This is a genomic window from Hydrococcus rivularis NIES-593 (assembly GCF_001904635.1).
Classification (GTDB): domain Bacteria; phylum Cyanobacteriota; class Cyanobacteriia; order Cyanobacteriales; family Microcystaceae; genus Hydrococcus; species Hydrococcus rivularis.
Map to the genome: position 1 here is coordinate 1 of NZ_MRCB01000012.1, position 115,343 is coordinate 115,343.

104 protein-coding genes, 1 tRNA gene and 3 pseudogenes (1 of these 108 running past the window's edge) are annotated in these 115,343 nt (G+C 46.3%); 52 read left to right on the top strand and 56 right to left on the bottom strand.

All coding sequences use genetic code 11. The annotated features are described in order from the left end of the window. The first annotated feature begins 146 nt into the window (after positions 1-146). Together NIES593_RS11450 and NIES593_RS11455 are read left to right on the top strand one after the other, a co-directional pair. Positions 147-809 (top strand): HAD family hydrolase, encoded by a 663-nt coding sequence (locus tag NIES593_RS11450; RefSeq protein ID WP_073599704.1) that lies wholly within the window; start codon positions 147-149, stop codon positions 807-809. A 123-nt stretch (positions 810-932) separates the two neighbouring features. Next, positions 933-2,138 carry a glycosyltransferase family 4 protein gene (locus NIES593_RS11455; protein WP_073599705.1) on the top strand — a complete coding sequence of 402 codons (1,206 nt, stop codon included), beginning with the start codon at positions 933-935 and terminating at the stop codon, positions 2,136-2,138. 58 nt (positions 2,139-2,196) lie between these two features. On the opposite strand, the gene map is transcribed toward NIES593_RS11455, so the two are convergent. From map to NIES593_RS11475, 4 genes are all read right to left on the bottom strand, one after another. Next, the gene (map, locus tag NIES593_RS11460) at positions 2,197-2,973 is read right to left on the bottom strand and encodes a type I methionyl aminopeptidase (RefSeq protein ID WP_073599706.1); all 777 of its coding nucleotides are present in this window, start codon (positions 2,971-2,973) and stop codon (positions 2,197-2,199) included. Between the two features lie 117 nt (positions 2,974-3,090). Beyond that, complete coding sequence (locus NIES593_RS11465; protein ID WP_083602433.1) at positions 3,091-3,309, bottom strand: winged helix-turn-helix transcriptional regulator; 219 nt, start codon at positions 3,307-3,309, stop codon at positions 3,091-3,093. After that, positions 3,299-4,036: a DUF72 domain-containing protein gene (locus NIES593_RS11470; protein WP_245817436.1), complete on the bottom strand. Its 738-nt coding sequence runs from the start codon at positions 4,034-4,036 to the stop codon at positions 3,299-3,301. The genes NIES593_RS11465 and NIES593_RS11470 overlap by 11 nt, the downstream gene beginning before the upstream one ends. Positions 4,037-4,045: 9 nt before the next feature. Beyond that, positions 4,046-5,110, bottom strand: a complete 1,065-nt coding sequence (locus tag NIES593_RS11475) for a potassium channel family protein (RefSeq protein ID WP_073599708.1) — start codon at positions 5,108-5,110, stop codon at positions 4,046-4,048. A 162-nt stretch (positions 5,111-5,272) separates the two neighbouring features. Here NIES593_RS11475 and NIES593_RS11480 point away from each other — a divergent pair, with 162 nt between their 5' ends. Then, complete coding sequence (locus tag NIES593_RS11480; RefSeq protein WP_139253686.1) at positions 5,273-6,532, top strand: acetylornithine/succinylornithine family transaminase; 1,260 nt, start codon at positions 5,273-5,275, stop codon at positions 6,530-6,532. A 120-nt stretch (positions 6,533-6,652) separates the two neighbouring features. Beyond that, positions 6,653-7,243 carry a hypothetical protein gene (locus NIES593_RS11485; protein ID WP_073599710.1) on the top strand — a complete coding sequence of 197 codons (591 nt, stop codon included), beginning with the start codon at positions 6,653-6,655 and terminating at the stop codon, positions 7,241-7,243. Positions 7,244-7,245: 2 nt separating this feature from the next. Here the strand turns inward: NIES593_RS11485 and NIES593_RS11490 are convergent, their stop codons facing one another. Both NIES593_RS11490 and NIES593_RS11495 read right to left on the bottom strand, forming a co-directional pair. Beyond that, positions 7,246-8,628, bottom strand: coding sequence for an aspartate aminotransferase family protein (locus tag NIES593_RS11490; protein ID WP_073599711.1), 1,383 nt, complete (start codon positions 8,626-8,628; stop codon positions 7,246-7,248). A 41-nt stretch (positions 8,629-8,669) separates the two neighbouring features. After that, a complete protein-coding gene (locus tag NIES593_RS11495; protein WP_073599802.1) occupies positions 8,670-9,191 on the bottom strand; it encodes a pentapeptide repeat-containing protein in 522 nt (173 codons plus the stop codon). A 99-nt stretch (positions 9,192-9,290) separates the two neighbouring features. Here NIES593_RS11495 and NIES593_RS11500 point away from each other — a divergent pair, with 99 nt between their 5' ends. Next, complete coding sequence (locus NIES593_RS11500; protein WP_073599712.1) at positions 9,291-9,755, top strand: YraN family protein; 465 nt, start codon at positions 9,291-9,293, stop codon at positions 9,753-9,755. A 118-nt stretch (positions 9,756-9,873) separates the two neighbouring features. On the opposite strand, the gene NIES593_RS11505 is transcribed toward NIES593_RS11500, so the two are convergent. Continuing rightward, entirely contained in the window at positions 9,874-10,749 is an 876-nt protein-coding gene (locus tag NIES593_RS11505) for an SDR family oxidoreductase (RefSeq protein ID WP_073599713.1), read from the bottom strand. Positions 10,750-10,823: 74 nt separating this feature from the next. On the opposite strand from NIES593_RS11505, the gene NIES593_RS11510 reads away from it, so the two are divergent. Further along, positions 10,824-12,332, top strand: a complete 1,509-nt coding sequence (locus NIES593_RS11510; RefSeq protein WP_073599714.1) for a UbiD family decarboxylase — start codon at positions 10,824-10,826, stop codon at positions 12,330-12,332. A gap of 94 nt (positions 12,333-12,426) precedes the next feature. On the opposite strand, the gene pntB is transcribed toward NIES593_RS11510, so the two are convergent. After that, the gene (pntB, locus tag NIES593_RS11515) at positions 12,427-13,866 is read right to left on the bottom strand and encodes a Re/Si-specific NAD(P)(+) transhydrogenase subunit beta (protein ID WP_073599715.1); all 1,440 of its coding nucleotides are present in this window, start codon (positions 13,864-13,866) and stop codon (positions 12,427-12,429) included. 79 nt (positions 13,867-13,945) lie between these two features. Then, entirely contained in the window at positions 13,946-15,553 is a 1,608-nt protein-coding gene (gene pntA, locus NIES593_RS11520) for a Re/Si-specific NAD(P)(+) transhydrogenase subunit alpha (protein ID WP_073599716.1), read from the bottom strand. Between the two features lie 471 nt (positions 15,554-16,024). On the opposite strand from pntA, the gene atpD reads away from it, so the two are divergent. The 3 genes from atpD to NIES593_RS11535 all read left to right on the top strand — a co-directional run bounded on the left by atpD (position 16,025) and on the right by NIES593_RS11535 (position 18,902). Continuing rightward, complete coding sequence (atpD, locus tag NIES593_RS11525; RefSeq protein ID WP_073599717.1) at positions 16,025-17,392, top strand: F0F1 ATP synthase subunit beta; 1,368 nt, start codon at positions 16,025-16,027, stop codon at positions 17,390-17,392. A gap of 104 nt (positions 17,393-17,496) precedes the next feature. Beyond that, positions 17,497-18,426 carry a geranylgeranyl diphosphate synthase CrtE gene (gene crtE, locus NIES593_RS11530; protein ID WP_073599718.1) on the top strand — a complete coding sequence of 310 codons (930 nt, stop codon included), beginning with the start codon at positions 17,497-17,499 and terminating at the stop codon, positions 18,424-18,426. A gap of 20 nt (positions 18,427-18,446) precedes the next feature. Further along, positions 18,447-18,902, top strand: a complete 456-nt coding sequence (locus NIES593_RS11535) for a divergent PAP2 family protein (protein WP_015144481.1) — start codon at positions 18,447-18,449, stop codon at positions 18,900-18,902. Between the two features lie 213 nt (positions 18,903-19,115). Here NIES593_RS11535 and NIES593_RS11540 read toward each other — a convergent pair whose 3' ends face one another. Further along, positions 19,116-19,436 carry a slr1957 family protein gene (locus tag NIES593_RS11540; RefSeq protein WP_073599719.1) on the bottom strand — a complete coding sequence of 107 codons (321 nt, stop codon included), beginning with the start codon at positions 19,434-19,436 and terminating at the stop codon, positions 19,116-19,118. A 198-nt stretch (positions 19,437-19,634) separates the two neighbouring features. Then, the gene (locus NIES593_RS11545; protein WP_073599720.1) at positions 19,635-20,195 is read right to left on the bottom strand and encodes a 5-formyltetrahydrofolate cyclo-ligase; all 561 of its coding nucleotides are present in this window, start codon (positions 20,193-20,195) and stop codon (positions 19,635-19,637) included. A gap of 199 nt (positions 20,196-20,394) precedes the next feature. Between NIES593_RS11545 and NIES593_RS11550 the strand changes: the two genes are divergently transcribed. Then, positions 20,395-20,691, top strand: a complete 297-nt coding sequence (locus NIES593_RS11550) for a hypothetical protein (RefSeq protein ID WP_073599721.1) — start codon at positions 20,395-20,397, stop codon at positions 20,689-20,691. A gap of 192 nt (positions 20,692-20,883) precedes the next feature. Next, positions 20,884-21,054: pseudogene (locus NIES593_RS25185) on the top strand (POTRA domain-containing protein); the annotation flags it as partial. A 361-nt stretch (positions 21,055-21,415) separates the two neighbouring features. Here NIES593_RS25185 and hpsP read toward each other — a convergent pair. Then, positions 21,416-22,588, bottom strand: coding sequence for a hormogonium polysaccharide biosynthesis glycosyltransferase HpsP (gene hpsP, locus NIES593_RS11560; protein ID WP_073599722.1), 1,173 nt, complete (start codon positions 22,586-22,588; stop codon positions 21,416-21,418). A gap of 41 nt (positions 22,589-22,629) precedes the next feature. Between hpsP and NIES593_RS11565 the strand changes: the two genes are divergently transcribed. After that, a complete protein-coding gene (locus NIES593_RS11565) occupies positions 22,630-23,562 on the top strand; it encodes a sulfotransferase domain-containing protein (RefSeq protein ID WP_073599723.1) in 933 nt (310 codons plus the stop codon). 357 nt (positions 23,563-23,919) lie between these two features. Further along, positions 23,920-25,395, top strand: coding sequence for a glycogen synthase GlgA (gene glgA, locus NIES593_RS11570; protein WP_073599724.1), 1,476 nt, complete (start codon positions 23,920-23,922; stop codon positions 25,393-25,395). A gap of 130 nt (positions 25,396-25,525) precedes the next feature. Here glgA and NIES593_RS11575 read toward each other — a convergent pair whose 3' ends face one another. Continuing rightward, entirely contained in the window at positions 25,526-26,365 is an 840-nt protein-coding gene (locus NIES593_RS11575; protein WP_073599725.1) for a helix-turn-helix domain-containing protein, read from the bottom strand. A gap of 196 nt (positions 26,366-26,561) precedes the next feature. Here NIES593_RS11575 and carA point away from each other — a divergent pair, with 196 nt between their 5' ends. The 5 genes from carA (at position 26,562) to NIES593_RS11600 (ending at position 30,195) form a co-directional block, all read left to right on the top strand. Beyond that, positions 26,562-27,719: a glutamine-hydrolyzing carbamoyl-phosphate synthase small subunit gene (carA, locus tag NIES593_RS11580; protein ID WP_073599726.1), complete on the top strand. Its 1,158-nt coding sequence runs from the start codon at positions 26,562-26,564 to the stop codon at positions 27,717-27,719. A gap of 201 nt (positions 27,720-27,920) precedes the next feature. After that, positions 27,921-28,268 (top strand): STAS domain-containing protein, encoded by a 348-nt coding sequence (locus tag NIES593_RS11585; RefSeq protein ID WP_083602429.1) that lies wholly within the window; start codon positions 27,921-27,923, stop codon positions 28,266-28,268. Between the two features lie 183 nt (positions 28,269-28,451). Continuing rightward, positions 28,452-28,838: a Mini-ribonuclease 3 gene (locus NIES593_RS11590; protein WP_073599803.1), complete on the top strand. Its 387-nt coding sequence runs from the start codon at positions 28,452-28,454 to the stop codon at positions 28,836-28,838. A 35-nt stretch (positions 28,839-28,873) separates the two neighbouring features. Continuing rightward, positions 28,874-29,812: a 23S rRNA (guanosine(2251)-2'-O)-methyltransferase RlmB gene (rlmB, locus tag NIES593_RS11595; protein WP_073599728.1), complete on the top strand. Its 939-nt coding sequence runs from the start codon at positions 28,874-28,876 to the stop codon at positions 29,810-29,812. 98 nt (positions 29,813-29,910) lie between these two features. Further along, a complete protein-coding gene (locus NIES593_RS11600; RefSeq protein WP_073599729.1) occupies positions 29,911-30,195 on the top strand; it encodes a DUF1816 domain-containing protein in 285 nt (94 codons plus the stop codon). Positions 30,196-30,259: 64 nt separating this feature from the next. Here the strand turns inward: NIES593_RS11600 and NIES593_RS11605 are convergent, their stop codons facing one another. The 8 genes from NIES593_RS11605 to NIES593_RS11635 form a co-directional block, all read right to left on the bottom strand. Then, the gene (locus NIES593_RS11605) at positions 30,260-31,192 is read right to left on the bottom strand and encodes a hypothetical protein (protein WP_073599730.1); all 933 of its coding nucleotides are present in this window, start codon (positions 31,190-31,192) and stop codon (positions 30,260-30,262) included. 3 nt (positions 31,193-31,195) lie between these two features. Then, positions 31,196-32,011 (bottom strand): inositol monophosphatase family protein, encoded by an 816-nt coding sequence (locus NIES593_RS11610; protein ID WP_073599804.1) that lies wholly within the window; start codon positions 32,009-32,011, stop codon positions 31,196-31,198. A 77-nt stretch (positions 32,012-32,088) separates the two neighbouring features. Beyond that, positions 32,089-32,685 carry an SAM-dependent methyltransferase gene (locus NIES593_RS11615; protein ID WP_073599731.1) on the bottom strand — a complete coding sequence of 199 codons (597 nt, stop codon included), beginning with the start codon at positions 32,683-32,685 and terminating at the stop codon, positions 32,089-32,091. Positions 32,686-33,060: 375 nt separating this feature from the next. Continuing rightward, complete coding sequence (locus NIES593_RS25190; protein ID WP_281250729.1) at positions 33,061-33,195, bottom strand: hypothetical protein; 135 nt, start codon at positions 33,193-33,195, stop codon at positions 33,061-33,063. 187 nt (positions 33,196-33,382) lie between these two features. After that, positions 33,383-33,455, bottom strand: a tRNA-Ala gene (locus NIES593_RS11620). A gap of 110 nt (positions 33,456-33,565) precedes the next feature. Continuing rightward, positions 33,566-33,748, bottom strand: a complete 183-nt coding sequence (locus NIES593_RS11625; RefSeq protein WP_015144503.1) for a hypothetical protein — start codon at positions 33,746-33,748, stop codon at positions 33,566-33,568. A 95-nt stretch (positions 33,749-33,843) separates the two neighbouring features. Continuing rightward, entirely contained in the window at positions 33,844-34,614 is a 771-nt protein-coding gene (hisF, locus tag NIES593_RS11630; RefSeq protein WP_073599732.1) for an imidazole glycerol phosphate synthase subunit HisF, read from the bottom strand. A 29-nt stretch (positions 34,615-34,643) separates the two neighbouring features. Then, a complete protein-coding gene (locus tag NIES593_RS11635; RefSeq protein WP_073599733.1) occupies positions 34,644-35,897 on the bottom strand; it encodes a bifunctional folylpolyglutamate synthase/dihydrofolate synthase in 1,254 nt (417 codons plus the stop codon). 204 nt (positions 35,898-36,101) lie between these two features. Between NIES593_RS11635 and NIES593_RS11640 the strand changes: the two genes are divergently transcribed. Beyond that, complete coding sequence (locus NIES593_RS11640) at positions 36,102-37,532, top strand: carotenoid oxygenase family protein (RefSeq protein ID WP_073599734.1); 1,431 nt, start codon at positions 36,102-36,104, stop codon at positions 37,530-37,532. Between the two features lie 58 nt (positions 37,533-37,590). Here the strand turns inward: NIES593_RS11640 and NIES593_RS11645 are convergent, their stop codons facing one another. The 3 genes from NIES593_RS11645 to NIES593_RS11655 form a co-directional block, all read right to left on the bottom strand. Continuing rightward, the gene (locus NIES593_RS11645; protein WP_217651887.1) at positions 37,591-37,959 is read right to left on the bottom strand and encodes a hypothetical protein; all 369 of its coding nucleotides are present in this window, start codon (positions 37,957-37,959) and stop codon (positions 37,591-37,593) included. 133 nt (positions 37,960-38,092) lie between these two features. Continuing rightward, a complete protein-coding gene (locus NIES593_RS11650; RefSeq protein WP_073599735.1) occupies positions 38,093-38,416 on the bottom strand; it encodes a KGG domain-containing protein in 324 nt (107 codons plus the stop codon). A 323-nt stretch (positions 38,417-38,739) separates the two neighbouring features. Beyond that, positions 38,740-40,170 (bottom strand): efflux RND transporter periplasmic adaptor subunit, encoded by a 1,431-nt coding sequence (locus NIES593_RS11655; protein ID WP_073599736.1) that lies wholly within the window; start codon positions 40,168-40,170, stop codon positions 38,740-38,742. A gap of 265 nt (positions 40,171-40,435) precedes the next feature. Here NIES593_RS11655 and acpP point away from each other — a divergent pair, with 265 nt between their 5' ends. The 3 genes from acpP (at position 40,436) to tkt (ending at position 44,192) form a co-directional block, all read left to right on the top strand. Beyond that, positions 40,436-40,684, top strand: coding sequence for an acyl carrier protein (acpP, locus tag NIES593_RS11660; RefSeq protein ID WP_073599806.1), 249 nt, complete (start codon positions 40,436-40,438; stop codon positions 40,682-40,684). 102 nt (positions 40,685-40,786) lie between these two features. Beyond that, a complete protein-coding gene (gene fabF, locus NIES593_RS11665; RefSeq protein WP_073599807.1) occupies positions 40,787-42,031 on the top strand; it encodes a beta-ketoacyl-ACP synthase II in 1,245 nt (414 codons plus the stop codon). Positions 42,032-42,185: 154 nt separating this feature from the next. Then, the gene (gene tkt, locus NIES593_RS11670) at positions 42,186-44,192 is read left to right on the top strand and encodes a transketolase (RefSeq protein WP_073599737.1); all 2,007 of its coding nucleotides are present in this window, start codon (positions 42,186-42,188) and stop codon (positions 44,190-44,192) included. Positions 44,193-44,242: 50 nt separating this feature from the next. Here tkt and NIES593_RS11675 read toward each other — a convergent pair whose 3' ends face one another. Next, positions 44,243-46,267 (bottom strand): potassium channel family protein, encoded by a 2,025-nt coding sequence (locus NIES593_RS11675; RefSeq protein ID WP_073599738.1) that lies wholly within the window; start codon positions 46,265-46,267, stop codon positions 44,243-44,245. A gap of 120 nt (positions 46,268-46,387) precedes the next feature. Next, positions 46,388-47,071, bottom strand: coding sequence for a hypothetical protein (locus NIES593_RS11680; RefSeq protein ID WP_073599739.1), 684 nt, complete (start codon positions 47,069-47,071; stop codon positions 46,388-46,390). Positions 47,072-47,192: 121 nt separating this feature from the next. On the opposite strand from NIES593_RS11680, the gene NIES593_RS11685 reads away from it, so the two are divergent. Both NIES593_RS11685 and NIES593_RS11690 read left to right on the top strand, forming a co-directional pair. Then, positions 47,193-47,549 carry a hypothetical protein gene (locus NIES593_RS11685; protein ID WP_073599740.1) on the top strand — a complete coding sequence of 119 codons (357 nt, stop codon included), beginning with the start codon at positions 47,193-47,195 and terminating at the stop codon, positions 47,547-47,549. Between the two features lie 54 nt (positions 47,550-47,603). Next, positions 47,604-49,808, top strand: coding sequence for a lytic transglycosylase domain-containing protein (locus NIES593_RS11690; RefSeq protein WP_073599741.1), 2,205 nt, complete (start codon positions 47,604-47,606; stop codon positions 49,806-49,808). Here the strand turns inward: NIES593_RS11690 and NIES593_RS11695 are convergent. Beyond that, positions 49,805-50,083, bottom strand: coding sequence for a hypothetical protein (locus NIES593_RS11695; protein ID WP_073599742.1), 279 nt, complete (start codon positions 50,081-50,083; stop codon positions 49,805-49,807). The genes NIES593_RS11690 and NIES593_RS11695 overlap by 4 nt on opposite strands. Positions 50,084-50,601: 518 nt before the next feature. On the opposite strand from NIES593_RS11695, the gene NIES593_RS11700 reads away from it, so the two are divergent. Next, a complete protein-coding gene (locus tag NIES593_RS11700) occupies positions 50,602-52,227 on the top strand; it encodes a peptide chain release factor 3 (RefSeq protein WP_073599743.1) in 1,626 nt (541 codons plus the stop codon). 113 nt (positions 52,228-52,340) lie between these two features. Here the strand turns inward: NIES593_RS11700 and gltB are convergent, their stop codons facing one another. Continuing rightward, a complete protein-coding gene (gene gltB, locus NIES593_RS11705; protein ID WP_073599744.1) occupies positions 52,341-57,011 on the bottom strand; it encodes a glutamate synthase large subunit in 4,671 nt (1,556 codons plus the stop codon). Between the two features lie 220 nt (positions 57,012-57,231). Between gltB and NIES593_RS25195 the strand changes: the two genes are divergently transcribed. Further along, the gene (locus NIES593_RS25195) at positions 57,232-57,363 is read left to right on the top strand and encodes a hypothetical protein (RefSeq protein WP_281250731.1); all 132 of its coding nucleotides are present in this window, start codon (positions 57,232-57,234) and stop codon (positions 57,361-57,363) included. 338 nt (positions 57,364-57,701) lie between these two features. Next, positions 57,702-59,801, top strand: coding sequence for a phosphodiester glycosidase family protein (locus NIES593_RS11710; protein ID WP_073599745.1), 2,100 nt, complete (start codon positions 57,702-57,704; stop codon positions 59,799-59,801). A 2-nt stretch (positions 59,802-59,803) separates the two neighbouring features. Here NIES593_RS11710 and NIES593_RS11715 read toward each other — a convergent pair whose 3' ends face one another. Beyond that, entirely contained in the window at positions 59,804-60,511 is a 708-nt protein-coding gene (locus tag NIES593_RS11715) for a tetratricopeptide repeat protein (RefSeq protein WP_073599746.1), read from the bottom strand. A 136-nt stretch (positions 60,512-60,647) separates the two neighbouring features. Continuing rightward, positions 60,648-61,091: a hypothetical protein gene (locus NIES593_RS11720; protein ID WP_073599747.1), complete on the bottom strand. Its 444-nt coding sequence runs from the start codon at positions 61,089-61,091 to the stop codon at positions 60,648-60,650. Between the two features lie 410 nt (positions 61,092-61,501). On the opposite strand from NIES593_RS11720, the pseudogene NIES593_RS25560 reads away from it, so the two are divergent. The 4 genes and pseudogenes from NIES593_RS25560 to NIES593_RS11730 all read left to right on the top strand — a co-directional run. Then, positions 61,502-62,215, top strand: a pseudogene (locus tag NIES593_RS25560) (ATP cone domain-containing protein); the annotation flags it as partial. Between the two features lie 18 nt (positions 62,216-62,233). Then, on the top strand, positions 62,234-64,846 hold the full coding sequence (locus NIES593_RS11725; protein ID WP_342747353.1) for an LAGLIDADG family homing endonuclease: 2,613 nt from the start codon (positions 62,234-62,236) through the stop codon (positions 64,844-64,846). Then, the gene (locus tag NIES593_RS25565; RefSeq protein WP_139253683.1) at positions 64,800-64,979 is read left to right on the top strand and encodes a DUF29 family protein; all 180 of its coding nucleotides are present in this window, start codon (positions 64,800-64,802) and stop codon (positions 64,977-64,979) included. Before NIES593_RS11725 ends, NIES593_RS25565 begins: the two co-directional genes overlap by 47 nt. Positions 64,980-65,037: 58 nt before the next feature. Then, positions 65,038-66,072 (top strand): ribonucleotide-diphosphate reductase subunit beta, encoded by a 1,035-nt coding sequence (locus tag NIES593_RS11730; RefSeq protein ID WP_139253684.1) that lies wholly within the window; start codon positions 65,038-65,040, stop codon positions 66,070-66,072. A 48-nt stretch (positions 66,073-66,120) separates the two neighbouring features. On the opposite strand, the gene NIES593_RS11735 is transcribed toward NIES593_RS11730, so the two are convergent. The 5 genes and pseudogenes from NIES593_RS11735 to NIES593_RS11755 all read right to left on the bottom strand — a co-directional run. Beyond that, a complete protein-coding gene (locus NIES593_RS11735; RefSeq protein WP_073599750.1) occupies positions 66,121-66,585 on the bottom strand; it encodes an RrF2 family transcriptional regulator in 465 nt (154 codons plus the stop codon). A 224-nt stretch (positions 66,586-66,809) separates the two neighbouring features. After that, positions 66,810-68,462, bottom strand: a complete 1,653-nt coding sequence (locus tag NIES593_RS11740; protein WP_073599751.1) for an acetolactate synthase large subunit — start codon at positions 68,460-68,462, stop codon at positions 66,810-66,812. 177 nt (positions 68,463-68,639) lie between these two features. Next, positions 68,640-70,007, bottom strand: a complete 1,368-nt coding sequence (locus NIES593_RS11745; protein WP_073599752.1) for an NAD-dependent succinate-semialdehyde dehydrogenase — start codon at positions 70,005-70,007, stop codon at positions 68,640-68,642. Positions 70,008-70,327: 320 nt separating this feature from the next. Further along, complete coding sequence (locus NIES593_RS11750; RefSeq protein WP_073599753.1) at positions 70,328-71,122, bottom strand: PD-(D/E)XK nuclease family protein; 795 nt, start codon at positions 71,120-71,122, stop codon at positions 70,328-70,330. 151 nt (positions 71,123-71,273) lie between these two features. Then, positions 71,274-71,465 (bottom strand): annotated as a pseudogene (locus tag NIES593_RS11755) (IS1 family transposase); the annotation flags it as partial. A 203-nt stretch (positions 71,466-71,668) separates the two neighbouring features. Between NIES593_RS11755 and NIES593_RS11760 the strand changes: the two are divergent. The 4 genes from NIES593_RS11760 (at position 71,669) to NIES593_RS24125 (ending at position 73,317) form a co-directional block, all read left to right on the top strand. Continuing rightward, the gene (locus tag NIES593_RS11760; protein ID WP_073599754.1) at positions 71,669-72,343 is read left to right on the top strand and encodes a L,D-transpeptidase; all 675 of its coding nucleotides are present in this window, start codon (positions 71,669-71,671) and stop codon (positions 72,341-72,343) included. A gap of 29 nt (positions 72,344-72,372) precedes the next feature. Further along, a complete protein-coding gene (locus NIES593_RS11765) occupies positions 72,373-72,702 on the top strand; it encodes an SH3 domain-containing protein (RefSeq protein ID WP_073599755.1) in 330 nt (109 codons plus the stop codon). Between the two features lie 191 nt (positions 72,703-72,893). After that, on the top strand, positions 72,894-73,169 hold the full coding sequence (locus tag NIES593_RS11770) for a hypothetical protein (protein ID WP_139253685.1): 276 nt from the start codon (positions 72,894-72,896) through the stop codon (positions 73,167-73,169). Positions 73,170-73,179: 10 nt separating this feature from the next. After that, on the top strand, positions 73,180-73,317 hold the full coding sequence (locus NIES593_RS24125) for a hypothetical protein (protein WP_175561110.1): 138 nt from the start codon (positions 73,180-73,182) through the stop codon (positions 73,315-73,317). A 79-nt stretch (positions 73,318-73,396) separates the two neighbouring features. On the opposite strand, the gene NIES593_RS11775 is transcribed toward NIES593_RS24125, so the two are convergent. From NIES593_RS11775 to NIES593_RS11800, 5 genes are all read right to left on the bottom strand, one after another. Continuing rightward, complete coding sequence (locus tag NIES593_RS11775; protein WP_073599757.1) at positions 73,397-75,124, bottom strand: succinate dehydrogenase/fumarate reductase flavoprotein subunit; 1,728 nt, start codon at positions 75,122-75,124, stop codon at positions 73,397-73,399. Positions 75,125-75,580: 456 nt separating this feature from the next. Continuing rightward, positions 75,581-76,189 (bottom strand): 30S ribosomal protein S4, encoded by a 609-nt coding sequence (gene rpsD / locus NIES593_RS11785; protein WP_073599758.1) that lies wholly within the window; start codon positions 76,187-76,189, stop codon positions 75,581-75,583. A gap of 232 nt (positions 76,190-76,421) precedes the next feature. Beyond that, positions 76,422-78,194, bottom strand: coding sequence for an iron uptake porin (locus NIES593_RS11790; protein WP_073599759.1), 1,773 nt, complete (start codon positions 78,192-78,194; stop codon positions 76,422-76,424). A 407-nt stretch (positions 78,195-78,601) separates the two neighbouring features. After that, on the bottom strand, positions 78,602-79,213 hold the full coding sequence (locus NIES593_RS11795) for a pentapeptide repeat-containing protein (protein ID WP_073599760.1): 612 nt from the start codon (positions 79,211-79,213) through the stop codon (positions 78,602-78,604). Between the two features lie 249 nt (positions 79,214-79,462). Further along, positions 79,463-79,885, bottom strand: coding sequence for a hypothetical protein (locus NIES593_RS11800; protein WP_245817444.1), 423 nt, complete (start codon positions 79,883-79,885; stop codon positions 79,463-79,465). Between NIES593_RS11800 and NIES593_RS11805 the strand changes: the two genes are divergently transcribed. From NIES593_RS11805 to NIES593_RS11825, 6 genes are all read left to right on the top strand, one after another. Further along, on the top strand, positions 79,879-80,475 hold the full coding sequence (locus NIES593_RS11805; protein ID WP_073599762.1) for a molybdenum cofactor guanylyltransferase: 597 nt from the start codon (positions 79,879-79,881) through the stop codon (positions 80,473-80,475). The two genes, NIES593_RS11800 and NIES593_RS11805, sit on opposite strands and share 7 nt — an antisense overlap. After that, a complete protein-coding gene (locus NIES593_RS11810; RefSeq protein ID WP_073599763.1) occupies positions 80,472-81,383 on the top strand; it encodes a tRNA (5-methylaminomethyl-2-thiouridine)(34)-methyltransferase MnmD in 912 nt (303 codons plus the stop codon). The genes NIES593_RS11805 and NIES593_RS11810 overlap by 4 nt, the downstream gene beginning before the upstream one ends. A gap of 91 nt (positions 81,384-81,474) precedes the next feature. After that, a complete protein-coding gene (locus NIES593_RS11815) occupies positions 81,475-82,455 on the top strand; it encodes a response regulator (RefSeq protein WP_083602431.1) in 981 nt (326 codons plus the stop codon). 232 nt (positions 82,456-82,687) lie between these two features. Next, the gene (glmU, locus tag NIES593_RS11820; protein WP_073599765.1) at positions 82,688-84,061 is read left to right on the top strand and encodes a bifunctional UDP-N-acetylglucosamine diphosphorylase/glucosamine-1-phosphate N-acetyltransferase GlmU; all 1,374 of its coding nucleotides are present in this window, start codon (positions 82,688-82,690) and stop codon (positions 84,059-84,061) included. 80 nt (positions 84,062-84,141) lie between these two features. Further along, positions 84,142-84,288 carry a hypothetical protein gene (locus NIES593_RS24130; RefSeq protein WP_175561111.1) on the top strand — a complete coding sequence of 49 codons (147 nt, stop codon included), beginning with the start codon at positions 84,142-84,144 and terminating at the stop codon, positions 84,286-84,288. Positions 84,289-84,516: 228 nt separating this feature from the next. Beyond that, positions 84,517-84,870 (top strand): hemolytic enterotoxin, encoded by a 354-nt coding sequence (locus NIES593_RS11825; RefSeq protein WP_073599766.1) that lies wholly within the window; start codon positions 84,517-84,519, stop codon positions 84,868-84,870. 154 nt (positions 84,871-85,024) lie between these two features. Here NIES593_RS11825 and NIES593_RS11830 read toward each other — a convergent pair whose 3' ends face one another. The 4 genes from NIES593_RS11830 to pilM form a co-directional block, all read right to left on the bottom strand. After that, positions 85,025-87,460 carry a secretin N-terminal domain-containing protein gene (locus tag NIES593_RS11830; protein ID WP_073599767.1) on the bottom strand — a complete coding sequence of 812 codons (2,436 nt, stop codon included), beginning with the start codon at positions 87,458-87,460 and terminating at the stop codon, positions 85,025-85,027. A 101-nt stretch (positions 87,461-87,561) separates the two neighbouring features. Then, positions 87,562-88,332: a hypothetical protein gene (locus NIES593_RS11835; protein ID WP_073599768.1), complete on the bottom strand. Its 771-nt coding sequence runs from the start codon at positions 88,330-88,332 to the stop codon at positions 87,562-87,564. Next, positions 88,329-89,168 carry a PilN domain-containing protein gene (locus NIES593_RS11840; RefSeq protein ID WP_073599769.1) on the bottom strand — a complete coding sequence of 280 codons (840 nt, stop codon included), beginning with the start codon at positions 89,166-89,168 and terminating at the stop codon, positions 88,329-88,331. The genes NIES593_RS11835 and NIES593_RS11840 overlap by 4 nt, the downstream gene beginning before the upstream one ends. Positions 89,169-89,172: 4 nt before the next feature. Then, positions 89,173-90,276 carry a type IV pilus assembly protein PilM gene (gene pilM / locus NIES593_RS11845; RefSeq protein WP_073599770.1) on the bottom strand — a complete coding sequence of 368 codons (1,104 nt, stop codon included), beginning with the start codon at positions 90,274-90,276 and terminating at the stop codon, positions 89,173-89,175. 179 nt (positions 90,277-90,455) lie between these two features. Here pilM and NIES593_RS11850 point away from each other — a divergent pair, with 179 nt between their 5' ends. Both NIES593_RS11850 and dxs read left to right on the top strand, forming a co-directional pair. Then, complete coding sequence (locus NIES593_RS11850) at positions 90,456-91,736, top strand: ABC transporter substrate-binding protein (RefSeq protein ID WP_073599771.1); 1,281 nt, start codon at positions 90,456-90,458, stop codon at positions 91,734-91,736. Between the two features lie 390 nt (positions 91,737-92,126). Next, complete coding sequence (gene dxs, locus NIES593_RS11855) at positions 92,127-94,037, top strand: 1-deoxy-D-xylulose-5-phosphate synthase (protein ID WP_073599772.1); 1,911 nt, start codon at positions 92,127-92,129, stop codon at positions 94,035-94,037. Positions 94,038-94,113: 76 nt separating this feature from the next. Here the strand turns inward: dxs and NIES593_RS11860 are convergent, their stop codons facing one another. Next, a complete protein-coding gene (locus NIES593_RS11860) occupies positions 94,114-96,528 on the bottom strand; it encodes a phosphoketolase family protein (protein WP_073599773.1) in 2,415 nt (804 codons plus the stop codon). A gap of 831 nt (positions 96,529-97,359) precedes the next feature. On the opposite strand from NIES593_RS11860, the gene gap reads away from it, so the two are divergent. Then, positions 97,360-98,394, top strand: a complete 1,035-nt coding sequence (gap, locus tag NIES593_RS11865; RefSeq protein ID WP_073599774.1) for a type I glyceraldehyde-3-phosphate dehydrogenase — start codon at positions 97,360-97,362, stop codon at positions 98,392-98,394. Positions 98,395-98,467: 73 nt separating this feature from the next. Here gap and NIES593_RS11870 read toward each other — a convergent pair whose 3' ends face one another. Then, positions 98,468-99,604 (bottom strand): geranylgeranyl reductase family protein, encoded by a 1,137-nt coding sequence (locus NIES593_RS11870; RefSeq protein WP_073599775.1) that lies wholly within the window; start codon positions 99,602-99,604, stop codon positions 98,468-98,470. A 108-nt stretch (positions 99,605-99,712) separates the two neighbouring features. After that, positions 99,713-100,612, bottom strand: coding sequence for a 16S rRNA (cytosine(1402)-N(4))-methyltransferase RsmH (gene rsmH, locus NIES593_RS11875; RefSeq protein ID WP_073599808.1), 900 nt, complete (start codon positions 100,610-100,612; stop codon positions 99,713-99,715). A gap of 261 nt (positions 100,613-100,873) precedes the next feature. On the opposite strand from rsmH, the gene NIES593_RS11880 reads away from it, so the two are divergent. The 4 genes from NIES593_RS11880 (at position 100,874) to NIES593_RS11895 (ending at position 103,256) form a co-directional block, all read left to right on the top strand. Then, on the top strand, positions 100,874-101,278 hold the full coding sequence (locus NIES593_RS11880) for a DUF4168 domain-containing protein (protein WP_245817446.1): 405 nt from the start codon (positions 100,874-100,876) through the stop codon (positions 101,276-101,278). Positions 101,279-101,322: 44 nt separating this feature from the next. Next, a complete protein-coding gene (gene ureE / locus NIES593_RS11885) occupies positions 101,323-101,778 on the top strand; it encodes an urease accessory protein UreE (RefSeq protein WP_073599777.1) in 456 nt (151 codons plus the stop codon). 189 nt (positions 101,779-101,967) lie between these two features. Beyond that, complete coding sequence (locus NIES593_RS11890) at positions 101,968-102,573, top strand: TMEM175 family protein (RefSeq protein ID WP_245817448.1); 606 nt, start codon at positions 101,968-101,970, stop codon at positions 102,571-102,573. A gap of 5 nt (positions 102,574-102,578) precedes the next feature. Then, positions 102,579-103,256, top strand: a complete 678-nt coding sequence (locus NIES593_RS11895; protein WP_073599779.1) for an urease accessory protein UreF — start codon at positions 102,579-102,581, stop codon at positions 103,254-103,256. A gap of 35 nt (positions 103,257-103,291) precedes the next feature. Here NIES593_RS11895 and NIES593_RS11900 read toward each other — a convergent pair whose 3' ends face one another. The 4 genes from NIES593_RS11900 to mtnA form a co-directional block, all read right to left on the bottom strand. Further along, positions 103,292-103,969, bottom strand: a complete 678-nt coding sequence (locus NIES593_RS11900) for a cyanoexosortase A system-associated protein (protein WP_073599780.1) — start codon at positions 103,967-103,969, stop codon at positions 103,292-103,294. Further along, a complete protein-coding gene (gene crtA, locus NIES593_RS11905) occupies positions 103,969-104,811 on the bottom strand; it encodes a cyanoexosortase A (RefSeq protein WP_083602432.1) in 843 nt (280 codons plus the stop codon). The genes NIES593_RS11900 and crtA overlap by 1 nt, the downstream gene beginning before the upstream one ends. A 181-nt stretch (positions 104,812-104,992) precedes the next feature. Beyond that, positions 104,993-106,249: an NAD(P)/FAD-dependent oxidoreductase gene (locus NIES593_RS11910; RefSeq protein ID WP_073599782.1), complete on the bottom strand. Its 1,257-nt coding sequence runs from the start codon at positions 106,247-106,249 to the stop codon at positions 104,993-104,995. A 176-nt stretch (positions 106,250-106,425) separates the two neighbouring features. Further along, complete coding sequence (mtnA, locus tag NIES593_RS11915; RefSeq protein ID WP_073599809.1) at positions 106,426-107,478, bottom strand: S-methyl-5-thioribose-1-phosphate isomerase; 1,053 nt, start codon at positions 107,476-107,478, stop codon at positions 106,426-106,428. 81 nt (positions 107,479-107,559) lie between these two features. On the opposite strand from mtnA, the gene NIES593_RS25200 reads away from it, so the two are divergent. Then, positions 107,560-107,694 (top strand): hypothetical protein, encoded by a 135-nt coding sequence (locus tag NIES593_RS25200; RefSeq protein ID WP_281250732.1) that lies wholly within the window; start codon positions 107,560-107,562, stop codon positions 107,692-107,694. 21 nt (positions 107,695-107,715) lie between these two features. Here NIES593_RS25200 and NIES593_RS11920 read toward each other — a convergent pair whose 3' ends face one another. Then, positions 107,716-108,876, bottom strand: coding sequence for an aminotransferase class V-fold PLP-dependent enzyme (locus NIES593_RS11920; RefSeq protein WP_073599783.1), 1,161 nt, complete (start codon positions 108,874-108,876; stop codon positions 107,716-107,718). A 26-nt stretch (positions 108,877-108,902) separates the two neighbouring features. On the opposite strand from NIES593_RS11920, the gene NIES593_RS11925 reads away from it, so the two are divergent. Then, the gene (locus NIES593_RS11925) at positions 108,903-109,196 is read left to right on the top strand and encodes a cupin domain-containing protein (RefSeq protein ID WP_245817450.1); all 294 of its coding nucleotides are present in this window, start codon (positions 108,903-108,905) and stop codon (positions 109,194-109,196) included. Here the strand turns inward: NIES593_RS11925 and NIES593_RS11930 are convergent. Then, positions 109,186-109,848, bottom strand: coding sequence for an SOS response-associated peptidase (locus tag NIES593_RS11930; protein ID WP_073599784.1), 663 nt, complete (start codon positions 109,846-109,848; stop codon positions 109,186-109,188). The genes NIES593_RS11925 and NIES593_RS11930 overlap by 11 nt on opposite strands. A 40-nt stretch (positions 109,849-109,888) precedes the next feature. Further along, complete coding sequence (locus NIES593_RS11935) at positions 109,889-110,272, bottom strand: cyclic nucleotide-binding domain-containing protein (protein ID WP_073599785.1); 384 nt, start codon at positions 110,270-110,272, stop codon at positions 109,889-109,891. Positions 110,273-110,600: 328 nt separating this feature from the next. Between NIES593_RS11935 and NIES593_RS11940 the strand changes: the two genes are divergently transcribed. Beyond that, the gene (locus NIES593_RS11940; protein ID WP_073599786.1) at positions 110,601-111,953 is read left to right on the top strand and encodes a helix-hairpin-helix domain-containing protein; all 1,353 of its coding nucleotides are present in this window, start codon (positions 110,601-110,603) and stop codon (positions 111,951-111,953) included. Between the two features lie 242 nt (positions 111,954-112,195). Further along, on the top strand, positions 112,196-112,807 hold the full coding sequence (locus NIES593_RS11945) for an alpha/beta hydrolase (RefSeq protein ID WP_073599787.1): 612 nt from the start codon (positions 112,196-112,198) through the stop codon (positions 112,805-112,807). Here the strand turns inward: NIES593_RS11945 and NIES593_RS11950 are convergent. Together NIES593_RS11950 and NIES593_RS11955 are read right to left on the bottom strand one after the other, a co-directional pair. Further along, positions 112,778-113,977 (bottom strand): ABC exporter membrane fusion protein, encoded by a 1,200-nt coding sequence (locus NIES593_RS11950; RefSeq protein ID WP_217651891.1) that lies wholly within the window; start codon positions 113,975-113,977, stop codon positions 112,778-112,780. The genes NIES593_RS11945 and NIES593_RS11950 overlap by 30 nt on opposite strands. 652 nt (positions 113,978-114,629) lie before the next feature. Then, on the bottom strand, positions 114,630-115,343 hold the end of the coding sequence (locus NIES593_RS11955) for an efflux RND transporter permease subunit (protein ID WP_073599789.1). 2,370 nt of this gene lie beyond the right edge of the window; only the last 714 of its 3,084 coding nucleotides appear in the window; its start codon lies off the right edge, out of view; it ends in the stop codon at positions 114,630-114,632.

Here is a 115,343-nt window from a genome sequence, read left to right on the forward strand (position 1 = left end):
TAAAACTCCGTTCTACCATTTTTGTGACACCTAGTTAATATTTCGGACAGGTCTAATGGTTAAAAAGTCGCAAATAGTATAATAAGGCTTGGCAATGCCAAGCTTTTACCATAGCTTGCGGTCGGGAGTATGTCACAGTATTCGGTATGCACTTTTTGGCGCTAGCCACTGACTATGACGGCACGTTAGCTGCTGATGGGCGAGTAACCGAGGCAACTGTAGCAGCATTAGAACGGCTGCGCGAGTCGGGAAGAAAACTCATACTCGTAACAGGAAGGCAGCTTGACGACTTGTGCCGAGTCTTTCCCAACGTCGATCTCTTTGAGAGTGTAGTAGCTGAAAATGGTGCATTGCTGTACTTTCCAGCAACAAAAGAAGAGCAATTATTGGGCGATCGCCCGCCAGAAGCCTTTATCGAAAAGTTGCGATCGCTCGACGTTCGCCCCCTCTCCGTCGGCAAAGTCATCGTTGCTACTTGGGAACCCAACGAAACAACCGTTCTTGCTGCTATTCGAGATTTAGGGTTAGAGTGGCAGATTATCTTCAACAAAGGCGCTGTCATGAGCTTGCCTTCGGGCATCGATAAAGCTACCGGACTGAACGCTGCCTTAAATCGCATGGGTTTGTCCGCAGATAACGTCATCGCTGTTGGAGATGCCGAAAATGATTTAAGCTTTCTCAAGCTTTGTGGATTTTCTGTTGCCGTTGCTAATGCGCTACCGATGGTCAAGCAAGCAGCGGATTGGGTAACGCAAGGAAGCACAGGAGAAGGAATAATCGAATTAATCGAGCGACTGCTCGCGAGATAGCGAGCTATTTGTAGCAGATATTTAAATGTTAGATGGATGAAATAGGGTCGCCAATTGAGATTTAGAGGCTTACACTCGATAAGTAACCTTCTTTGTGACTATTAATAGTTATTTTTTTAAGTGATGAAGCTAGCGATCGCGTTTCCATCTACCATTCGAGGCGGTGCAGAAGAACATGCTTTAACCCTAGCCTCAGCCGCAGTGAAAGAAGGTTGGCAAGTCTATGCGGCTTTTCCCAACACCCAGGGGACGACTTCTTTAATTGAAGCTTTTCAAGCAGTAGGAGTAGATTATCGCGAGCTAAATATTGCCGACACAAACGTCCGCGAATTAAAAAAAGTAGGCGACTATTTGCCGCAATTGGCTCGAACCCTAGCCTTACTCGTCAAAATCAAACCTGACGTCGTACAACTCAATATTCCCTATCCCGATCGCTGTTTGGGTCCTCTGCTTGCCTGTGGACTTTTAAAAATCCCGACGGCAGCGGTATTTCAATTAGTTCCTCCCCAATTTTCATTGACGCCGACACTTTTAAAAGTACATGCTTGGGCCAGAAAAAGAAATCAGCAGTGGATTGCAATTTCTCAAAACAATCGCCGCTTGCTTTGCGATTATTTTCAGCTTTCCCAAGACCAATTAACGCTAATTTATAACGGCACTAAAATTGCATCGGGTGCGAACGATGATTCCCCCCAGGCAATTGCGAAATTGCGCGATCGCGTCCGGGAGGAACTCGGCTTATCTAAGACTAGCAAGCTTTTACTGACAGTGGGTCGCTTGAGCGCCCAAAAAGGTTATCACGATCTCATCCCAATCGTAGCTCCAATTGTGAGCGAATTTCCCGAAGTCAAATTTATTTGGGTTGGACAGGGAGAGAAAAAAGAATCTCTAATCAAACAAGCCAAACTATGTGGCGTTGCAGAGCATATATTATTTTTAGGGTATCGTTCTGACGTTGCTAGGTTACTAAAAGCTGCCGATTTGTTCGTTTTTCCAACTTATTTTGAAGGACTTCCTTTTGCACCGATTGAAGCCTTGGCAAACGGCTTGCCGATTGTTGCCTCAAATGCAAGCAGCCTTCCAGAAATCGTTGAGGATAAGGTTAGCGGTCTTCTCTTTCCGGTGGGAGATAAAGAAAAATTACTCGAATCCATTCTTTGGGCGCTCAGAAATCCCGAAGCCATGCAAGAAATGGCTTGTAAGGCACGATTGCGTGCTAGGAATTTCTCACAAGAAAAAATGATCAAAGACTATATTGAGGTTTGGCAGGCGTTGAGCGGAAAATCTCTCTCTTTTCATTACCCGTCCAAGTTAAATAATGAGGGTTAAGATCGCAACATTGGTAGGGGCAGGTTTGAAAATCTGCTCCTACAAGTTTCATGGTTATTTAATCTGGAAGCGTGAGAATCTCCACCCCATTTTCAGTAATTGCAATGGTATGCTCGAACTGTGCCGAAAGCTTGCCATCTTTTGTTACAGCCGTCCATCCATCATCAAGAACGACTGCTTCCCAAGTCCCTTCATTAATCATCGGCTCGATGGTAAATACCATACCGGGGCGCAGGCGCTTGCCTTTTCCTCGCGTACCGTAATGAGGAATTTGCGGCGCTGTATGGAAAACGGTACTAACTCCGTGTCCGACAAAATCTCTCACCACAGAAAAGCCGTTGGCTTCAGCATATTCCTGGATAGCAGCACCGATGTCGCCAATTCTGCCATCGGGTTTGACGGCGGCAATGCCTCGCCTTAAACATTCTTCGGTCACTTCAACTAATTTCTTGGCAATTGGAGAGGGAGTTCCCACGAAAAAAGTTCTTGATGTATCGCCGTGATATCCATCTAAAATTGGAGTCACGTCAATATTGATAATGTCGCCTTCTTTGAGAATTTGTTTGGGGCTGGGAATGCCATGACAGATTACTTCATTAACGCTGGTACAAATCGACTTGGGAAAATTAATTTTTACCCCAGGATAGCCTAGAGGAGCGCTTTTAGCTCCGTGCGCCTGCGTCCAGCGTTCTGCTTCATCGTTAAGTTCTTGCGTGCTTATACCGGGTTTGACCATTGTGGCGAGATGATCCAAAAGTTGGGCAGCCAAACGTCCAGCCCGACGCATTTTTTCTATTTCTCGTTTTGATAGCAGAGTAATCGTTTCGCTTCCCATTCGTTTTTCAGTAGCTAATTTAGAAACCGGTGAAATATTTAGCGCGATCTAATGTCAGCAGCTTTTTATCGTTGTCTTTTGAGTCGATCTTAACAAATTGCTTTTATCTATTGAAAATTAGATTAGATTGTCGTAGCGATCGCTTGCCTCTCGAACTGCTGAGATATGTGTCTGTGACCATTCAGCAGGGCATCCTAGCGGCTCGATCGAGGTTTCGCATAGAGGCGCAAGAGAATATTCTAACCCGGAAGGGACAGCTGGATATACCTTTCTCTCTACTATTCCATGCCGTTCTAAATTTCGCCAATTTGTATATATAACGACATTATTCGGAATTTTCTCGAATAATTGCTTGCAATTTCAGGGCATCTCGAGCAGCGTAGCCACATTCATCGTTATCAAAATAACAATAAATTTCTTTTCCAAATCTCGTCAAATTTGAGAAAATATTTGCCAACTCGATTAACTTTTGAATGCTATATTGACCTTGATAGGCACCATCAGAACCATGGAATCGCCAATAAGTAAAGTTGGCAGTAATTTCTTGAGGGGAAAGTTGCTCGGCTAATTCATAAATGCAAAAAGCGACTTTCTGAGTTGATAGCATTTCGTAAACTTGAGGATTAAACCAACTGCGATCGCGAAATTCAAAAGCATAGCGATAATCTTTAGGCAGTGCCAGAAGAAACTCCTTCAAACGCTCGCGATCGCAGCGCCAATGCGGTGGCAACTGAAATAGAATGGGTCCTAATTTGTCCCCTAATATCGTTAAGCGCTCTAGCAAATTATGCAGCGTTTGTTGGGGATCTTTTAGCTTTTTCTGATGCGTAATGTAACGGCTGGCTTTAACTGAAAAAGTAAAATCGGCAGAAACCGTATCTCGCCATTTTTTCAATGTTTCTTCTGATGGTAGTTTATAGAATGAGTTGTTAATTTCTACTGTACGAAAATGTTGAGCATAATATTTGAGCCAGTCCTTCTTAACCAGTTCTTTGGGATAAAAAACATCGCACCAGTGTTGGTAATGCCAACCAGAAGTTCCAATATGGACGAGTTTAGACATTTGCATAGATTATTGCTTTTTGGGCAATCGCAGGGGAGAAGAAGAACGAATGGGCAGCAAAATTTGCGTCAGTTGGCGCAACTGTTCTGCCGTGCCCATGCAGATGAGTAAATCGCCTGCCATGAGAACGGTATCGCCTGTCGGTCCGCCGATAAGCGTCCCGTCAGCGCGACGAACCGCTAAAACTAACGCCCCAGATTGCGATCGCAGTCGTGCTTCGCTCAACGTTTGCCCCACGCAAGGGCACGTCTTGGGATCGATGAGAAATTCTTCCATATAAAAAGCACTATTCGTCCCTGTAAGAATGCCATCGACAAAGTCCATCACTTGCGGCCTGAGGGCGGCGGCTGCCAAGCGTCTGCCTCCGGTAATATAAGGGGAAACGACTGCATCTGCCCCAGCTCTTTGAAGTTTTTGAACGGCTTCTTCGGTGCTGGCACGTGCGATCGCGCGAATTCTGGGGTTGAGAGTTTTGGCAGAGAGAACCGTGTAAAGATTCTCGGCATCGGAAGTCAGGGCAGCAACGATACAGGCTGCCGTATCAATTTTAGCCGCTAAAAGCGACTCATCTAAGGTCGCATCTCCGAGGATGACCCGATAACCCAACTCTTTAGCTTTTTCGATTTGTTCGGGATCGGAATCGACCAGTACAAAGGGAATCCCTTCTGCTTGAAACTCTAGCGCCACCTGACGACCCGTGCGTCCGAATCCACAAACAATATAGTGTTCTACTAACGTTTCTATCAAGCGTTTCTCCTGCCTCCGTCGAATGCCTGCTTGAAAATATCCCTGAATGAGAGCCTCGGTAAACCGATTGACGATATAACCAATGGTAATCAACCCCATCACGATTAAAACCATCGTAAAGAGACGACCGCGTTCTCCCAAAGGATTGATTTCGCCAAATCCCACGGTCGCCAGCGTACTCATGGTCATGTAAGCAGCATCTAACCACGTCCATTGTTCTACAAACCGATACCAGAGAGTACCGATGAGAAAAACGATTCCTAAGGCAACGACACCACCGATAAGTTCTTGTCGCAGTCTCCGGTATTTAGGATCGAGTGCAGCCAATGTCGTTATACCTCAATCAAAATGTTTGTTTGTGGATACTATCTAGTTAGTTAAGATGAAATATTGTTTAAATGCGATCGAAAAGAATTTTTTCTCGCACTCTGATTAAAATTGCCCATAGACCTTAACGTTAGTCAGGAGTCAACCGTGAGTCCAGAAGCCTTGCTTAAAAATCCCTCAGCTATCCCCGAATCGGATTTCAATCGAGAGGAATTCGATACCTATGTCATGAACACCTATGCTCGTTTTCCCATCGCCATAGCACGAGGAGAGGGATGTCGCCTGTGGGATACACAAGGACGCGAGTATCTAGACTTTGTTGCTGGAATCGCTACCTGTACGTTAGGGCACGCTCACCCGACTTTGGTTGAAACAGTAACCAAGCAAATTCAAAAGCTGCACCATGTTTCTAATCTTTTCTACATTCCAGAACAAGGAGAACTCGCCAAGTGGATTGTAGAACATTCCTGTGCCGATCGCGTATTTTTCTGTAACTCAGGAGCTGAGGCGAATGAGGCAGCTATCAAACTGGTACGCAAGTATGCCCATACGGTTTTAGATTTTCTAGAACAGCCCGTCATTTTAACCGCCCAAGCCAGCTTTCACGGGCGTACCCTAGCCACGATTACCGCCACCGGACAGCCGAAATATCAAAAGGATTTCGAGCCGCTAGTTCCCGGTTTTGAATACGTTCCCTACAACGATCTCGAAGCGATCGAAAATGCCATTACCGATCTCGATGAGGGTAACCGTCGGGTAGCGGCTATCATGCTCGAACCGTTGCAGGGAGAAGGCGGCGTTCGTCCCGGCGAGATCGATTATTTCTTGCAGCTACGGAAAATTTGCGATGAAAATAATATCCTTTTAGTGTTTGATGAAGTGCAAGTTGGGGTAGGACGGACGGGAAAACTATGGGGCTATGAAAATCTGGGAGTCGAACCGGATATCTTTACTAGCGCCAAGGGACTTGCAGGCGGTATTCCTATCGGGGCAATGATGTGCAAGAAATTCTGCGATGTCTTTGAACCGGGAAACCACGCTAGCACTTTTGGGGGCAATCCCTTCGCTTGTGCTGCAGCGCTAACCGTGTTGCAGACGATAGAGAAAGAGAATCTTCTGCAAAACGTACAGGCGCGGGGAGAACAACTTCGGGCAAATTTGTGTACAATTGTACACAAATTTCCCAATCTCTTTACAGAGGTTCGCGGCTGGGGATTGATTAGTGGCATGGAATTGAATGCAGATATCCCATTAACGTCAATGGATATCGTCAATGCAGCTATAGAAGAAGGCTTGTTACTAGCACCAGCCGGACCGAAAGTTTTGAGATTTGTTCCGCCATTAATTGTTTCCGAAGCAGAGGTCGATCGCGCGATAGAAATGCTGGAGAAGGCGATCGCCAAAGTCATTGCTCGAACTTAGATCTTGCACCAGCTTTTCATCTCACCAAGAAATAAATTTCTTGGCTTATAGCTAAAGTAACAAAATATATCTCCAATGCCAAAATGGTGTTGATGAGGAGGTTTTCTAAGGCTCTAGTGTATGCTTTCACAAATCGTTCGCCCTCTGGTACAAACTCAAATTCGCTTACTGGCCAACTCTCAGAAAACTCGTGAAACTTTACTGGAAACCGTTTCCCGCTGGCTTGGCTATCTGGGCGTTCGCGCTTGTGTGACTCATCTGGCTCCTCAATCCGATCGAATTCACGTTTGTCTGAGCGTCAGCAAGCCCGAATCCTGTGACGCGAGCGATTGGCAGAAAATTCTTCAGCATCTAGAACAAAGTCCTCAAACCGATGAATTCTCCTCAGATACCTACGATCGCATGAGTCTATCCCAGCAAAATAAATTAGCTCGGTTACTCGCTTACCTAATCCAAGCTGGCACAGAACAGCCGAGTAACTGGGACGAGATCTCCCCGCAGCTAGAGCGTCTAAATTTAGATCGATCGATACTCGCAGGCATTAAATCGGCTCTCAAAGTTCCCCAATCCCCAGACCAGTTACTCAAAGGATTGGAACCCGATCTAGCTGCGATCGCGCTGCCCATCGCAGTTAGCATTGTTTGGCTCGATCGCAGCATTAATCAAAAAGAAAATAGCGCTCTCATGGCATTATTGGAGGCGATGAAATAAACTTAGGCTCTTTTAAGCGCCTGTTTCACTAAAGTACTGCCAAAATCCCAAATCGTACCGGGGTAGCGATGGCAGTCTGCCAAAACATCCTCAAAGGCGTTAACAAAAGCACTCACCTCTTGCTCGGTAATAATCAGCGGCGGAAGGAGTTTTATGACATTCATATTATGTCCTGCCACTTGCGTGAGAATCCGATGGCGTTGAAAGAGAGGAACGGTAATGAGCTGGCTGAAGAGTCCTTTTTGTGCCGTTTCTAGCATCGTCCAGCCCAGTTTGAGTTGGAGCGATCTCGGCGCGCGGAATTCCAAACCGAGCATCAATCCCTTGCCTCGTACCTCATAAAAGCATTCATACTTTTCAGTCAACGGTTGCAATACCTTCGTAAAAGCCTCGCCCATCCGCGCTGCATGTTCAATTAAATTCTCCGCTTCTAAAACGTGAAGCGTTGCCAGTCCCGCTGCCATTGCCAGGGGATTTTTGCCGAAAGTAGAACCGTGAACTAAGGCTCGATCCATGCGGTGAAACACCCGCTCAAAAATCGCGCCCCGACAGAGAACTGCTCCCACAGGAACGTATCCGCCCGATAGCGCCTTGGCGATCGCAATCATGTCCGGTTCGATCCCCCAGTGTTCGAAAGCAAAAAACTTGCCAGTACGCCCCAATCCCGTCTGTACTTCATCCGCTACCATCAAGGTACCATACTGGCGACACAGCCGTTGTGCTTCGGTGAAATAGCTATCGGTTGGCAGATTAACCCCTTTTCCTTGAATTGGCTCGAAGAAGAATGCAGCCACATCTCCAGTCGCCATTGCCCTAGCCAGTGCGTCGATATCTCCAAACGGGATGCTCTCGCACTCGGGTAACAGCGGTTCAAACCCCTGGCGAAATTCTTTAGCGCCGTTGAGCGACAGGGAGCCGTAGGTTAAGCCATGGAAGGCCTGCTCGCAATAAAGAATGCGCGATCGCCCCGTCGCATAGCGAGCAAACTTGATAGCAGCTTCGATCGCTTCCGTGCCGCTGTTGGCAAAAAAACAGCGATCGAGCGACTTGGGAGCCTTGGCCAACAGCGCTTCGGCTAACATTCCCGGCAATAAGGCGCAGTCGAATTGAACTAACGCGGGAAGATCGGCGTCCAAGACATCGGCTAAAGCCTTTTTGACGACAGGATGGTTGCGTCCGAGGGCAAATACCCCAAAACCAGAGAGAAAATCTAGATAGCGATCGCCCTTGCCATCGATGAGATAGGCACCTTCGCCCCGTTCGTAACAGCGATCGTAGCCAATCGTATTGAGAACGCGAACTAACTGAGCATTGAGATATTCGCGGTGAAGGCGATAGTTCTCACCCCGCCGCTTTTCGATTTCCTGAAGTAGGTTGAAGGACATCGATCGCTCAAAAGTCAAGAGTTAGTAAATACTAGAAAGTTTTAAAAGCAATTTAAAGTATCGCGGGTGTTTCGTCCCGTTACTGGATTGGTTCCCCTTGCGATTTCGCATAATTTTTTCTCGGTATCGGGGCGCAACAAAACATCGGTAAAATCCGCCCCGTCGATAATCGCTCCATTAAACAGCGTATTAGTAGCAAAAGCGCCGACTAATATAGCATTGGTGAAGTTGGCGCGAACTAATCTCGCCGATTCCAAATCGGCGCCAGTGAGATCCGCACCCTCGAAATTGGCTGATTCTAAATTAGCGGCGAAAAAGCGTACACCTTGCAATTTTGCGTTGCTGAAGTTGCTCCCCCGCAGATTGGCATGATCGAAAATAGAATCGGTCAAATCTTGACCGGAAAAGTCATTTTCGACTAAATTTCGTTTGCCATAATCGATCGCCCAAGCAGGTGCGGCAATTGGGTTGAAAACCAATGCGATCGCGATTAATAAGACTAATAATGTACGCGCGATCGCAGTAAAAATAGAAGTTTGTTGATTCTGAGTGCGGTTCGCCATCGCGGTTAACATAGAGAAAGTTTCTTGAAAAACAGTAAATTTAAAAGGATTTGTTTTAGGCTAGATATCTGTCATCCTATCAAGAATTGTCTCTCGTTTATGACCCGCGATCGCCAATCGAACCATAAAATCGGCAGACTCGGAGAACGATTAGTGTCGCAATGGTTGGAGTCGCGAGGTTGGATAACGCTACATCATCGCTGGTCTACTCGTTGGGGAGAAGTTGACGTAATTGCCCAAGCTAAATCCTCCAATACGCTAGCCTTTGTCGAGATCAAAACCCGCGGTCGAGGAAACTGGGATGGTGAGGGAATTTTAGCGATTACTCCCCAAAAACAGGCAAAACTTTGCCATGCAGCCGCACTATTTCTAGCCGAACGTCCCGATTTAGCCGAGTCTTCTTGTCGCTTTGACGTGGCTTTGGTTGGCTATCATAAAAGTCAGATTGGCTCGAATCATCTGACAGATACGCGCGATCGCGCTATCGTTCTAGGAAAACCGATTATCTTGGCAGAATATCAGATGATTTTACACGATTATATCGAGTCAGCTTTTTATTGTTAGTCGTTCAACTTAAGCACATCCTCTTTTGCGATCGCGCTCCCGATACAAGCGTTCTGTGTTATTTGTCCCGTGTAACTAATAACCAATAACTAATAAAAATTACGAATTACGAATTATCCTAACCTCCTAAATAACGGCGCAAGAAACTTTCTAGCGACTCCAATTTGATATTGTAAATGGACTCAAGATGGGCAATTTCTTGAGGGGTGCAGAAAAATTCGTTTGCCAACAGCGTCCGCAGCGTACCAAGGGAACGTTGGGTTTGAGGATTGAATAATCCTATTGCAGACCGCAAACCATCGAATAGAAATAGGGGAACATTAATAACAATGGGTTCCTTGTTAAATAGGCGGGAAAAAATGCGGGGAATATCTTCTCGTTTGAGAACGTCGGGGCCGCCGACGGGCAAAATCTGATTTTTGGCTCCTTCAACGCTAACCGATGCGATCGCAATTTTAGCAAGATCGTCTGTACTAATAATCGACGAACGATTTTTGGGATCGCCGATGAGTAAATAAATCCCAGTCTCGCGAAATCGTTCTGCCAAAGGAAGCAGGTTATTCGCAAATCCAGAGGGACGTAAAATCGTATAATTTAACCCGCTAGCGACGAGATATTTTTCGACTTCTCGCTTTGCCTTGAAGACGGGCGCATCTTCATATCCTCTATCTACCCCCAAAACGGATATAAAAACGAAATGCTTGACATTATTAGCTTTTGCTTGGTCGATTAATGCTATATTAGCTCGATAATCTAGTGCCTGCGGATCGCCATTGGAACCATGGGCGCTAATAATATATTCGACTCCCTGACAAGCTTTCTCGATATCTCGATCTTGTCGCAAATCGCCGATAAAAATTTCTGCCCCTCGATGTTCTAATTCTTCGTAACGAGAAAACAGCCGTACAAATGCTCGCACGGGGGTTTCTTGTTCTCTGAGTTGTCTGACGATGCGACGACCTAGCGATCCCGTTGCCCCAGTGACTAAAAACATGAACGAGCACCTCTATCTAATTTCTACTAACTTGGTATAAGTAGACCAATTTGAGCGCTTTAACTATTTCAATTATGGCAAGAGACTTGCGGGGATTCATCAAACTATTGGAAGAAAAGGGACAACTACGACGCATTAGCACCCTGGTCGATCCCGATCTCGAAATTGCCGAGATTTCTAACCGAATGCTACAAGCAGGGGGTCCTGCCCTACTGTTTGAAAATGTCAAAGGTGCGTCCTTTCCCGTTGCGATTAACTTGATGGGAACGGTAGAGAGAATTTGCTGGGCAATGAACATGCAGCATCCCGAAGAGTTAGAGGCACTAGGAAAGAAACTGGCAATGCTGCAACAACCCAAACCTCCGAAAAAGTTGTCTCAAGCAGTCGATTTTGGGAAAGTTCTCTTCGATGTCCTCAAAGCAAAACCGGGAAAAAGTTTTTTCCCACCTTGTCGGCAAGTAATAGTCGAAGGAGATAATTTAGATCTCAACAAAATTCCGCTCATTCGTCCCTATCCCGGCGATGCTGGCAAGATTATTACGTTGGGATTGGTCATCACCAAAGATTGCGAGACGGGAACGCCCAACGTCGGCGTATATCGCTTGCAACTCCAGTCGAAAACTAGCATGACCGTCCATTGGCTATCGGTACGCGGCGGGGCAAGACATCTACGCAAGGCGGCACAGAGAGGGAAAAAGTTAGAAGTTGCGATCGCTCTCGGCGTCGATCCTCTCATCATTATGGCAGCCGCTACCCCCATTCCGGTAGATCTCTCAGAATGGCTATTTGCTGGGTTATATGGCGGTTCGGGGGTGCAATTGGCAAAATGCAAAACCCTCGATTTAGAAGTGCCCTCAAACTCAGAAATCGTCTTAGAAGGAACGATTACGCCTGGGGAGGTATTACCCGACGGGCCCTTTGGCGATCACATGGGATATTACGGCGGCGTGGAAGATTCGCCTCTGATTCGTTTCCACTGCATGACCCATCGCAAAGACCCAATTTATTTAACCACATTTAGCGGTCGTCCTCCCAAGGAAGAGGCAATGATGGCTATTGCTTTGAATCGAATCTATACGCCGATTTTGCGTCAACAAGTTTCAGAAATTACTGACTTTTTCTTACCAATGGAGGCACTTAGTTACAAAGCAGCCATTATCTCCATCGACAAAGCCTATCCAGGACAAGCAAAACGGGCGGCATTGGCGTTTTGGAGTGCTCTGCCTCAATTTACTTATACCAAGTTTGTCATTGTTGTAGATAAAGACATTAATATCCGCGATCCGCGTCAAGTTGTTTGGGCAATTAGTTCTAAAGTTGACCCGTCAAGAGATGTATTTATTCTGCCAGAAACGCCATTTGATAGTTTAGATTTTGCCAGTCAAAAGATCGGTTTGGGCGGCAGAATGGGCATCGATGCGACAACTAAAATTCCTCCCGAAACCGAACACGAATGGGGCGCAGTTTTGGAGTCCGATCCCGATGTGGCAGCAATGGTCGATCGCCGTTGGGCAGAATATGGATTAGCGGATTTAAATTTGCAACAAGTCGATCCCAATTTGTTCGGGTATGAGATGAGATGATTGAATTTCGCTCAATTTTCAATTGACGGGGAAGGGGGAAGGGAAAAATTCCTCTTCCCGTTCCCTCGATCGCTTTAAAACACTATCATCGAACTCACGTTGCCACTAACGCTTTTTCTGTGGCAACGCCTGCGCCCTCGCGCAAGCGAACTAGGAGGGCATCTACATTCTTCTTCGCATCGCCAAAGAGCATTTGCGTATTCTCTCTGTAGAATAAAGGATTCTCGACTCCTGCATAACCGCTTGCCATACTGCGCTTCATGACAACTACATGAGCAGCTTTCCAAACTTCTAGCACGGGCATCCCAGCGATGGGACTGTTCGGATCTTCTAGGGCGCTGGGGTTTACGGTATCGTTAGCCCCAATCACCAGCACCACATCCGTTTTCGGGAAGTCCGCGTTGATCTCGTCCATTTCTAGAACGATATCGTAAGGTACTTTTGCCTCCGCTAGCAGTACGTTCATATGTCCGGGAAGTCGTCCGGCTACAGGATGGATGCCAAAGCGGACGTTAACGCCGCGATCGCGTAAAATCTTAGTAATCTCCGATACGGCGTGCTGTGCTTGGGCAACTGCCATACCATAACCGGGGGTAATAATAACGCTCTTGGCATTGCGTAACAGTTCGGCAGTTTCTTCAACCGTCGTTGAATTGACTTTACCGGCAGGTTTTTGTTCTGCTGTCGCAGCGGTTTTGCCTACCCCTTCGCCAAAACCGCCCAGAATCACGCTAATAAAGGAGCGATTCATAGCACGACACATAATATAACTCAAAATCGCGCCGCTACTGCCGACTAGCGCCCCCGTGATGATAAGCAGGTCGTTAGATAGCATAAATCCTGCTGCCGCTGCTGCCCAACCGGAATAACTGTTGAGCATGGAAATCACGACTGGCATATCCGCACCACCAATAGCTGCTACCAGATGTATTCCTAGGACGCAAGCAATTCCCGTCATGATTAATAAGGGTTGCAGTCCGTTGGGAAACTCTGCGCCCATAAATTGAAATCCCAGCCATACGGAAGCGACTAACATGCCCAGATTGAGTAAGTGGCGTGCTGGCAGCATCAAGGGTTTGCTGCTAATAATAGCTCGCAGTTTCCCGAAAGCCACTATCGATCCCGTAAAGGTGATTGCCCCGATGAAGACTCCGACATAGATTTCAATTTGGTGAATGGTTTCTTCTGTCCCGACTAAGGAAGGATCGGGGCTGAGATAATTAGCTATCCCCACCAGCACGGCTGCCAAACCGACAAAACTGTGCAGCATTGCCACCAATTCTGGCATTGAGGTCATGGCAACGCGAGAAGCCACGATCGCACCGATAATAGCACCCGGCAGGATTACAGAAACTAAAAGCCCATATCCCGTTACCTGGGGACTCAACGCGGTCGCGACAAAGGCGATTAGCATGCCAATGATGCCGTAAATATTGCCTTTACGCGCCGTTTCCTGATGCGATAATCCCCCCAGGCTCAGAATAAATAAAGCACTTGCCGCAATATATGCGACTGATAGCAAGCTATTTGACATAATTTCCTTTTTTGTTAGTTGTTAGTTGTTGGTTATTAGCGATCGGTGATTTTCTTCCTGCTAACCACTAACCAATTCTTTATTTGCTAAACATCCTCAGCATCCGTTGGGTAACCAGGAAGCCGCCAGAAACGTTAATGGTTCCTACCAAAACTGCGATCGCGCCCAAGATCGTGGTTGGCGAATTCAGAGAACCGGAAATCTGAAGCATGCCGCCAATAATGATGATGCCGCTAATCGCGTTCGTCACGCTCATCAAAGGCGTATGCAGCGCTGGCGTTACACTCCAAATCACCTGCCAACCGACAAAGCAAGCGAGGACGAATACCGTGAAGTGCGACAGGAACGAGGGCGGCGCAACAGCTCCAACTCCAAATAGCGCTAAACCTGCCAGTACAATCCAGAGTAAGCCGCTAATTCCCTTTTTTTGAGTTTCTTTTGCGGCTACTGTTGAAGCTGCCGCTTGCGATTGAGAGGTTGCTTGGGTTTGGGGAGAGGGAGTACTGGGTTTCGGTGGGGGCCAAGTGACTTTTCCTTCGTGGAGTACTAAAGCACCTCGAACGACTTCGTCTTCAAAATCGACCTTATAGTCTTCTGCCCCGCCCATATCTTTGAGCAGATGCCAAAGATTGGTGCCATAAAGCTGACTCGACTGAGTTGCCATGCGACTGGGCAAATCTGTTAACCCAATAATGGTTACTCCTTTGTAACGATAAACCTCTCCTGGCTTTGTTACTTCGCAGTTTCCCCCCTGTTCCGCCGCCATATCGACAATGACGGAACCATCCTTCATGCTCGATACCATTTCCTCGGTAATCAGACGCGGGGCAGGTTTGCCTGGAATCAGTGCCGTAGTAATGATAATGTCTACGTCTTTCGCTTGCTGGGCAAATAGCGCCATCTCGGCTTCGATGAATTCCTTGCTCATCACCTTGGCGTAACCGCCTTCGCCCGTTCCTTCTTCTTTAAAGTCCAGTTCCAAAAACTCTGCGCCCATGCTCTCGACTTGCTCTTTCACTTCGGGGCGAGTATCGAAAGCGCGAACGATCGCTCCCAATCCTTTGGCGGCTCCAATCGCAGCCAGTCCGGCTACACCAGCACCAATCACTAAAACTTTGGCTGGCGGCATTTTTCCGGCTGCCGTAATCTGTCCGGTAAAGAAGCGCCCAAAGTGATTGGCTGCCTCAACTACCGCCCGATAGCCAGCGATATTGGCCATCGAACTGAGCGCATCCATTTTCTGAGCGCGGCTGATGCGCGGCACTGCATCCATCGCTAATACAGTAGCTCGGCGAGCGGCTAGCTTTTGCAGTAGTTCTTGATTTTGGGCGGGCCAGATAAAACTAATCAGGGTTCCCCCTTCAGGAAACATTTCGACTTCTTGAGGTTCGGGGGCGCGCACTTTTAAAATAATATCTGATTCTGCCCAGAGCGTTCGAGTATCGGGAACAATCCGACAGCCTGCTTCTGTGTAAGCTTCATCGGAGAAATTTGCAGCTACTCCCGCCCCTGCTTCAATGAAAATTTCAAAACCCAGCTTTTGGAGCTTCTTAGCTGTATCGGGTGTAACAGCAACTCGGCACTCGTTAGGATAAATTTCTTTAGGTACGCCGATTTTTTTAGGCTTTTTGGATCGCAAGACAGATTTTTCGTCTGTCTCAAGCTCTTTTGGGACAGCTACAGTCATATTAAGTTTCTCCTTTGTTACCGACTTAAACGATAATCCTTCAAATCGTTAAATTGTTCGAGAGCCATTTGCGTTTTTATTTGCAAGTTTTGAATAAGAATAATGACTCTTTTACAAAATAGAGCGTTTCTTTACGAATTAACAAATGCTCATATGTTACAGCACTCCTAAAAATTTTGGTAAAATCTTTAGAATGCCTTTAGATGTTGATTTTTTTTACGGAGTAGTAATTCCGATTACCCTACCATTTCTAACATAACATTACAGATTATTCTTTTGTATTGAATAACGTTAATTTACATAGACTGATTATTTGTTGTCCAACCTTGTCTAACCTAATCTTAAAATTTCTTGTTTCCATTATTTATCTTCAGACTATTGGCAACAATTTTTAAGTTAGTGTAATACAGAGATAATTTTCCCAGGCAAATATCTTTTTTGAAAATCATCCCATAAGACTCAGTAGATACGATGAACCAAGGTACTGTAGTTTCAGTAAGAGGGAGCGTTATCGATGCTTATTTTCCCAAGCACTTGCCAGAGCTTTATCATCAGTTGGCGGCGGGAGAAAATGGCAGAGTGCAAATTGAAGTCGTCGCTCATCTCAACGCCGAGATGGTCAGGGCGATCGCCCTTACGCCAACGGCAGGATTAGCTCGCGGTTCGCCAGTAATCGATCGCGGACATTCCCTAAAAGTCCCTGTAGGAGAGCGGTTGCTCGGCAGAATGTTGAACGTATTTGGAGAGGCGATCGACGGCGGCGAACCCTTACAGGGAGGGGAGTGGCGATCGCTGCACGCCAAACCCGTATCTCTCATGCAAAGAGCGACAACTTCAGAGATCCTCCGAACGGGGATCAAGGCGATCGACGTTCTCGCCCCCTTGGAGAGGGGCGGCAAAGCCGGACTCTTGGGCGGCGCTGGCGTTGGCAAAACCGTGTTGATTACCGAAACGATCCATAACATGGCGCAGCAGCATCGGGGAGTCAGCCTCTTTTGCGGCATTGGCGAGCGATGTCGGGAAGCCCAGGAACTGTATCAGGAAATGCAGACAACGGGGGTCTTGCCCAATACGGTTTTGGTCTTCGGGCAGATGAATGAACCGCCAGGAGCGCGATTTCGGGTAGGTCACGCCGCCCTGACGATCGCGGAGTACTTCCGGGACGATGCCAGGCAAGATGTTTTGCTGCTAATCGATAATATCTTCCGGTTTATCCAAGCTGGGGCAGAGGTTTCTGGATTGATGGGACAGTTGCCTTCTCGCGTGGGCTATCAACCTACTCTGGCTACGGAGTTGGCGGAACTCGAAGAGCGCATTTGCAATACGGCAATGGGAGCAATTACCTCGATCCAGGCAGTCTACGTCCCCGCCGACGATTTCACCGATCCCGCTGCCGTCCATACCTTTTCCCACCTCTCGGCGGCGATCGTGCTGTCTCGCAAACGGGCTAGCGAGGGCTTCTATCCTGCCGTAGATTTGCTTCAGTCCAGTTCAAAAATGTTGATGCCCCAAATCGTAGGCGAGCGGCACTACCGCATTGCTCAAGCAGTGCGACAAACTTTAGCCAACTACGAGGAACTCAAGGATATCATTGCTATGCTGGGGCTGGAGGAACTTTCCCAGAGCGATCGCCAGATCGTCTATCGAGCGCGGCGGCTGGAGAGGTTTTTAACCCAACCGTTCTTTTCTACCGAGCAATTCACCGGACTGCCAGGTAAATTTGTGGAACTCGAAGCGGCATTGGCAGGGTGCGATCGCATTCTCAACGACGAGTTTTCTGACTATCGAGAGAAATCCCTGTACATGATTGGCACGATTGACGAGGCGAAAAAGCCTTAATACTATTTTAAATTTAGTTCAAGAAATTAGCTCGACTAAATGTATCTGAAAGCGTCACATCGGGTAATAATTAAAAAAGTTGGTAGGTTCAAGGCAATTAAAACATGGTCACGACAGATGAAATAGTAGCAGAGGAGAAACAATCGTCAAATTTCGATCTGGCTTTCTACCTAGAGGAAAAAAAACAGTTGGTAGAAGCTGCTTTAGAGCGATCGCTCTCCATCGGCAAGCCAGAAAAAATTTACGAGGCGATGCGTTATTCGCTATTGGCAGGGGGAAAGCGCTTGCGCCCGATTCTTTGCCTTGCAACCTGCGAACTGACTGGCGGAACAACAGAAATGGCGATGCCGACCGCCTGCGCCCTAGAAATGATTCATACCATGTCATTGATTCACGACGACCTCCCAGCCATGGACAATGACGATTACAGGCGGGGCAAGTTAACCAACCACAAAGTTTTTGGCGAAGATATTGCGATTTTAGCAGGCGACGGTTTGTTGGCTTACGCTTTTGAATACGTAGCCGCTCAGACTCAAAACGTTCCCCCTCAGAGAATCCTAGATGTCATTGCCCGTCTGGGTCGTACCGTAGGCGCAGCCGGATTGGTGGGCGGTCAAGTGCTAGATTTAGAATCGGAAGGCCAACCCGACATTTCCGTCGATACCCTGACGTTTATTCACACCCACAAAACCGGAGCTTTGTTGGAAACGTCGGTAGTTTCGGGAGCTATACTAGCGGGTGCATCGGATGACGAGATCCAACGGTTGTCTAAGTACGCGCAAGATATCGGTTTAGCCTTTCAGATCGTAGACGATATTTTAGATGTTACGGCTACGCAAGAAGAATTGGGGAAAACGGCAGGAAAAGACTTACAGGCGCAAAAAGCTACCTATCCGAGTCTATGGGGACTAGAGGAATCGAGAAAACAAGCCCAGCAGCTAGTGGATGCGGCTATTGCTGAGTTAGCTTCTTATGGGGAGGAAGCAGAACCCTTAAGAGCGATCGCCAGCTATATCGTGACCCGCAAACACTAAACCGCCTAAAACCATTTATCATGTACGATTTTGAAACAATTTTGAGCAATCGGGTATTAATAGTTTCGCTTCTGGCTTGTTTTATCGCTCAGGGACTGAAATTTTTTATTGAATTAATCAGAAATGGGAAGGTTAACCTACGATATTTGGTGACGACGGGGGGAATGCCGAGTGCTCATTCTGCCCTAGTCGGGTCGCTAGCAACTGGCGTGGGATTGACAGCGGGGTGGTCGTCGCCCGAATTCGCGATCGCTTGTCTGTTTGCGGTAATTGTTATGTACGATGCGGCAGGCGTTCGTCAGGCGGCGGGCAAACAGGCGCGAATTCTCAATCAAATTCTCGATGAATTTTTTCACGACAGACACCAATTAAATGAGGAACGGCTCAAAGAATTATTGGGACATACCCCCTTTCAAGTCTTTGTCGGATTGGCGTTGGGAATCGGGATTTCTCTGATTGCCTTTCCCGCTTGGTGATCGATTGGTTTCGGATCGACATAACATGCAAGGGCGAAGCGATTAGCTAGTGCTTGCATCTCTATAAGCTAGATTCTTCGTTGGGCGGAGCCTGTCCTCGAACGAAGTGAAGGAGGACTCCACTCACAATGGCAAAGAATCCTTTTCAGACATCCTCTAAGCCATTAAAGCGGTTTATTATGCTGTAACATAACGCACCGCTTTTATTTTCATTTAAATCTCTTCAACTTCCAGTTGAGCGACAGTAATAGCTGCAAAGGCAAAAGCAAAGACAATCGGCATAGGACACCGCAGAATATAGCTAAGCGCAGCAGCAACGAGCGCTAACACCGTAGCAGAAATTATCCACACTTTTTCTTCAGGACACAATCCCTTTTCCGCTTTAATTGCTCTTAGAGTTTTAGTAGGAATTGGTTCTGGAATTACTGCACCCGGAGGAAACGCCCAATAAAAGTCGCGACGTTCCATAAACAAGTCCGTCCAGCCATTATTGTCGCACCATTCCTGAATCCAACCATCGCAGTAGTGTTTCATAATTCCTTAAGACAATCTTTGAAAATTTACGAATTTTTGTAACAGAAATAAATAACAGCTAGAAGTTGGACTTTTATAATAGCAAGGCTAGCCCAGAGAGAGGTTTAATTCAATAAAACTTAATACTAAAAATTGAGAATTTTTAACCAAATGATGATTGATAAGTTTAAGCAAAAATACTCGAATACTTTGTAAAAGTTAGTAAAGAAAAGTGCTTGTTTCGGTACAGACAGCTTGCAATCTTTTATCCCAAGGTTCGACAGGAAGTTGGGGTAAATGTGCAAAATCAAAGATAACTCCCACTGTAGGAATCTTCGACCACTGAGGAGAAGCGAGCAAGCGGTCGTAAAACCCTCCTCCGTAACCTAAACGATAGCCCTGGTAGTCACAAGCGACAGCAGGAACGAGAATGAGATCGACTTGTGAAGGGTGTAGGGACGGCGCATCGGGGAAGGGTTCATCAATGCCGTAAATTCCGGATTGTAAGGGATCGCCGGGACGCCAGCGATGCCAAACTAAAGACTTTTCAACGCAGCGCGAAAATCCCCAGCGACGGTTAGCAGTAAATAAGGGACTGAGATCCGGTTCTTGACGAAAACTGAAATAGGCAAGAACGGTTTTTGCTTCGATAAATAGCGATAGTGTTTGTAACTTCTCGCAGAGGCGATCGCTTTTTTCTCGCCAGATATCTTGAGGCAGCGATCGCCGTTTTTTTAACAGTTCTTGACGTAATTGAATTTTATGTTGCTGCTGTTTCATTGATAAACCAACGATGCGAGATGAGGTAAGCTATAAATTATAAAATTTTTCACAAAAAATTGACCCAATAGGATCGCTATTAGTCAATTCCAGAGAGAATTTTTACTTTTTGACTCTATGGCTCCGAACGCTATTTATAGGCTAGCATCAGTCATTTCGGCTACTACTATCCTAACTTTTTTGGGTATTAGGAGAAGCAATGGCACAAACGTTTAGTCCTGCTCTTCTAAGCACAGGACAAAACACAAAGTTATTTACTGTGCTGATAGTTATTGCTAGCAAAAGCCAAAAAATTAAGCGAAACAATCCCAACTTTGTCGAAGAAGATCTTGCTTTTTACGCTTACGGGGCAGGCTCTAACCTGGGTACGCCAATCGATCGTTTCCAAAATTCTCTCGTGCCAGGAACATATTTTTATGCCAACGAAGCGGAACAAACTCTTCTCGGTAACCGTAGCCATGTCGAAGCAGGTCTTGCTTTTGAAGTTGGGATTTAGTTTTTGCGATCGCACCGCACCTATCTTTCATCATCTCCCTATACTGTGACATCCTCCTGCGCTAAATCAAAGACTATGGCGCAGGCTTCCCAATCTCGCGACCGGGCATTCCTAGTTATTTCCATAAAAACAGCTTTTATAAGCTGTTTTTCGATAAAGTAAGATTAATTTGGAACCACTGAAGAATTACTTTGTCTGCGCTCTAAAATTACCGAATTCTATGTTGACAATGGTTACATTAACTCTGGGGCTTTTTTGCCCAGCAATCAAGACCTCAACAGCGGGATCGTCCAAATTCAAGTCGTTGAAGGTAAACTCGAAAAGATTGAAATCAATGGTTTAGATCGCTTGCAAGAAGGATAGGTGCGATCGCGCATCGAACGATGCACAGATCGACCCTTAAATCAACAACGCTTAGAAGAAGTTCTATAACTCCTATAGCTATAGCCAACGAGATTAGGGAGTAAACGAAAAGGGGGACCATAGCGTCTACCCGATTTCAATGGCTAAAGCTTATATAACAAAGGCGATTCATTACAAGACAATGGTTTTTATTTTTCCTTGCACTACCAGCCTTTTTAACCTAAGTAACCTGAGTTTGGGTTAAGCAAATTGAGGTAAAAGCCAGTTAAGACGAAGGCTAGGCTTTTTAGGTTGGTAGCAATAAGCAGACATTCTTTAAATATCCTTATTCGTCCGGCTAAATCCCAAAATAGCGATCGCGCTAGTCGATAATAGACTGATAGACTGAAATGGTTTGTTTGGCGATCGCACTCCAGCTATAGCGTTCTATAACTAATTTACGAGCGTTGGAACCTCGTAGTTTTCTTTCTTCAACCGTTTCTAAAGCTGACCTCAGCGTTTCGGTTAAAGATTCAACCTCAGTCGAACAGATCCATCCCGCACCAGCATCCTGCACGTCTTGCCAAATATAAACGCGATCCGAAATCACCACTGGCACTCCCGCCGCCATCGCCTCAGCCACTGCCAGACCAAAATTTTCATAGTAAGAAGGCAAAACGAAAATATCCGCATCTTGCAAGAGTGCTAACTTAAAATCTCCCGATACAAAACCCGTAACTGTGCTACAGCTTGACAGTTCGGAAGCTTGTACGCTTTCTCGGATCTGTTTCTCGTAATCTGGATCCTGAGGATTCGACCCCGCCAGTACAAAATAAAACGGCAATCCTTCTTTTAAGAGCGCTTCCAAAGCCGGAACGAGCAAATCTAAGCCTTTTTTGGGATCGATGCGGGACATGAACAACAGCAGGGGGAGATCGTCAGGAATGCCAAATTGCTGGCGTGCTTGTCCCAAAGAAGGCAAATTTTCGGGCAGGCTTACTCCTAAAGGAATGACTAAATCTTTTGTTTGAATGCCAAAGCGTTCGGAGATTTTACATTCTTCTTGAGTAGTAAAATGAATTCCAGCTGCCCCCGCGAGATTGGGTCTTTCCAAGAGCAATCCATAAAGTTGCTTCAATTGCTTTTTTTTGCGTAAATCTGACGGGTCGAGCGTTCCCAGCGGGCGTAGAATATAGGGCAGATTTTGCCATCGCGCGATCGTTGCTGCTGCCGTACAGACGGGAGAAAATAGGGCATGAATGTGCGCTAAATCGTAATCGCAAGCGTGCTTAGCCAACCAGCGCAATAAACCGAGGGAAAACTTATAGCGACGGAAAGGAGAACAGGGAAAATAAATGATTTGATAGCCGTCTTGAGGGATGGGTTTGCCAATCGGGACATCGAGGGGAGGTTGGCCCGCGTCTCCATTCGCGTTCGTCGTGAGAATGGTAACGTCGATTCCTTCAGCCGCCAGTGCCGTCGAGAGTCCTTGCACCATTTGACTAGGACCGCCATAGACAAGAGAAATAGACGGGATAATTTGGAGAATTTTCATATAATTGCGGTTGGGCGATCGGGTATAAAAAGTTTAGGGATATGGATAACAATAAGATAAAGGTTCTCTATATTTCAGGATGGGGACGCAGTGGCAGCACTATATTAGCCAGAATTTTGGGGCAAATTGACGGTTTTTTCCATGGCGGCGAATTGCGAACGATTTGGGTAGATGGACTAAAACCAAATGGCTTGTGCGGGTGCGGCGTTTTAGTGCGAGAATGTCCGATTTGGAAGGCAATTTGCGATCGCGCTTTTGGAGGGATCGATAAAATCGACCCTCCAGAAATCACTCGCTTGCAGCGCAGCAGCGAACCTCGCACCCAAGAAGTCTTATTAGCTAAATTTCTTCCCAATGCTCGCTCAAAATTAAAGTCTCGTTTAGAAAACTATCACGCTATTTTAGATAAGCTTTATCGCGCCATTTATGAGGTAACTGGAAGTCGAGTTATCGTTGACGATTCCAACCATCCCGGTTATGCCTACGCACTGTCAATGATGCCAGGAATCGATCTCTATATCATTCATTTAATTCGAGATCCTCGCGCCACTGCCTATTCTTGGTCGCAGCGCCAGAAAAAAGGATTGGGAACTTACACAATTCGCGATAACTCTCTCGGTTGGAATATCCGCAATCTCGTGACTGAATCGCTTTCTAGAACAGTTTCGGGAAAATATTTGAGACTTTTTTATGAAGATTTTGCCGCTAAACCTAAGCTAGCAATTCAACAAATCCTAAATCTGCTAGAAGAGCAACCTTCGCAACTGCCATTCGCATCAGAAAATGAGGTTCGACTGGGTATCAGTCACAGCGTATTCGGCAATCCCAATCGAACCGACAGCGGAACTATCACGATAAAGCTAGATGATGAGTGGAAGAGAAAATTAGATAAATCGGATCGAACAACCGTGACAACTCTAACCTTTCCTTTGCTGCTCAAGTACGGATATTTCAGGGTTATGGGGGATAGGTAATTAGCCGAGATTTTCCACAATTAAGTAGGCGAGCAGAATTAATTTCCAGATTATTGTAATGCGAGCAAGATGCTCGCTCTTCGGGTTATGTCCTACGGACTGAGAGCCTCCGGCTCCGCTACACTTTCCGCACTACGCCTATTTAATTTTGCCTCCCTACTTGTCAATCGCGATCGCAAGTTTGTCTAATTTTTTTGTTGCCAGTACGGGCATAGCAATGAACTCAATGCGTTACAAGCATTTTTGAATTTGACCACGTCTTTTACTGCTTGCAATAACATCTACCATTGGGCATAGAAAAATATATACTTTTGTAAAGATCTAAAGATTAATTTTTAATTAAGTGAGGAAAAAGAAGTGTATATCGTACATATAGCCTCTGAGTGCGCCCCGGTCATCAAAGCCGGAGGTTTAGGAGATGTTGTTTACGGACTCAGCAGGGAATTAGAAATTCGGGGTCACTGTGTCGAGATTATTCTCCCCATGTACGATTGCATGAGGTACGACCAGATTTGGGGACTCCACGAAGCCTACCGGGATCTGTGGGTGCCTTGGTATGGGAGCACTATTCACTGTACCGTGTTCTGTGGCTGGGTACACGGACGGCTTTGTTTCTTTATTCAACCTCACTCTGGGGATAATTTCTTCAACCGAGGTCACTACTATGGTGCTTTGGACGATCATATGCGCTTTGCCTTCTTTAGCAAAGCTGCCCTAGAGTTTCTGTTAGTCAGCAACAAGCGTCCTGATATCATCCATTGCCATGACTGGCAAACGGGTTTAGTCCCAGTCATGCTCTTCGAGATTTATAAATGGCATGGGATGTGGAACCAGCGAGTTTGCTATACCATCCACAATTTTAAGCACCAAGGTATTGCGGGCGTAGACGTTCTTTGGGCAACGGGGCTGAACAACGAACCCTATTATTTTAGTTACGATCGCTTGCGGGATAACTTTAACGATACCGCAATTAACTTCATGAAAGGCGGCATCGTCTACTCCAATTTTGTCAACACCGTTTCGCCTCACCACGCCTGGGAAGCCCGCTACAGCGAGGTTGGCTGCGGTCTGGGTCACACCTTAGAAATCCACCATCATAAATTTGGCGGCATTCTCAACGGCATCGATTACAATATCTGGAATCCGGAACTAGACAACTATATTCCCTATCACTACAGCGTAGATAACTTCGAGGAAAAAGCCAAGAACAAAAAAGCCCTCCGAGAAAGGCTGTTGTTACGCGATGCCGATAAGCCGTTAGTTTGTTACATCGGTCGGCTCGACGATCAAAAAGGCGTTCATCTGGTGCATCATTCAATTTACTACTCGCTCAACAGAGGAGCGCAATTTGTCCTGTTGGGTTCGCCTACAGAATCGGCGATCGGCTCTTGGTTCTGGCACGAAAAATGTCACCTTAACGACAACCCAGACTGTCATTTAGAACTCGGTTTTAACGAAGAACTCGCCCACTTAATCTATGCGGGAGCAGATATCATCGTCGTCCCTAGCAACTACGAACCCTGCGGACTAACGCAGATGATTGGCTTGAAGTATGGTACCATACCGATTGTCCGGGGAGTTGGCGGTTTGCTGAATACGGTATTTGATTATGACTATGATGAATTGCACTTGCCAGAAGAACGTAACGGTTATGTATTCTTCCAACCCGACAATCACGCTTTGGAGTCGGCTTTGGGACGGGCGCTTGAGCTATGGTATACCTCTCCCAAAGAATTCCGCCAACTTGCCATGCAGGGAATGGCGTACGACTACTCCTGGAATCATCCCGGCGAAAAATATCTAGGGGTTTACGAGCATATCCGACATAAGTGATGACCTGCTATTGTTGATAAGGACGTATGGCAATGCGTCCTTATCTGCCCAACTCTCAAAAATGCTTACAAGCCTAGCTGTTTTTAGCTCGCAATCCTCCAATTAAGGCAATTTCAAGTCAGATATCATCTTAGGAAGGGGACAAAGAATAGATTTGTCCGTCCATCAAAAGACGAGTAATTCCTTTTGCTTGCAGATAGGAGCTAGTTTTATGAAGCATGCGACCGTCGGGAACTTTAATAACCCGTTGAGAGCGATTAGAAAAACGTCTTGCCACTCGATGATTATCAAAAACGGGAAGCGTTTTTTGCTGAAATTCTTCAGCCGGAATTTTACCGAGGTCGGCAAAATCTTTTAAGGGTCGAGTGATTAACTCAGCTGCGCGATCGATCACCAAATAACAAGTTTTTGGGAACGCAGCTGCTGATAAAGGTAACACTTGAATCTTAACTTTAGGCGAAATAGATGGGGTATAAGCTGCCTCTACTTCTTCCTCTTCCCAATCTTCGTAGTCTTCCTCTTCTAACTCGTCTTCATCTTCATCGAGACTAACTAAATCTTCTCCAATAATTTCCCCTAAGGCAACCACCTCGCCAACAGGGGCGACGGTTTCATTGTCGAAGAATTCTTCGGCTTTTGGAGTCGAAATCGTCCACTCTTGTAAAGCAGCCGCTTTATCTTCAGGGGGGAAGCTTTCCGCAACCTCTGAGCGCAGAGGGACGGGTTTGACCGGTTCGACTGCTTTTTCTTCGCTAGCGAGGGGGATTGGCTTTCCGGGCGTTCTTGCCAAACGTTTTTGCTGGATCAGATCTTCGTATTCTGCCTCAGATAAATGACTTTTGAGGAAGCGACTGATCGTCGAGCTACTCACCCCATAGCGATCGGCTAAGGTAGAGGTAGTCTCCTCCGTTTGCCGATAAAGCTTAAGAATTTCTTGTTTATCCTCGTCAGTCAATTTTCTGGGACTCATACGGTTTATTCGCCCTTTTAGGGATTGGGACTCTGCCTCTTTGAGCTAGTTGCGATCTGCTATGATTATTGCGATCGCAAAACGTTCGTCAATCGGGCAAACTTTATCGATAGATTAAATTGGCTATCTATTCTAGTCTATCGCTCGCCGCCCAAAAATATAATGATAGCTTATTAGCAAATCAATCTGAACGTCTATGCCAATTGCAGAGGCTAAGCCAGCCCTATTAGTTCTTGCCGACGGAACTTCCTATCGAGGATGGTCGTTCGGCGCTACGGGAACGGCAGTCGGAGAAGTGGTATTTAACACCGGAATGACCGGCTATCAGGAAGTGTTAACCGATCCCAGTTACTGCGGTCAACTCGTTACCTTTACTTACCCAGAATTGGGCAATGTGGGCGTCAACCCGGAAGATGAAGAATCCAATCGCCCCCATGTCAAAGCCGTCATCGCCCGCAACATCACCTATCGCCCTAGTAACTGGCGGGCAACTAAATCCTTACCAGACTATCTCGTCGAACATGATATCCCTGGGATCTACGGCGTGGATACCCGTGCTATCACGCGCAAGATTCGCTCGGTCGGCGCGATGAATGGCGGCGTTTCCTCTGAAATTCTCGACCCTCAAACGTTATTGCGCCAAGTGCAAGCGGCGCCGAGTATGGCGGGATTGAATTTGGTTAAAGAAGTTACCACCCGAGAAGTCTACGAATGGACTAACCCAACCGATCCTCATTGGGAGTTTCGTCCCCTTGATGGCGATGGAGACAGAGAAACCCTGACGGTCGTCGCGATCGATTTCGGCATCAAACGAAATATTCTGCGCCGTTTGGCTAGTTATGGCTGTCGCGTCATCGTCGTTCCCGCCGATACAACTGTAGAAACAATCCTCAAATACGATCCCGATGGCATTTTCCTCTCCAACGGTCCCGGAGATCCGGCAGCGAATACCGAGGGAATTGAAACGACCAGAGCGCTTCTAGAATTAGGTATGCCTACCTTTGGCATTTGTATGGGACACCAAATTTTGGGGTTATCTCTGGGGGCAAAAACCTTTAAGCTGAAGTTTGGACATCGGGGATTGAATCAACCGGCGGGTTTGTGCCAACAAGTGGAGATTACCAGCCAAAATCATGGGTTTGCGGTTAATGCCGATACCTTAAATCCAGAGGTAGAAATTACTCACTTGAATTTAAACGATCGCACGGTAGCGGGATTGCGCCATAAATCTTTACCTTTCTTTTCGGTGCAGTATCATCCAGAAGCCAGTCCCGGCCCCCACGACGCTGACTATTTATTCGAGCAGTTTGTAAAATTAATGAAAGAGAAACGCGCTAGGAGTGGCGATCGGTAGAGACGCGAGCGGCAGGCAGTAATCTCTCTATCGAGAGAGGTCGTGCAGGATTAATGACTGATTAGCGATTTTTACCGCGCCGTCCCCGCTAAATTCAAAATTGAGAGTTGATAACTGAGAATTCAGACTGCGCTATACTATAGCATTGACCTGTTAACCCTATGATGACTAAGGAGGGAAGCTATTCCTGAGCAACTAAACTTGACCGTCAGTTTGAGAGGAACTCGTGAAGTCAAGGACAACTACCAAATCTTTCGTTTGACTGGTTTGTTAGATGCTTTTTCCGAACCGACTTTTCGGAAAGTCCTCAGCACTTATATCGATGAAGGTCCCAAGAACGTTATCTTAGTCCTCTCGCAAATCGACTTCATCGACAGTTCTGGTTTGGGCGCTCTCGTTCAGCTCGTCAAGCAAGCCAAAACGGGAGGAGGCAGCCTGCAAATCGTTACCAATCCCCGCGTTACCCAGACGGTGAAACTCGTTCGTCTCGAAAATTTTCTCTCTCTTCAACCTTCGGTAGACGCAGCGATCGCTAATGTCACAAAATAGCTACCCTAGAAAAAGAAGGAGTCGCGATCGACTATTACCTAATGCTCTGGCCAGCAGAAAGTTGAAGGGTCACGAAAAAAATCGAGGTCAACGATAGGGGTGGACGTACAGCAGTCAAAGTGGAATCCAGTTAATCTCGTGTTCGTCCCTTCCCTCTCCCAAGGGACAGATGTTGGCTGTGAAATTGCCTGTACCGATACCGAACGCGCGGATCTAATCAGTCAATTGTCGCCAGCATCGCTAGCTTACATTGGGGATGCAGTCTACGAATTGTACGTGCGAACTCGCTATCTGCTGCCTCCAAAACGGTTATCCGATTACCACGATCGCGTGGTTGCTCAAGTTCGAGCAGAAAGCCAAGCAGCTTGTTTGCGCGTGCTAGAATCTTATCTCACCGACGAGGAACGGGAAATATTAAGGCGCGGGCGCAATGCTGCGACGGGAAAACCTCGCCGTTTATCGCCCGAACTCTATCAACAAGCAACGAGTTTAGAGACTTTGATTGGATATCTTTATCTTCAGAATCCTCGACGTTTAAATGAATTATTAGAACACCTTAATTTAGAGTAGATTTCTCAAAAAAAATTATTATTTCTTAACAAAGAATGGCTCAAAAGAAACGCCAAGCGCGGGAGACTGACACAAAAAAACGTCGAATCATTCCCGCTAAAGGTCGCACGGACAATTTTCCAGTCAGTCGCAAGCGCCTGCCGACCCCTCAAGCTGTCGAAGAAGAGGCTAGCGATCTCGTCTACGGTCGCCATCCCGTCATAGCGGCTTTAGAGAGCGATCGCCAGCTCAATCGGATTTGGATTGTTCCCAAATTACGCTATGATTCTCGCTTTCTCTCGCTTCTTCAAGATGCCAAAGCCAAGGGAACCGTTATTGATGAAGTTGACTCTTCCCGCCTCGATCGAATTACCCATGGAGCCAATCATCAGGGCATAGCGGCTCAAATCGCTCCTCATGCCTATATCGAACTAGCCGATTTAATCGAACGAGCCAAAGCCACTACTCCAGAACCCGTCATCGTGATTGCCGACGGAATCACCGATCCCCACAACTTGGGAGCAATTATTCGCACGGCGGAAGCCTTTGGAGCGCAGGGACTCGTCATTCCCCAACGACGAGCGGCCGGGATCACGTCTACAGTCATGAAAGTAGCGGCTGGTGCGCTGGAACACTTTCCCGTCGCCAGAGTGGTTAATCTGACTCGTGCCCTGGAAGAGTTAAAACAGGCAGGGTTTTGGATTTATGGCACTGCGGCGGGATCGGGTAAACCACTACACAGTATTAAATGGCACGGGGCTATAGGATTAGTTATCGGATCGGAAGGAGAAGGATTGAGTTTGCTGACGCAACGCTCCTGCGACGAGCTAGTCACGATTCCTTTAGCGGGGAAAACGCCTAGCTTGAATGCTTCTGTATCAGCCGCGATCGCTCTTTACGAGATTTATCGCCAGCGCTGGTCAGATAAACTTTATTTATCAAAGCCCGAATCTGTCTTCTCAGATACTTCCCAAAAGGAAGGTAAGGAAGTATAACAAATAAAGACGCTCGATAACGAAACATCAAGATTTGTTAAAAAATAAGATATAGAGTTTACATAGAAAATTTGAACAAAGCCAAGCTGGGGAAGGTAATGAAAGAATTTTTGCTTTGGATACTCAATCTTTTGGGATTAGCCTACTGGATAGAAATCGTCACCGATTACCCTAAATGTACCTACTATTTCGGTCCCTTTATGAGTTACGAAGAGGCTCGCATGGCTCAAGGGGGATACATCGAAGACTTGCAACAAGAAAAAGCGCAGGGAATTGCAGTCATTATCAAGCGAACCAAGCCAGTTACTCTGACAATTTTTGATGAAAAAGAAGACATCAAGCCATCCAAGAGAGTGATGAGCTTTGGTAGCTCGGTTTCTTAAATCTATTGGAGTTAATGGCCAGCCCCCTCGCTTAACTCCGAATGATGTTGAAACAGGCGGTCCGTTAAAACGAGATCGGTAGGGGGCGAATCGTACCGCCATAGTTTTCGTCATCCACGCCAACGAAAATTTCTCCTTTACTATTGTTGAGTTCGCGAATCGCAAGACCTTCTACCTTGAAGCCATCGACATTCGCTAAACGCTTTGGCGTGTCGCACAAAACTATCTGGGGCTTGCCGTTTTCGTTTTCCGCGATCGCGCCGATTTGCCAGATAATACTACTAAAAGGTCCTTTATTACCGGGATCGGAAGTTGAGGCGACATAAAGTCGGCTCTCGCGATCGATTTCCATCGCACTAATTAGGCGAACTTCAGAATCGCCAGGAATAGGATTAGTAAAAGTCACTTCCTCAATCGAACCAATCTTTAATGGCTGTAGCGATAGCGATGCCCATCGGATCTCGGTTGCGGGTTTTCCTTCTGCCCTTTCCGCATAAAGAAAGATTAACTGTTCTCCAACTTTTGCCACCGCAGTTCCTTCAACATTGCTAACGGGTGTAGGGAACCGAGTAAAAGCAATAATTTTTAATTGTGGTTGCTGGTATTGTGCTAAAAAAATTCGAGCAAATTGTTGACCTAGCGAACCGCTTTCTGCTAACAGAAAGTATTGAGTATTGGGGATGCGAGAAATGCTTTCTAAATCTTGAGCGATCTCCGATGAATCATTCCAGTTAAGATTAAGAAAACGCCAGAAAATTCCCCTCGATGACTGAGGAAGTTCTATCAGGGTTGCTCTGGGTTGAATGTCGCTCTGGAAATTTTTAGCATCGTGAACGGCGATGAATTTATCTCCTTCCAGCCAAGCTAGCCCGCTAATATCTGGGAATTTTCCCGTTAAAAATTGCGATTCTTGAGTGTTGGCAACGGAGTGAGTTCCCAGAAGTATAATTGCGAGCGAACAGAGAATGAGCGCGATCGCATTAATGCGTCTCTTCATTAGCTAAACTTTTTTGCCCAGAAATTCAACTAATGGTTTGAAAACGGATACCAACTCAGCCCGACTGACTGCCAAACAGGGAAAAGAGCGATCGCCATAATTGTGGCCCACTTTGAGAGGAAATATCGGTTGTGCAGCTAAGGAAACAAACACGCCGCCTGCTGCCTGTACGATGACCCACGCGGCGGCAATATCCCAAATTTTAGGCGTTGCTTCGACTCCGCCAAGGGCAGCCCCAGATGCCACGAGAAGTAAATTATAACTTGCTACTCCAATGGTGCGAATTTTGCAAGGAAACGGGCGCTTAAGAACGTCGGTACTGCGAGCACAGATGCTAAAAAGATGATTTTTACTGGGATTGTCGGGGCTGGTGTGAATCGGTTCGCCATTCATATACGCCCCAGTCGGACCAGTCAGTCCCGACTCTCCATACCAATAGCCATAGAAAGACTGATTTAGCTGCGGCAGGTGGACAAAACCAAAAACAGGCGTTCCTCGATAAAGCAATCCCAGAGAAATGCCCCAAATCGGAATTCCTCGCGTAAAGTTGGTCGTGCCGTCGATGGGATCGACGATCCAACACCAATCGTTAGCCGGAAAAATATGTTCGGTTTCTTCGGTGAGAACGCCATGGTCGGGGAATACAGTTGCGATCGCGTCTCGAATCTCTTTATCCGCCCATTTATCTGCCTGCGTCACCAACGTTCCGTCTTCCTTACGAGTTGGCTGCAATTTGCCGAAATCGGCAATTAACTGACTGCCGATATTTTTCGCCGTGGTTTGGGCAAACTCTAAAACCTGCGTCCAAAAATCTTGCATTAGCATTCGGGAAATAAAATTTAGGTTTTTGAGAATAGAGTCTCATTCTATACACAGTCATGCAATTCTGCGACTGCTTATTGCTTTGGAACAATCCATAAATAAATGGTAGTACCACCTACCTGCACGGTACGCTGGGGTTTCCAGTTGCCCATGTCGAAGGAGTGGGACACGATCCGAGTGCCCGGTCTGAGTTCCTGCAACAGTTTAGGACGAAGTTTTAAGTTGACTTCCGGTAGCAGGTAAAGCGTGACTACCGTTGCTTGGCGCAGGTCGGTTTTAAATAGGTCTTGCTGGATAAATCGCACTCGATCTGTCACTCCTGCCTTTTGAGCGTTGGCGTTAGACTCTTGAATGCGTTCTGGATCGATGTCTACACCGACGCCGCGCGCACCATATTTTTGCGCGGCAGTAATCGGAATTCGTCCATCTCCGCTGCCAAGATCATAAACCACGTCATTTTTATTGACTTGGGCAAGTTCTAGCATTGCCTCTACGACTGGTTGCGAGGTCGGGACGTAAGGTACGTCTCTTGGGCGTTCTTGGGGGGTTGTTGTTGGGGCGGGGGGTTGTGCCTGTGCTTTTAAGTCGCGCTTTTGCGCGTATCCAGTAATTGCTAAGCTGACAATACTAAGCCCTATAACCAGTAAAGTTGGGATTTTTTGGAAATACACGATTTTGTTCTCCTTGTCTCGATAGTCCAAAGGTATAAACGCTACAGGCAAATCCCAGCAAGGGAATAAAACCTGTTGGAATTATCCTAATCCCTATTCGACATCAAAATAAAACCGCGATCGCGTAGCTTGAATCAACTAACCAATAAGACGAGCCGCTATCATTTTCTGCGATCGGAAATTATCCACCAGGAAATTAATTTTCGGCTCATATAGAAAGTCCATTTGTATCGATTAGGCTATAAAATTTGGAGTCGGTTTAAACGGACTTAATATGTGAGACGGAGAATTTATTCTCCGGCGGACTTGCTAATACCAATTTGAAAAATCTTGGCTACAGATGGGTTTTTAAAACCTTTATGAGATGGGTCTTTCTCAATCCAAAATCCACAATCCTTTCATCCAAAATGGTATGATACCAATTTTCAGGTTTTCGCGATCGACATTCTTCTCCCCTCTCCCTATTTGGGAGAGGGGTTGGGGGTGAGGGCAATCGACTATCTCTGTCATTAATGAATGAAAAATAGTATAAGAAATTGGGGAGGTGCGATCGCGATTCAGCACGTAACCCGCTAGGAAATTAATTTCCTGGCTAACATATTTTTAATGGACTAGCCTATGCAATTTAGAGTCGGTTGCAACAGGAAAATAATCCTTCCAGTGACATTTTCTGAGAACGAGCTGGCAAAACCGAGCATGGAGCTAAGCGGATTTGAACCGCTGACCCCTGCAATGCCATTGCAGTGCTCTACCAACTGAGCTATAACCCCATAAAGCGCATCTTCTATCTTGCCTTATTTTTTTTATTTTGTCAAGGGTTAATTAATTAACTTTTAGTAATAAAATTAATTAAAAAAAATAAAGTATCGGTCAGCCGAAGTTAGATCAAATAGCTCAAGCAATGACCCATCAGGAAATAAACGACTAACATCGCCGCAGCAGCGAGGGCAACCAGAGTTCCGGCCAGCATGAGGGAAAATTCTTGCTGCTCGAACGCCTCTTGCATAAGATGAAGCGACCAAGCTACCAAAGCCACATCAAATATGAGAATAGGAATCAACATATTTTAAAAAATGTTAACTTTAATCTATTCTAATACATATTTTTAAGGTGGAAAATCTTGGCTACTCTAACCTTAAGATTATCTCAATACTTTTCTTACAGTGTCCGCGTCGGGACTTGGCGTTCTTGCAGGTAGGTTTTTACTTGGGAGATAGTTAATTGTCCGTAATGCAGCAGGGAAGCCAATAACGCTGCTTCTGCCCTCCCTTGTGTAAGGGCTTCATAGATGTGTTGGCAGTTGCCAGCCCCTCCAGAAGCAATGACGGGAATTTCTACTCGTTCGGCAATGGTGCGAGTTAACGCTAAGTCATACCCTGCCTGGGTTCCGTCGGCATCCATGCTAGTAACGAGCAACTCTCCCGCGCCTCGTTTTTGGGCTTCTTTTGCCCAGGCGATCGCGTCGATCCCCGTATTTTCCCGGCCGCCGCGCACGTAAACATCCCAGCCCGGATTGCTAGGATCGTTGCGCCGTCTAGCATCGATCGCAATTACAATACACTGTTTGCCAAAGCGATCGCTAGCTTCGTCGATCAAATCTGGGTTGCGTACTGCTGCCGAATTAATACTAACTTTATCTGCCCCCGCTCTTAACAAATTTTTAATCATTTCTAAGGATTGGATGCCTCCGCCAACGGTTAGAGGAATAAAAACTTGTTCCGCCGTCCGGTAAACGACATCGATAATGATGTCGCGATCTTCGTGGGTTGCTGTAATATCGAGGAAGACCAGTTCGTCTGCACCTGCATCGTTGTAGATTTTAGCAAGTTCTACTGGGTCGCCAGCATCTTTGAGATCGACAAAATTCACGCCTTTGACGACGCGACCCGCTTTTACATCCAAACAAGGCAAAATTCTCTTGGCAAGCATCAGTTAAATCAGTTGTCGGTAAACAGTTATCAGTTATCAGTGTAAGTGTTTCTCTGATGTTGCAAAAAATGTCCCACTAGATATAAAGAACCGCATAAAATAACCAAGCGATTGGGATGAGTGTGAATAGCAGTCTCTAAAGCGAGAAAAAGATCGGGAAAGGTTTGAAGGCTTTCTAATCCCGGACAAATTTTTGCTGCTAGCGTTGCCAGATCTTTTGGATCGGCGGTACTATGGTCGGGAATGGGGACGAGATATAAATGTTCGCCCGATCGCAGTAAGGCTTTAAAAATCTCGTCGTGTTCTTTATTAGAAAGAATGCCCATCACCCAAACAATGGGTTTCTCTAGGGTATCGACATATTGACGCAAAGCTTTGGCGGCGGCGGGGTTGTGTGCCCCATCGATGAGGAGGGGATAATGATTCCAGGTCGTCCATTGCATGCGTCCCAACCAGCGAGTTTTTGCCATTCCAGTTTGAATTGCCGCTAAGGGAATCTGCCAACCTTGTTGCTGGAGAATTTGCAAAGACGCGATCGCAATGGCAGAATTCATTAATTGAATGTCTCCCAATAAAGGCAAAGGATATTCAATTTCTCCATATTTGGCCCAACCTTCTTTGAGTTTTTCCGCTGGTTCTACCCAAACGGCAGGACAATTTAATTGTTGGATTCGTGCAGAAATAACCGCTTTTGCTTCGCCTGGAAGGTTACCAATGACGGCGGGACGATTGGGTTTAAGGATGCCTGCCTTTTCGCCTGCGATATCTGCAAGGGTTGGACCGAGAACTTGCCAGTGTTCGCGACTGATAGAAGTGATGACGCTAACTAGAGGGCGATCGCAAACATTTGTTGCATCCAATCGTCCGCCCAATCCCACTTCTATAATGGCAATATCTACCCGCGATCGGGCAAAATATAACCAAGCCGCAGCCGTAATGACTTCAAATTGAGTCGGACTTTCTTCATTTGCTGCGATCGCAACCCGAACTTGTTGAATAATTTCTTCTAGGTCGCGGGAAGAAATAGGCTGGTCGTTAATGCAAATGCGTTCCGTCCAATCGACTAAATGGGGAGAAATATAGCGTCCGACTTTGTAGCCCGCTTCTGCAAGTACTGTAGAAAGATAGGCGCAAACAGAACCTTTGCCATTGGTTCCCGCTACGTGAATTAGAGGAACGCTGCGATGGGGATTGCCTAAAGCTGCTAGGAGGCGTTCTATGCGTTCTAATCCGAGATGAACGCCAAAGCGTTGAAAGGGCTTGAGGAGAGAGTCAATGGTCACGTAGGAGTTGATTGTGTAGACTTAATTACTACAATAAATGGTTTGTGTATCGCGGGCGATCGCATCTCCTAGATTAAAAAACTTATACATTTGATTTTTCCACTGCTGGTAATTTCATTCATCAAGCATCCCTCTATAAATCTCCTAGATCGATCGCCAATTCCCAATCCAAAATAGTATAACGTTACCCAAGTTACCTAAGAGATGCTAAGTAGCGATCGCAAAGCTTGGTCAAAAGCTATTGAAAAACCCGCCCAAGAATTTCCTCTGACTCCTCTACCCGTCCTCTATGGCAAAATTCCCGAAGGGCTGCGGGGAAGTTTCTATCGCAACGGGCCCGGACGCTTAGAACGAGGTGGAATGCGAGTGGGACATTGGTTTGATGGAGATGGGGCAATCTTAGCCGTCCATTTTAACGATGCAGGGGCAAGGGGAACTTATCGCTATGTCCAAACGGATGGCTATCAAAAAGAAGCAGCTGCCAATAAATTTCTGTTTCCCAATTATGGCATGAAGGCTCCAGGAGCATTTTGGAATCAATGGGGAAAAAAGGTCAAAAATTCGGCTAATACTTCGGTTTTGGCTTTGCCAGACAAACTATTAGCCCTTTGGGAAGGGGGCAATCCCCACGCACTGGATTTAGAGACGCTAGAAACTAAGGGACTCGATAATTTATCGGGATTGACAAGAAGCGAACCGTTTTCCGCCCATCCTAAAATCGATCCTCGGACAGGAGAAATTTTTAATTTTGGTATCGTTGCCGAGTTAAGTATCACGCTGAATCTTTACCGATTCGATCGCACTGGCAAAGTTGCGAACAAGAATGCGATCGAATGGAAAGACTTGCCTTTAATCCACGATTTTGTCTTAACGGGGCAGTATTTAGTCTTTTTTGTTCCGCCAGTTCGAGTCAATATCTTGAACGTTGTATCGGGGATGAAGAGTTTCAGCGATGCGATGCAGTGGAAACCGGAATTGGGTACGCAAGTTCTCGTATTCGATCGCGATACGCTTTCTCTTGTCAGTCGTGGCGAAGCCGATCCCTGGTTTCAGTGGCATTTCGGAAATGGATATACAGATACTGATGGGTCGCTTGTCATTATAGTTGCCCGCTATCGAGATTTTCAGACCAATCAGAATTTAAAAGAAGTCGCCACGGGGAAGATAGAAACTCCAGCCAAGGCAACGCTGTGGCAAATTCGCCTCAATCCCCAGACGGGGAAAGTTATCTCCACCGAAGAAGTTCTGGACAAGGAATGCGAATTTCCTACCGTTGCGCCCCATCAAGTCGGACAGCCATGGCGCTATAGTTATTTATCAACCCATCGAGACGGCGCGAATAATTCTCAAGAACTCTTCAGCGCGATCGCTCGTTTTGACCATAAAACGAGCAATTTGTCAATAGCAGACCCAGGAGAAAATTGCTATCCCAGCGAACCAATTTTTGTCCCCAATGGTCCAAATTCAGAAGAAGGCTGGGTGTTGACAGTAGTTTACGATGGCAATAGCGATACTAGCGAAGTGAGAATTTACGGGTGCGATCGCTTAGAAGACGAACCCATCTGTTGTTTGGGATTGCCAAGCGTCGTTCCTCACGGCTTCCACGGAACTTGGAAACCTGCTCGACTAAGATAATTCACATTCGCAATTAACGATTAATCAATTGCGAATGTGAATGGCGAACGCGTTATTTTTACCACCAAATTCGATTGCCGTTTTCGTCCATGCGAGCTTGACGAATGACATCAGAAATTTCTTCTGCATCCTTGACATGGTGAAGTGCTTTCTTTTCACCATTGGGATATTCCACAATAAAATAAGTTGGGACTTTAATATGGTCGCCCGTGATATCTGGAACGTCAACGGCGATTTGTTTGGCTTTTTGTTCAATTGTTTGAGGTTCATCGGCAATGCGATCGCCAGGATTGGCTGCTAAACTTCTTGCTTTAGGACTGAGTTTTTGTTCGGCTGGAACAGTATCTTTGGCTTCTACTGGAATTTCTTCAGAATTAATAGACAGATCTCGATTTTTTAATTGTTCTGTAACTTTTTCTCGTTGCATAGTTCGCTCTTTTCTAAACAACATTTTTCCCGATTGCTATCCTTTTACTTGCTTCCGGTAGCATTGTGCTAGCGCTGGTCGAACGTAGATGTGGAAATATTCCACTTCCCGCCTCATTTCGACAGCAATAAATCTATTCGTTTTTTTGGCTTTGCCGTTCTGTTGTTGCAGGTTGTTTGTGGCTACTGCCATTAGCGTTTTTGTCTTCTTCTTTGCTTTTATTTTCGTCTCGATTGCTTTTACGCGAACTCTTGCCACCTTCGCGACCGATCTCTGCCATGTGTTCGCGGTCTTTACTCACAGCTTCACCCCCCTTACGACCAGCTTCTCTGGCTTCTTCTGGGGTAAACTCGTGGGCAGTTCCCTTGGCATGGGCTGCTTTTCCGCCTTTGCTGGCAATTTCGCGCTGCTTTTGTGCATCCATGGATGCAAATCCACGTTTGCTCGTGTCGGTCATAAAATATCTCCTTTTGCTCGCAGTTTTTATATTGAGTAATTGCTCGAATATTTATATCTAATTTAAAAAAAAATAAGACCGATCGGCTTCTTACTAAAAGGAGAGTTTTCGCTCAAGCTAAAGACATAGTTTTTGAGTTATCAGTCATCCATTACCAGTTATCAACAATGAGAAAAAAATTGGTTGAGCGATCGCGCCTCAATTTAACCGATCGGAAGGAGTAGGCTGGCGATCGCTCATAGCAATTCTAAACATCAAATTTTCTGCTCTTTTGATAAAAACTTGCCCAAACCTAAAATGAAGGATAATAAAATTTCAAGTTCTTATTTTTCTATCTCTTTCTGGTCTTTGTTTTCTGGCAGATCGACAAATACTCGCTCTCCGGGGGTCAATCCATTTAGGATTTGGGTTTTGTCATTGAGGACGAGTCCGATGGTTACGGGTTTAAACATAGGTTTTTGGTTTTCGTCGGGAACCATCACTCCAGTTTGACCTTCTTGGGTGACGATCGCGACCGTGGGAACCACCAAAGCGTTGCTAAGTTGTCTGCCCACAAAATCGACATCGACGTTCATCTTAGAACGCAGCGTCTCTTGACCGGTGAGAATACGAACGGTAACCTCAAACGAAGTCACGTTTTGCTCGACCACAGCTTCTGGAGCGATTTTAACAACCTGTCCTTGAAAAACCTTATCGGGATAGGCATCAGCAACGATTCTTGCAGGTTGTCCCAATTGCAATTGACCGATATCGACTTCCGGTACTTTAGCAACAACTTCTAGCCCATTTGCCAGTGCTAGAATGGATGCTGAGGTAGCAGAAGCCGTAGCGGAAGCAGAAGTCGTCGGCGTGACAAAAGCACCAACCGTTGCATATTTCTGGGTAACCACCCCATCAAAAGGCGCTCTAATAAAAGTGTCTTGATATTGAATTTTAATTCGTTCGAGTTCTGCTCTGGCTGCTTCTGCGGCAGCTTGGAGTTGGGCAAGTTCTATTTCCGCAGTTTTTTGGCGCTGCTCCAATTGAACTTGGGCTTCGGCAACAGCTGCTTTTAGGCGATCTATTTCGGGAAAGCTAGTCGTTTTAGCTTGCTCAAAACGCTGTTGCGCTTCCATCCCAGTGGCTAGAGCCGTCCGAAAATCATTTAACACTGCGTCGTATTCATCTTGAGTCACCGCCCCTTCCTTGAGTAAGGCTCCATTGCGCTGAATGCGAGCTTGTGCCAATTGAAATCGCGCTTCAGCAGCCTGGAGTTGCGCTTGTGCTTGTTTAATGTCTTTGGGAAGTTTGGCTTGAGCTTGTTTGAGACTGGCTTGAGCCTGAGCTAAACGGGTTTTGGCTTGGGCAATTTCTCCTGGAATTCTAAGCTGCGCTTCCTTCAACTGGGCAAGGGCTTGTTTGAATTTTGCTTGAGCTTGGTATCCCTGCGCCTGAATTTCAAAATTTTCCATCACGGCAAGAATTTGCCCTTTTTTGACTCGCATGCCTTGAGTAACTCGTAACTGTACTAAGCGACCGGGGTTTTTCGGGCTAATATTGACGCTCTCAATCGGCTCGACAGTTCCGCTGGCTTCTATTTCCGCTGCCAAGGTCTCTTTTGTGGCAGGGACGGTCAGTTGCTCGACCAACTGCTCGGATGAGGGAGTTTCGACCATCCGATAAGTCATCAAACCGACAACTAGGATACCGCCTGTCATAATTCCCAGTATCCAAAGAAGCGGATTTTTCAATTTGCCTTGCAGGGGAAATTCCATGGAATGAAGAATAAAACGATTTACTTGGCACCCTAAATTGTGCTTTGTAAGTTTATACTAACCTTTCTCTATTGCCGAGCGAGGTAATGGTTGTTTATGGTAGCCGATAATATGCTAGATTCAGGTTTATGTTTGCTTCACTTTGAGAAAATGGGGCAAGAAAAAGATTAAATTTATAGAGTGTCGATCGAGAAGCGGGAATCCCGCTTTGCTTTCGACTCGCGTTCTCGGTAATACGAGGTTTTTAGCGGTTAAGGAAACAGCAATGAATCAAGAAGTTTTTGAAAAGGTCAAAAAAATTGTTGTCGAACAACTAGAAGTCAATCCCGATGAGGTCAAGCCCGAATCTAGCTTTGCTAACGACTTGGGTGCAGATTCTCTAGATACCGTCGAATTGGTGATGGCGCTAGAAGAAGAATTTGATATTGAAATCCCCGATGAGGCAGCCGAACAGATCGATACTGTCGCTAAAGCAGTAGAGTATATCAGCCAGAAGATAGAGGCTGCTGCTTAGATTTTATTGTTATAGACTTTGGCATCGCCAAATCATTACATTAATTACTTTCCGTATTATCTGCATTCCGGGCAAAATCAAGCCTTTATCAATCGTAGGATCGTGGCAAATATGCAACTCAAACGTGTCGTCGTAACGGGGCTAGGTGCGATTACCCCGATTGGAAATAACCTCACTGAATACTGGGAAGGGTTGTTAAGCGGGCGTAACGGAATTGCTCCCATTACCCGATTTGACGCTTCGCAGCATGCCTGTCGCATTGCCGCCGAAGTCAAAGGTTTTGACCCTCACGACTACCTCGATCGCAAAGACGCTAAGCGGATGGATCGCTTCTCCCAGTTGGGCGTAGCTGCTAGCTTGCAGGCACTTGCCGATGCCAAACTGACGATCGACGATTTGAATGCAGACCAAGTGGGGGTAATTATCGGAACTGGTGTTGGCGGGCTGAAAGTCCTCGAAGATCAGCAAGAAGTCTTGCTCGCACGCGGTCCGAGTCGAATTAGTCCCTTTATGATTCCCATGATGATCGCCAATATGGCAGCGGGACTGACTGCGATTCATACAGGGGCAAAAGGTCCCAATACCTGTACGGTGACGGCCTGTGCGGCTGGATCGAACGCGATCGGCGATGCCTTTCGTCTAATTCAGCGAGGATACGCAAAAGCGATGATTTGCGGCGGAACGGAAGCAGCAGTAACGCCGTTATCGATGGCGGGCTTTGCCTCGATGAAAGCGCTGTCCACTCGCAATGAAGACCCAGCCCGTGCGTCCCGACCTTTCGATCGCGATCGCGACGGCTTCGTCATGGGAGAAGGGGCAGGAATCTTGATCCTAGAAGAATTGGAACAAGCCCTAGAACGCGATGCCAAAATTTATGCAGAAATCGTCGGCTACGGCATGACTTGCGACGCCTATCACATGACCGCACCGTCGGGTCAAGGGGCAACGCAAGCGATCGAACTCGCCCTCAAAGATGGAGGGCTGCAACCAGAGGCGATTCACTATATCAACGCTCACGGAACGAGTACGCCTGCCAACGATCCGACAGAAACTAAGGCAATTAAGAAAGCCCTGGGAGAACAGGCCTATAAAGTAGCGATTAGTTCCACCAAATCGATGACGGGACACCTGCTGGGAGGATCTGGCGGGATTGAAGCCGTGGCAACGGTAATGGCGATCGCCTGCGACCGCATTCCGCCTACGATCAATCTAGAAAACCCCGACCCCGAATGCGATTTGGATTACGTGCCCGGTCAAAGTCGTGCCCAAACAGTAGAAGCCGCCCTCTCCAATTCCTTTGGCTTTGGCGGCCACAACGTTACGCTAGCTTTCAAAAAATATCATTGAATCTAGCTTTTAGAATTTTTTAAAAATTCGCCATAGTTATTGCCCGTCGTCCCCGAAAATGGGATGATGGGTATGAGCCTTGGGGCAACCTAGAGCCATCAAGCTTTTACTCACACCAATTGTTGTTTTATTCGTCGTTTACGCTAAGAAAATTATGGTTGTTGCCACCCAGTCACTCGAAGAACGGTGCATTAATTCTATCCGCTTTTTAGCAATTGATGCCGTAGAAAAAGCTAAGTCCGGTCACCCAGGGCTGCCGATGGGAGCTGCTCCAATGGCTTTCGTCCTCTGGGATCGCTTTATGCGTTACAATCCCAAAAACCCCAAGTGGTTTAACCGCGATCGCTTTGTCCTCTCCGCCGGACACGGTTGCATGTTACAGTACGCCTTGCTTTACCTGACGGGCTACGACAGCGTTACCCTCGACGAAATCAAAAATTTCCGCCAGTGGGGTTCTAAAACTCCCGGTCACCCAGAAAATCATATCACGCCAGGGGTAGAAGTCACTACGGGTCCCTTGGGACAGGGAATTGCTAACGCCGTCGGTCTGGCGATAGCCGAAGCCCACTTGGCGGCTAAATTTAACAAGCCCGATTGCAAGCTGGTAGACCACTACACCTACGTTATCCTCGGCGATGGCTGCAACATGGAAGGAATTTCCGGCGAAGCTTGCTCCCTCGCCGGACACTTAGGCTTGGGCAAGCTGATTGCCCTCTACGACGACAACCACATCTCTATCGACGGTTCCACCGATATTGCCTTTACCGAAGATGTGAGCAAGCGCTTTGAAGCCTATGGTTGGCACGTGTTGCACGTAGAAGACGGCAACAAAGACATAGAGAGCATTACCAAAGCGGTCGAAGCGGCTAAAGCCGTCACTGACAAGCCTTCGATGATTAAAGTCACCACCACCATCGGCTATGGCTCTCCGAATAAAGCCAATACCGCAGGCGTTCATGGGGCTGCTCTCGGCAGCGATGAAGTCAAAGCCACCCGCGAGAACCTGGGTTGGCAATACGAACCCTTCGTCGTTCCCGACGACGCGCTAGCGCACTTCCGCAAAGCCGTCGAACGGGGCGCTAGCTATGAAGCCGAATGGCAAGAAACCTTAGCTCGGTACAAGACTAAATATCCTCAAGAAGCTGCCGAATTCGAGCGGCTGCTGAGCGGGAAATTACCCGAAGGATGGGAAAAAGCCCTCCCCACTTATACGCCCGAAGACAAAGCACAAGCTACTCGTAAGTTTTCGGAAGCGACGCTGAACGCCCTAGCGCCCGTCGTCCCCGAACTCATCGGCGGTTCTGCCGACCTCACTCACTCCAACAATACCCTAATCAAGGTGTCTGGCGATTTTCAAAAGGGACAGTACCAAAATCGCAACCTCCGCTTTGGCGTGCGCGAACATGGCATGGGAGCAATCTGTAACGGCATTGCCCTCCACGGTTCGGGCTTGATTCCTTACGGAGCGACCTTCCTAGTCTTCACCGACTACATGCGTAACGCCATTCGTCTCTCGGCTTTATCCGAAGCGGGCGTAATTTGGATTATGACGCACGACTCGGTTGGATTGGGCGAAGATGGTCCTACGCACCAACCCGTCGAACACCTTGCCTCGCTGCGGGCGATTCCTAACCTTACCGTCATTCGTCCGGCAGACGGCAACGAAACCGCTGGCGCATACAAAGTCGCGATCGAAAACCGTCACGCTCCCACGCTGCTAGCGCTGTCTCGTCAAAATCTGCCCAACCTAGCTGGAAGCTCGATCGCAGCAACGACTAAAGGAGCTTACATCCTCAGTGACAGCGAAGGTACGCCCGATCTGATCTTGATCGGTACGGGGAGCGAAACTCAATTGTGCGTTAAGGCAGCCGAAGTGCTGCGCGGTGAAGGAAAGAAAGTGCGCGTGGTTTCTATGCCAAGCTGGGAGCTATTTGAGAAACAAGACGCGGCCTACAAAGAGTCCGTTTTTCCGAAAGCTGTGAGAAAGCGCCTCGCCGTTGAAGCCGGTTCTAGCATGGGCTGGTGTCGCTATGTTACTGATGAAGGCGCGAGCATTAGCATCGATACCTTTGGGGCATCTGCTCCCGGTAATGTTGTTATGGAGAAGTTTGGCTTTACCGTAGATAACGTCATAGCCAAAGCTAAAGCTTTGTTGGGATAAAGTCAAACTTTCCCAAGCTTGAGAACGAAAAGCCCTCTTCGGAGGGCTTTTTAGCGATCGCCTCCAGAAATTAAGCTAGCCTTTACCAGCAGCTTATTGAGTTCTCGGATTAAGCGTTGTGCTTGGTGTTTGTAGAGCATAATTGGTAAGGTTCCCGGCAGATGATTCATTAATTCCCTTGCCTGGCCCAGACTACAGCCAGTAATCCGCGCGATCGCGTTCGCCCCTTCAAAAATAGCCTCTGAAGACAGCGCTCTCTCAACTCTGACCTGCCAGTGTTTGGCGCTGGTATCGATCGTTCCCCGTTCGATGCGTTGCAGTCCGTCGATGGTCGCTAGAACCACCAAGCGATCGCCCACAGCCAAGCGAATATCTCCCAAAGGCATCAAAATTGAAGAATTGGGCAGTTTTTGGTGGAGAATTGGGACTACCCCATAACCGTAAGCGACTTCGCTCAGTAGCAATCCGTTGAGAGTATCTTCAGATTCGATTTGATACTCCGTCACCAAAATCGTCTGGTTGTTGAAGCGAAACAGAGCAATAACCTTCTCGCCAAACGCCGCAGTAGCAAACGCTTCAGCCACTACTGCATGGGTTCCCAAAACCTGTGCCCTGGGCAATAATTGACTCAGATGCTCGCTTAAGCGTTGACTGGAAGTGCGAATAACCAAATGACTGTCAGGATTAATTGCCCGCGCCATCAAAGCAACTTCTAAATTGAGAACTTCATCGTCGGTGACGATAACAACGCTTTTGGCAGTAGAAAGATTGGCTTTTGCAAGAGCTTCCTTCAAATTGCCAAAAATCAAAGGAATATCGAGTATATTTGTCTGCTCGAAGTCGGGATTAAAGGTAATGCCCACTATAGCTTGCTTAAATTCTTGCAATAGCCTTGCTATTCGTTGACCGACCCTACCAAGACCGATAATAGCAATGTGAGCTTGTTGGGGAATGGGGGGACGGCGCTTGATAAACTGGAATTTTGAAGATAGCAGCGCTTCTGTGAGCAAAGCGTACAAGACTCCCACGAACGTCGTACCGGCTAGGCTCAATCCCAAAGAAAAGAGCTGTAACCACCAAGGAATCACTCCTATCTGTTCTAAATTTCCAAATAAATCTCCATAGCCTCCCAACAAAAGAATGACAGTTGCAGTAAAAGCTGCCAGAAAAGTAATCCCTGGATAGTACAGCTCAAACAGCACAGTTCCCATCAACAGAAGAATCGAAACCGTAATCCCGCACAAAAGTGCAACCCGTCGAACTCGCTGCTGAAAGCTTAACTGCCAGAATTTAGACAACTGCCCCCTAAATCGCTTGGGAAAGCGAAGAATGTTTTTTTGCCACTCCCTTCGCTTTAGCTGTCGAGATGGGAGCGTTTGTGCGGGGGAAAAAAACAATTGCTCGGCTGTTTCGAGGTAGACTAGCGTGTCTTCAGCTTGAAGGAGTTCGTTGGGTTCCCAGTCATGGAAAGTGCGAGGTAGGGAGCCGGGATAATGGGTATGATAGAGAATCTGTCGCTGGCGGCTGCCTAATTCGTGGAGAAGACGAACATTGCACCAGCGATCGCTCGAATTTATCTGACGCTTGAGAACTTGCAGCCACTGTCCGTCTAGTTTGAAAAAACATAGCGTTTCGCTGCCCAGTGCGGCAAAGGCAAAAGCCGAGGCAGGTAGTTGAATCGGATCGAAAGCAATAAAATCGCCCAGTTGTTCGCTCAACAGTTGATTGAGATTTTCTTTTGCCGAACGAACGACTAGGCGAGTGCGGGGATTGAGTTGGCGGATCGCTAAAGCAGTCTCTGCATTGACTTGCTCGTTACTGGTTACAATTAGCGCCGCTCGACAGCGGTGGATCTTTGCCCTCTCCAAAATACTATTTTGGCGACAGTCTCCTAAGATTAAGTCTTCCAATAAGTTTGGCAGGTCAGAGATTTCCCAACTATGAGGCTGTACCTGCTCGATAACAATTACGCTAACTCCAAATTCCTTGAGGGCGGCAACGCAGTGTTGCCCTAAACTCCCCAGTCCACAAACCAAAAATCGATCTAATTGTAACTGGGTATCGCGAGCGCTCATTTAGCCAAATCGAGCAAACTCTCTAGCTTTGTCCTTATTTAGCGACTAGCGCCACTTCCATAATATTCATTTTTTGGCACGTCGATCGCGATCGCTCTGCCCGAATGATAATTGGGCGATTTATCTCCTGAGAACCAGATCGGAGTTTAGAGTTAAAGTCAGATCTGAGTTGGGATCGATGGAGATCAATTCGACTTTGCCACTGCCTAAAATCCATCCGGCTAGAGCGCCCAATCCCGCTCCACCCAAGACTTCTTCGATATCGATGTCGCCGAGAATTTCCGCCAGGATGGTAGCGGCAGCACCGCCAATGGCAGCGCCTTCGAGAATATCGTCTGCGCTAGCTCCTTTTTCGACGACTTCGGTTCTCTTGACGACTTTGGAAGTCGCATCGATCGATCGTTCTATCGTCCGTTCTCCCTCGCGATCGATGACGATCTTTTCGGCGACAAACTGCGAGCCGCCTTTTCTGGGTCGAAGTTCGCCAATAATTTCGCTTCCGGCAGGAATGAGAATTGCCCCCGCGCGATTTCTGAGATTAGCAGCGACTTGTAATGTCAGAGGCGCAGTTTCATCCTTGGTCACCAAAATTTTTTCCGCCTTTTCGTATCTGACGGGAATTTGAGTTCCTTCAGGAATGACGACTCGACCTCGACGAGAAACACTGTTAGAAGAATTTCTCGTCGGAAACAGTTGCGCAGAAGCAGACGCAAATGAGATGATAGGAGCAAAAGCCATAATGCTCATCGTCAGAGCGATGAGAATAGAAGTTCTCGCTCGTGCGTTACGTTTTCGTTTGGACATCGGTAAGAGCCTCCTAAATGTCTCTTTAGCAAAAATAGAAGACGTTATGCCGCGATCGCTGGTTCCAGAGTGGAATACAGCTATCACCCCTCTAGCTTAGCGATAAGGAGGGACAAAAATCATGAGAAAATTCCCCCTGACCCTTGCATTCGCCTTCGTATTAACGATGAATTGGGGTTGGCTTCCCCAAGCAAGCCTGAAAGCGCAAACTGGCATAGAAAGAGGCGCCACAGGTAGCGATCGCCCCTCTCAAGTTCCTCCGCAACCTGCCAGCCAACAGCTCGATTATCGGACTCCCCAGCAAATCTTTCTCAGGCGGACGAACAACGCGACGATTACGTGCGCCGAGACGAGTTCAAAGGAGTGCGATCGCGTGATTCCCCAAGTCGAATCGCAAGAAAATAATGAAACCCTCAATCGGCTTCGAGAATCAAGACAAGAAGCAGTAGGAGGCGGCGATCGGCAACCCAACAATTAAACGCCGATCGCGACCGCTAACATAGAGATTGGTTGTAACTATTCTAACGAGCTAATGCCAAAACAACGGATCAACCCAACCTACCTTCTAGGTGGCTCAGGAGCGCTCTTGCTAGCATTGCTAGGCTCGGTCTGGCTCAATCCTCAAGCCGTAGACTGGATAGAACAACGAACCTCCCTCGATCTCGGCTCGGAGCGAACGTCGCACTCAGAAGAACTCGATCGACCGTCGGCTGTTTTAAATTTAACCACCTTACCAGCACAGGAAAGAGAGTCGCAACTCAAAGAAATTGCCTCATCGGGAAAATCCGCGCTAGACAGAAGTCGCGCTCGCTATCTCTTGGCATCGGATCTGATTAAAAAATACGAGGGAGGTCCAGCGCTGCGGCAGTTAGAAGGATTGGAAGACAAATATCCAGTGCTGGCTCCCTACATTCTTCTCAAACGAGGTCGAGCCTACGAACTGACCAACGAAACGCAGCAAGCCACTGAAACCTGGCAGAAGCTGCTCGAAACCTATCCCCAGTCTCCCATCGCTGCCGAAGCGCTTTATAAATTAGGGCAATCGAATCCCAAATACTGGGATCGGGCGATCGCCCAATTTCCCCAACATCCGCGTACCCACGATATCATTGGCGAGCGTCTCAAAAAAAATCCCAAACAGCCCCAATTGATGCTGCTCCTGGTCAAATACGACCCCGACGGCGAAGGAAGCAATGCGATTCGCGATCGCCTCGTCAAAGAGTTTGGCAAGCAGTTAAAACCAGAAGATTGGAGCATGATTGCTGCGGGTTACTGGAAGACAGCCGAATACAAAAAAGCTGCCCAAGCTTATGCGAAAGCCACTCCAACCCCCGAAAGCGCTTACCGCCTTGCCAGAAGTCTACAACTTTCTGACAAAATAGAAGAGGCAAAGAAAGCCTATCAACAACTGATTCAGAGATTTCCTAACGCTGAGGAAACCGGATTGGGATTGCGGCGTTTAGCCAGTCTTTCCAAAACCCAAGAAGCCATCAAATATCTCGATCGCGTCACGAACAAATTTCCCAAAGAAACTCCAGAAGCTCTCCTCGAAAAAGCCAAACTTTTCGATACCCTCAACAATCAAAAAGCAGCCTCTCAAGCGCGACAGAAGTTGCTCTCTCAATACGCCAAATCCGATGCAGCAGCCGAATATCGCTGGCAGGTCGCCCAACAGTATGCCGATGCCGGAGAATTGGTGAAAGCTTGGCAATGGGCCCAGTCGATTGCGACTAACAATGCTGAAAGTCCTCTAGCTCCTAAAGCGACTTTTTGGATCGGCAAGTGGGCGCAACAGCTCGGTCGCCAACAGGATGCTAAAGCCGCTTTCGAACATGTTCTGGCACGCCATCCCCAATCCTATTACGCTTGGCGTGCTGCCGTCCTGTTAGGGTGGAATGTGGGCAATTTTAACAACGTGCGCCAGATGCAACCGACTCTCGTCAAACCGACGCTAAGACCGATGCCAACCGCAGGTTCGGAAACTTTTCAAGAACTCTATCGCCTCGGTTTAAACGACGAAGCTTGGACGCTGTTTCGTGCCGAAGTGCGCGATCCGTGGAAACTCACGGTAGACGAACAGTTTACCAAAGGGCTGCTCAAACTCGCCCAAGGCAAACATTTACAAGGGATTAACAACGTTGGCACGCTACGCGATCGAAAAGACCCTCAAGATCGAAGCCAATGGCAAGCCTTGCGGCAAAAACCCGAATACTGGTACGCTCTCTTTCCTTTTCCGTTTTACCAATCTATTCTCTCTTGGTCGCAGCAGCGCCAGCTCAATCCCGTCCTAGTTACTTCTCTGATTCGCCAAGAATCCCGCTTTGAAACCGACATCCGCTCTCCTGTTGGAGCAGTTGGCTTGATGCAAGTCATGCCAAAAACCGGAGAATGGATTGCCAAGCAACTACAACTCAAGGAATATTCTCTGACCGATCCTCAAGACAACATCAAATTAGGGACTTGGTATCTCGACCACACCCATCAAGAGTACGACAATAATTCGCTTTTGGCGATCGCCAGTTACAATGCCGGTCCCGGAAATGTCGCTCAATGGCTGGAAAGATATCGCACTAGCGATCCCGATGTTTTTGTCGAAAAAATTCCTTTTCGGGAAACTAAAGGCTACGTCGAGTCAGTGTTTGGGAATTACTGGAATTACTTGCGCATTTACGATCCTGAGATTGCTAATTTGCTCGCGCAATACACCAACCAACCATTTAATCCTCGATCGAATTAGAAGAAATTTTGGCATGGGCGAGCAAGCGGCGATCGCACTGGGAGATTGTTCGGCGCTGACACTGTTCTTTCGCTGTAGAACGGTTTAATTATGCCGTGGTACTCAGCCATTGCAGAAGCAGCCAGTTTTGCAAGAATATTTGGCGATCGGGAGAATGATTCATCCCAACGTCGCTCGTCCTCTATTTCTTCCAAAATCATTGCAGCGATCGCATCCTGCTCGTCAGCAGGTAAAGTTTTCAGTTGGGCGATCGCCCGTTCAGGCAATTCGGTCATTGCCAAAGCACTCTCATCATCAAGGTTACTAACTATTATCGCTCACTGAACAGCCGAAAGAACTCCTGTGCGGCTCAGTGTGTATAGTTAGCAGTCGCAAGCATGATGGAATTCGTAAGGGCTTTAGGCGGCATGGAAATATGGAAATATTGGCTTTCCGATCGTCAACTCAGCCTACAGCAATGAGCACTCTCTTAAGTAAGCAACCATAAATAAACGATCTACTTAACTATATTGAATACTTCTCAACAAACTTCATACCGGAAACAAACAGCCTCCAAATGACTGCTGCAACCAGCAAGCGAAGCCGTAGAACAGAAAGTTATGCTAGCCTAGTTGAACTATCGAGTCGATCGTTCTTGTTTCGCCAAAACAATACTTATGACGATTGACTTGCGATCGAGGAGACGAAAAAATTATCTCGCGGACGTTTCCAGAACCGACACTAATAGTCGAACGAGTGTTAGCTGCGCGAATATATTTATCTAAACCAACCCAAACTTTAGAATAGTTGACTAATGACGACAGATATTCAAACCGAATTAAAACAAGCAGTAGAACGAAGAAGAAATTTTGCCATTATTTCTCACCCAGACGCAGGGAAAACAACCCTGACAGAAAAGCTTCTTCTCTATGGGGGTGCCATTCACCAAGCGGGTGCAGTAAAAGCAAGACGCACACAACGCAAAGCAACGTCTGACTGGATGGCGATGGAACAGCAGCGGGGAATCTCTATCACTTCGACGGTGTTGCAATTCGATTACAACAATTATCAGATTAACCTGTTAGATACGCCAGGACACCAAGACTTTAGCGAAGATACCTATCGGACTCTGGCGGCAGCAGATAATGCAGTGATGTTAATCGACGCGGCAAAAGGTTTGGAACCGCAGACGCGAAAACTGTTTGAAGTTTGTAAAATGCGATCGCTGCCCATTTTTACCTTTATCAATAAACTCGATCGCCCCGGACGCGAACCGTTAGAATCGATCGATGAAATCGAGCAAGAATTAGGGTTACAAACCTATGCGGTCAATTGGCCCATTGGGATGGGCGATCGCTTTAAAGGCATATTCGATCGTCGCCAACAAGCTATACACCTATTTGAACGTCGCGCCCACGGCAGCCAGCAAGCCGAAGAAAGGGTGATAAGCCTCGGCGACCCCAAAATTGAAGAATATCTCGATCGAGACCTCTATTACCAGCTCAAAGAAGATTTAGAACTTCTTGGCGAACTGGGCGGAGAGTTAGATTTAGAAGCCGTTCATGCCGGACAAATGACCCCGGTTTTCTTTGGCAGTGCCATGACTAATTTTGGAGTTCGGCTATTTCTGGAAGCCTTTCTAGAGTATGCCCTAAAACCAGGCGGGCGCAATTCTTCCCTTGGCGTTCTCGATCCGATTTATCCAGAGTTCACGGGATTCGTCTTCAAGCTGCAAGCAAATATGGATCCCAAACATCGGGACAGAGTTGCCTTCATTCGCGTTTGCACCGGAAAGTTTGAAAAAGACATGACGGTAAACCACGCACGCACGGGTAAAACAATACGCCTCTCTCGTCCTCAAAAACTCTTTGCCCAGGATCGGGAGTCGATTGAAACTGCCTATCCAGGAGACGTAATCGGATTGAATAACCCAGGCGTATTCGCGATCGGCGACACGATATATAATGGCAAAAAGTTGGAATACGAAGGCATCCCCTGCTTCTCTCCCGAACTGTTTGCCTACCTGAAAAATCCCAATCCGTCTAAATTTAAGCAATTCCAAAAAGGCATTCAGGAGTTGCGCGAAGAAGGTGCAGTTCAGATTATGTATTCGATGGATGATTTCAAGCGCGATCCGATTTTAGCTGCGGTAGGACAGTTACAGTTTGAAGTCGTCCAGTTTCGCATGCAAAACGAGTACGGCGTAGAAACTACAATAGAACCCTTACCCTATAACCTAGCCCGTTGGGTAGCAGGTGGTTGGGACGCGATCGAAAAGGCAGGGAGAATATTCAATACGCTTACTGTCAAAGATAATTGGGGTCGTCCCGTGTTGCTGTTTAAGAATGAGTGGAATTTGCAGCAAGTTAAAGAAGACCACCCAGAATTGCAATTAAATGCGATCGCACCTGTAGGTTCGGGATTGCAACCGGAGAATTAGTGGTTAATAGTTACAGGTGTTTGGTGTAGATCGACTTATGAACATCGACTTTTAAACAACGCGATCGCACAAAACTAAAAGACAGGAGAAAAATCTCCTGCCTTTGCTGCATTTTACTGAACCGGAGTCAGGGTTTTTTCTTTTTCTTCTACTGCCTCAGGATTGGTTTCTGGCGCGTTTGCCTCCGATGGCGGAACGACTTGCCAGAATTTGTCAAGATAGGACTTCCAGTTGTTGAGGATGGCTTTACCTTTAGGGCTGCCTGTCTTTTCGACGTGTGCCTCGATTAGCCCTTTCAACAATTCTTCACCAGCCGGCGTACAGATCCGTTGAATTTTAACAATGTCTTTATTGACTTTTTCCGGGAAAGACCCATCCTCATCGAGGAAGTATGCTAAGCCTCCCGTCATACCAGCCCCGACGTTGCGCCCGACAGAACCGAGGACGACCACTACGCCACCCGTCATGTATTCGCAACAGTGGTCGCCCGCCCCTTCGATAACGGCTTTAGCGAGGGAATTACGGACGGCAAATCGTTCGCCCGCGCGACCGTTGGCATACAGTAAGCCGCCTGTTGCCCCGTAGAGACAGGTATTGCCGACGATCGCGTTTTCTGAGGGATCGTAGGTAGCTTCCTTGGGAGGCACGATCGCGATTTCGCCGCCGTGCATGCCTTTACCGACATAATCGTTTGCCTCTCCTTCTAGCAATAGCTTTATGCCGGGTAGGTTAAAAGCGCCAAAACTTTGACCGGCAGAACCCTTGAATTTCAAGGTAATTTCTCCTTCAAAGCCGTTGTTTCCATATTGTTGAGCGATCGCGCCGGCAATTCTTGCCCCAACCGTGCGATCGGTGTTGACGATCGCGATTTCCTTGGTGATAACGCCTTGGTTTTGGATGGCTGCGGCTATTTCAGGATCTGCCAGCAAGCGATCGTCGAGAACGTGGCCGTTACTATGGACTTCTTCGTGGTTTAACCAACTGCGGTTTTCTCGAACGTTGGGCAGATTGAGCAAACAATCGAGATTGAGTGCCTGGGTTTTAGTTAATTTGGCTCCTTCTCTCATTTTCAATAAGTCGGTGCGACCGATAATTTCGTCCAGACGACGATAGCCTAACCGCGCCAGCAGCGATCGCACCTCTTGGGCGATGAAGTAAAAGAAATTGACCACATGTTCTGGTATGCCAGTAAACCTCGCTCTCAAGCGTTCCTGTTGAGTAGCGACTCCTACCGGACAGTTATTGGTATGACAGATCCGCGCCATAATGCAGCCTTCGGCAATCATGGAAATCGAGCCGAAGCCGAATTCTTCTGCACCCATTAAAGCTGCCATAACGACATCCCAACCCGTTTTCAACCCGCCATCTGCTCGCAGAATCACGCGATCGCGCAATTGATTTTCAAGCAGCACGCGATGAACTTCCGTCACGCCCAATTCCCAGGGACCGCCAGCATGCTTGATCGAACTGAGGGGAGATGCTCCCGTACCGCCGTCGTGACCGGAAATTTGAATGATGTCTGCATTTGCCTTAGCAACGCCAGCCGCTACCGTACCGATGCCGATTTCAGCAACCAGCTTGACCGATACTTGCGCTTTCGGGTTGATCTGATGTAGGTCGAAGATTAGCTGCGCCAAGTCCTCAATTGAATAGATATCGTGGTGGGGCGGCGGAGAAATCAAGTCAACTCCGGGTTTAGAACGCCGCAACATGGCGATGTAGGGGCTGACTTTCTTGCCGGGTAACTGACCGCCTTCTCCTGGCTTCGCGCCTTGGGCAATCTTAATTTCTAGTTGCTTAGCGCTCATTAAATATTCGGGGGTAACTCCAAAGCGTCCAGAGGCGATCTGTTTGATGGCAGAACTTGCCGTATCGCCGTTGCGCAGTCCCTTCAGGTGAGGCAAGGTAGGAGAGTTGCCGTTTTCGTCTACATCGTCGAGAATCTTGAAGCGGATGGGATCTTCGCCGCCTTCTCCCGAATTGGATTTGCCGCCGAGACGGTTCATCGCGATCGCTAGGATTTCGTGTGCTTCTCGCGACAGTGCCCCTAATGACATGCCGCCCGTGCAGAAGCGCTTGACAATCGATTCGATGGATTCGACTTCTTCGATGGGAATAGAAGCGCGATCGGGTTGGAAATCCAATAAATCTCGCAGCGCCGTCACCGGACGGTCTGCCAGGTATTTTTGGTAGACTTCGTAGTGGTCGTAAGCTTCCTTGTTATCAGAAGAGCCGTTGTTTTCACCTTTGTAGGCTGCAACTGCCTTATGCAGCGCCTTTGCCATCTCTGGGGAGTTCATATGATATTCTCCGCCGGGACGGTAGTTGACAAAACCGTAATTTTCTAATTTCTTAAGCGTTAGGTTGGGGAAGGCTTGTCTGTGGAAGGAAATGACTTCTTGCGCCAATTCTTCTACGCTCAAGCCGCCAACTCGACTGGTAGTTCCCCTAAACGCCAGATCGATTAATTTGCCTCCCAAACCGATCGCTTCAAAGATTTGCGCTCCATGGTAGGACGAGAGAAGCGAAATTCCCATTTTGGAGAGAATCTTCAACAAGCCAGCTTCTACCGCCTTGCGATAGCGTTTGAGAGCTGTTTCTAGAGTAATAGCTTCTAGCTTGCCATTGGCCATCATCTTTTGCGTTTTTGAGTCGTTCCACCAATGGCGCACAGATTCTAGGGCCAGGTAGGGGCAGACTGCCGACGCGCCGTAGCCGATTAAACAAGCAAAGTGGTGGGTACTCCAACACTGGGCGGTATCTACAATTAATGAGGCGCTCAAGCGCAGCCCTTCCCGAATCAGATGATGGTGTACTGCCCCCACTGCTAGCAGGGGAGGAATGTAGCTCTGAGTTTCATCAATGGTACGTCCGTTAGCGCGATCGCTCAGGATTAGAATTTCTGCTCCCGAACGAACGGCTTGGGCAGCTTCGTCGCACAGCCGCCGCAAAGCGATTTCTAACCCCCTTGGTCCGTTGGCGATTTCAAATAAAGTCGATAGTTCTACCGTAGCAAACTCGGAGGCTTTAATAGCTGCAAACTCGGTTTCGTTGAGAATGGGGGTTTCCAGTTTCAGGAGACGAGCGGCTTCTGGACTGGGAGCGAGTAGATTGCCCCGTTTGCCCAACAGCACCTCCAACGACATGACTAAGCTTTCCCGCAGGGGATCGATAGGCGGATTGGTGACTTGAGCAAAGCGCTGTTTGAAATAGTCGTAGAGTAAGCGGGGTTTACTCGATAGCACTGCCAAGGGGGTATCGTCTCCCATACAGAAGGTAGGTTCTTTGCCTTGACTTGCCATCGGCTCGATAATCATCTCGACATCTTCTGCCGTATAGCCAAAAGCCGTCTGATAGCGCAGTAAAGCTGCGTCGTCTTCTATCTGGAGCTTTTCACAGAAGGATTGCACTCCGACTTCTTGGCGAAAAGCATTTACCCACTCGCCGTAGGGATGCTGTTTGGCAATGCGCTGCTTGATCTCCCAATTTTTCAGAATTTCTTGGGTTTCTAGATTCACTGCGATCGCTTCTCCGGGACCCAAGCGCCCTTTCTCGACGATCTCCGCCTCTGGAAGGGAAACGACTCCCGCTTCGGAGGCGACGACGACGTAGCCATCTTTGGTGATGCTGTAACGAGCGGGGCGCAAACCGTTGCGATCCAAGCAGGCACCAACGGTCTTACCATCGCTAAAGACGAGCAAAGCGGGTCCGTCCCAGGGTTCTTGCAGTCCGCTGTAGTAGCGATAGAACTCGACGATTTCTGGGTAGTTCTTTAAATCGGGCTGGTTTTGGTACGCTTCCGGCACCAGGATCGTCGCTGCTTCTAGGGGGCTGCGTCCGGTACGCACTAACAGCTCCATCGAGCTATCCAGGTTGTAGGAGTCGCTGTTATCGATATTAACGATGGGCGTGAGCGCGTCGAGTTGCTCTGCCGTCCATCCCGGCACTTCTAGATTCATTTCCCGTGCCGCCATCCAGTTGATATTGCCTAGCAGAGTGTTGATCTCGCCGTTATGACCCAATAACCGCATTGGCTGAGCGAGGGGCCATTTAGGCATGGTGTTGGTGCTGAAGCGGCGGTGGTAGACGGCAAACTGACTTTGATAGTTAGGATCTTTGAGGTCGAGATAAAACTCTCCCAGGACTGCTGCTCTCACCATGCCTTTGTAGACGATCGTGCGGCAGGAAAACGAGCAAACATAAAAATCGTCGGCTAATTTTTTTCCAACTCGCGATCGCGCTATGTAGAGAACCTTATCTAATGCATCTCCAGCCAAGTTATCGGGAGATTTCACCATAATTTGCGCGATGTAAGGCTGATTTTCCCGCGCTTGCACTCCCAGCACTTCCGGACGCACGGGAACTTCTCGCCATCCCAGTACGGTTAATTTTTCGGCTTTGACTGCCTCTTCTACATCAGCCATCGCCTCCGCTCGTCTGGAGGGTTCTTGAGGCAAAAACACCATCCCCACGCCCAGACGTTCTGCTGGCGGCATGGAAAGATTATTGGCTCTAAACCAGCCCTCAAATAGTCGCAGCGGCAGGGCAGTCATTACGCCCGAACCATCGCCCGAATCGTTATCTGCACTGCACGCTCCCCGATGCTCCATACAGCCTAACGCCGATAGGGCTTGTTCGATGAGTGCGTAACTCCCTCGACCTTTAACGTCGGCGATAAAGCCAACTCCGCAAGCATCCCGTTCCTCCGTTAGCCATCTGGGACCGAGATAAGGCATTTCCCGTTCGGGTTGGTTGGTTGATTGACTGCGATTCTCTCTATTCATTCTCTTTCTACGATCTATGCTGGTTTAAGGTAAAGGTATTGATATTATTGGTTAGCTTTAAAATGGCTGCTGCCGCCAAATTCCGGTTGACAAATACGAGATTTGGATCCGATTATGAGGGAAACAAAATTAAGCTTGATTAAATTTGTTTATTTAGTCTAAGTTTATTTAGTCTAAATATTAGGATATCCTGTCCGCATTTTCGCGCAGAACGTCCTAAGTGCATTTGCCCTTAACCCAAACAATTCGCCATTCACTGTACGATCGATTGCGAATTGGATTGCCCCGTCTATTTGCCCAACTTAGCCGCGACGGTATCGCTCAACAATCGTTAGCAACTGCTGAGTTTTAAAGAATGACCTTTTGGCTTTATCGAAGTGAAGCAACTGGCGTTCTCCAAGATATCTGGTAAATCTTGGCGGATAGGTGAATTTTCTCCGCTTAGCAATAATCAATATTATAAGAAATATTGAATTTTAACAATCTCCAGTTCGAGTTGGTGTTATTTTAATTGGCTTAGGCTTGCTACTACCATCAAGCCAGCAATAGCAATCGCGATCGCCCGTTCGAGTCAGAGAGATCGAAACGAAAAAGTCATCAATCCATGATGTATTACAATCATTTTTGTGCGATCGCAGCGCGATCGGAATAAAAATTAAATTCTTAATAAAGTAACTTGAGGGCGTATCTGTGACTGACTCAATTTGGAAATCAGTAGGCTTGTTTTCTTTTTCTCTACTCGCGACGCTAGTTGTCTACTCCTTCTCAGTTGGTTCGTCGGCTGAAACAGAACGCGATCGCCCTCAGAAGTTAGATGTAGGAGAGAGTTTGGAAATCCGCTCGCCTAGAAGTCAGGAGGATTTCAAGGCAGAGAACCAGGATCGCTACACCGCCCCGCCAATTCGCGAAACGCCCGTACAGAAGTTAGAAGCTGTTCGAGTGTCTGCTACCATCCCTCAAACCAGTACTGCTGCGAACGCAGAACTTACCGCAATCGAGCATTCAAAATTCAGAATTCAGAATTCTTTAATCGCTCAAACTCCCTCTCCCGACTTCCAACCAAGTCGGGAAATCTCTCTCAACGGACGCCGGTTTCCGATCGCTTGGACGCAATGGAACGAAAATGGTTCGGTTCGCACGGGCATTACCGACACCGGAGCCATGCAAGCCTTGGGAGTAGAACTCCTCAGTACCAATAGATCGGACGTACAGCCCGTACTTTGGTTTCCAGCCGATCCCAATCGACCGATTTCTCTTGGAGCAAAATTGATTAGCCCGTACCGCTATATCGATATTACCGAGCTAGTCAATCGAGCAGGCGGTCAATTGCAAGTAGCAGGCAACATTCTCAACATCGACTTTCCCCAACCGCAGATCCTCAACATTCGTCAAGGCAATCAAACTTGGGGCAAGCGCCTGGTTATCGATTTGGATCGTCCGGTTTTCTGGCAAGTCAGTCAAGCCCCCAAGCAAGGAGCCGTGATCGTTGAAGGCCTGGCAACTCCCGAACTATTAGCCCAATTTCAACCATCGCCTACAGCTGACAATGCCATTCAGGCAACCGATGAGGACGATATGGGCAGCGGGGCTCCCTCGCCTGCGCCCACTAAGCTTGACGAGCAGTTGTTTTCCTTGCAAAGCGATGGCAAAATTACTAAGTTACTGATCGACTTGCCAACGGCTCATGGGGTGCAAGTATTTAGCCTAGCCAATCCCAACCGATTAGTCGTCGATATTCGTCCCGATGTCATGAAGCAGCGAGATATTGTCTGGGCACCGGGAGTGATTTGGCGACAGCGGTTTGTCAGGCTCGATCGCAGCTATTTTCCAGTGAATTGGTTGGAGATCGACCCGCGCGCGCCGGGAATCTCCCTCAAACCCATCACCAGCAATCCCAATACCTTAGAAGGCATTGCTCCCCTAGTAATGACTGCTCGTTCTTGGCAGGCAACGGCGGCAATTAACGGCGGCTTCTTCAACCGCGATAGCAAGCTGCCGCTGGGGGCAATTCGTCAGGATAACCGTTGGCTATCGAGTCCCATTCTCAACCGAGGCGCGATCGCATGGAATGACAAAGGACAGGTTAAAATCGGTCGCCTCGCATTTCGAGAAACGCTAGCAACATCGACGGGAGAGCGTCTGCCGATTCTCTTCCTCAATAGCGGCTACGTAGACGCGGGAATGGCTCGCTATACGCCTGAGTGGGGAGCGAATTACAAAACTCTGACAGATAACGAGACAATCGTTGTCGTACAAAATAACCGCGTTACCCAACAGCTACAGGCAGGATTGGCTGGAAAAGATGCATTTGCCATCCCCACGGATGGCTATTTATTGGCAATTCGCAAAAATGGCGTACCTGCCGCCGCCTTGCTCGTCGGCACGCAAGTGACGCTGGAGAGCAGCACATTTCCAGCCGACTTTGCTAGTTACCCTCACGTTTTAGGGGCGGGCCCTCTTTTAGTCCAAAACGGTCGCATCGTCCTCAACGCCGCCTCGGAACGATTCAGCACGAGTTTCCAAAAACAAATGGCGTCTCGCAGCGCGATCGCGACGAGCGATCGGGGTACGTTAATTATTGCTACAGTTCACAACCGCGTAGGCGGACGAGGGGCAACCCTTGGCGAACTGGCTCAGATTATGCAAAAGTTAGGGGCAGTCGATGCCCTCAATCTCGATGGAGGAAGTTCGACCTCTCTATCGCTTGGCGGTCAACTGATCGATCGCTCTCCCGTTACCGCCGCTCGCGTCCATAATGGAATTGGGATTTTCCTGTCTACTTCCCCATAAACTCATCGAGTTTTTGCATCTTTTTTCTTCAGCGAGGCGAGCCGATTTTGCACGGCTTGATAGGCTTCTGTATTTCCCTGTTGCTTGAAAATCTCGGCGGCTTGCTTCAAATCGAGGATAGCACCTTCTCGATTGCCTAAATCCCAACGAGCGAGAGCGCGATTGTAATAAGCTTCCGCATATTCCGGATTGCTAGCAATCACTTGAGAAAGTTCAAAGTCAGCGCCTTTGTTGTCTCCTGTATTCAAATAGACGAGACCCAAAGTATTATGGGCAAAGGGTTCGTTGGGATTCAGTTTAAGTGCTGCCCGAGCATCGGCGATCGCGTTTTTATAATCTCCCGATTGTAAATAGATATTAGCTCGGTTAACGTAAGCCTCGATAAAGTTGGGATCGAGTTGCAAGGCTTTAGTAAAATCGGCGATCGCTTTCTCGGTTTCTCCCAATTGACTGTAGGCAAAACCTCGGTTGAAATAAGCGTCTGCATCATTACTATTAATTTTCAGGGCTTTAGTAAAGTCTTCGCTTGCTCCTTTGTAGTCGCCGCCTTGGGTTTTTTCGATTCCCCGTTGGACTAGCTCTACAGAATTGACTTGAATAAGCTGGCTGTTAATCTGTCCGGTTTCGCTTGGCGACAGAAAGGTACAGGCACTTGCCAGACCAACCAGAATAGCCGTCAAACCTAGCAAAGGAGTGGAATAGGTAGACATGTTCGATTTTCTAGAAGGGCAGAAGTCGGAACTCGGAACTCAGAAGTTAGAAGTTAGAAGTCACAATTAGAAACAACTCACTACTAACTACTAACTATTAACTCTCACCAATCCCCAATCCAAAATCCAAAATCAATCAATGGTCATTGGTTGGTGTCAGCCAGAGGGCTAAGTTTTTGACATAGCACTGAATATCTGCCAAAGCCTGCGGTTCTTTTTGCATTCCCTCGCCAGGAGGCTCGTCTACAAAGCTAGGACAGCCTTTGCTGATATCCCAATTGTAGTCTACGAAATGATGAAAGCGGGCGATTCCGGTTAGGTCTCGATCGCTCAGACCGCCCCCTACGTCTAGGGCAAATAACCAGAGTTCGTCAAAATCTTGGCGATCGAGATTGCTCAGCACGCGATCGTTTCCTTGGGCATCGGGCTGGCGATCGCGTGCCGTCACTTGACACAGCGAGTTTCCCCGCTCGTCCGTTAGAGAAGCTAGATAGTCGTGCAGCACCCCAAAGCGCGCGATCGTCCAATCGTCTTCTTCACTCGGCAGTAGAGTCGTTTGCAGTAGGATGCGAATAGACATGATTCATGGAAGTCCATAGAGACCGGATTCAGTATTTAGTAGTCAGTTAACTGCTAACAGTTAATGGTTAATTTCTCCACAATCGATGCAGATCCTTGTACCCACAGGGTCAAAGAAACCGATCGCCGATCTAGTCACCTTTTTAATTTACTAGCGCATAATGGGTGAAAAACCAGAAAAATCCTTGCTTTAAATTTAAAAAATATACAATTTAGATTTTTATATCTTTAAATTTCACCGACTTGACTACTCGCGATCCCGAATTATCATTTATGATATGAATCCATATATGGAGTTTCCCATCTAGAAGACCACCATATCTGTGGTTTAATACTAAGATACTAAGAGGCGTATTAGTTTAGCGTTTGCGTATCTCAATCGTCGAGTTATTTGTAGAATTACCTAGACTTATGCAACAGTCCTTATCGACTACAATTTCCAATACCACCGACCGACGCAATCAGTTCGCTTCTTGTGCTGTCGGTAACGGGCACTCGCCACATGCTAACGACATACAGGTCATCAGACGAGATGGTTCGAGAACTCCCCTAAATATTGCCAAAATTCGTGCCGTGGTCGATTGGGCTTGTGCTGGAGTTGAGGTCAATCCCATTGCCCTGGAAGCTGGATTAAAAACTCGCTTGCGCAACGGCATTACGACGAGAGAGATTCAGGACAATCTGATTAACTGCGCCTTGGAAATGTGCAGCCCCGAAGAACCAGACTGGCGCTACGTGGCGGGAAGACTTCATATCTGGAGTTTGTGGAAAGATACCCAAGTCAGTCGCGGCTATCAATACGGCGATTACGAACAGACCGTTCGGACGATGGTTGCGGCAAAAAAGTACGACGAGAGAATCTTGACCTATTCGTCACAGGAATTACAGAAAGCTGGAAGCTGGATTAATACCGATTGGGATACCGATTATGATTATGCCGGTGCAGTTTTGCTGACCAGTCGCTATCTCTTACCAGACGAGTTACCCCAAGAAGCCCTGCTGACTTGTGCCCTGCTGTTGGCTACCGTTGAAGCGCCAGAAAATCGCCTCATTTGGGCGAGAAAATTTTACGAAGCGATCGCGTCTCGGAAAATTTCCCTTGCTACCCCTATTCTGGCAAATTTGAGGGTTCCTGGCGGTTCTTTGACCAGTTGTTTTATTCTCTCTATTGACGACAATTTAGAGAGTATTTTTGCCGAGATTACCAACACTGCCAGAATCTCGAAAAACGGCGGTGGTGTGGGCGTTAACGTCAGCCGCATTCGCGCTACCGGAAGCTGGGTGATGGGCAAGGCAAATGCCTCTGGCGGCGTAATTCCCTGGATTAAGTTACTCAATGATACCGCGATCGCAGTCAATCAAGGCGGTCGTCGGGCGGGTGCGGTTACGGTTAGTATAGACGTATGGCACCTCGATGTCCCCGAATTTTTAGAGATGCAAACCGAAAACGGGGATCAGCGTCGCAAAGCTTACGATATTTTCCCGCAATTAGTCCTTCCCGATGAGTTCATGCGTCGGGTAGTCAATAAAGAAGAATGGACGCTAGTCGATCCTTATGAAATTCGTACCAAGTTAGGCATAGAACTTGCCGAATTGTGGGGAGAAGAATTTGAGCGTGCCTATCGACTCATCGAAGCAAAATTAGATAAAGAAATTGCACTCTACAAGCGAGTCAATGCCCGCGAATTATTTAAAACGATTATGCGATCGCAGGTAGAAACGGGAATGCCCTACCTAGCTTTCAAAGATACCATCAATCGGGCAAATCCGAACAAGCATAAAGGCTATATTCCGGGAGTAAATTTGTGTGTTGCCCCAGAAACGAGAATTCTTACCGACAAAGGTCAATTTCCTATTGCCGATTTAGCCGGACAAAAAGTTAATGTTTGGAACGGTTTTGAATGGTCTGAAGTTGAAGTTAAAAAAACTGGAACGAACCAGCCTTTATTAAAGGTTCGCCTGTCTAATGGAGAAGCTTTAGAGTGTACTTATTACCATCATTTCTGGGTTCAAGATAGTTATCGTTCTAAACCTCGCAAAGTAGAGGCTAAAGATTTACAACCTGGAGACCAACTAATTAAATACAGTTTGCCTTTAGTAGAATCAGAAGACGATATTGAGTTTCCCTATGCTTATACTGCTGGTCTATTTTGTGGCGATGGAAGTTATTCTCTGCAAGGATACCCAGAGTTAGATTTGTACGGTGAAAAGAAAAACCTTGTTTCGCATATCTCCATCCGTAATAAATTACATGGCAGCCGCTGGGGAACAAAAGAAAGAAATTCTGTTGCTATTTATGATGACGTAAAACAGGATCGTTTGGTATGCAAACTTCCCTTAGATCTTTCTCCAAAATTTACCGTTCCTTTAAATGGATACACGATTAAATCTCGCTTAGAGTGGTTAGCCGGATTGTTAGATGCTGATGGAACTGTCATGCGAAATGGTACTAATGAATCGCTAAGTATCTGTTCCATTGACAAAAACTTTTTGCTTGAAGTTCGACTACTACTTCAAACCCTTGGCGTTGATTCTAAAGTTACTAAGTTTCATAAGGCTGGTTTTCAGGCAATGCCCGATGGAAAAGGAGGGAAAAAAGATTACTTCCGTAAGGAATCTTACAGGCTATTAATTTCTTCCAATGGCTTATTTCAATTGGCACAGCTTGGGTTAAAAACCTATCGTCTTCAGTGGACGTTAAAAGAACCTCAAAGAGAAGCCAGTCAATTTATTAAAGTTGTTGATGTAGAACTAACTTGTCGTCGAGACGATACCTACTGTTTTACCGAACCCAAGCGCCATTTGGGAATGTTTAACGGCATTCTAACGGGACAATGTACCGAATCCTTCTCCAATGTAGCGCCAGGAACGGAAGCGCACTGTTGCAATTTAGTCAGTCTTAATCTAGCCAATATCGAAGACGACGAACTCGATCGCGTTTGCAATATAGCCGTGAGAATGTTAGATAATACTATCGACATCACCAATCCTCCCTTCGATGCGGCAAAAAATCACAATAATAAATACCGCACTATCGGCGTGGGTTGTATGGGATTAGCTGACTGGTTGGCAAAGCATCGCCTCTCTTACGCCAACTTGCTAGAAATCAGCGATCTCTTTGAAGAAATTGGCTATTGGTGTACGCAAACTTCGATGGAATTAGCTAAAGAAAGAGGCGCATACGATGCTTTTGAAGGCAGCGAATGGAGTCAGGGGAAATTAATTGGGGCGAAACCCATAGAATGGTTCCTAGAAAATGCGAATCATAAAGAAAGATGGGTACAACTTTCTGAAGATATTCAAAAATATGGCATTCGCAATTCTCATATTACCGCGATCGCGCCGAATACTTCTTCATCTTTAGTACAGGGTTGTACGGCAAGCATTCTTCCCGTCTACAGTCGTTTCTTCTACGACAAATGGGCAAAAGGAACCGTTCCCGTCGCCCCTCCATTTATTAATAATTACTTCTGGTTTTATCCAGAAAATAAAACCATCGATCAAACTATTGTTGTCAAAGCAGTCGCAACGATGCAACAGTGGATCGATACGGGAATCTCCATGGAATTGTTATTCAATCTCAATCAAGGCGTTTATTTTCCCGACGAACCCAATCGCGCGATCGCAGCTAAAGATATCTTTGAAACATTAGTAATGGCATGGCAACAAGGGTGCAAAGCCATCTACTATATCCGCACCGTACAAAAAGATGGTTTTAAAGAGTCAGAAAATAATTGTACGGCGTGTGCGAATTAATGGATTTAATGAATGTTATAACAAAGCTAGACAGAAAGCGGCAATTGAAACTGGATTACTAATTGAAACTTTTTCAGTCGAATCTCCTTTGACTCCAAAAGAAACTCTCAACCCTGAATACTTGCCAGATTAAATCAATTAGTAACAAACTCTTTTAAGGTTAGGAAATGTATATTGATTCAACCTCAAAAATGTCAATCAACCCCATCTTTAATCCCAATGGGGACGATACAATCGAAAACCGTTCCATTTGGTTTGGCAACACAACAAACCTGATGCAACTCAACGATGTTCGTTATACTTGGGCGCTGGGATTGTATCAACAAATGAGAGAGAACTTTTGGATTCCGCAGCGCCTAGATGTCACTCAAGATGTGACAGATTATTGGAATTTAACGCCAGAAGAACGTCATGCCTACGATGGCATTTTGTCCTATCTTACCTTTTTAGATTCCATTCAAACCTGCAATATTCCTCACTTAAAAAGCAGTATTACTGCCCCAGAAGTTAGCTTGTGCATGGCGGAACAAATTTCTCAAGAGGCAATGCACAATCAGAGCTATCAGTATATCATTGAAACCGTGATTCCGCCCGATCGCAGAAATGCTGTGTATGATTTCTGGCGGACTGATAAAGTTCTCAAAGATCGCTGCGAATTTATTGCTAAGCTGTATCAAAAATACATAGACAATCCGACCTCAGAGAACTATTTTATCGCTTTAGTAGCCGATTATTTGCTCGAAGGACTTTATTTCTATAATGGATTTATTTTCTTCTATAATCTGGCTTCTCGGATGTTAATGCCGGGTTCGGCTGATATTTTCAAAATGATTAACCGCGACGAACTGTCTCACGTGAGACTATATCAAAAATTAATCCCAGAAGCAATGCAAATTTTCCCGCATTCTGTCGAGCAAATTTATGAAATGTTTGACGAGGCAGTCAAACACGAATGCCGCTGGACAAATCACATCGTTGGCAACGATATTTTGGGGATTACAGAAGCCAGCACGGAACGATATACAAAGTATTTAGCAAATATGAGGCTGCGTTCCATTGGTTTGGAAGCACTTTATTCAGAGGAGAAATATAAGAAGAGTCCCTACACTCATTTAGAGCGTTTTTCGGATACGAAGAAAGAAGCCCATACTAAAGCAAATTTCTTTGAGGCAACTGTTACCAGTTATGTCATGTCTTCTGGGGTAAGTGGTTGGGACGAAATCTGACTCAAGAATTATGAATTATGAATCATGAATTCATGATTTAGAATTGATTTAAATATAGTACATCAGACCTTCTTGCTTGAGAGCGTCGCGTCGCTGGCATAGATCTTGGAGAGTGTAACGATTCAAAATCTCTAGAGAGGCATGGTTGGCTTTCTGCCAGATTTCAGCAACCAATGCGCGATCGATCGAGTTATCAGACTCCTTTTGTTTGCGATCGCCCTCCACGAGAGCAACAACTTCTAGGACGGTAATTTGCCAAGGTTCGCGGGCAAGTATATAACCTCCTCTGGAACCGCGTAGACTTTGCACCAAGCCTCCCCGTCGCAGGCTGGTAAAAATATGCTCTAAATAGCGATCGGGAATATTTTGTCTTGTCGAGATCTCGCTAATTGTCAAAAGATTGGTTTTACCGGGGTGACTTGCCAATTCTAAAAGTGCGAGTAAGGCATATTCCACTTTGGAGGGAAGTTCTAGAAGAATATAGTTTCGACGGTCTGCATCGGTGTTCATCATCGTATGATTGGTCGATAAATTTATCGATCGCTCTATTGACTTAACCTCTCAGGATTTAGTGACAGTATTCCAATTATCCCCCAAATACTATATCTTGAGCGCCTTATTGTATTTTTGTTTCTCTCGCGCCAGATAACTCTGGCTGAGGGATAAACAGAACCAAGGTGGGCTAAGCCTTTACTCAACCCACCTACTGACCAGCAACCACTAACGACTCGCAGAATTTATTCCCAAATCTGACAAACTAAATCGCCAGCTTTTTGAGAGAAACGGATATTTTCGTTGTAGTCTACGGGACAGTCGATTACTGTCGGAACGTCCTGTTCTAAAGCTGTTTTCAGCGTTGGAATTAAATCGAGAGTCGATTCGACGCGGTAGCCTTTCAACCCCATACTTTCGGCAAATTTGACGAAATCGGGGTTGCCAAACTTGACAAAGGAAGCTTCGCCAAACTGGTTTATCTGTTTCCACTCGATCAAGCCATAGCCGTTGTCGTTGAAAATCAAAGTGACAAAAGGCGTTCCTACCCGCAAGGCGGTTTCTAATTCCTGATTGTTCATCATAAAGCCGCCGTCTCCGGTGACCGCAACTACTTTTTTATTGGGATGTACCAATTTAGCTGCGATCGCACCGGGAATAGCAATGCCCATCGCTGCAAATCCATTGGAAATAATGCAAGTATTAGGGGTATCGCAATGGTAGTGCCTTGCCATCCACATTTTATGGGCGCCCACGTCTGAGATGACGATATCTTCGGGTCCCATCACTTGTCTGAGGTCGTAAATTAGTTTTTGGGGTTTGATGGGGAAGCCTTCATCGTTAGCATACTTTTCGTACTCGGCGCGAATTTCGGAACGCAATTTGGCAGCGTGTGGCGTGGGTTTGCCTTGACGATCCGTCCGCTTCATCAACTCCATCAGAGAGTCGGAAATGTCTCCCACAACTTCTACAAACGGAATGTAGCTGCTATCGATTTCTGCCGCCGTCATGCCAATGTGAATGATGGGGATTGTTCCTTGGGGATTCCAGCGTTTCGGGGAATATTCGACCAAATCGTAGCCGACTGCAATTATCAAATCGCTTTCCTCAAAAGCACAACTGATCAGATCCCTCTGTTGCAGACCAAATGACCACAAGGCAAGCGGATGGGTGTAAGGAATGACTCCTTTGCCCATGAAGGTGTTGACGACTGGAATATTGAGTTGCGTGGCAAATTCGGTAACGGCTTCGCTTGCATTGGCGCGAATTGCGCCGTTACCTACCATAATAATCGGATTTTTCGCTTTCGCGATCGCCACTGCCGCATTGTTGAGACTGCGGTAGGAAGCATAAACTTTTTCCTGACTGTTCCGATTGAGGGGTTTCCCTTCCACTGGCATAGCTGCAATGTTTTCGGGCAAGTCGATGTGAACGGCACCGGGTTTTTCGCTTTGGGCGATCTTGAAGGCTTTGCGAACGACTTCTGGCGTAATCCCCGGACGAACGATTTGCTTGTTCCATTTGGTGACGGGGGCAAACATTGCCACTAAGTCTAAGTATTGGTGGGATTCGATGTGCATGCGATCGGTTCCCACTTGACCCGTAATTGCCACCAGTGGGGCGCGATCCAAGTTAGCATCGGCTACCCCCGTCATTAGGTTGGTCGCACCGGGACCTAAGGTGGACAGACACACTCCGGCTTTTCCGGTCAACCGTCCGTAAACATCTGCCATGAAGGCTGCCCCTTGTTCGTGACGGGTTGTGATAAATTTAATCGAAGAATGTTTCAGTGCCTCCAAAACATGTAGGTTTTCTTCGCCTGGAAGCCCAAAAATATATTCGACTCCCTCATTTTCGAGGCATTGAACGAGTAATGTGGCTGTGTTTAATTCCCCCATGACTTTATTCCCCAGTGCATTTTTTGTGTTAGTTTTTCGTCCACAGACAAATGATTTCCTCTGGAATTGATGCTTCGATCGCATCGATCCCTTGGCAAATTAGATAGTAGGCGGTTTATCCAATCGAGTTGCTCGAATAAATCTTGATAAGATTTCCTACTTCCACTTTAACTATTGTTAAGCGATCCAAACGGTTTTGATATTGACAAACTCATGAATCCCTTGAATTCCCAATTCTCGACCGTAACCCGATCGCTTGATGCCGCCAAAGGGCAGGCGCGGATCGGATTTGACCATGCCATTAATAAAAACTGCCCCCGCTTCGATTTCGTTAACCAGGCGATCGCGTTCTTGGGGATCGTTCGTCCAAGCGCTTGCCCCCAGACCAAAATTGGTGCTGTTGGCTATTTCGATGGCTTCATCGAGATTCGCCGCGCGGAATAATAACGCAACCGGACCGAAAAATTCTTCTTTGGCGATCGCGCAATCGGCAGGAAGATTGGCGACAATGGTAGGCGGATAGAAGTTTCCCGGACGATCCGATAATGGTTTGCCTCCGATTAAGATTTTGCCTCCCGACGCTGCGGCTTCTTGCACTTGGCGATCGAGATTGCAGAGAATCTTTGGCGTTGCTAAGGGACCGATATCGGTATTTTCATCCATCGGATCTCCTACCTTAAGCGCCTGATATTTAGCCAGCAGACGTTTTTCAAATTCATCCGCCACTGCCTCAAGGACGATAAACCGCTTGGCGGCAATGCAAGATTGACCGTTATTGAGCATTCTAGCCGTTACTGCCGTAGTGACGGCTTTTTCGAGATCGGCGCTTTCGGTGACGATAAAGGGATCGCTACCGCCCAATTCGAGAACCGTTTTCTTGATTTGCTTGCCCGCCGCCGCCGCTAAACTCATCCCAGCCGGTTCGCTGCCCGTCAAAGTTGCCGCTTTCACCCGTTCGTCATTGATTATAGATTCAACGCGATCGGCGCCGACGAGTAAGCTTTGAAATACGCCTTCGGGGAATCCTGCTTCCTTAAAGATTGCTTCGATCGCCAGGGCACATTGAGGCACGTTAGAGGCGTGTTTGAGTATGCCCACATTTGCTGCCATCAAAGCGGGTGCGGCAAAGCGAAAGACTTGCCAGAAGGGGAAATTCCAGGGCATTACTGCTAAAATAGTCCCTAGTGGCTGATAGCGGACGAAACTGCTGCTCGCATCGGTTGAACTCGGTACGTCTTTGAGAAATTCTGCGGCATTTTCGGCGTAGTAGCGACAAACCCAAGCGCATTTTTGTGCCTCGGCGATCGCGCTTTTGAGGGTTTTCCCCATTTCCAGGGTCATTATCTTGGCAAACTCTACCTGCTTGCTTTCTAGAATTTCTGCTGCCCGATTCATCCATTCGCTTCTCTGCGCGATCGAGGTTTGGCGATATGATTTGAATGCCGATGCTGCCAGGGCAAGCTTGGCTTCGAGTTCTTCATTGGTTAGTGGTTTAAAAGTTTTTAGCGTTTCTCCGGTTGCTGGGTTGACTGTAGCGATCCCCATATTTCCTCCTACCCCTCATCGCTGAGGTATTTAATCGGCATCTTAAGTTTGATGCCTTCTTTAAGGATAAAACTTAATTTTTTGGCAATTTTTAATTTCTATTACTAGCTTTGCTCTCAAATCAGCCGATGAGCTGAAATCTTAACATTTTGATACATTTGAAAAAAATAGGATTTTCCTACTTTTTCTTAGTCGCGCTTATCTCTAGATTAAGACTCTTGACGAAAGTTTACGAAAATCTAATTTTTATTGACAGATTTTGGCGGGCTTATCGCTTAGTTTATGAGATTTTTTTGATTAAACTTCATATTCAAACTCAGTTAAATAGAGATTTCCTCAATCTCATCAATGAATGCTATCCAATCTTTCTCGATCGCTTTGCGATCGCTGTCTAAAAAAGCGCCAGATTCTAATAAGGATTGATAATAGGGACAACTTTCTTGACAGTTAGACAGATGAGGAAATGAAGTTCCAGTATTAGAATAATTGTCCAGCCAGCGATCGAGCTGGGTTAACAAACGAGTTAAGTCTTGGCGATTTTTTTCATGTTGGACACTGTTATATACAAACGTCAGGCTTTGGGGTTGCGTAGGAAGCTTAACAAACCAATAGGTCATAGAGATCTGTTCTGGCAAGTAATCTGTAGTTTCTGCCAGGACATAAAGATACAGTCGCGTTTGCCAATTTTTCGCCAGTTTTGCGCGATTTTCTGGAAAGAAATACGTTTTCCAATCTACTATTTTGGCTTTAGCGCGATCGCCCATCAGCAAGTCATAAACTACTGTCAGTAAATATCCCTGAAAGCTGAGAGTGCGACAATGTTCTGCCTCGCGCCAACTTCCTGATTCGGACTGCCAGATTTCAGGTGCTGCATTCATTAATGCAGTTATTGAATGTTGCAGTTGTTCGTCCTGGGCGATTAACGATTCAATTGACAATCCCAATTCTTTTTGCTGCATCAAAAGGTGAAACTGACTTCCCCAAGTTTGCTTTTCCTGTTGCTGCGGACTGAGAGGAGAACCTAACTGTTCGAGATAAAGGCGTTGAAACTGAGGGGGACAAGTTTCGAGTAAATTGAGTTGTGCTTGGGAAAGACGAATGAGGTCATTAGTCATTGGTCATTCGTTCGTGATAATCTTCTAGGGTTTGTAGCTTTTGTTGTTATCTATATAATAAAATCCTCTCCAGCAGGTGAGACGGAGAGGAAAAAGAAGCACACAATTGTTGTTATCAACGCCACCATCTAGAAAAAGCGGCGTTGCTGAATTAGGATATGAATCTGAGTTGTGAGAGGAAAGAGTAACGAACAGGTACATCCCAGAACTTAAGGTAGTCAATTAACAACTGGATAGAATGTCTCAGCATTTCCTCGGACTTCGAATAACATAGCGTCTTGCGATGAAGTCGAGCTAGATAATGACGTAAACGGGGATTTCCCCCCTCAACTCGGGTCATATAATACCAATTTTTCTTGTTTTTTTCTGAGAATCTCAGTGGGTTTCCTTAAGTCTATCGGCTGAAAGAAAATCTACTTAGCTTCTCGAAAAAGAGAGTGGAAACTTTAGTATTCTTGCTGAGGTTGACGACAACTTACCCGATTAATTTAAAAGCATAAAGCTCTTGTGACAGGGTAAAAATCTTTGATAAAAAAGAGATTTTTTATGCTTTTTGAATTCGTCTTGGCATCATTTAGTTGCGTCACTTTCTCTGCTTGTAACTCTCAAGCCAATCTTTTAAAAACCCCACAAGTGACTGAGGTGGAATCGACTAACTTTCTTGAAATTCCTACAGAAAATTTGACCCCAAAAAAACTAAACTCGAAAAAATCCACGTTCGCGTCAACTTCAGATTCGAGTTTTGAAAAAGGTGACGAGAGCAAGAACTCAATTGCCTTGAGCAGTCAGGGCAGCTACATGACGCTAACCCCAACCGGACTAACCAACACACTAGGTAATCCGCTTTACGAACTTCGCCTTTATGCAAATGGGCAGTTGAGAGGGACTTACACGACTGTCAGCGGACGGGCTTATACCCAAAACCGAAATCGCCATCAAGCCGGAACCGAAGCTCCCTTGCCAGATGGAATTTACAAAGTGGCTAAAACGTCTGTGGCTGGAACGATTGCCGAAGCAGGCGATCGCTTCCTCGCTATACAACCGTTATTTAGGACTGGACGTTCGGCATTAGGCATTCATTACGACCCATCTTTTGAGAAAAATAATGGCGAAGACGGAACATCAGGGTGCATTGCACTAACCAACCGAAGAGATCTTGACTTGGTGTTGAACTACGTTCGCACTTATCAACCCCAATATCTCGAAGTTAACATTCAGTAATTTTCTCACACACAAAGGAGTTTAAAACCGTGTTCAAAACTTTCACAATTAGCGTACTAATGCTTACTGCTGCTCTACCAGTCAAAGCTCAGGTTGGTCCAGGACTTGGTGTTACCGACCATGTAGCATCTGGCGTAGAAAGTTATGCCCAAGTCTGTACCCGCAATTCTAATGGTCGCCTCTCCCTACGCACTGGACCCGGACAAAACTTCCGCAAGATTAAAGAAATTCCTAACGGACATTTTATAGGTTTGGTTACAGGTAGATATAGTCAGGATGGTTTTTGGTGGTGGAATGTCTACCATAACGGCAGTCGTGGTTGGGTTCGCTCTGATTATGTTTGCGGCGATCCTCAATAACGGCTTTCTCATCCAAAGGTGAGCCTAAAAGTTTGATGGGGATCCGAGCGGAAATGGGCTGAAAGCCAAGTCATCCCCAAATCATCCCTTATTTGCTCTCTACAAAGGCTTGGAAGAGAAATTTCTAAAAATTCAATGGCACTGTAAAATCGCCATTTGCCATTTCTAGTTATGTTCTCAAATTTGTGGCTATGTTAAAACGCATTCTTTTATTGTCTTCTGCTGCAAGCATTGTTCTAACGGATCAGGGCGTAGCAGCACAAGAATACTCTCCATCAACTTATGGAAATGTAGAGATTAATTATGTCGCTCATCTCGGCGGTCGTTGTATGCGACTTCTAATTGATAATGAAGATGCCACTTCATACTGTCGAGATTACTTTGTACAGATGTCATTAGATAATGGGCGCGTCATTTACATGATTCCTCTCAATGAAGATGAAGGTGTATTCATGAGTTTAAGTTAGTGAATCGCTCGTGGCTGGGACTTGTGAATTGTATGGCAATCCCGATCGCGAACAAGCAACACACGAATGCGTCGTACAAACGGCAGATGGAAGCGAAATGCGTTTTCAATTTGTCTCTGACCCCAATCAGATTGAAGTTTTCAATTGATTAATAAGTCAATCCGTCTCTATGTTTCATAGGAATTACAGAATTACAATGGCTATCTATACTAACCGCGATCGCTTCTTTAATATTTACGTTCCATCGGTTCAAAGCGATTGATGACCACGGGCATATAGTTAATATCGATTCCCGCAGGCGAATAATACGCCAAAGTATGCTTGAGGAAATTGGAGTCATCTCGCTGGGGATAATCTTCTCTTGAATGTGCGCCTCGACTTTCCTTGCGGTTAAATGCCGAAGCCATAATGATCTCTCCTACTATCATTAAACTTCTCAATTCAAGTGCTTCGATTAACTCTGTATTCCAGTCAGTGTTTTTATCGTCTAAATAAATCTGGGAATATTTTTGTTTTAACTCCTGTATTTTTGCCAAGCCTTCCTTCATGGCGTCTTCGCTGCGGAAAACACCGCAATGCTCTGTCATACAATCTTGGAATAGCTGGCGCAACTGACCGATGCGCATCGTTCCTTTTTGGTCGAGAAGGCTTTGGATTTCTTTTTTGGTGGCAGCGAGATAGGTTTCGGCATTGAGTTCGGGAAACTTGCGCTCTTGAACGTACCGGGCGATCGCAGCCCCCGTTCTCCTGCCATAGACCACGCATTCGAGGAGAGAATTACTGCCTAAACGGTTTGCCCCGTGAACCGACACGCAGGCACATTCTCCTGCCGCAAAAAAGCCTTCAATTAAACTGTCTGGACTCCGGCGTACCCGACCATCCGTATTCACGGGAATCCCGCCCATACAATAATGAACGGTAGGGCGCACGGGCATGGGTTGATGTACCGCATCGATGCCCAGAAGTCGGTGTGCTTCCTCCCAGCAGAAAGGAATTCGACTCATAATCTTTTCTTTGCCCAGGTGGCGCAAATCTAGATAGACGAAGGGACCGCCAGCGGTGCCATCGGGATGGATGCCTCGTCCGGCGCGGATTTCTAGGGTAATTGCACGGGAAGTAATGTCGCGGGGTGCAAGTTCCATGCGACTGGGGGCATAGTTTGCCATAAAGCGATCGCCTTCGCTATTAATTAAATAAGCCCCTTCTCCTCTGACTGCCTCGGAAATCAGAACGCCTACCGGATACAACCCCGTTGGGTGGAACTGAACGAATTCCATATCTTCTAAGGGAAGACCAGCCGCAGCGGTCATCGCCAGACCATCGCCCGTGGAGGAAAAGTCATTGGAAGTCGTATTGAACACCCTTCCATAGCCCCCCGTGGCAAACATTACGGCTTTAGCACGGACAATTTCTATCTCTCCGTCCCAGATATGATACATGACAATTCCCTTTGCCTCTCCCTGTTCAACAATCAATTGCATCACGTACCATTCATCGTAAATTTGCACGCCATTACGACGCAGGTTGTTGACCAATTCGTGTAAGATGGCATGACCTGTCTTATCGGCTGCATAACAAGTCCGTCTCTGAGAATGTCCGCCGAAGGCGCGTTGGGCAATTCTGCCATCGCTCAAGCGAGAAAAAAGAACCCCCATGTGTTCTAAGTCGATAATCACATCGGGGGCTTCTTTGGTAAGGATTTCTACCGCATCTTGGTCGGCTAAATAGTCAGAACCTTTAACTGTATCGAAAGCGTGTGCCTCCCAACTATCTTCAGGGTCTACATTTTTTAGCGTTGCTGCAATTCCGCCTTGGGCGGCAACAGAGTGGGAACGAATGGGATGGGTTTTAGCAACGAGTGCGACATCGATACTTGGGTTAGTGCGTTTAATTTCTAGGGCGGCACGACAACCCGCTAAACCACCGCCGACAATCACTACATCGTGTTCTCTCATCTTAAATCGACAGATTGTGGACCTCTATGTCTATCGTGACGCAACTAAAGGTTAACTTGCAGAAAGTTACAGAACTTTTTCACATTAAAGTCGATTTAATGATTTGCAGCGACCGAACAAACGACTACTTGGGTAGGAGAAATTTAAACTGTCAAAATTTGAAAGCCTGCTTGTGCAAAATGACTGTCAAAAGTCGGAACTTTACTGACTCCCTCCTATCACATGACTTCAAATGAAATGCAATTGACTAATCTCCATTGTTTATCTTGATATTTTTTGTATAGTTCAAAAGCGCGATCGAATAATTGTGGTAATAATTCTTAGGAGTCATATACTATCTCCCCTAATTTTTTAAAAAAAGTTGCTATTTTTACAAAGCGATCGCAAAAAAGTTCCAAAAAGCGAATTCTGAATTCCGAATACACAAGTCTTTTCAGAATTCAGAATTCAGAATTCTTAGGCTTGTCGAGAATAGTACTCTACCACCAGTAGTTCGTTGACGGATAGGGCAACCCATTCCCGTTCGACAACGCCGTTAACTTTACCCGTAAGCGTATTTTTATCGAATTCTAAGTGGCTGGGGAGGTTAGCTAAACCAGGATACTCCATATTAGCTTGTACCAGACGACGAGATTTGTCGCGATCTCTAACAGCAATTACGTCTCCAGGACGACACTGATAGCTAGGAATATCGACAACCTTGCCATTGACGGTAATGTGACCGTGACAGACTAACTGACGCGCGGCTGGAATTGTCCCCGCCATTCCCAGGCGAAAGACGGTATTATCCAAGCGCATTTCAAGTAATTGCAGTAGGGTTTGACCCGTAGAACCCGTGGCACGACGGGCTTTGCGCACATAGCGGAGTAATTGTCTTTCACTCACGCCGTAGTTAAAGCGCAGTTTCTGCTTTTCTTCTAAGCGGATAGCGTATTCGGAGCGCTTTTTGCGGTTTTGGCCGTGTTGTCCTGGCGGATAGGAACGACGCGCTGATTTGCGAGTTAAGCCGGGCAGTTCTCCCAAGCGTCTTACGACTCTAAGGCGAGGACCTCTATAGCGAGACATATAGGTGATTTTCTCCTAATTTACACTTTATCCCAAAATTTCTATTGTACGTCTTTTCAATGGAAGAAGGAAGGAGGGAAAAGGAAGATTAGCAGGTGGCTTTGATGGTATTGCTGGCTTGTCGAGCTTCTTGGCGCAATTGACAGCCAAATGTTAGCAATAAATAAGCCCTACCAAAAGCAGGGCTTCAAGAGAATCTAGAACTATAAGTAGAGCTACTGTTTAGTCTGCTCTAGAAAGTAAAGGTAGTTCTGATAGTACCGACAAATGCATCGTCGCCATCTTCTTCCTGTTCGGGATTGGAAAGCCAGATCACCCCAGGAGTGATGGAGATGTTATCGGTTAGCTGATACTTGTAGAAAGCTTCAACATGAATTGGGATGTCGCCGGGCGCATCTCCTCGATATGGCTGAGCGCCTGCAAAGATACCCAACACGCTTCCTTCTTTACCGAGGTCGGGGAAGCTAAATCCACCGCCATAAGTCCAGTATTCTGTATCGCTACCGCCGCGAGCATAGACTTCGCCCCAGCTACCAAAGGCGCTAAAGCTAATTGCGTCGGTGATTCTGAACGATCCTTGCAGTCCGACGTTAATTGTCGATCTGTCGAATCCGTCGTTAAAGTTATTAATAGCTCTTGTCCCAACTACACCATCGCCAGGGCCAGCATCAGTACCAATGCCGCCTAAGCTGAAGATAGGACTGCCTGCCTTATGGTAAGAGTGGACAAAAGTAGCACCGAGTTCGACTCGTTCGATAGGACTGAAGTTTAACTGACCCAAAACGGCATAGTCGCCATTAAACAATCCCGAACCCTCATCAGGATTGGCAGCATTGCTTGCTAGGTAACCACCTGTGACTTGTACCGGACCGATGTCAAAGTTAGCAGCAATCCCCGTACCGCCGCCGATTCTGAAAATTGGGTTCTCGCTAGCAAAGGTAGAAAGGGCACCGTTACCGCCGTCGAAATCCTCGAAGAAGGGATTGCTAGTAGGGGCAATGTCACTCCAAATACCGCCAACGGCTGCTACGTAGGTATTGATTGTAAAGTCATCGCCAAATTTGAGGGGATAGTAGTAGGACAACCAATCGATCGCAACGTCATTGTTATCGCCTGGTTTAAGGTTAAAGGTTTGGGTCGTCGTAGGCTCTAGCGCTCCATCTCCGGTAACGTTAAACGCCTCCAAGTTTCCAGCCGCCAGACGGGTTACTAAGCGGTCTTCTCCGGTGAAGCTGGTATTGAGCGTTAGGCGAACGCGATCGCCGAAAACGGTTTGGGTGTTATCATCTTCTCCAAAGGTGTCCGTTGCAGCGAAGATGACCTCACCCTGGAGTTTAGTAGTAGTAGAAAACTGGTTATCCTCTAAGAAAGCCACTCGACCTTCTAAGTTATCGACGCGCGCTCCTAGAGCGGCGAGTTCGGCTTCAAACTCCTGCATCAGTCGCTTGAGCGTATCGACATCTTCTTTAAGAACGGCGACGTTCTCCTGAATGAGACGCTCCATGGTGTTCATACAAGCGTTCAAACCAGCGGCGAACTCCCAACGGGTTAGAGCGCGGTTGCCTCGGTAGGTCTGGTCGGGATAACCGACGATACATCCATAGCGTTCTACCAAACTCCGAAGCGCTTCATATGCCCATTCAGTAGGGGCGACATCCTTCAGTTCGTTGACGCTGGTAACTTGATCCTCAGAGCTTCTAGAGCCTTGACCTTCGTTGCTATAGTTGTCTAGCTGATTTAATGTCGGATCGCTATTTTGAGATGTTGCATCCGGTTGAGCTTGCGCCAATTGCATCGATGAAGCTGCATTGAGGTTAAATTCAGCTTTGGTCGTATCTTTAGCTGAATTTTCCTCTAAGGATATTGCTTCAATTTCCGATGTGGCATTTAGTTTGAATTCAGTTTTTGTCGTGTCCTCTGCTGCCTTTGCTCCAGATGAAAATGCTAAAGCTGCTACCAAAACAGCCGGACTGACTAGAAGTGATTTCCACAGTATCTTGAACATTTTTCGCTTTTCCTCACACCTTTTTTGACTACAAAGTTTATAGCCTTATATTTTTTATTATACATAGTCTACTTGGATCGCAATCAAGATGATTAGCTAGACGTTAAGCTAAGTAAAACCGCAAAAATATTTGTAAAAAGCATCATTAATGATCGACTTAGTAAAGGCTTGACTTTACCCCTATAGGACAAGATGTTAACTTAAGGCAAAAACGCTCAGTCGTCGCTATATGTATGTTAAGAATCGGTGACTTTGCTCAACTCAGCCGAGGTCGATAGCGATACGGGTTATCGCTACTATTTCGATCGCGTTTCGATCGCGCAATTACCTCGCCTTAAATCTGTAGGCTCTGAATTGGTTGCTGCCTCTCTGGGAGTCATTCCTAGCTATCAAAAATCAAAAAAATTTCAGCAAAGCATGCTCTTTTCTGGTTCGAGAATTGTTTCGCCCCTTACGCCTTGGAGATTGGCTCCTTCAAAATTTGTCCCTTTCAGCGTGGCTTCGGTAAGGTCAGCTTGGTTAAGGTCTGCATCTTCCAGGTTGGCTTCGCTAAGATTTGCTCTAGCGAAATTCACCCATTGCAAGTTTGCCTGGCTGAGGTTGGTTTTTTCCAAGTTGGCTTCGCCGAGGTTTGCCCAACGCAGGTCTGCACCTTGCAAATTGGCTTCGCTCAAATTTGTCTTGCGCAAATCTGCTTTGACGAGTTTTACATGGGTGAGGTTTGCCCCGCTTAGGTTTGCCTGACGTAGGTCTGCTCGATTAAGGTTGGCTCCTTCCAGATTTGCTTCTTCAAGGTTTGCCCAACGCAGATCGGCTCCTCCCAAGTTAGCTTGACTCAGATTTGTCTTGCGCAGATTGGCTTTGATACAATTTGCCCATGGAAGACTGGCTCCACTGAGATTTTTTCCTGCTAGATTCGCTTCGCGGAGATCGGGCCAAACGATCGTATTCCTCTGTTTGGAATTATTCCAGACGGCTACTCCTTGCTTGAGCAGCGCAAGGTGTTGTTGGTTTGCCATATGGCTCACCTCCGAGAAAGTTTTTGTGGTAGTTGAGATCGGGGATTGGAGTTGAATGATTTATTGTCGTCATACCCCCTTAACTCTATCTTGCCGCGTCATTGTGCCACTGAGAGGGAGTTTAAAAATTGGGGATGTTTCGCTTTGCTGTCGCTACGCTCAACATGACGAAGTGCAAGCCGGCTCTGCCGTCTCACTTGGCGGAGTAACCGGCACATCCTCTACTTTTGGGACGATCTGTTAGAAGATTTACATATCCTTCTTACGAGCCACTTCTCCAGCAACGCGACTAATTCCTGGCAAGCGCACCGACTTTCCTTGCCACAGACGGATCATTAATCCCAAACACGTCAGAATATAGCCAGAAGTAAGCAAACCATTCAGATAGAGCAAACGCAGTGTCAAAAATTCTGAAGTTTGTGCCGCTCCCAGCCACAGGATAACATAGACCAGCAGCCAAGTTAATGTCAAGGTAACTGACAGGCGGCTGACAGATTGTTGCTCGCGATCGCCTTTTTTCCAATACAGCGTCCACAGAGCGGGCACCCAGCCTACAATCGGAAGTAAATAGATCGATAATTGAAATTTATTGAGCTTTTGCTCTTTAAAGGGATCGTTATCTTTCATACAAGCTCGAAGGCGATCGCAGGTCGATCGATTAAACCATGACACAGTTCGCAGCCATTATTCTAGCTGGGGGACAGAGTTCCCGTATGGGACGAGATAAAGCCGCGATCGAAATCCAGGGGCAACCTTTCCTGAAAAAAATTTGCCTCCTAGCCACTCAATGTGCCAGTCAAGTCTATGTTATTACTCCCTGGATAGAAAAATATCAAGCGATCGCTCCTAGCGATTGTCAAATGATTCGAGAGGTTGCGTTACCAGGGGAAACTGAACCTCATGGTCCTTTAATTGGCTTTGCCCAAGCATTAACTTATGTAAAAACTGAATGGGTATTGCTACTCGCTTGCGATCTTCCTAATCTTACGGAGTCTGAGATTCAGAAATGGTCGAGTTATTTAGAAACAACTCCGCCAGAAGCGATCGCGGCATTACCAAAAAGTCCTAAAGGCTGGGAACCGCTGTGTGGTTTTTATCGCCGTCGTTGTTTGCCTATGCTCAATGAATTTATCGATCGCGGTGGCAGATCTTTTCAGGGTTGGTTAGCGCAACATCCCGTGCGAGAACTTCCCGTCAGCGATGCCAACATCTTGTTTAATTGCAATACGCCTGCCGATTTAGAGCAAATCCAAAAAGGATGATTAGGACTCCTCATTTTCCCTTACAATCCACTGCCGATGGCTCTTTTACCTTCTTTTCCGATGAATTTGGCGAAACCTTTCATTCTTCTTCCGGTGCCAAACAAGAAGCGGAAAAAAAATTTGTCGAACCTTGTCAATTAAGAGAAAAAGCTAAGGCTAACAATTCTCTTAAATTACTCGATGTTTGCTATGGATTGGGCTATAATAGCGCAGCTGCCCTAGAAGCGATTTGGACAGCGAATCCCGATTGTCAGGTAGAGTTAATTGCCCTAGAACTCGATCGCTCCGTTCCCCGTCAAGCGATCGCCGAGCAACTACTCGTTCGATGGTCGCCACCGATTCCCGACTTATTAAAAGAATTAGCGGAAAATTATCGGGTAAAAACTGGTCGATTAGATGCTCGATTATTAATCGGAGATGCTAGAGAAAAAATTCAACAAGTCCAACAATCTGGCTTTCAAGCTGATGCGATCTTTTTAGATCCCTTTTCTCCTCCGAAATGTCCGCAATTGTGGACAGTAGAATTTTTAGCAATTGTCGCTCGCTGTTTGAAACCGGATGGCAGACTTGCCACCTATTCCTGTGCGGCTTCGGTGCGCACTGCCCTACAATTGGCGGGGTTGCGAGTTGGCGCATCCAATAGCGTTGGCAGACGATCGCCGGGAACTGTCGCCAGTTTTTGCGATCGGGATTTACCGCCTCTTTCTCAACAAGAATCCGAACATTTACAGACTCGCGCTGCAATTCCCTATCGCGATCCCCAACTGCAAAATTCAGTCGCAGCGATCGCCGAGCAACGACGAATCGAGCAGCGATCGAGTTCCCTAGAACCGACAAGCCAATGGAAAAAACGTTGGTCTAGAGTTTTTACCGATATTAATTCAATTCCAGTAGACTCTCGTAAATAAAATTCCGTAGAAAAACTGATGTGCAAAAGAACGACGATTATCCATACTAGAGTTAGTATAGATCGTAAAGTTTCATATTCATCCTGTTGCTGTGAGTACTCTAGTTAGTTCCGAGCAAGCTAAAATCCTAGTCGTTGACGATCACCGCTACAGCCGGATGGCAGCCGTCGATTTGCTATCGCTAGATGGCTACAAAGTCCTAGAAGCCGATGATAGCAAAGATGTCCTGAAAGTCGTCCTCGACAACAAGCCAGATTTAATCTTGCTAGATGTTATCATGCCTCACACAGATGGCTTTGAGATCTGCGAGCGATTGAAACAGGATGAAAGAACTCGCTCGATCCCAGTAATTTTTATCACTGCCTCCGACGATAGAAACTGGCGAGTCAAAGGTCGCGAAGTTGGCGGCGATGATTTCCTAGCCAAACCCCTCGATCGCCTCGAACTGTTAACCAAAGTCAAATTATTGATCCAGCAAAAACGCCTCAATGAAGGCTTAGATCAAACCGAACAGCTTTTATTTTCCATTGCTAGCGCGATTGAAAATCGTTCTACAAAAGATGGAAGAACGTTTGCCAAACTGGAGAACTTAGCGCAATCCTTTGGAGAATACCTGCAACTTTCAGGGACGGAAATTAGCGATCTGATCTTTGCCGCACGCCTGCACGATATCGGTACTGTCTGCATCCCCGATGCGGTTTTGCTTAAAAAAGGCGAACTCACAGCAGAAGAACGGGAACTGATCGAGCAGCACGTTTTAGTTGGGGAGAAAATTTGTCAGCCCATGCAAAACCGACGGGGAGTATTGCCCATTATCCGCCATCACCACGAACGGTGGGACGGTAGCGGCTACCCCGATGGCTTGTCAGGAGAAGAGATTCCTTGGCTAGCACAGGTGTTTCAAATTCTCGATATTTACGTTGCCCTCACGAGCGAGCGACCCTACAAACAAGCCCTAACCCCCGACGAAGCGATCGCAGTCATTGCTGAAGAAACCGAGAAAGGTTGGCGCAACCCCGAACTGGTCAACCAGTTTACCGCCTTTATCCAAGCAACTGCAATAACGTCGTAAACGCGGGATAAAATAATTCAAAGATTAGAGTTCAAAGTTCAAAATTGGTCGTTTACGCCTGAAGTCAGGGGATTGAAAGAAGAAACTTCGCTATTTTACTTTTTCCAAAACTAAATTTAGAGACTTGAAACCTAAATTAATTTTGAATTTTAAACTTTGAACTTTGAACTGTTGAGCAACGGAATCGAGACGCGATATACTCCAGTCGAAGAAGTTAAAAAGTATTAAAGCAATGGTAGCGGTAGCAATTTTAGCGGCTGGGCGCGGAACCCGGATGAAATCAAATCTGCCCAAGGTTTTACATTCTCTAGGCGGGCGATCGCTGCTTGAGAGAACCCTCGATAGTTGCCGACTGCTAAACCCGCAACGGCGGATCGCGATCGTTGGCTACCAAGCAGAACGAGTAAAAGAAGCACTTCAACACCAACAAGGATTAGAATTTGTCGAACAAACCGAACAATTAGGAACCGGACACGCAGTTCAGCAACTGCTGCCCCATTTAGAAGGATTTACGGGAGATTTGCTCGTTCTGAATGGGGACGTTCCCCTGCTGCGACCGGAAACTCTCCAACGGCTCTTACAAATTCATAAAACCCATCAAAATGCCGCGACGCTTTTAACCGCCCATTTGCCCAATCCGAAAGGCTATGGGCGCGTTTTTTGCGACGGGAACAATATCGTCACGCAAATCGTTGAAGACCGAGATTGTACTGCCGCCCAAAAACAAAATCACCGCATCAATGGGGGAATTTATTGCTTTAATTGGCAGAAACTTGCGGAAATTCTGCCCAAACTCAGCGCTAACAACAAGCAACAAGAATACTATCTTACTGAGGCGATCGCTTATCTTCAGCCCGTGATGGCAGTAGATGTAGAAGATTATCTAGAAATTAGCGGCATTAACGATCGCAAACAACTAGCAGAAGCCTATCAAATTCTGCAAACCCGCATTAAAGATTACTGGATGGCAGCAGGGGTGACGTTAATTGACCCCGAGAGCATCACCATCGACGATACGGTAATTTTGCACCCAGATACCATCGTAGAACCGCAGACTCACTTACGTGGAAATACCGAGATTGGTTCGGGCTGCCGCATCGGTCCCGGTAGTTTGATAGAAAATAGTCAGATTGGCGAAAACGTGACGGTAATGTATTCCGTGGTGAGTAATAGTCACGTAGAAGCTGGTTGCCGCATCGGACCTTATGCCCATTTACGGGGCGAAGTCAGGATAGGGGAGTCTTGCCGCATTGGCAATTTTGTGGAAATCAAGAAAGCCACGATTGGAAATAAAACCAATGTGGCTCACCTATCTTATATTGGAGATGCCACGATCGGCGATCGCGTTAATGTCGGTGCCGGAACGATTACCGCTAACTATGACGGCGTGAAGAAACATCACACCCACATCGGCAGCGGTACTAAAACCGGAGCCAATAGCGTTTTCGTCGCTCCCGTTACTATTGGAGAAGACGTAACTGTGGCGGCGGGTTCGGTGATTACCAAAAATGTCCCCAACGAAGCTCTCGCGATCGCTAGAGAAAATCAAAAAATCATCGAAGGATGGCATAAGATAAAAACCGATATGGGAAATCGTAAGGCATAAAAACAATTCGCAATTGACAATTTGCAATTATTTGCCGATTTTTGGACTTTTCAGGTGGTTATACCATTTTTCATTCATTAATGACAGAGATAGTCGATCGCCCTCACCCCCAACCCCTCTCCCTATTTGGGAGAGGGGAGAAGAATGTCGCTCGCGAAAACCTGAAAATTGGTATTATTCCTGATTCTTGTCTCAACCTGATTCTTGTCTCAAAATTCATTCGATAGGAGTCAACCAAAGACGATTGCGCGATCGCACTGCACGAGTGGTACATCGAACAATACCGTAAACCTGGCCAAGCCGCCATACGCTCCCCGAAGCGTTTCGGGGGGAACGACGGTTACGGAGATCGTGTGGCAGCGAAATAATCGAGATAATAAAGACAATCCCCTAGCTGGTACGAACAGCTAGGGGATAGCAGAAAAATTTCATCTATCTAATAGAAGTTTACCAAAATGTCCAACACACCGATTCAGGTGACGACCGACTTAGGCAAAATCTTAGAGCGAATAGAGCAGAAAATAGATAAGCTCGATGAAAAGTTCGAGACTAAGCGCGATACCCTTGATAAGAAAGTTGAAACCAAGCTCGACAAGATTGATGAACGACTCAATAGGCTAGAGGTCAATAGGCTAGAGGTAGGGCAAACCAAGCTAGGGGGCGATCTCAAAGCGTTGGAAACTAAAGTAGGCGAACTTGGTAAGCAAATTGATGACCAGAAATTTATCAATTGCAGTGTTCTGATTGGCTTGATTGTAACAATCTTAGGCGGTGCTGCCAAACTGTTTGGGTTGGTAGGCAATCCCTAAACCTTCATTGCCAAGCGACTACCTGATTCCTCTACAAAAGTGCTACGTTTTTAAGAGGGGCTTCGTGCCCCTTTTTTATGTCTACTTAAATTTCCAATTATATTAGCCAAGAAATTAATTTCTTGGCGGGTGAGGGATTTTGGCAAGAGATTTACTATCGATCTTGCCGTCGATTTTGACGACGATTGGGCTGCTCCTCGCTCTCTTCTTGCTTTTCTTCTTGACGATCGCGATTCGGATTGGTTTGAACGTCAAATCCTTGATCTTGCAGAATTTCCGAGGCTGCTGGGCTGGGATTGTAGTTATAGCCAAACTGCGATCGGGGATTATCATCGATAATCTGAGGAGTCAGCATAATAATAACCTCAGCCCGTTCCTTGATGTTATCAGTGCTTCTAAACAGAGCGCCGAGAATGGGAATATCTCCTAAGATCGGTACTTTGCTAACAATCGTGCGATCGCTGTCCTGAATGATCCCGGATACGATCAGGGTTTGACCGTCCCGCAGTCGAATCAGCCCAGAACTCAGTTCTCGACGATTTAATAAGGTAAGAGTGTTTACAGAGCCTGCACCGCTATCGAACTCGACTGTATTTCCAGGCGCAGCGACGGTGGGACTAACCGACAAGTTAACGAAGCCGTTATCGTCAATTCTTTCAATATTAACTGTAAGAGTTAATCCAGCATCGGACAGAACAGGAGTAGTCGTTCTTACGCCACTCAGGGGATCGACCTGGGTGTTGACGCTTTCGAGAACCTTTTCCGTTAGTCTAACCGTCGCTTCTTGTCCTTCTTGGACAACCAATGTAGGATCGGTCAAAATCTTAGCATTCCCGCTCGTGATTTGAGATTGTAACGTCAGCAGAAATTTGTCAGGGAAGCGGAACAACCCAGGCAGTTGATATTCATACTCAATCTGACCAGTTGTTGAGTCGATCTTAATATCTGATATACCAGGTTGGAATGGATTTGCCTGCGTGCCAAAATTAGGGCGCGCGTAAGGAGCAAAGCGATCGGTAAACTGTTCAAAACCGATATTATTTCCACCGAAAGGAGCACCTGTTTGTATATCGAAGAACGGCGTTAATTCAGCATCGCCAGCAACTGTATCTGGAAAAGGTACGACAGGAGGTGCAAATGTACTACCTCTGACTTGAGCTTGATTGGGTGGATTAAGCCTGCCGAAATTAAGGATAGCGGTTCCTCGATCTTGAATAAAAAAGCCATCATCAAACCCAAAGGAAAAACTACTACCAAAGTTTTCTGTATTGCTCAAATTAACATCTACCACTTTGACATTCACGGCGACTTGACGGCGGCGAGCATCTAGCTGAGTTAGCATCGAAGTAGCTACTTCGACTTGACGCGGATCGCCAGTCAAGGTGAGTGCATTGAGGCGATCGTCCGCCGTTACCGTCAGTCCCGCTAGCAACAAAGGCGAGCCGGCTCCCGCTTCTTCGCCGACTTTGATAGGCTGAATTTCTGCGGGTTTCTCGACTCGACGAACAACTCTTTGGGTGACTGGATCGACAACTTCTTCAACTGGGGTAACGACGCGCTGAAAGCTAGCTCCTTGAGATGCCAAGACCGTTCCTGCATTGACGACGCTAGCTTGATTGAGACGCAGCGTACGGCTGACTAGATTGCGTGCTTCATGGGGTAAGTTTGAGCCAACAAAGATAGTGCGTCCCCGGCGGTTAGCGTTTAACCCAGAGACTAATAGCACCGAATTAAAAACTTCTTGTACTGACTCGTTTTCCAAGTCGAGAGAAACTGTTGGCTCTGCTGCCGTCTGCGCCTGTTCTTGCCCCTGTCCACCTGGTTGTATTCCGTCTGTAAAGACAAGATTCAAACCTGCATAGCGAGCTAATACAGCCAATACTTCCCGTGCGGGGGCTTGTCGCAGAACTAAACGGGGAACGAGTACGTCTGTTCCCAGATCGATTAAATCTGCCGAGGGATCGATATTTGAGATCGCTATGTCTCCTACTGGAGGCGCTACCGCACGAGGTAGGACGGGAGCTACTGGTGTGGTGGGTTGAAGTATGTCTGTGGGTGCATTGGCATTCGGGTCTATATTTACGTTTACCCCTGTATTGGTATTCCCATTGTCCTGAATCGTAATTTGTGGTTGCGGAACCATTGGCGCAGGAGAGGAAGTAGAAGGCATACCTTGTGCCTGATTGGTATTCCCTGGATTAGAATTATTGCTTTCCTGGATAGTGACTTGCGGTTGCGGCACCATCGGAGCAGAAGAGGGATTGGGAGTTGGAAGAGTGGGTGTTTGGGCGAGCCATTGTTGCGATTTGCTCGTTGAAAGACTATCGAAGTCACTGCTTTTGGAAAACGCTGGTTCTTTTTTTGTGCGATTTTTTTTGTCAATCGCTTTGTTTTTTGTGGCAGATTTATCTTGAGAAAACTGCTCTAAATTTTCAAAATAATCGACTGCTTCTGTCAGTATTTCTTGTTTGAGTTCGGCAGCATTTTTTCTAGATTTATTTTCGTTTTCCGTCGCTGCTTGTGCCGATCGCGCTGCTAGGAGCATGATAGCTGCTCCACCAATCATTAGCGGATAATAATAACTTTTCACGATTCACTCCTCACTTAAATTATGTAGTTAATTCTCAAAAGCGATGCAATCGCGATCGCAGATGAGAGATTTAATTTTTTTGTTCCCTCAAATAGGCATTACTAAGATTTTTGCTGTTGCTGACCCTCCTGTGCGGGTGGTTGTGCTACTGCTGCCGCTTCTTCAGGCGTTAGGGGCAAGACTACATCGAGCGTTAGTGTAGTTTTCAGCATCGATGGCAGAGAAATTAATTCAGTTTGTTTTGTCTTTGGATTCGGTAGGACAACAAAGGGACTTACAGTCATTTTCGAGCTGATGTTTTTTACCAACAAGAGAGGTTGCAGTCGCTCGATATCCCTGAGAATGGATTGGGTTTGCTCAAAGGTTCCCTCCAGTTCTAGGTTAATTGTCTGACGTTTGAGCTTATTATTAACTAATGTTCCCAAAGAACCGTCGTTGACAATAGTAGCCTCATTCCCTTGAGGTTTATAATTGACTAATTTAGCATTTTTAGAAGCAACAAATTTATTGATATCTATCAATAAAGTATCGAGGGTTGCTTGACTAGAAAATAGATTCAAAACCTCTGACTTTAGATTCTGGGCTTGTTTGAGCTTAGTTTCTGTCTCTTGAAGTTTCTTTTCGATGACACCTGATTTTTGCTGATTGACTTGGTCTTCTTTTGCTTTCTCATCAGTTGTAAGCGTTTGATAATTCTGATAAGCTGGCATGACAAAATTGGCTAGGATATAAACCGCGCCTAGCACTCCTAAAAGAGCGAGCGCAATGCCGCTAACTTGAGGAGTAAAGGTAATGCCAAAAGCAGTTGGATAATTAACCTGTTCTTCAGCTTCCAGCCCATTTTTGCTTATAGGTTCGTCAGCAAATGTCATGGTTGAATGGCTCCTTTTTGCTCCAATGTTCTAATCCGAGTTACCAGTCCTACAGCTCCCTTGCGAGCTAGCTCTGGCATTAACTTAGAAGCCGGAATATCGCCTAGCTCGGTCTTGATCTGATACTTGATGACTTTGGGAAACACGTACAGATCTTTGACGCTTGTCACGCTTGTATTTTTGGGAAGACCGGGAACTTTACCCTGCTCGATGATTCTGGATATTTCTTGACGAGCTTCTTCCTTGATGTCTTGAACGGGTGCATCTACTAGCTCGGCGTTAGTTAAAACAGTTTTCTGAGCTTTCAAAAAGTTAGATTGCTGCAAGGAGAGAACCAAATCATTCGCGTCATCGTAGGAGCGAGCGATACCCGTGAGGGTTAACTGTATCCCCGGTGTCGCCGAACCGCCTTGAGGTGCTGCTGCTGCCTCCTGTTCGATCGATTCAATTTGGACTCCTGCCGGCGTGCGATCGCGAATGTCTTGCAAAACGGCAGACCAAGGCTTAATCTGATTGAAAACGCTCACCAGCGCCTGCGTCTCTTCGTTGACGGAGCTAACTTGTTTTTCTACCTCCTGAATCCTCTGATTTTGCGCGGTGAGCTGAGCGATTTGACTTTCCAGCTCTTGGATGCGCTGTTGCGTACTTGCGGTTTGCGCATTGATGACCCACAACAAACTGCCAGTAGCCGCAGGTAGGAGAATCATCACTCCCGCACCAATCAGCATAGGTAAATTTTTCCCTAGCGAGAATCCGGGAGCTTCAATTAGAGTAGTCTTTTTAGCGTCCTCCTCGACTTTGCGATCCTTGAGGAAATTAATATCTAAGCTATACATGGCTTTAAACCTCTCGAAGTCCTAAACCCAGCACGGTTCCCAATCCCGGTCGCGCGATCGCAGGAATTTCGCGATCGATTTGTAATGATAGTGCTGACACCGGATCGATTTGCATGGTCGGAACGCTCAATCGCTGGGTAAAAAATTCATCTAGTTGTCCGATGCCGCCGCCGGGACCTGCCAGAAGGAGTTGAACGACTTCCAATCCCTCGCTCTGATTCAAATAGAAATTAATCGAGCGACGCAGTTCGTCTGTCAGTTCGCTGACAATTCTCAGCAAAGCACTCATCCCCGGATTTACGGCTATCCCTTGAGTGCTCAGACTGTCGAAGGGCGTGTTGGGAATGGTAATATCTCTGAGAATTTCAGGATCTCTCGACGGCGGTAAATTCATGGCGCGAGCTAAAGCCGTCTGCATTTGAAATGTGCCAATGGGAACTGTTCGAGAAAATTGAGGAACCCCATCGACGACAATGGCAATTTCCGTACTGTCGAATTCGATATCGACGAGGACGGCAGCTTCTTTCGAGCCAAATTGCCTCAGTTGCTCCCTAATCGTGCGAATTAAGGCAAAGCTATTGATTTCCAAGACATCTACTTCCAATCCAGCTTGTTTGAAAGTCTCTATATAAGAGTCAGTCACCTCTCGCCGGGTGGCTACCAATAGGACTTGGACTTTTTCAATGCCATCTTCGTCTTCAAAATAGCCTAACTTTTGATAGTCGAGATCCACTTCCTCGCGGGGAAAAGGCAAATATAAACTCGCTTCGTGGTTCAAAACCAAATCCCGCAATTCTTGCTCGTCTAGTTCTGCTGGTAAGGGAAGAATACGAAGAATCGCTTCCCGCATCGGCACTGCCGTTGCTACCCGCTTTGCTTTAATTTTGTATTCTTTGAGCAGTTCTTGAATGCGTTCGGCTAAGGTTAGCGAGTCAACAATTTTGCCCTCTTCAAATACGCCTTCGGGGATTTCCGAAGAACAATATTTAACAAGTTTGTACGTTTGCCCTTGTTTGCTCAGTTGTGCTAAGTTAATCCTCTCAGGAGTGATTTCTAACCCAAACCCCGTACTTTTGGTTGGTAGAAGACTTTTTAAACGCTCCAGCATATCTCTCTAACATATCGCGATCGATACATATTATGAATGTAATATTTTCAATGTGCGAGGAAAACGACTTAAATATATGCTACCCAATCTCCTGCCAAAATAAAACAATCGAGAGATTTTTAACCTCGGAGAAAAAAAACTGACAGGAAATCTATTGTGCATATTGTAACAGCATAAGAATGAGCAAAATTGTCAGGTTAAGAAATGTATGCCTGTGGGCGCTGCTGGGTTTGTTATTCAGCTGGCTGCTGAGTTGTCAGTCCAATCCCTCATCGGGCCAGGAAATAGAATTTTGGACGATGCAGCTACAGCCCCAATTTACTCAGTATTTCAACGAGCTAATCGCCACGTTTGAGAAAGAAAATCAAGGAGTCAAGGTACGCTGGGTAGACGTACCTTGGGAGGCAATGGAAAATAAAATCCTGAGTGCCGTTTCTGCTAAAACCGCACCGGATGTAGTCAACCTCAATCCAAATTTTGCCTCCCAGTTAGCGACGCGCGATGCGTGGCTAGACTTAAACAAACAGTTAACGACCGAAAACAAACAACAGTATTTACCTAAGATTTGGCAAGCGAGTACGATTAACAATATTAGTTTTGGCATTCCCTGGTATCTAACCACGCGAGTTACGATTTATAACAAAGATTTATTAGCTAAAGCCGGAATTAGCGAACCGCCAAAAACTTATGAGGAACTGGCAAAAGTAGCGGCACAAGTTAAAGAAAAGACGGGCAAGTATGCCTTTTTTATCACCTTCGTCCCTGGCGATTCTGCTGAAGTATTAGAGTCCCTGGTACAGATGGGAGTCAAATTGGTTGATGAAAAAGGGAAAGCCGCCTTTAATACGCCAGAGGGCATAGCAGCATTTAAATACTGGGTAGATTTATATCAAAAAGAACTTCTGCCGCCAGAAGTCCTTACCCAAGGACATCGCTATGCCGCAGAACTGTATCAGGCAGGCGAGACGGCATTATTAGCTTCTGGGGCAGAATCTCTCCAGACGATAGAGAATAATGCGCCAAACATTGCCCAAGTCTCCGCCGCCGCCCCTCAAATTTCGGGGAAAACGGGCAAGAAAAATGTAGCGGTAATGAATTTGACAATTCCTCGCGATACCGATAAACCAGAGCAAGCGGTTAAATTTGCCTTATTTGTGACCAATAGCGCCAATCAGCTAGCCTTTGCTAAGGCAGCTAATGTTTTGCCTTCGACAGAGGAGGCGGTAAAGGAATACATTAAAGAATTGGACAAAGGGGGCAACGCGACTCCAATCGAACAAGCGCGAAGAGTTAGCGCCACTCAGCTTAAAGATGCCGAGATATTAGTCCCAGCCATGAAAAACCTCAACCAACTGCAAAAAGCAATCTATGAAAATTTACAGGCAGCCATGTTGAAGAAAAAAACGGTAGAACAAGCTGTCAAAGATGCTGCTCAAGCATGGAATAGCGGACAAGCTTAAAAATTTCGGCAAAATGTAACGACTTGTGAGTCAGCCGTCCATGAAGGGGATCAAATCTTCTAAAATTTATGTCCATGAATCTCCAGATCGCGCGATCGCGCCTTCTGAAGAAACAAGCAATATGCGGCATAATCTATATTGGTCGCAATCCGCATCAGGAGAGCTGGTAACAAAGATAGTTGACTCAAACTTCCCCTGAAACCAGCACAAGCCTGGTAAATAACCAAAAGCCCGATTATGCCAATGAGGATAAAAAGCCTCAAAGACCGTGGAGATCGAGCAGCCAACATTCAGTAATCAGTGTTCGGCATCCAGTAACCAGTAAACTGCCAGCGAATAACTGATAACTGATAATGTAGCGATTCAAAAATCTTGAGAGAACACGCCGATATGCATATAAGTGAAATTACTCATCCGAACCAGTTGCACGGCTTGTCAATTCGCCAACTAGAGGATATTGCCCGTCAAATTCGAGAAAAACATTTACAAACTATTGCAGCTAGCGGCGGACACCTTGGACCTGGACTAGGAGTTGTCGAACTGACCCTTGCTTTGTATCAAACCCTCGACCTCGACCGCGATAAAGTTATTTGGGACGTAGGACACCAGGCCTATCCCCACAAAATGCTAACGGGACGCTATCATCGCTTTCACACGTTGCGACAAAAGAACGGTATTGCAGGCTATCTCAAGCGCTGTGAAAGCAAATTCGATCATTTTGGGGCAGGACATGCTTCTACTAGCATTTCTGCTGCTTTAGGGATGGCACTAGCGCGGGATGCTAAAGGGGAAGACTTCAAAGTCGTAGCCATCATTGGCGATGGGGCACTGACTGGCGGGATGGCATTGGAAGCCATCAACCATGCCGGACATTTGCCCCATACTAACCTGATGGTCGTATTAAACGACAATGAAATGTCAATTTCTCCTAATGTAGGAGCGATTTCTCGCTATCTTAATAAAGTTCGTCTCAGCGATCCCATTCAGTTCATTTCCGATAATTTAGAAGAACAATTTAAGCATCTGCCTTTCTTCGGCGAATCTCTTACCCCCGATATGGAACGCCTCAAAGAAGGAATGAAGAGGCTTGCCGTTCCTAAAGTCGGGGCAGTGATCGAGGAATTGGGATTTACTTATTTCGGCCCGATTGACGGTCACAACCTCTCAGAACTCATCTCTACCTTTAAACAGGCACATAAAGTTCCCGGTCCCGTCTTCGTTCACGTTGCCACGGTGAAAGGAAAAGGCTACGAAGTTGCGGAAAAAGACCAAGTAGGCTACCATGCTCAAAATCCCTTTAATCTTGCTACGGGCAAACCCATTCCCTCCAGCAAACCCAAGCCCCCAGCATACTCCAAAGTTTTTGGTCACACGCTCACCAGACTAGCCGAAAATAATCCCAAAATTATCGGCATCACGGCGGCAATGGCAACGGGAACGGGGTTAGACAAGCTTCACGCCAAACTTCCCAAGCAATACATTGATGTGGGGATTGCCGAACAACACGCCGTTACTTTAGCAGCAGGCTTGGCTTGCGAAGGTATGCGTCCTGTGGTAGCGATTTACTCTACCTTCCTGCAACGCGCCTACGACCAAGTCATTCACGATGTTTGCATCCAAAACCTCCCTGTCTTCTTCTGTATGGATAGGGCGGGGATTGTCGGTGCCGACGGTCCGACGCATCAAGGATTGTACGACATTGCCTATTTGCGCTGCATTCCCAACATGGTCGCGATGGCACCGAAAGACGAAGCCGAACTGCAACGAATGGTGGTGACGGGAGTTAACTATACCGACGGTCCCATTGCCATGCGCTATCCTCGCGGTAACGGAATCGGCGTTCCTCTGATGGAAGAAGGTTGGGAACCTTTACCTATTGGCAAAGGCGAAATTCTCCGCAACGGAGACGATGTTTTGCTCTTGGGTTATGGCACGATGGTCAACACCGCCATGCAAGTAGCTGAAATTCTCGTCGAACACGGGGTTGAAGCAACCGTTATCAATGCTCGATTCGTCAAGCCTCTGGATACGGAGTTAATTCTGCCGCTGGCGCAACGCATCGGCAAGATCGTTACCCTAGAAGAAGGCTGTCTGATGGGTGGCTTTGGTTCTGCGGTGGCGGAAGCTTTGCAGGATAATAATATCCTGGTGCCTGTAAAGCGTTTTGGCGTACCCGATAAGTTAGTAGACCATGCCAAACCAGATGAATCTCTTGTCGATTTGGGATTGACGGGGTCTCAAATTGCCGAACAAGTGCTGGGTGTCTTTTTCAGCAACAAGCTACCTTCGGTTGTTAGTTAGATAACTTCGCGGAATGCGATCGCATTCCGCGACTTGGTTCGCGCCGTAGTTTAGCTCGGCGACGGGAAGAGTACCGCTACGACCACTTCCAGTTGAGAATTTCAGGCTTGTCAATGCCATGTTCGCGAGCGTAATGAAGGTTCTCGATAATCTGGTTCTTCATGCGCTCTTTGGCGTGGGCAGCAGCAGATTGTAATTTGGGAACGCGATCGATAACATCGATAACCAGATTAAAGCGATCGATCTGATTTTCGATCGCCAATTCGAGCGGCGTATTGATATTACCTTTTTCTTTATAACCGCGCACGTGAATGCGCTCTTGATTGGTACGGCGGTAGGCGAGCTTGTGAATCAGCCAAGGATAGCCGTGGAAATTAAAAATGACTGGTTTATCCGGGGTAAAAAGGGTATCGAAATCCCTATTTGATAAGCCGTGAGGATGTTCGGTGTCTGATTGCAGTTTAAACAGATCGACCACGTTAATAAAGCGAACCTTGAGTTGGGGAAATTCTTGGCGCAAGATAGCCGTTGCTGCCAAAGATTCCTGAGTCGCGATATCTCCGCAGCAAGCCATGATAACATCGGGAATATCGGGTTCAACGCCGCGATCGTCGTTACTTGCCCAATCCCAAATCCCAATCCCTTTGCTACAGTGCTTAATTGCTTCATCCATCGTCAGATAGGCAAGATGTTTCTGCTTGTCTGCGACGATTACATTGACATAGCCAGTGCTGCGCAAACAATGATCGGCAACGGAAAGCAAGCAGTTCGCATCGGGGGGCAAATAGATGCGGGTAACTTCGGCACTCTTGTTAGTCACCACATCGATAAAACCGGGGTCTTGATGGCTAAAGCCGTTATGGTCTTGCCGCCAGACGGTGGAAGAAAGCAAGATATTCAGCGATGAGATAGGTACTCGCCAGGGAACTTCATGCCGGGAGACATCGAGCCACTTGGCATGCTGGTTAAACATGGAATCGATGATGTGGACAAAAGCCTCGTAAGTGTTAAACAAACCGTGTCGTCCGGTGAGAAGGTATCCCTCCAGCCAGCCTTCTAAGGTTTGTTCGCTGAGCATTTCCATCACGCGACCATCTCTGGACAGTTCGCTGCCGTCGAGGTCTTCTGGTTTGAATTCTGCCATCCAGGTTTTTTTGGTAACTTCGTAGACGCCGTTAAGGCGATTCGACGCGGTTTCGTCGGGTCCAAACAGCCGGAAATTATCTCGATTATTGCGCATCACGTCGCGCAGAAAATTGGCGAGAACTCGCGTCGGTTCCACCTCAGTCGTACCCGGTTTGGACACCTCAACAGCATAGTCGCGAAAGTCGGGCAGGCGAAGTTCTTTACGTACCAGACCGCCGTTGGTAATCGGGTTAGCACTCATACGGCGATGACCGACGGGTGCGAGTTCCTTTAATTCGTGAATCAACTTGCCCTTTTCATCAAACAATTCTTCAGGTTGATAGCCGCGCATCCAATCTTCCAACAACTTCAGATGATGGGGATTGCTTTGCATTTCTGCCATGGGAACTTGATGGGCGCGCCAGAAGCCTTCCACCTTATGACCGTCCACTTCTTTCGGTCCCGTCCAACCTTTAGGAGAGCGCAAAATAATCATAGGCCAGCGAGGACGTTTAGCTTCCCCAGTTCGGCGAGCTTCCTCCTGGATAGAACGAATCTGGTTGATGCAGCGTTCTAGGGCAGCAGCCATTTTTTGATGCGAGACAGTGACATCTTCCCCTTCCGGACATTCCACTACGTAGGGAGTATAGCCATATCCGACGAACAGACTCTCTAACTCTTCTGGCGCGATGCGTGCCAGGATAGTTGGGTTAGCGATTTTGTAGCCATTTAAATGCAAGATGGGTAGTACGGCGCCATCGCGGATGGGATTGAGAAACTTGTTGGAGTGCCAAGCTGTGGCTAATGCGCCCGTTTCAGCCTCGCCATCTCCAACAACGCAGGCAACAATCAAATCTGGATTGTCAAAAGCTGCACCGTAGGCATGAGAGAGACTATAACCTAACTCCCCTCCTTCGTGAATCGAGCCGGGCATTTCGGGGGTGCAGTGACTGCCAATTCCGCCAGGGAAGGAAAACTGTTTGAAGAACTTTTTCATCCCTTCCTCATCCTCGCTTCTGTCGGGATAAATCTCGGAGTAGGTTCCCTCTAGATAGATGGGAGCGAGAACGCCCGGAGCACCGTGACCGGGTCCGGCGATGAAAATCATATTGAGATCGTATTTTTTAATTAAGCGATTGAGATGGATATAAGTGAAGCTTAGACCGGGACTCGATCCCCAATGTCCTAACAGGCGATACTTGACGTGTTCTGGTTTGAGAGGTTCTCTTAGTAGCGGATTGTCCCGCAGATAGATCATTCCGACGGCAAGATAGTTACAGGCACGCCAGTAAGCATCTATTTTGCGCAGTTCTTCGGCGGAAAGCGGATTTTGCTCGATTGGAAGTTGGCTAGGCGCTACTGTCATGGTTCGCTCCTGTTATTGGTTGTTTTTAATGGTTGATTTTTTGTCTAGTCTATTTTTATTTCTTAGTTAGCCTAACTCTGGTATCAATTAAGTTTGAGTTAAAGGAAGTTTAAAAACCACTATTCTTGCTAAAATTAGCCTTGACAGGTCTTTAAAAAGGTCGTTTGCTAAATGCGATCGCAACTACAACTTTTATCCTTGAATTTAAGTCAGATATTTTGACTTTTATCTAAGATAATGAGTTTTATCTGTCTTCTTGCCGATCGATACTCCAGCGATCGCGTCGATTAACTCATCAATAGATGTCAGAGACTTAAATGCTTATTTCTTAATAGCTCGCTTTGTCAGAATATTTAGATTATAAAGTGTAGCTGGTCAGATCGAAAAATGCCATCTGCTCTTAAACTATTTTTAATCTGCCGATCGTAAGACAAAGTTAAAAATCTCTTGGCGAATGGTCTGAAAAATTCTACCTAAAGACAGAGGCAAAATAAAATTACTCGTGTCAAGCAAACGATCGCTGACCCTACCATTATTAACTCTAAATCTTAGCACTTATAGATTGAAAAGATTCAATCGATATAATTTACTAAAAGCTGGATGTTAGCCAAAAAAGCGATCGCGATCGCAATGAGCATAACTCGTTCGTTCGACAGTTGCAAAATTGGGAAAATCTGAAGTTTTTATTTAGCTATCGGACACCCGCCAAAAAATTCTTAGCATAATTAGCATAAAGATAATCTGGAGCGCGCAGTTAATAAAGACATCAGCTTGGCTGACAGCCATCCTTACCTTTCTCCAACTCGACGAGCATAACAAGGAGATATTTTCATGACAGTCAAAATTGGGATTAACGGATTCGGTCGTATCGGAAGACTCATGTTTCGCGCGGGAATCAATAACCCAGAAATTGAATTTTGTTGCATCAACGATCTCGTCCCGCCAGACAATATTGCCTATTTGTTAAAGTACGACTCCACCCACGGTCGTTTTTCGGGTACCGTAGAAGCAAAAGAAGACGGAATCGTCGTCAATGACAAATTTATTCCTTGCGTCTCCATCAAAAACCCTGAAGAACTGCCTTGGAAGCAATACGGAGTTGATTACGTCGTTGAGTCTACTGGCTTATTTACCACCTACGAAGGAGCTTCCAAACACTTGAAAGCAGGAGCGAAGCGAGTCATCATTTCTGCTCCCTCAAAAGACCCCGATAAAATCCGCACCCTATTAGTGGGAGTCAATCATCAGACCTACGACCCCGCTAAGGATACCATCGTATCCAATGCTAGCTGTACGACTAACTGCCTCGCGCCTGTCGCCAAAGTCATCCACGATAACTTCGGATTAGCGGAAGGACTGATGACAACCGTTCACGCCATGACTGCCACTCAGCCAACCGTCGATGGTCCCTCCAAAAAAGACTGGCGCGGCGGACGGGGAGCGGCACAAAACATTATCCCCGCTTCTACTGGTGCTGCTAAGGCAGTTACCTTGGTCTTGCCAGAGTTGAAAGGCAAACTTACGGGAATGGCATTCCGAGTTCCTACCCCAGATGTATCGGTGGTCGATTTGACTTTTCGTACCGAAAAAGCCACTTCCTACCAAGAAATCTGCGCGGCGATGAAAGCGGCAGCGGAAGGCGAAATGAAAGGTATTCTGGGTTATACCGAAGATGAAGTCGTCTCCAGCGACTTTACTGGCGACTACCATTCGAGTATCTTTGATGCTAAAGCCGGAATCGAACTGAACTCCAACTTCTTCAAAGTCGTCGCTTGGTACGATAACGAGTGGGGTTACTCAATGCGCATGCTCGACTTGATCCTCTATATGGCAGCTAAGGACGCATCGATGGTTGCGACAGTTTAAGAAAAGCATTAATGCGAGCTTAGATTTTAATAGAGATGTAGAGGCACCTAGCTACATCTCTATAAGTCCATAGCTAATTTCCCATTCCCGGAATCAAACTTTTTTTCAATCGCTGCATTGCATAGTCGGTGATATCGCCATAACGCAACTCTCCACAGAGAATTTTAGCCATGACTTGTGCTGCGGTAGGTCGCTTGACACCGAATTTGTAGGCAATTTTGGGAAACTGATAGAATAATCCAGCCAAGCGGGAAGCCAAAACCATATCAGAACCCCATTCCTGAGCGATGACTTGGGTATAGTTGGCCAAAGCTTGTCCGTCGCCTGCGATCGCGCGATCGATCGCTTCTGCCGCTTTCATGCCTGTAAAAATAGAAGGGCGAATTCCTTCGCCACTCAAGGGATCGAGAATTCCTGCTGCCTCGCCGGCAATAACGGCGCGATTGGCGTGTAAGGGTTGGTTTTCCGTCCACAAACTCAGGGAATAATCGCTATAGCGACTATTCGCCAGGTCGATTCCAAACGCTTTAGCATAGTCAGTAAGATGCTTTTTCAATTCATCGGGTTTGGTTTTACCGCGCATGCAGCCCGCACTCAGAGAATAGCCATCGGCTTTGGGAAAGTTCCAGATGTAGCCATTCTTGAGCGTACCAAAGTCAAAGTAGGCGGTCTTTTGCTTGTCGGCGGGTACGGCGGTTTTGACTTCCAGCGTGGCGCCGAGAAATTCTTGACGCGGCTTCAACCCCAACAACTGGGTTAGCAAACTCCTACCCCCATCAGCGGCGATCAGATAGGAAGCTTCATAGATTCCGTCAGATGTATTAACTTGCCAGCCTCCCTTGTTAGGGGAGATTGCCTTAACTTCCGTATTATCTTTTGCCCGTGCGCCTTTTTGTTGGGCTTGCTCGATCAAATAATTGTCGAACTCATCGCGTTTTACCATCCACATGGGTTCTTTCATGTTTAATTCGGTTTCCATGGGATCGCCCATTTTCCAGGTATATTGCACCTTGGTGATGGTGTTGTTAATAACGGGGGTAAAATCAAAGTCAAACCACTTGGCGATCGCGGGGGAAACTCCTCCGCCACAAGGTTTATAGCGCGGTAAAGCGGCTTTTTCTAAGACTAAAACCGAGCGTCCTAGTTTAGCTAGATGATAAGCGGCAGTTGCTCCCGCAGGACCAGCACCGACAACAATACAATCAAACATTTTGGGTAAGCAGGAGTAATATGGGTCAATTCCGTTTTAGACGGGCTAATCGATCGGTTTATTTATTCGCAAACCCTAATATAATATCCTGCATGGGCTAATTTGTTCTCAGGTTTCTTTACGTTGAGCGAGTCGCAGTTTTGCCGAGCGAGAACGCGGATTTTGCGCTTCTTCGTCGGGTTGAGGAGTAATAGGCTTTTTGGTGAGGACTTCTAATAAAGGTGAGTCGCGCAGCCGATGCTTGACGATGCGGTCTTCTAGACTATGAAAACTAATAATACCGATTCTGCCGCCTATTTTCAGCCAATAAGGCGCTTTGTCGAGAAAGCGTTCTAAAGATTCCAGCTCCTGATTGACGGCAATGCGAAGAGCTTGAAAAACGCGGGTGGCGGGGTGAATTCTGCCATAGCGATATTTTGGAGGAACGCAACGAGCGATCGCCTCGGCTAGTTCTGTTGTAGTTTGAAAAGGACGCTGGCGAACGATCTGTTTGGCAATGCGCCGCGACAGTCTTTCTTCTCCGTATTCGTAGAAAATCTTGGCTAGCTTCTCCTCGTCCCAATCATTGATAATGTCTGCGGCAGTCAGGGACTGAGTGCGATCCATGCGCATATCTAGAGGGGCTTGGTGGCGAAAACTAAAACCGCGATCGGGAATATCTAATTGAGCCGAACTGACCCCTAAATCAGCTATAATCCCATCATACCTTACGTTCTCCGGTTGATAGTCAGCAAAGTTTCCCTGCCAAAATGTCAAACGCTCCGCGCCATATTCTGCTAAATTTGCCTTTGCCGCTGCGATTGCTCGTTCGTCGCGATCGATGCCCGTTACCTTCACATCTGGAAAAGTTTCTAGAATTAAGCGGCTATGCCCTCCTCCTCCAATTGTGGCATCGAGGTAATGCCCACCTGGATTAATCTTTAATCGAGCAATTAATTCCCGACTTAGGACAGGAATATGAACGAAAGCGGATGCGTTTTTCTCTGATGTATTGGTAATCGTGCTCATATTTAACGAAAGAGGAATTAGCGCTCGGCAAGCAGCCAAGAGTTCGTTAGGAATTTCTTTTCTTGTCAGCCATTGCTTGGCAATCTTCAACCATGGAACTTCTAGTACATAAATTAATTCAAAAAAAGTCAGAGAATCTCTGTGGAGATTTGGCTATGATAATATATTTGCCGAATAACGCGCATGATTGTTATTGACTGTGTCTCGTTTGATTTGAACAGAGTTTTTACTCGTTCTTTAATAGCTTGTGTGATGGCAGCAATGAGCATTCTTTGCGGCGTTATCCCTGAATTTTCCTGGCATTCCGCCAGGATTATTTTCAGCTCCTATGCTCGAACTCAAGAGTTTAGTGAAGAACAGATAATGAAATATGCTAGGGCAGTTTTAGAAATAGAAACCCGTCGCCAACAAGCATACCAAAAAATTCAACAAATTATCGGTCAGTCGCCTCCAGATATTATTTGCGATCGACCCAACACTTTCAGAAATCTCCCTAGAGAAGCTCAAAGAGTTGCTGTAGACTACTGCACGAGTTCTAAAACAATTGTCGAAAAGAGCGGTTTAACTGTTGCTGAGTTTAATGCTATTACATTAAGGGTACGATCCGATCGCGAATTAGAAAGACGCATTCAAAATGCAATGATTCGCATCAGGCAACGCCAATAAAAAAGTCAGAATTAATCTAATCTGTTGCTCCCAATCATAGAACCATGCTGACTTTTACCGAACGCTTATCCGAGGTTATCGATCGCTCGATTATTCCCCAGCCAGTCATTCCTTTATTTACGTTATCGCTTTCGGCTGAAGAACGAACTCGCAGCCGCCATCGCTTTGAAACTCCCGACGGACAAAGTTTGTTTCTGCGCTTGCCGAGGGGGACAATCTTACAAGATGGGGATTTACTGAAAGCGGAAACCGGAGAAATTATTAAAATTGCAGCTAAACCAGAACCCGTATTGACGGTAACGGCTCAAAATCCTCTAGATTTACTGCGGGCAGCTTATCATCTCGGAAATCGCCACGTTCCTTTAGAAGTTGCGCCTAACTATTTACGCTTATCTCCCGATCCCGTACTCAAAGACATGTTAGAACGAATGGGAGTCACGGCGATCGAAGAAATCGTTCCTTTTCAACCAGAAATCGGAGCTTATCACGCACATAGTTAATAATTAAGCGAATTCGGCGCTGCTTGGTAGAGGCAGTTTGCAATTCCGAATTATTTTGGTCACGAGTTTGTTACACAATTGTCATGAGAATGTCACATGGCTTTTATAAGGTTTTGAGAATTGCAACCCAACAGTCTTAAAAAAGCAACACTTTTAAGGCTTTCAATGGTGCTTGTCGTAGGTAAAGATATGAAAAAGAAAAAGATAGAGTTTGAGCGGATGATTTTTTTTAGCGATGCTGTCTTTGCCATTGCCATTACCCTGTTAGCATTCAATCTCAAACTCCCTGAAAATAGCAGTCATCTAGCAAGAACTTCACTATCGAATTACCTAAGCTCGATTTCACCCCAGTTTCATGGTTATATTGTCAGTTTCCTGGTTATTGGCTTTTACTGGGTGAGCCACCACCGTTACTTCCGCTACATCAAGCACTACAACTACATCTTAGTCTGGTTAAATATTGGCTTTTTGATGTGTATTGCGTTTCTGCCTTTTTCTACTGCTATTTTGAACGATTACAGCGGACAGCGACTAGCGGTAATCTTGTATGCTGGCAGTATGGCGTTCGTGGGACTAATGAAAGCGCTACTCTGGTGGTATGCTTCCAGCCATCGCCGTTTAGTGGCTTCTAGCCTCTCTAATCGCCTGATTCGCTCTCTTACCTATCACACGCTAGTGCCGCCACTGATTTTTCTAGGTTCGATAGCGATCGCTTACTTGAATCCTTTTCTGGCTGAGTTTTCCTGGTTGTCAATACTGATTTACTTTGTTGTGTTGAAGATCCGGTGGCTGTGAAAAAAATGCTCGATGACTCCGTACTTTTATCTTTATTACAGCTCGTCAGTCCTGCATTACCCGTGGGAGCCTATAGTTATTCTGAAGGACTGGAAGCGCTAGTCGATCGCGGCGTTATTAATAGAAAAGAAACCCTAGAAAACTGGATAAGGCAACAATTGCAATACGGATCGATTCGCATAGAAGCGGCGGTGATGCTGCGAACCTATCAAAGCTTTCGCGGTGAGGATTTAGAAGCAATTGCCAAGTGGAATGCTTGGCTGTCTGCCGCTAGAGAAACAGCAGAATTGCGACAGCAGAGTTGGCAAATGGGGCGATCGCTGCTGAAACTATTAATTGAGTTACAACCTCAACTCCGGTCAATTGCTGGTGCGATCGATTCTTCGTGCAATTATGCAGTTGCCTTTGGCATTGCTGCTGCCTGCTGGCAAATCGCTCCCCAAGCAACAATCATCGGTTATTTACAAAGTTGGGCAGCGAACTTGATTAGTGCAGGAGTCAAATTAATTCCCCTCGGTCAAACAGCAGGTCAACAGATTCTTCTCAATCTGCGCGACCTTATAATTCGGGCAGCCCAGGAGATTTTATGCTTAAAAGATGAACAGCTGAGCAGTTGCAGTTGGGGATTAGCCCTTGCTAGTATGGCCCATCAGACACAGTATACGCGATTATTTCGCAGTTAAAAGCCAGCGATCGCAGTCATACTGAGTGCAGCCCTTCACTGTTTCAGCTTCGATTTCCACCATCTATGCCAGCTAAACCAGACAGTTTCTAGATTTTGATAAGCTTGTTGGGAAGTCGAACCAGAATCCGAGGCAACCGGAGTGGATAACAGCGTCCACAAACAGCGCCCATCCAACAGATCGTCGCGACCTAAAATCCACCCAATCGTCCGTTGGGGACTCCAACCGTAGCTATATTTATTTTGAACGAATTGTTGTTCGGTGACCGTACTTTGACCCACAGGATTGAGACAGGCACTGAGATAGGCTTTTTCCTTGTACTCGAACAGACTATAATAGCCGATATCTTCTCGATATTTGACGGTCGGCACGACGGTTGCGGGTTCGATTGGCGTGTAAACGACTAGCAGACGACCGATATTGCCATCCGTATAGTGCTCGTAACGCGCCTCGATCTCCACGCGCTTTTGATTTTGACTGTATTGATACCGTTTGCCGAAATCGGATTGTGACGGTTTAGTTGCCGTCAGGAGTTTGGCACTAACCAGTTGCCATTGCGGTATGGGAACTGTAGCGGGAAAGTCAAAGGTACCTAACTGACGTTCGTTCTCCGCATGGGGGAATAAAATTGCCTTTGCGAGTACGCCGACTACGCCACCCAAGGTTAAAGCGATCGCGACAATTCTTATGGGCTGCCATCGGGATGCTATCATTAGGGTTCACCGGAATTAGGAGTAACTGTTAAATGGCGAACATATGCCCACCAGCAAAACGTTCCAAACAAGAAGACTGAAATCATCGAGAAAATAAAACTCCCGTCACCGCCATGCCAGTAATCGAAAGCGCTTTTTTGGGAATAAGCCACCAAGATTGCCAAAATAGACACTCGCAAGCTGTTGATAAAAAATCCTAAGACGATGGCTACTAACATACAAATCGCTTGCTGGCGTCGGCTGAGAGGTACTATTAGCAAAAACAGCACCGAGATACACAACATCAAAATAATACTATCTATCCCAGAACAAGCACCATACACTTCGACTCTCCCCGTCGGCATCAGGATCTGAGTGCCTTCTCGATCGGCATTAAATCCAGCTGCCCAAAGCATAAAGGCAGAGAATTTAGCCGTTAGCATTGACAAATCGATAGCCTTAAGCAATCCAGAAAAAACCGGATAGAGAACCAATAAGCCTAGAATCAGAAGTTCTTTCCAGTAGTGATGCAAGCGCTTGATGCCAGATGCTATCAAACACAAACCCAAGCCTGAGACAAACGGTGAAATCCGAATATGATATCCTGCCGGCGCCAAACTTCGCAGCAGAATTAGAGCAATTAAAGATATGCCGAGAAAGGTTGAGAAAACTCCACTTTCTAGCTTTAATTTGTCGCGCCTATCCCAGATAGAGGAGGCGATTCCCAACCAAAATAAGAGGCTCAGGCTCATTAAATTAGGCTCATCTGCCTGGCTTAGGTAGGTTAAATGAAGGGCAACTAAAGCCGCAGCTAGACTCAGTAACCAATAGTTAGGTTGGAGTATTGTTTTTAGCCAATTCATTTTATTTATTTAAAGTTTTGGTAAAGCCAACTCAAATAAGTGCTTTTCTCAATCTCTTTTATCATTATTCGACATTTGATAGCAACTTAGTATAATTGGTTGCGCTCTTTTTTAGCAATGGTATTAGCTTTTGAATAATGCGATCGCGCTTCGGTTTCCCGATGCAATAGCCAAAGAGAATTTATTCTCTGGCTTTCGAGAATGAAATCGCCCCGATCGAACTGACGATCGCACTTTTTATCAGGTTTAGCACTTTTTCTAGTTTGACCATTGAATAATGCCAAAGTAAGTTGGTTACCTTCTCAAATTTGTAATTAAATAAAATCTCCATCATATCTTCTACTGAAAGAGATTTTAAAACAGCTACTCTGCGATCGATCTTTTCATCGGGATATTCTAGATAAACGCGACGGCTAATCCGATCGGAGATATTCCATTTATAGGCAAAGTATTTATGCATAGATTTTTGATAGCCTTGAAAATTTTCAATCTTGCTTTTTAGATACTCTTGAATATATTCATTGGCAATTTCTGCCCCTTGCATTGCGTGTCGGATGCCCTCTCCCCCCAAAAAGTTGACAGTAGAAACTGCATCACCAATAGCGATGATATTGTCTCGGAAGTATCGATCGTTTAATCCGATGGAATATTCTAGAATAGAACCATGAATGTCAACAATTTTATAGCGATCGAGTTGCATATATTCTTTAAAAATTAAGTAAATATATTCTTTTAAAGGTTTAATGCGATCGACAAACTTATGAGGTTCTTCCAAACAAGCAGAACCAACTTTTAGTTGATTATTATTCATGGGAAATATCCAAGAATACCCCTTAGGAATCCATTTGTAACCCATAAAAAAAACAAGGGAATTGGAATATTTTTCATAATCGCGATCGCTGACTTCTATCAAATACTCTATGCCAGTTCCTTTAAGAAACTTGGGGCGATCGCGCTTTTTCTCATACATAACCGCTCTAGCATAACCGGTAGCATCGACTAGAACTTTAGTCGAAACGGCGATCGCGTCGCTATTTTTAGGTTTAATTGAGACAACTGTTTTTTCAGCTTCTTGCCAAGATTTTAGATAGCGATGACCCAGCCAAACTTCTCCTCCACTTCTCTCGACTTCTTGAGCCAGAAATTCTCTTAGTTTGGCAAAATCAAAAACAGCCCCTAAAGTTTTCTGAGATTCCCAATCCTGTCTAACTTTAGAGGTAACTATCGTTATTTTTTGCCAAACACTTGCCACAACATCTTGAGGTAAATCGAATTTTTCTAATGTTTCTAATGGAGTAGCTGCGCTAGAAAAATTATTTTGATAGAAATGTTCGCATTGCTCTATCAATAAAACTTGATAATTCGATTTAGCTAACAATCGCGCACAGTGGCCACCCGCCGGACCACCCCCTACAATGACAACATCAAATTCTTTCATTAGTATGCGATCGGAATTCGTTAATGATTGACAATTTATCGCCCAGGGCTATTTCATTCTCGAAAGCCAGAGAATCAATTCTCTGTCTAATCCCTTAAGTCCTATAAGACGGACTTAAATTTTGAGCCAAGAAATTCATTTCTTGGTTAACTGCAATCAGAATGAAATAACCCTGTTTATCGCCGAGCGAGTAGCGATGACAATTCACCAGGTTTAACGGCACCTTTCTCAGTAATAATGGCAGTAATTAATTCAGCATTGGTAACATCAAAAGCCGGATTATAAAACTCTACTCCACCAGGACAAATAGTCGTTTCTCCAATTCGATAAATTTCTGAGGGATGGCGTTCTTCAATCGGAATCGAATCGCCATTTGGCAAGTCGAAATCGATAGTAGAAAGGGGTGCAGCAACGAAGAAAGGAACGTTATGCATTTTAGCGACTACTGCCAAAGAATAGGTGCCAATTTTATTAGCAGTATCTCCATTGGCGGCGATTCTATCCGCACCAACAATTGCCGCATCAATTAGTCCTTGTTTCATACAGTGAGCCGCCATACTATCGGTAATCAACGTTACGGGGATACCTTCTTGGACGCATTCCCAAGCCGTTAATTTGGCTCCCTGGAGGCGAGGACGAGTTTCATCGGCATAAACTCTTGCCAGTCGTCCCCCATACCAAGCAGAGCGAATGACTCCCAAAGCCGTACCGTATCCAGCCGTTGCTAGCGATCCCGTATTGCAGTGGGTGAGGATAGTTAGCTTATCGGGTTTGGAAGGCAAAACCGCTAAACCATTAGCGCCGATCGCTTTACAGGTTTGTAAATCTTCTGAGTGAATTTCTTGGGCAGTTTTAAAGAGATTGGCTCTAATTTCTTCAACCGTACCAATCGTTTCATAGGCAGTTTTGAGCATTCGAGAAATTGCCCAAAATAAATTGACTGCGGTAGGACGAGTTTGGCGCAGTAGATTGGCGACTGATTCTAACTCTTTTAAAAATGAATCGCGATCGCTCGTTTGAATGTCTCTTGCCCCTAGATACATCCCATAGGCAGCAGCAACGCCAATAGCTGGCGCACCTCGCACGATCATCGTTCTAATTGCCTGCGCCATATCCTCACAACGACTGATTTCCACGACTTCATATTCGTTGGGAAGTCGAGTTTGATCGATTAAGGATACTTTATCGTGATGCCAAAGAACGGGATAAATTTGATTGGAGGAAGTCATAAAAAAGTTGGAAATCGGCAGTCTGAATTCAGAGCGCTTGGACAACAGTAACAGAGAAGTAATACCATTTTTCATTCATCAATGACAGAGATAGTCGATCGCCCTCACCCCCAACCCCTCTCCCTATTTAGGAGAGGGGAGAAGAATGTCGATCGCGAAAACCTGAAAATTGGTATAACAGATGTTTATTGTACAAGCGATCGCCAATTCGCGTGATAAGTTATCGTCGAGACGAACTTAACTAATAAGCCTTTTCAAAACCTCAGCCAAGTATTGATATTGGTCGAGCCTGTTGTAAAATTGAGCTGAAATTCTTATCAGACAGGAGCGATCGGATAAAGGTACAATCGGCACTTCGATCTTAAACTCCTCCAGCAACTTTGACTGCAATGATTCCCAAGACAGAGGAACTGTTCCCAAGGGAATCGATGCCATCGAACCGAGCATCTCGTCGGGGCAAGGAATTGCCACTTCAAGCGTTTTACAAAGAACCTGCCTCGCTGCGAGTATGAGCTTTCGATTGCGCTCCCTCAGTGAAGACCATCCCCCCGGCAGGAGCGATCCCATCACTCGAATGGCTTCTGGAACGCATAGATAAGCCGTCGGATCGTCCGTCCCCGTCCAATCAAATTCTAAGCGAAAGCGAGAACGGTCTGTACGCAGGGAATTGGCTCCATGGCTAATCGCTAGAGGGCGAATGCTAGCTTGCTTATCCCTTCTTACGTAGAGGAACGCCGCACCCTTGGGAGCGCACAACCATTTGTGACAGTTTCCTGTATAGTAGGTTACATCGAGAGAACGTAAGTCTAAAGAAACAAAACCAGGCCCATGAGCGCCATCGACTAGGGTATCAATCCCTCGGCAAGCTAATTCCTTAACCAGGGTTTCGATAGGAAAGATCGAGGCTGTCGGACTGGTAACGTGGTCTAGCAAAGCTAGTTTAGTTTTCGGCGAAACTTTCTCTAAGATGGCTGTTACTACCTGTTGGGAAGACTCCAAAGGAAAGGGAACGGATGCAACAATGATTTTTGCACCAGTGCTATGAGCGACGAACTCTGCGGCATTGCGGCAGGCGTTGTAGGTACAATTGGTTATCAGGATTTCGTCGTCTGGCTTAAAGGCTAGAGAGCGCAAAACCGTATTGACACCAACAGTTGCATTGGGAATAAAAGCTAGCTCATCCGCATCTGCCCCAATAAAATCAGCCAATTGCGATCGCGCTTCATCTAGCAATCCTTCTAATTCTCGCGTCAGAAAGCGAACGGGTTCGCGTTCCATCCGTTCTCTGAGGGATTGTTGATAGTTTAAAACTGCGATCGGCGTGGCTCCAAAAGAGCCATGATTGAGATAATGAATGTTTGGCTTTAGTAACCAGATTGGCTCTGATGCGTTATTCATTAGAGTAGAGAGATGTTTTTTCCATCATGTTAAAGATTATGGACTACTCTCAAATCAAACAAAATTGGGAAAAGCGCGGCTTTAGCTTTGGTGTCTGGAGCGATCCTCCCGGACAAATTTGGGCTGACTATACTCACGATACCGATGAGTTAGTCATGCTCGCAGAAGGAGAGATTGAATTATCTTTTGGCGGTCAAATCCTTCGCCCTCGCGTCGGAGAAGAAATCCTCATTCCTGCCAGAGAACCGCATACCGTCAGAAATATCGGTCAAACAACCAATCGTTGGTACTACGGGTACAAACACAAATCTATGCGATAGGGGCGATACATTCGGGTTTCTCGTTGCCAGGATTGTTGACTGCCGAACTAACGGGAGTTGCTTTCATTGCCTTACTATCGTAAGGTTTTAGCAATTCCTGAAGGGTTTGAGGATCGGTTGAGGTGGGATCGAGCCATCGCTCGTAACTATCCGGCGCTAGTATAACTGGCATGCGATCGTGAATAGGCTCTGCGAGAGAATTGGCGTTGGTAGTAATAATCGTACACGAAACAATCTCTTCTCCTTCGGGTGGCTGCCAGGTATCCCACAAACCAGCGAAGGCAAAGGGTTTGCCATCCTGCATTTGAAGGTAATAGGGCTGCTTGCGGTTGTCTACTTTTTGCCATTCGTAAAAGCCATCGGCAATTATCAGACAGCGCCTATGCTTGAAAGCCTTGCGAAAAGAAGGTTTTTCTGTTAAGGTTTCGGCTCTAGCGTTGATTAATTTGTTGCCAATGTCCGGATCTTTTGCCCAACTGGGTATCAATCCCCACCGCATCCACTGAAACTGTCGCTGAGTTTTTTGGAGAATTGTCCCGATTTGCTGAGTGGGGGCGATATTGTAGCGAGGAATTAGATTGGGAATTTCCGGCAACTGAAAGATTTGGGCAATCGTCTCGGCAGATTGAGCTAAGCTAAATCGTCCGCACATGATAAAAATTAATTTCGTATTTTATTCCAGGAAACTCTAATCAACCGCATTCGGTAACAAATCGCTGCGATAGTCGGCGGAGACGATCCGAGTAGCTTCTCATCACTTCTAGGGCAAACAGGGGTGTTTCCTGAACGGCAAACAGAAACCTTTCTCGATCTAGGAATGCCAGTTTGCAGTCACTTTTTGCGATCGCACTCGAAGCTCTCAGATGGTCGGGACGAAGCAATGCTCCTTCGCCAAAAACATCGCCTGCTGCGAGCGTTTCTACTATCTTGCCATCGACTAATATCTCAATCTCACCTTCGATGATACCATACATTATATTACCTGGCTCTCCTTGGGAAAAGATAATCTCACCAGCCACAAAGGTTACAGGAGAGGAAAATTGAAAAATTGCTACCGTTCTCGCTGGTTCCAACATGGTTATTCCCATTTGACTCCCTAATCTCACTCCGTCTACCCGTTTTTACCAAACGCGATCGCCGACTATACCTATTGTCAGACGAGTAGCGTCTTAGGTAAAAAAAAGATTAACAATTGGTTAAAAATTGTCGCGATCGCTTTACCTCTCAAAACTTGCTGTTGGAGTTGCCTAGTTCTTTTTTAGAAACGACATGTATGCTCGCGAGACAAAGAACATTCGCAGTGCGGACATAAATGCCATCTTTCGTGCAACTCTTTAGAGACTTTAGCCAAGAGAGATAATTAGAGTAAAATACTTGTAAACTTGGCTTAAAAAACTTGTATTTATGGTCAAAATTCTCAGTCGAAAATCCCTAGGAATTCAATCTGTCTACGATATTGGTGTAGAAAAAGACCATAATTTTCTTTTAGCAAATGGGTTAGTAGCTTCCAATTGTTTCAATAAATCCCATTCGACTGCCTATGCTTACATCACTTATCAAACTGCCTACTTAAAAGCTAATTATCCTGTCGAATATATGGCAGCTTTACTAACCGCTAGCAGCGACAGCCAAGAAAAAATTGAAAAATATCGGGAAAATTGCCAAAAAATGGGCATTGATGTTTTGCCGCCCGATATCAATCGATCGCACAAAGATTTTACTCCCTTTGGCGAACAAATTTTATTTGGACTTTCTGCTGTAAAAGGGTTAGGAGAAAAAGCCATAGAAAATATTATTAAAGCCAGAAAAGAAGCAGGCGGCAAGTTTACATCTTTAGCAGATTTTTGTTCTCATATAGACTTACAAATCGTGAAAAAAAATGCTATAGAAACATTAATTTTAGGAGGGGCATTTGACAAAATTCAACCGAATCGTAATCAACTAATGCACGATTTAGAATTAGTCATCAACTGGGCGCAAAAACGTGCTAGAGAAAAAGAAAGCGGACAGATGAATTTATTTGATTTGATGGGAGGTAGTAGCTTAGAAAAAAACTCTCAAGATACAAGTTTTGAACAAGCGCCTAGTGCTTCACCTGTAGAAGATTTTTCCTTAAAAGAAAAACTAGAAAAAGAAAAAGCTACTTTGGGCTTCTATGTTTCCGAACATCCGCTAAAAGCCATTCAAAAAGCTACTCAAATTCTTTCTCCTATCAACCTAAATGAATTTGAACAAAAAGTTAAGAAAAGAGTCAGTGCCGTTGTGATAGTAAATGCCGTCAAAAGAATTACAACCAAGCAAGGTAAATCGATGGCATTTCTAGGAATAGAAGATATTTCTGGGCAAGCAGAAGCCGTTGTCTTTACCGATACCTATGAGAAAATTCAGAAATATTTGATTGAAGATTCTCATCTAATTCTCTGGGGAAAAGTCGATCGCAGAGAAGACAAACTACAGCTAATTGTTGAAGATGCCGAACCGATAGAAACCGTAAAAATGGTTATGGTCAGACTATCTCTCCAGGAAGCCACTGACTTAATTACTCAACAAAATCTTAAAGTCATTTTGCAAGAACAATCGGCAGACAAAAAACAAGCTACAGTTCCTGTCATTGGCATTATTGGCAGCGGACAACATCGTCAATTTGTTCGCTTCGGACAGAATTATTGGGTACAGAATGAATATAGAGCCGTTGATGCTTTAATTAAAGCTGGATTTTCTGCTTATGCCGAGCCTCTCATTCCAATTTCTTCGTAATTACTAGGCAATTTTTCTAATTAATTCTCGTAACAGGTTGTCCCAAAAGTAGAGAATGTCGAAGATACTCTGCCGCTCAATTGGTGGAGTCGGCTTCAACTTTGTCATGTTGAGCGTAGCGAGATATCTCGTAGCAGATTTTGGTTAGATGAGAGACAAAATTTTTGTCAATGCTAAAGTATTAAAGAGATAAAAAAAGAATAATGTAGCTAAGTAAATTTCATTTCTTTAGGAGAAAACCTCTGTCTCTGGAAGCCATTTCAATTCCCCCTGCTAGTGGGAATCCGCCCACCCACCTATTTATTGCCCTACATGGCTGGGGAGCTGATGCTAGAGATTTAGCGCCTCTAGCATCGATGTTTAATTTGCCCGATTATCAATTTCTCTTTCCCAATGCGCCTTTTCCCCATCCTCAAGTACCGGGGGGAAAGGCTTGGTATGCGCTAGAAACTGAGGACTATGCGGGTATATTAGAAAGTCGGCAAATGCTGTTCGACTGGCTTGTGTCCCTAGAAAGTGAGACGGGCGTTCCTCTAGAACGCACGATTTTGAGTGGCTTTTCTCAAGGAGGCGCAATGATATTAGATATAGGATTGAACTTGCCCGTAGCGGGTTTGTGCAGTATGAGCGGTTATTTACATGCCAAGCCACAAGCTAGCAATTCTCCCTTGCCTCCAATCTTAATCGTTCATGGCAGACAAGACCCGATCGTTCCCGTTCAAGCCGCCCGACAGGCAAGGGATGAGCTAACCGCCATAGGCGCAACGGTTGAGTATCACGAATTCGACATGGGACACGAAATTCGACCAGCCGTTTTAGATCTTCTACAACAATTCATTTTGGCGAGGCACTAAACTTGCCCGATTTTCGCCTTCGTTGAGATCGATGACGACATTAACCTGTAAGTTGGTCAACCCGGCAACTTTCTGGCTAGCGGTCGAATCGAGGCGGATTTTCACTTCGACGACTCTGGAGTCAATATCGGCAGTTGGATCGGTACTGAGGACATCTTTTTTGCCAATTTGCAAACCAATTTCATCGACCCTGCCCGACAATTCTCCGAGAAACCCGAAGCTGGTAATTTTGGCTTTTTGACCGATGCGGATTTTGCTAATATCGGTTTCGTAGACTTCTGCGATCGCGTACATCTGGTCGGTTTTTCCAATTGCCACAATGCCTTGGTCTGCGATCGCTTCTCCCGGTCGAGTATGAATTTTGAGAATTTGGCCGTTTTCGGGAGCGCGGATGTAAGCTGCATTCAGATTAGCCTGGGCTTGTTTGATGGCTGCTCGAGCTTCTTCGAGTTCGGCAACTGCAACCCCTACATCGACGGGTCGGACTTCGGCAATGTCCTCTAGGGTAGCTTGGGCTTCGGAAAGCTGCTTGAGAAGGGTTTTCTCGGTTCGGTTGCGAGTGGCTTGGGCTTCCTCTAACTGGTCTTGAAGGGTATTTGGTTTCAAACAGGTGTTGTCGCGTTCGGAAGCCGAAAGCACGCCATCTTGATATAACTTTTGGTAGCGCCAACATTCGGTTTTGGCATTGTGTAATTTAGCTTTAATGCGATCGATGTTAGCTTGATGAGCAGCTGCTTGCCCTTGCAGTTCGGCTTCTATGCGATTAATGTTGGCTTTTTGAGCTGCGATCGCGCCTTTTTTTGCACCTGCTTGGATTTTCGCCAGACGAGCTTGAGCGACTCTGACTTGGGTTTGGCTTCGTTTGAGAGCGGCTTCGAGGCGATCGCGGTTGTCGAGAATGGCGATCGTCTCTCCTGCTTTAACTTTATCTCCTACTTTGACTAACATCCGATCGACTCGCACGCTTTGTGACGAGTTAGGGGCAGACAAGTTAATAACTTCTCCTTGAGGTTCCAAGCGTCCTTGGGCGGCAACCGCATCAACGGGCGATCGCTTAACCGAAACGAGCGTTTTAGAAGGCGAACTGAACTTGGTTGTCTTTGCAAACAGGAGATGGTGAGCAACGACAAAAACGAGCGTTGAAGATGCGATCGCGGCTACGGTTGTCATTCCTAAAACTATTCTTCGCGCACTTCTAGGTTTGAATAAAGGCGTTTCCGTCATAGGCTGTGAATAATCGAGCTAGTTAGGGGATTGAGGAAGTAGAAGTCAGAAAATTGTACATTTTTTTTATTTTTAAATGCAATTTAAATTAATTATCTGCGCTCAAACTTCCATTTTTATGGGGTTGGGAAAAAGGTTAAAAACTTGATTAGGAATTTTGCAGTTTTTAGCTTTTCAAAGTCTTGCACTCGATGCGCCCGTTTGTCAAAAGAAGAATCTTGATTTTTATCGCTTGAAAATCGCGCTAAATTACACATAAAAGATAAAAATGCGAATATTCAAGAAACTTTTTAGGGACTCTAATACCAACAGGAGTTACACAGTTGAGTCTCAAGTTTCGTTGGCATTGGCATTGTATAAGAGTGCGAACGTCTCGCTCGCAACCAAGTTGCATATGAGATCTTGCACCTTTAGCATCAACGCCTAGAACTTTAGTTCTAGGCTCAAAGCTCAACTCGATTAAAATCGAGCTGAAATTCTTATTGGGTCTTCTTTAGAAGACTTTTTCGCTCGCACAGGAAATGAATGACAACAACAGTTGTTGAGAATGGTGCAAGTTCTCGGTTGCATTGCATATAATGCCAACCCCAATAGTTATTTACTGCATTTGAACCGATCGCGCCGTTCTTCGCCTCAGCAACACGTAGACGGCAGGCAAAAAGTAGAGAGCAAGAAAGGTTGTGCCTCCTAACCCTCCAGCAACGACAATCGCCAACGGATTCCAAAAACCCGTCGGATCGACCAAGAGCGGCGCAAACCCAGCCACATCAGTAATCGTAGTAGTAATCATGTGACGAGTAGCATGAAGAACCACTTCGCCCGTTGCCTTGCGATCGCCCCGTCGCGCCCAGCGATCTTCGAGGAGTGCCGCCAGGGTTACTGTGGACTCATTGACGGCAATCCCGATCAGTCCGATCGTGCCCACGACGGCGGTAAACCCGAAGGGAAAGCCAGAAACCCACAGCGCAAGGAATCCCAGTCCTACTGAGAGGATAGCCACAACCACAACCAATCCAGCTAGGATAAAGGAATTGAACGTCAGCACCAGAGTCGCCAGCATCAGAACTCCTAGCACGCCGACAGTAGAGACTAAATTAGCAACAGCCGAGTTGCGTTCCTCTGCCTCGCCACCGATTTCTAATCGATAACCAGAGGGTAAAGTAAACCCACTCGCTTTGAGTCGAGCTTGAAAATCTTTCAGTACCACCGAGGGAAGCACGCCTGCCGCGACGAATCCATCAATTGTATTAACCCGTTGCCCGTCCCGGCGAACGATAGCAGCTTGTTCGGGAATAAGCTCGAGTTTGCCCAA

What these genes read in the sequence shown, in the direction of transcription:
- NIES593_RS11450 (WP_073599704.1), top strand. Translation starts at nt 147, where the DNA reads ATGCACTTTTTGGCGCTAGCCACTGACTATGACGGCACGTTAGCTGCT.
- NIES593_RS11455 (WP_073599705.1), top strand. Translation starts at nt 933, where the DNA reads ATGAAGCTAGCGATCGCGTTTCCATCTACCATTCGAGGCGGTGCAGAA.
- map (WP_073599706.1), bottom strand. Translation starts at nt 2,973, where the DNA reads ATGGGAAGCGAAACGATTACTCTGCTATCAAAACGAGAAATAGAAAAA.
- NIES593_RS11470 (WP_245817436.1), bottom strand. Translation starts at nt 4,036, where the DNA reads ATGTCTAAACTCGTCCATATTGGAACTTCTGGTTGGCATTACCAACAC.
- NIES593_RS11485 (WP_073599710.1), top strand. Translation starts at nt 6,653, where the DNA reads ATGCTTTCACAAATCGTTCGCCCTCTGGTACAAACTCAAATTCGCTTA.
- NIES593_RS11490 (WP_073599711.1), bottom strand. Translation starts at nt 8,628, where the DNA reads ATGTCCTTCAACCTACTTCAGGAAATCGAAAAGCGGCGGGGTGAGAAC.
- NIES593_RS11495 (WP_073599802.1), bottom strand. Translation starts at nt 9,191, where the DNA reads ATGGCGAACCGCACTCAGAATCAACAAACTTCTATTTTTACTGCGATC.
- NIES593_RS11500 (WP_073599712.1), top strand. Translation starts at nt 9,291, where the DNA reads ATGACCCGCGATCGCCAATCGAACCATAAAATCGGCAGACTCGGAGAA.
- NIES593_RS11505 (WP_073599713.1), bottom strand. Translation starts at nt 10,749, where the DNA reads ATGTTTTTAGTCACTGGGGCAACGGGATCGCTAGGTCGTCGCATCGTC.
- NIES593_RS11510 (WP_073599714.1), top strand. Translation starts at nt 10,824, where the DNA reads ATGGCAAGAGACTTGCGGGGATTCATCAAACTATTGGAAGAAAAGGGA.
- pntB (WP_073599715.1), bottom strand. Translation starts at nt 13,866, where the DNA reads ATGTCAAATAGCTTGCTATCAGTCGCATATATTGCGGCAAGTGCTTTA.
- pntA (WP_073599716.1), bottom strand. Translation starts at nt 15,553, where the DNA reads ATGACTGTAGCTGTCCCAAAAGAGCTTGAGACAGACGAAAAATCTGTC.
- atpD (WP_073599717.1), top strand. Translation starts at nt 16,025, where the DNA reads ATGAACCAAGGTACTGTAGTTTCAGTAAGAGGGAGCGTTATCGATGCT.
- crtE (WP_073599718.1), top strand. Translation starts at nt 17,497, where the DNA reads ATGGTCACGACAGATGAAATAGTAGCAGAGGAGAAACAATCGTCAAAT.
- NIES593_RS11535 (WP_015144481.1), top strand. Translation starts at nt 18,447, where the DNA reads ATGTACGATTTTGAAACAATTTTGAGCAATCGGGTATTAATAGTTTCG.
- NIES593_RS11540 (WP_073599719.1), bottom strand. Translation starts at nt 19,436, where the DNA reads ATGAAACACTACTGCGATGGTTGGATTCAGGAATGGTGCGACAATAAT.
- NIES593_RS11545 (WP_073599720.1), bottom strand. Translation starts at nt 20,195, where the DNA reads ATGAAACAGCAGCAACATAAAATTCAATTACGTCAAGAACTGTTAAAA.
- NIES593_RS11550 (WP_073599721.1), top strand. Translation starts at nt 20,395, where the DNA reads ATGGCACAAACGTTTAGTCCTGCTCTTCTAAGCACAGGACAAAACACA.
- hpsP (WP_073599722.1), bottom strand. Translation starts at nt 22,588, where the DNA reads ATGAAAATTCTCCAAATTATCCCGTCTATTTCTCTTGTCTATGGCGGT.
- NIES593_RS11565 (WP_073599723.1), top strand. Translation starts at nt 22,630, where the DNA reads ATGGATAACAATAAGATAAAGGTTCTCTATATTTCAGGATGGGGACGC.
- NIES593_RS11575 (WP_073599725.1), bottom strand. Translation starts at nt 26,365, where the DNA reads ATGAGTCCCAGAAAATTGACTGACGAGGATAAACAAGAAATTCTTAAG.
- carA (WP_073599726.1), top strand. Translation starts at nt 26,562, where the DNA reads ATGCCAATTGCAGAGGCTAAGCCAGCCCTATTAGTTCTTGCCGACGGA.
- rlmB (WP_073599728.1), top strand. Translation starts at nt 28,874, where the DNA reads ATGGCTCAAAAGAAACGCCAAGCGCGGGAGACTGACACAAAAAAACGT.
- NIES593_RS11600 (WP_073599729.1), top strand. Translation starts at nt 29,911, where the DNA reads ATGAAAGAATTTTTGCTTTGGATACTCAATCTTTTGGGATTAGCCTAC.
- NIES593_RS11605 (WP_073599730.1), bottom strand. Translation starts at nt 31,192, where the DNA reads ATGAAGAGACGCATTAATGCGATCGCGCTCATTCTCTGTTCGCTCGCA.
- NIES593_RS11610 (WP_073599804.1), bottom strand. Translation starts at nt 32,011, where the DNA reads ATGCAAGATTTTTGGACGCAGGTTTTAGAGTTTGCCCAAACCACGGCG.
- NIES593_RS25190 (WP_281250729.1), bottom strand. Translation starts at nt 33,195, where the DNA reads ATGACAGAGATAGTCGATTGCCCTCACCCCCAACCCCTCTCCCAAATA.
- NIES593_RS11625 (WP_015144503.1), bottom strand. Translation starts at nt 33,748, where the DNA reads ATGTTGATTCCTATTCTCATATTTGATGTGGCTTTGGTAGCTTGGTCG.
- hisF (WP_073599732.1), bottom strand. Translation starts at nt 34,614, where the DNA reads ATGCTTGCCAAGAGAATTTTGCCTTGTTTGGATGTAAAAGCGGGTCGC.
- NIES593_RS11640 (WP_073599734.1), top strand. Translation starts at nt 36,102, where the DNA reads ATGCTAAGTAGCGATCGCAAAGCTTGGTCAAAAGCTATTGAAAAACCC.
- NIES593_RS11645 (WP_217651887.1), bottom strand. Translation starts at nt 37,959, where the DNA reads ATGCAACGAGAAAAAGTTACAGAACAATTAAAAAATCGAGATCTGTCT.
- NIES593_RS11650 (WP_073599735.1), bottom strand. Translation starts at nt 38,416, where the DNA reads ATGACCGACACGAGCAAACGTGGATTTGCATCCATGGATGCACAAAAG.
- NIES593_RS11655 (WP_073599736.1), bottom strand. Translation starts at nt 40,170, where the DNA reads ATGGAATTTCCCCTGCAAGGCAAATTGAAAAATCCGCTTCTTTGGATA.
- acpP (WP_073599806.1), top strand. Translation starts at nt 40,436, where the DNA reads ATGAATCAAGAAGTTTTTGAAAAGGTCAAAAAAATTGTTGTCGAACAA.
- tkt (WP_073599737.1), top strand. Translation starts at nt 42,186, where the DNA reads ATGGTTGTTGCCACCCAGTCACTCGAAGAACGGTGCATTAATTCTATC.
- NIES593_RS11675 (WP_073599738.1), bottom strand. Translation starts at nt 46,267, where the DNA reads ATGAGCGCTCGCGATACCCAGTTACAATTAGATCGATTTTTGGTTTGT.
- NIES593_RS11680 (WP_073599739.1), bottom strand. Translation starts at nt 47,071, where the DNA reads ATGTCCAAACGAAAACGTAACGCACGAGCGAGAACTTCTATTCTCATC.
- NIES593_RS11685 (WP_073599740.1), top strand. Translation starts at nt 47,193, where the DNA reads ATGAGAAAATTCCCCCTGACCCTTGCATTCGCCTTCGTATTAACGATG.
- NIES593_RS11690 (WP_073599741.1), top strand. Translation starts at nt 47,604, where the DNA reads ATGCCAAAACAACGGATCAACCCAACCTACCTTCTAGGTGGCTCAGGA.
- NIES593_RS11695 (WP_073599742.1), bottom strand. Translation starts at nt 50,083, where the DNA reads ATGACCGAATTGCCTGAACGGGCGATCGCCCAACTGAAAACTTTACCT.
- NIES593_RS11700 (WP_073599743.1), top strand. Translation starts at nt 50,602, where the DNA reads ATGACGACAGATATTCAAACCGAATTAAAACAAGCAGTAGAACGAAGA.
- gltB (WP_073599744.1), bottom strand. Translation starts at nt 57,011, where the DNA reads ATGAATAGAGAGAATCGCAGTCAATCAACCAACCAACCCGAACGGGAA.
- NIES593_RS11715 (WP_073599746.1), bottom strand. Translation starts at nt 60,511, where the DNA reads ATGTCTACCTATTCCACTCCTTTGCTAGGTTTGACGGCTATTCTGGTT.
- NIES593_RS11720 (WP_073599747.1), bottom strand. Translation starts at nt 61,091, where the DNA reads ATGTCTATTCGCATCCTACTGCAAACGACTCTACTGCCGAGTGAAGAA.
- NIES593_RS25565 (WP_139253683.1), top strand. Translation starts at nt 64,800, where the DNA reads ATGGTTTTAAAGAGTCAGAAAATAATTGTACGGCGTGTGCGAATTAAT.
- NIES593_RS11730 (WP_139253684.1), top strand. Translation starts at nt 65,038, where the DNA reads ATGTCAATCAACCCCATCTTTAATCCCAATGGGGACGATACAATCGAA.
- NIES593_RS11735 (WP_073599750.1), bottom strand. Translation starts at nt 66,585, where the DNA reads ATGATGAACACCGATGCAGACCGTCGAAACTATATTCTTCTAGAACTT.
- NIES593_RS11740 (WP_073599751.1), bottom strand. Translation starts at nt 68,462, where the DNA reads ATGGGGGAATTAAACACAGCCACATTACTCGTTCAATGCCTCGAAAAT.
- NIES593_RS11745 (WP_073599752.1), bottom strand. Translation starts at nt 70,007, where the DNA reads ATGGGGATCGCTACAGTCAACCCAGCAACCGGAGAAACGCTAAAAACT.
- NIES593_RS11750 (WP_073599753.1), bottom strand. Translation starts at nt 71,122, where the DNA reads ATGACTAATGACCTCATTCGTCTTTCCCAAGCACAACTCAATTTACTC.
- NIES593_RS11760 (WP_073599754.1), top strand. Translation starts at nt 71,669, where the DNA reads ATGCTTTTTGAATTCGTCTTGGCATCATTTAGTTGCGTCACTTTCTCT.
- NIES593_RS11770 (WP_139253685.1), top strand. Translation starts at nt 72,894, where the DNA reads ATGTTAAAACGCATTCTTTTATTGTCTTCTGCTGCAAGCATTGTTCTA.
- NIES593_RS11775 (WP_073599757.1), bottom strand. Translation starts at nt 75,124, where the DNA reads ATGAGAGAACACGATGTAGTGATTGTCGGCGGTGGTTTAGCGGGTTGT.
- rpsD (WP_073599758.1), bottom strand. Translation starts at nt 76,189, where the DNA reads ATGTCTCGCTATAGAGGTCCTCGCCTTAGAGTCGTAAGACGCTTGGGA.
- NIES593_RS11790 (WP_073599759.1), bottom strand. Translation starts at nt 78,194, where the DNA reads ATGTTCAAGATACTGTGGAAATCACTTCTAGTCAGTCCGGCTGTTTTG.
- NIES593_RS11795 (WP_073599760.1), bottom strand. Translation starts at nt 79,213, where the DNA reads ATGGCAAACCAACAACACCTTGCGCTGCTCAAGCAAGGAGTAGCCGTC.
- NIES593_RS11805 (WP_073599762.1), top strand. Translation starts at nt 79,879, where the DNA reads ATGACACAGTTCGCAGCCATTATTCTAGCTGGGGGACAGAGTTCCCGT.
- NIES593_RS11810 (WP_073599763.1), top strand. Translation starts at nt 80,472, where the DNA reads ATGATTAGGACTCCTCATTTTCCCTTACAATCCACTGCCGATGGCTCT.
- glmU (WP_073599765.1), top strand. Translation starts at nt 82,688, where the DNA reads ATGGTAGCGGTAGCAATTTTAGCGGCTGGGCGCGGAACCCGGATGAAA.
- NIES593_RS24130 (WP_175561111.1), top strand. Translation starts at nt 84,142, where the DNA reads ATGACAGAGATAGTCGATCGCCCTCACCCCCAACCCCTCTCCCTATTT.
- NIES593_RS11825 (WP_073599766.1), top strand. Translation starts at nt 84,517, where the DNA reads ATGTCCAACACACCGATTCAGGTGACGACCGACTTAGGCAAAATCTTA.
- NIES593_RS11835 (WP_073599768.1), bottom strand. Translation starts at nt 88,332, where the DNA reads ATGACATTTGCTGACGAACCTATAAGCAAAAATGGGCTGGAAGCTGAA.
- NIES593_RS11840 (WP_073599769.1), bottom strand. Translation starts at nt 89,168, where the DNA reads ATGTATAGCTTAGATATTAATTTCCTCAAGGATCGCAAAGTCGAGGAG.
- pilM (WP_073599770.1), bottom strand. Translation starts at nt 90,276, where the DNA reads ATGCTGGAGCGTTTAAAAAGTCTTCTACCAACCAAAAGTACGGGGTTT.
- NIES593_RS11850 (WP_073599771.1), top strand. Translation starts at nt 90,456, where the DNA reads ATGAGCAAAATTGTCAGGTTAAGAAATGTATGCCTGTGGGCGCTGCTG.
- dxs (WP_073599772.1), top strand. Translation starts at nt 92,127, where the DNA reads ATGCATATAAGTGAAATTACTCATCCGAACCAGTTGCACGGCTTGTCA.
- NIES593_RS11860 (WP_073599773.1), bottom strand. Translation starts at nt 96,528, where the DNA reads ATGACAGTAGCGCCTAGCCAACTTCCAATCGAGCAAAATCCGCTTTCC.
- gap (WP_073599774.1), top strand. Translation starts at nt 97,360, where the DNA reads ATGACAGTCAAAATTGGGATTAACGGATTCGGTCGTATCGGAAGACTC.
- NIES593_RS11870 (WP_073599775.1), bottom strand. Translation starts at nt 99,604, where the DNA reads ATGTTTGATTGTATTGTTGTCGGTGCTGGTCCTGCGGGAGCAACTGCC.
- rsmH (WP_073599808.1), bottom strand. Translation starts at nt 100,612, where the DNA reads ATGAGCACGATTACCAATACATCAGAGAAAAACGCATCCGCTTTCGTT.
- NIES593_RS11880 (WP_245817446.1), top strand. Translation starts at nt 100,874, where the DNA reads ATGAGCATTCTTTGCGGCGTTATCCCTGAATTTTCCTGGCATTCCGCC.
- ureE (WP_073599777.1), top strand. Translation starts at nt 101,323, where the DNA reads ATGCTGACTTTTACCGAACGCTTATCCGAGGTTATCGATCGCTCGATT.
- NIES593_RS11890 (WP_245817448.1), top strand. Translation starts at nt 101,968, where the DNA reads ATGAAAAAGAAAAAGATAGAGTTTGAGCGGATGATTTTTTTTAGCGAT.
- NIES593_RS11895 (WP_073599779.1), top strand. Translation starts at nt 102,579, where the DNA reads ATGCTCGATGACTCCGTACTTTTATCTTTATTACAGCTCGTCAGTCCT.
- NIES593_RS11900 (WP_073599780.1), bottom strand. Translation starts at nt 103,969, where the DNA reads ATGATAGCATCCCGATGGCAGCCCATAAGAATTGTCGCGATCGCTTTA.
- crtA (WP_083602432.1), bottom strand. Translation starts at nt 104,811, where the DNA reads ATGAATTGGCTAAAAACAATACTCCAACCTAACTATTGGTTACTGAGT.
- NIES593_RS11910 (WP_073599782.1), bottom strand. Translation starts at nt 106,249, where the DNA reads ATGAAAGAATTTGATGTTGTCATTGTAGGGGGTGGTCCGGCGGGTGGC.
- mtnA (WP_073599809.1), bottom strand. Translation starts at nt 107,478, where the DNA reads ATGACTTCCTCCAATCAAATTTATCCCGTTCTTTGGCATCACGATAAA.
- NIES593_RS25200 (WP_281250732.1), top strand. Translation starts at nt 107,560, where the DNA reads ATGACAGAGATAGTCGATCGCCCTCACCCCCAACCCCTCTCCCTATTT.
- NIES593_RS11920 (WP_073599783.1), bottom strand. Translation starts at nt 108,876, where the DNA reads ATGAATAACGCATCAGAGCCAATCTGGTTACTAAAGCCAAACATTCAT.
- NIES593_RS11925 (WP_245817450.1), top strand. Translation starts at nt 108,903, where the DNA reads ATGTTAAAGATTATGGACTACTCTCAAATCAAACAAAATTGGGAAAAG.
- NIES593_RS11930 (WP_073599784.1), bottom strand. Translation starts at nt 109,848, where the DNA reads ATGTGCGGACGATTTAGCTTAGCTCAATCTGCCGAGACGATTGCCCAA.
- NIES593_RS11935 (WP_073599785.1), bottom strand. Translation starts at nt 110,272, where the DNA reads ATGTTGGAACCAGCGAGAACGGTAGCAATTTTTCAATTTTCCTCTCCT.
- NIES593_RS11940 (WP_073599786.1), top strand. Translation starts at nt 110,601, where the DNA reads ATGGTCAAAATTCTCAGTCGAAAATCCCTAGGAATTCAATCTGTCTAC.
- NIES593_RS11950 (WP_217651891.1), bottom strand. Translation starts at nt 113,977, where the DNA reads ATGACAACCGTAGCCGCGATCGCATCTTCAACGCTCGTTTTTGTCGTT.